The organism is Sulfitobacter sp. 1A13421, assembly GCF_043557285.1.
Taxonomy (GTDB): domain Bacteria; phylum Pseudomonadota; class Alphaproteobacteria; order Rhodobacterales; family Rhodobacteraceae; genus Sulfitobacter; species Sulfitobacter faviae.
In genome coordinates this window covers 1-112,485 of the sequence record NZ_JBIFFQ010000009.1, presented here as the reverse complement: position 1 = coordinate 112,485, position 112,485 = coordinate 1, and the positions used below count along the sequence as shown (strand labels likewise).

Below are 112,485 nucleotides of genomic sequence, written 5' to 3'. Positions count from 1 at the left end.
GCTGTCGACGTTGGCCGCCGTTGTTGAGTGGTTCGATGAGACGAAATCGCTTGGGCTATCAGAGACGGAACGGACTGAACTGACCGCGTATCTGGAGACTGTAGGGTCGGCAGACGAGCCTTACGAGAAGTTCGACGCAGAGAACACCGCCTTTCGCCTGACATTTGCCGAATTGGCGACATTTGCATCGACGCTCGACACGCTTCTGCCCCGACGTGACGCAGAGCACATCCTGCTGCTGACCGATACTGTCGCTGCGGACCTCGCCGCAGACGCGAGCACCATGTCGAACCTGACCGCACGGCCCGAAGTCTATGCCTTGGCCGAGCGTCTTGCCGCAGTCGGCGATGCAGTCCGTGACGACGACTGGGGGGCCGCCGAAGCAAGTTGGACCGCGTTCAAGACCGAAGCCGACGCGATCGAAGAGAGGGCATTCTGATGGAATTCTACCTAACCCGCAGAAATATGCTGGCCTTGGCCAGTGCAGGCGCGATCTCGCTGGCCTCCCCGCTGATCGCACAAGACACTCCCTTGCGGCTTGCTTTCATTCCGCAGGAGAATCCCGACAAGCTCTTAGGCGACATTGAGGCCATCACAAGATGGCTATCCGAACAGATTGGCGTTCCCGTGGAAGGCTTCGTCACCATCGACCATGCTGCGGCTGTCGAGGCACTTCGCAACGGAGATGCAGACGTCTCCTTCATGGGCGCATTGCCTTTCGTTCTGGCGGAGGCGGAAATTGGCGCGGTACCTCTCTTGTCTGAGGTCTACCGGGGCGCGTCAAGTTACACAGGACGCATTTTTGTCCGCCGCAACAGCGGTATCGAAACGCTGGCAGACCTGCGCGGGCGCGATATCGCCTTTGCCGACCCGATCTCTGAATCAGGTTATCTTTATCCTCTTTCCGAATTCGTTAAGGCCGGGCTAATTGAGGGTCCTGGCGCAGCGGAGAAATTCTTCGGCCGCGTGTTCTTTGCGGGAGGCTACCAGCAAGCCATGCAGGCTATGGCCGAAGGTCTGGTCGATGCCGCCGGTGCCAGTCAGTATGCGGATTTGTTGTTGACCCCACAACAGCAGGCCGAGGTGACTTGGCTCGTAGAAAGCGCGCCGATTCCAAGTCACCTTGTGATCGCACGCCCAGAACTCGATGCCGCCCTGCAAGCCCGTTTTGTTGACGTCATGCTGAAGCTCAACGAACCGAAGCACCGCGACAAATTGAGCTATCTTTACGGACCAGATGGCTACGTCAGGGCAGACGGCACCGCGTATGAAGGCGTACGCGATATGGCAAAGAAATACGGGCTGTTACGATGAGCATGGCTATCGAAATAGACGATCTGAGTTATGTCCATAAGGGCGCACAGCTACCAGCGTTGGAACGAGTCTCATTTCGGATCCCGGCGGGCGAGTGTGTCGCTTTACTGGGCCCATCCGGGGCGGGCAAAACGACGTTGCTGGCGCTGCTCGACGGTAGGATTCAGGGATGGCGCGGGCGCGTTTCTGTCTTGGGTGCGCCGCTCAATCCCGACCGCCCACCACCCCGAGCTCGCCGTCCTGATACCGGTTTCGTGTTTCAGGAATTCGCCCTCGTAGAACGCTCCACGGCACTACGCAACGTGCTCAACGGCCGCCTGGGGCGGATGTCACCTTTCCAAGCAGTACTGGGATCGCCAATGGCTCACGATCTCGATATTGCCCGCACAGCACTCGCCGATTGCGGCATCGCAGAACTCGCGGAACGCCGTGTCGACAGTCTCAGCGGAGGACAGCGACAGCGCGTGGCTATTGCGCGATGTCTGGCGCAGGAACCACGGCTGATCCTCGCCGACGAGCCAGTGAGCAACCTCGACCCCGCCCGCGCTGGAGAGGTTCTGGGGTTGATGACCAAGGCGGCGCGAGCGCGTGATGCAACAGCGCTATTCTCCTCGCACCAACCCGATCTGGCGCGGCGTTTTGCAGGGCGCATCATCGGCATACGAGAGGGGCGGATCGCGTTTAACGTGCCAACGTCCGAGTTGAAAGACGATGCGACTGCCGAACTCTATCGGGGGTCAGGACCGACGCCGGAACTCGGTCCCCGGGCGGTGTTATGATGGCCCCCCGCGACTTCGGCGGCTTCGTCACCAGTTCGCTGATCGCTATTGCCATCCTATGGTCCCTCGTCACAACCGATGTCGAGTTGTCGCGTCTTGCTTCGGCCGGTCCACGGATTACCGACTTTATCGGCCGGATGTTCCCGCCCGATCCGACAGTGATGACCGAGATCAAAAAAGGCAGCGCAGAGACACTAAGAATAGCAATCCTCGGCTCCCTCGGCGCAGTGCTGCTGTCGACCCCTCTGGCTATTCTCGCGTCCGAAACCATGGTTTCGCGTGCGGTGTTCGGGCCGGTCCGCGCGCTGCTGGCCTTTATCCGGGCGGTACCGCTGATCCTCGTGGCCATGCTCATGGTGGGCGCGGTCGGGCTCGGGCCGCTGCCCGGCATCATCGCAGTTGCCTTTCATGCCACTGGGATGCTCGCTAAATTCTATGCCGAGGCGATCGACGGCGTATCTCGCGCCCCCATCGCAGCACTTGAAAGTGCAGGGGCTGGACCGCTCGTGCGGCTCAGACATGCGATTTGGCCACAGATGGCCCCAGTCATCGCCCGCGACACGATTTTCCGGTTCGAACTGAACCTGCGTGAGTCGTTGGTCCTCGGCATCGTCGGCGCGGGCGGGATCGGCTTTTACATCCAGACCTACATCCGCTCTTTTCAGTATGACAAGGCGGCCAGCGTCACGATTGCCGTCGTCGGCCTAGTCATCGTCATCGAGGCGATCAACATCACGCTGCGTCGTCGATTTACCTAACCATCAAGCATAAATGTCGATCGGTGTTCCATTTTTCACCATTGCGTAGATTTCCTCGATCTGACGGTCCGTTACGGCGATGCATCCTGCGGTCCAGTCACGCTTGTTCATCGGGTCGATCCCCTTGCGTGGCCCACCGTGAATAAAAATATCGCCACCCGGCGACTTTCCTTGGGACTCAGCAAAGGCAATATCCGCCGCTTTGGGATATGAGATGCCGATGGAGAGGTGGAAGAGGCTGTCCGGGTTGCGTCGGTCAATCACGTAGGTGCCTTCTGGCGTACGGCCGTCTCCCTCGAACTGTTTGTGACCCTGGGGCGCGAAGCCCAATCCGATGGGAAATGTACGCAAAACGCCAGCCTTCCCGTCAAGGACGAGCAACCGCTGTGCCTTGTACATGCGAAGACGGGTTACTTTGGGTCCGTTGTAGGTCCGGAACTTATCTGCACAGCCTGACAGGAAGGCAGCCAACCCACTTAGAATAAAGACCCGTCGTGGAAAATTGGTAGTCATTACTGCTTGATGCCCCTTTCGTGAGGTCTGATGTGTTTTAGGCATTACTTAACCGCAAATGCCGGATCAATGACCGTGCGCGAGTGCTCCCTTTGCCATATTCTCGCCCACCGGTTCACCGCCCGAAGGCCCGCCCTTGATCTGATAGCCGTTCAAAAGCCGCAGTGCATTGGCGACCACCAACAGGGATACGCCCACATCCGCAGCGATGGCGCCCCACATAGAGGCCATGCCGAACGCGGTCAGCCCGACGAACAGCGCTTTGGTCGCCAACGATATACCAATATTCTGGTGGATGATCGACATGGTCCGGCGTGAATGACCAATAAGCCAGGGCACCTTGCCGATATCGTCAGTCATCAGCGCAATGTCGGCCGTCTCGATGGCCGCGTCAGATCCGACAGCCCCCATGGCAATGGCATAATGCGCCCGCGCCATGGCCGGTGCGTCGTTCACGCCGTCACCAATCATCGCCACCATGTCGTGGATTTCCACCAGTTCTTCGATGGCCGTCACCTTATCTTCTGGCAAAAGTTCGGCGCGCACTTCGTCGATCCCAACTTCGGCCGCGACGGCACGCGCGGTGCGTTCGTTGTCGCCCGTCAACATCACGATCGTCTCCACACCCTGCGCATGCAACTTTTCAACGACCCCCTTAGCATCAGGGCGGATGCGGTCGCGCAGCTCTAGTATGCCGACCACGGCAGTCTCGTCACCCACTACAACTAAGGTGCTCCCTGCTCCTTCTATTCGATCTCTCAAATCTGTTGGAATGTGATTGCCAAACCCCTTCTCCTCAGCGAACCGATCCGAGCCGAGCCAGATTACACGCCCGTCGGCGCGCCCTTCCAGCCCGCGTCCAGGCACGGTGCGTGTATCCTCTGCAGCAGTTATGGAAACACCATCAGTTTGCGCGCGCGCGAGAATGGCCCGTGCCAGCGGGTGCGAAGACCGTGCCTCCAAACTCGCTGCCAGCGTTATGAGATCGCGCGCGGAGGCTTCGCCCAATGCGTGAACTGCTGCAACCTCGGGTTCGCCCATAGTGATCGTTCCCGTCTTATCCATCGCCAGCGCAGTGGTGCGACCTGGCGCCTCAACATAAGCGCCCCCCTTGATAAGCACCCCTGCTCGCGCCGACGCGGTCAGCGCTGCCACGATCGAAACTGGTGTTGAGATGACAAGGGCACAGGGGCAGGCGATTACCAGCAGCACCAACGCATTGTAGAACCAATAGTCCCAGGCACCGCCCAGGAGGAGCGGCGGCACCAGCGCAAGGGCGACCGCCAGCGCCATCACTATGGGGGTGTAGATGCGTGCAAACTTCGCGACCCATTGCTCGACCGGGGCGCGACGGGCATGGGCATCGCCGACCATGCGAATGATTTTCGCGAGCACCGTGTCCGAGGCGGCCTTCGTCGCGCGCACCGTCAGTGTGCCCTCACCATTGATTGTGCCGGCATAAACCTCGTCGCCGAGTTCCTTCGGAACCAGTGCGCTTTCGCCAGTGATCGGGGCCTGGTCGACAGCCCCGGCCCCCTCTAAGACCTCGCCATCAAGTGGGATGCGGTCGCCGCCGCGCACGATGAAGCGATCATCCACGGCAACTTCTGCCGCTGGAACATTCGCCTCGCTACCATCCGGCCGGATGATCCTGGCTGTCGGTGGTGCTAAATCCAGAAGGGCCGACACCGCATTGCGCGCCCGCCCCACACTCCAGCTCTCAAGGTAGAGCGACAGTGAAAAGAAAAACGCAACTGTCGCTGCCTCGAATAATTCGCCCAGCCCGATAGCACCCGCCACGGCCACCACCATCAATAGATTCATGTCAGGGCTAATTCTGCGTGCTGAAGACCAGGCCTTTGGTGCAACGAGCCAGACGCCAAAAAGGATTGCGACGGCAAACAGCCCGGCTTCCGCGATGGGCATCGGCGCCGTGCCATGCCCTGCAAACAGACCAAGCGCACCACCCATGCCCGTTTCGACGATATGGTAGAGAAATCCTGCCGCCCAAAACCCGCCGCTCAGCGTGGTAAAACCCTTTTGACGTGCCAAATGCGCTGCCTGATTTTCGGCCGCGTTGTCGGCATCCCACGGTTTCGCGCTCATGCCCGTGCTCGCGACCAACTCAGCGACCTCATCATCTGAAATCTTATCCCCAGTATCCAGAATCGTCATTCGTCCATTAATGACATCAAACGCCAGATGCTCTGTCCCGCCAACTGTTGGACCGACAGCCCTATTCAGGATCGCCACCTCTTCGGCACAATCCAGACCAGAGACCTGGAAACTTCGTCCGGTCGCGGGGATGGGTTGTGCTGGTTCCGTGTCGGCTCCAGCACCGCAGCACGTACCACCTTCTCCATGAGAGTGGGAAACTCCTTTCGGATGCTCTTGATAATCACTGTGCTCGCGATCGCGGTCAGATTTGTGTTTGTGGTCGCGGCGGTGGTCATGGATAGACATAGATTGACCCTAGGATTAGATTGATTCAACTCTGACATAGCCCCTACAGTTACTAGAGGTTCAATAGAAAAATTGCGTTTCTTTTTATGAACTCTTTTGAAGATGCCGCGCTCCGACCGCCCCAGAGTGGTTCTTGTGGACCTGTGCCCGGTATGCAAGATTGTTGGTGAAAACCAAATTAGGACAGGTCAGAGGACTGAATGCAAACACGACATATGATGATTGGAGCGGCCCTGCTGCTCGCAAGCGGATGTGCCGCACCAATGGCTAACTCCCGCGCGCCGGTAGACGCGGTTGGAAACCTTCCCGAACAAATCGTTAACCTAGCTGCACCTGGTCAGGACCTCACAACAGCTCAGCTTCGTTCCGAGGATGGATGCTACTGGTATGAGCACAGCGGTCCAGTAGAAACGACACTGGTGCCGCTCCGCTCAATAGGTGGCAACCCGATCTGCACCACGCGCTCGGCGTGACTAATTGACCAGTGCAGACTGGTTGGGCGTAGATCACGTTCGCGGGGTCACGCTTTCTTCTGCCGAATACAGGAACGCCGTCGAACCAGTTTTGACGTTCGGGTATAGATGGTTGATATGTGCCATGACCATGCGGACACACCCCGAACTCGCGCGCCCGCCGATGCTTCTTGGTTCGGGCGTCCCGTGAATGCGTAGATAGGTGTCTCGGTTGCCTTCAAAAAGGTAAAGCGCCCGCGAACCAAGAGGGTTTTCTGGGCCAGGGTCAACACCGTCGGCAACCGGGCCATAGAGCTCGGGATCGCGTGCGATCATGTTTTGGGTCGGCGTCCAGTTTGGCCATTCCACTTTTCGCTGGATCGTATACGTGCCGGGCTCGTACAGGTTACCACGGGCGATCGCCACACCGTAACGCATCGCAGTTCCCCCTTCTTCGATGTGATAGATGTAGCGCGCTACGGCATCGACGTGGACGTCTCCCGGAACAAGCCCGTCCTTAGCGTCCACCCGCTGGGGCAAAAAGCGCGGGTGCAGGCCCCACGGGTTTGACGTAGTTGGATCAAAAGCGGGAGGTGTGACCTGCGCGTCCCAGGCGGCCTTCTCCTCCTTGGTGGGCCGGGTGGCTGCCAGTAGCGGGCCAGCGATTGGAGTAGAAAACAGCGCACCGCTGGTCTGGAGAAAATGTCGTCTTGTCAGCATCATGCTTACTCCTTCAACGTTAGGTAGGCAAACTAAGCTTAAACAAGGCCACTCTGCCGTTCAGTAAGGAAAGCCTGAAGCAGTATGGCCTGTTTGACTCGAATGCCGTTCTTCGTCTGCGGCCCTAACTCCTAAAGCTACTGTAGGTTCAAGAGAAATATTGAGGTCGAACCGGGGCTTTCGTGTTCTTACTTAGACAAGAACAGACCAGTCCGCCAGCAATTCGGTCGTGGCCCGTCACCGCAGGACTATCCGGTATTCTGGGTGCGGGGCCGATGTTCGCCATTGGTTGAAAAAACCTTCGCGGTAACATCTCGACTGTGTCTCACGTCGAAAGAACTACATCTAAAGAACGACCAAACCGGAGCGATGTAACGACCTGGCCGAAGGCCACGACATCTTGAATCACGTCTCGCGATAGTTGTCACAAGCCTCAACCCCTTCTGCGACGACATCAAGAAGAGCATCTACATCGCTCAATAGCGTTGTGATACGTGAATTGCTGATACGGTAGCGAACAAACCGTCCATCTCGATCGCTGGCGACAAGCCCGCACTCCAGCAGGCATCGCAAATGATTGGAGATATTGGGCTGCGTTAGTCCCGTGTGCGCGACGAGCTCCTGAACGACGAACGGACTTTTTGCCAAGGCGTCCAGAATCGTCAAACGACTGGTATCTGCGAAGCCGCGAAGCAATTTCGCGCGCTGTTCAATAGTGGTGGTCTTGTCTTCCATAACGATTTGCGCCATATCATTTCTCGCTGATATATAGAATCTTCTATCCACTTTAGCAGGAAAGCCGCGATCATGGCCAACACAGACAACGAGATAGCAGATGCGCCATTGTTTCGATACCGGGTTTCCGGCATGGATTGCGCGAAGGATGCTGCACAGATCGAGCGGGCGGCACAGTCGGCCGGGGTAGCGCCCGGCGATGTGAAAGTGTCGGCCGCAACCCACATCATGACACTGGCTGCACCCGAAGGGCGCCTGCCGGACATCGAAAAGGCCGTTGCGGTGACTGGTTACAGCTTCGACCGGATCGAGGACAATGCAGACATTCCGCCAAATCCGGCCCATCAGGACCCGGCCTACCGCCGTGCCCTCTGGATCGTCGTGATCCTGAACGTGGGATACGGGGTCCTCGAAATGATCGGCGGTTTCATTTCCGGATCGCAGGCCGTGAAGGCCGATGCGCTCGATTTCATCGGCGATGGCGCGATCACCTTCCTCGGCCTGCTGGCCATCGGCTGGAGCCTCGCTTGGCGGGCACGGTCGGCTCTGATCCAAGGCATCTTCCTCGGGCTCCTCGGTCTTGGCGTCCTCGGCACAACCATCGTTCGGGTCTTCGAACAGACGACGCCGGATGCAGGTCTCATGGGCCTGCTCGGTATGATCGCCCTTGTCGTGAACGTCGTCTCCGTTCTGCCGCTGCTGCGATTCCGCAAGGGCGACGCGAACATGCGGGCTGTCTGGCTGTTCTCGCGCAACGACGCTATCGGCAATGCGGCGGTCGTCATCGCCGCCGGTCTCGTGGCGTGGCTGGGCAGCGCGTGGCCCGACCTTATCGTCGCCTTCGGTATCGCCGGACTGTTCCTGCACTCCGCTTGGGCCATCATCCGCGACGCGCGGGGCGATCTGAAGGCGACGGCATGAACGGTCGCGTTCTCGGTGGGCTCTGCGCAATCGCAGCGCTCGGTCTCGATCAGGGCACCAAGGCGCTCGCCCTGACCACACCGGCGCTCGAGAGCGGGGTCGAGGTTTTACCCTTTCTTAACCTCGTGCGGGTTCTGAACGATGGGGTCAGCTTCGGTATGCTCGGCGGGTTCGTACCGTGGTGGGGTCTCATCGCGCTTGCTGGCGTGATCGTGGCATGGCTATTGATCTGGTTATGGCGCGCGCCGGACAGGCTGACAGCTGCCGCTCTCGGTCTGATCATCGGCGGCGCACTCGGCAATATTCTTGACCGCGTACGCTATCAGGCCGTTCCTGACTTTCTCGACTTCCATTACGGATCATACCACTGGCCGTCCTTCAATCTCGCGGACGTAACGATTTTCTGCGGTGCGGCCCTGCTGTTCTGGGACAGCTTCCGCTCTGCGAAGGACAAGCCTGGTCAGAGTGAACGCAAGGAAAACACAACGGGGGTGTAACCCATGTTCGGCATACCATCTGCGAAAGGCTTTGACAGCACACTGGCCCTGCTGCGCAACCCATATGGGTTCATCTCGGAGACCTGCCGCGCACTCGACACAGACCTGTTCGAAACCCGCATCCTCCTTCAAGAGACGATCTGCATGACCGGCGCGGCGGCAGCGAAAGTTTTCTATTCCGAGGATAAACTGATCCGCGCGGGCTCGATGCCGGGCCGCATACAGAAGACCCTGCTGGGCGAAGGCGGCGTTCAGGGATTGGACGGCGCTGCCCACCAGCACCGCAAGAAGATGTTCATGTCACTCATGGGGACCGAGCGGATCGCCGCGCTTCAGGGCACGTCGCTTCACATGTTGGACAAATATGCGCCGGACTGGGAGGCGAGGAACGAGGTCGTCCTCTATGACGAAGTGCGCGAAATGCTCACAAGAGCTGTTTGCGCCTGGGCCAGGGTGCCGCTTGATGAAGCTGAGGTGGCGACCCGAACGGCGCAGCTTACAGCGCTTTTTCAGGACGCCGGTGCCATTGGCCCGAAACATTGGGCCGCGCGACTGGCGCGCCACCGCCTGGAAAAATGGGCAGCACGGATGATCCAACAGGTCCGCGATGGCGAGCTTCAGCCGACGCAGGAAAGCGCCCTTCATTTCATCGCGACATGGCGCGATCTCGACGGGGAGTTGTTGAACCCCAGGGTGGCCGCCGTAGAGTTGCTGAACGTCTTGCGTCCGACCGTGGCGGTGTCTGTATTCATCGTGCAGACGGCGCACGCCCTGTACAGGTACCCAGAATGGCAGGAGAAACTGCGGAACGACGAAGGACTGCTCGAACCCTTCGTTCAGGAGGTCCGCCGCCTCTATCCATTCTTTCCTGCGGTCGCGGCACGAGTCAAAAGTACTTTCGAGTGGCAAGGGTATCGCTTTCCCAAAGGACACCGGGTTCTGCTGGACCTCTATGGTACGAACACCGATCGGCGTTCATGGGATGCGCCACTTGAGTTTCGGCCCGAACGGTTTCGGGGCCGCGCCGAAAACCCCTACGACTTCATTCCACAGGGCGGCGGCAACCACTACACGAACCACCGCTGCCCGGGTGAATGGATCGCGATCAGTCAGATGAAGGCGTTTTGCAGGTATCTTGTGAACGACATCGACTACGATGTGCCGGATCAGGATTTGGAGCTTGACCCAGGAGAGCTGCCATCACTGCCCCAGAACCGGTTCATCATGCGCAACGTCAGGCGTCGGCAGTAGCTTCGGCCTCACCCGGCCCGACCGACCGCGCATCCTTCGTGGCCTCGAACGCCTCCCACGCAACGTAGGGCACGATCAGAAGCGCCGCGACCGGATCGGCCCACCACCAGCCCATCCATTGCGTCAGACCGATTCCGGCCAACACCACAATGGTCTGGTATTCGCAGATCATGGTATCCTTGGCATCGTATTTCAGGGCGGGTGAATCGAGCCGCTTGCCGTAGCGATACTTGCCCCAGGCCAATAGCGGATTGACCACTAAAGAGACAAACAGGATCGCGATCCCCCACCAATTGAAGCCCGGTGCCTCCTGCGAGATGAAGGCGGACACCGCCTCGTAGAGGATCGCGGCGACGACGATCCAGAAAGCACAGGCGACCACATAGAGCGCGACCTTCTTGCGATGCAGGACCGTGCGCTTGTCGCCACCGTCCTTCTCGGCCTTCAAGCGCCAGATCAGCGTCCCGGCTGAGGTGGCTTCGACCGTGCTGTCGAGGCCCCAACTCACTAGTGCGGCGCTGCCGGTCAGAAGTCCAACGGTGACGGATACGACGACCTCGATGAGGTTGTAGACAAGGCTGGCGATCTCGACGCGGATGCCGCGTGTCAGATTGGTTTGTCTATCATTTTTCTGCTTGCTCATGATGCGGTAACCCCTGATATATTCTATAAGTTCCCGCCGAGAGTTGGTTACCTTGTCATCAGTATCTCGCCATTTGGAAGCCGACATTGTTCTCCTTCTAAGCTGCCTCAATAAAGGCGAGCTTGCCCCTCATACATGAAAACAAAGGGTTTCGGACCTTTCGCGTAGCCGGTGTCGAGCCGCTCCATGCGGAAGCCGTTCTGCTCGACCAGAGTGTCTGTCTGGCGGTCAAGGTGACAGTTTCCGGCACAATGCTTCCAGGCAGGCGTGAGCCAGCGCTGCCAACGCTGGACACCGGGTTCGGGCGCTGTTCCATGCTCGACGAAGCGGAAGGCGCCATCCGGCTTGAGAACGCGCCGGATCTCGGCCAGCACCTTCTCCGGTTCCGACACGCTGCAGAGCGTCCAGGTGGCAACCACGCAGTCAACGCTGCGATTTTCCAGCGGCAATGCTTCGGCCACGCCCTCGATCATCTCCGTTGTCGGCGTCAAGCCCTGAGAAGCCTGCGCGGCCCGATGAAGGAGTTCCGGCGACGGGTCCACACCGACGATCTGATCCACGGCGTCGGGGTAGAGCGCGAGGTTCAGGCCCGAGCCGATCCCGATCTCCAGCACGCGGCCCTTCGCACCTGAGACCGCGCGCCTTCGGTAGGGAAGAAGCTGTTCCTGACCCATGGTGAGATGCGTGAGGCCAGGAAGTATATGTTTTTCGTAGAACCGCACGAGCTGTTACCCTATTCGTCCAAGAACCGGAAATGCATCGAGCATCCAGTATGACAGCGCGCTCAACTGTCCAGTCATCATCGCCAGTCCCATAAGGATCATCACGACGCCTGCAATCTGGTGGAGGCGGCGGCCAACCCGGCCGATGGCCCGCAACCGTCCCGCAATCTGATCGGTGAATCCGGCCACGATCAGAAACGGTATCCCGAGGCCTGCGGAATAGACGGCAAGCAGCATGACGCCTTCGCCCATCGTGGCGCTCGCCGCACTGGCTGTCAGGATTGCGCCGAGGATCGGGCCGATACACGGCGTCCAACCGAAACCGAAAGCAAGACCGAGGACATAGGACGCAGCGGGTTGGCCCCCGGGGATGTTGAGATTGAACCGGAAATCGCGTTCCATCACTGAAACACGCGCGGCCCCGATCATGAAAAGCCCGAAGACAATGATGATGCCGCCCCCAACGAGGTTGAGTTCATACCGCCACCGAAGAAGGGCCTGACCCAATGCTGTCGCGGATGCGCCAAGCCCCATGAAAATGGTGGAGAAGCCGAGGACAAAACACAGGCTCAGCCAGACCGCGCGCGACGGCGAGGCCGCAGCCGCCCCGCCTTCAGCGGCTGTGCGCCCGGCCACGTAAGAGACATATCCTGGCACAAGAGGCAGCACGCAGGGAGACAGAAACGATATCGTACCGGCCAAGAGCGCGGCGGTGAGCCCCAGAAGCGAGATATCTACCATGAACCACGTTCACCCCTGAATAGCTTGCGCAAGGGCACTCTTGTGGCAGCCCAATATGCCAGGGTCGGGACGATGATCCATTGCAGCAGGGGCGTGAGACCGGCGTCGATGACGGGGACCACCGGCATGATGTCGCGATAGGCCCAGGCCGCACGGATTACGATGTTCAGCCACTCGCTGAAGATCGTGTAAGAGACGCCCATGGCCACGGCCAAAAGCAGGACACGCCCTGCGCGTTCCGACGGCCATGCGTGCCCTCCAACAAGAAACAAGGCAAGCAAGAGCGTGCTCATGGCGATCAACAGGTCTCCGCCGGTGCAGTGCACGACCGCGAACACAATCTCTCCCCAGGTGCCTTCGACCCAGATCGTGTAGAGCGGGATATGTGCCATTTCCCAGATCAGGTGTCCGAACAACGAGATCACGAAGCGTCGCGCTAAGCGCCTGCAACTCCTCGATTTTTTGATCCACCCGCGCGAGGTGACTTTGGGCGATCGCCTTGACGTCGGCGCTGGACCGCTCGCGGTCCTCGTACAATGACAACAGCGTGCGACATTCCTCGATGCCGAAACCCAACGACCGCGCCCGGCCGAGAAACGCCAGCTTGTGCAGATCCTGAACAGCAAAATCGCGGTACCCGTTTTCACGCCGCGACGGTTGCACGAGTCCGATATCCTCGTAATACCGGATTGTTTTTGCGGGCAAACCGCTCTGTTCCGAAACATTTCCAATGTTCATAGCTGGCAACCCTCTCCTTAAAACACCAGATAGTCCTTCCACCTACTGGAAGGTCAAGGACGCTTGGCAATCTTTTTGTGACGCCCCTTCAAAAAATGAACCTGTCCCAACTCCCATAGTGTTCCTCGCTGCGCTTCCCACGCGACAGGCTGAGCGCGATGAGAGCGATCCCGGCGAGGATACCGACAAGGCTGCCTGCCACCGTGCCTCCGCCCAGGAACCAAGGCGCGACAATGAGCCAGAGGCCGAAGAGGATGTTAAGGAACCGCAACGGGCGCGCGACCTCGGCCCAGGCGATGACCGCAGTGGTCAGGACCAGTGCGCCCAGCAGGTGATCGCTGTTCGCCATGGCCGCTTCATTGCCAAAGATCGCGCGCGACAACATCAGGAAGACCCCGATCGCAGCACTCAGCCCGAGTGTCCATGGTACGGTGACGCCGCGTGCGCTTTGTCGAAAGATCTGCATCGGTCGCGCGTCGAAGCTCATTTCGCCCCCCGTTGTGCCACCGGGCAGAGCATCGCCCCTGAAGAACGCGCGCCAGAACGGTCTGCCCCGGCGCGTATTCCAGACCATGAACTGCACCATCGCGACGATTTCATCGAGCGAGAACGGGATCATGATCAGCATGGCCAGCGCCGCCATCAGGCAGATCGTGCAATAGGTGCCGATGGCAATCGGCTGAATGATGATGAAATAGATGCTGATCACGCCAAGCGGCCCGACAACGATGCCGAAAAGTGCGACCATCCAGGGCATCGTGCGCCAGCGCAGGCGGCTGCCCATCACGCCCATCATGATCTCAAACATATAACTCATTGCGCCAAGGCCGCCGTCGGCAATGGGCCAGGCTTTCGAGACATCGGAGGTGATGATGTATTCGGTGCCATTCAGCGCGACCGGCGATGAAAAGAACGGCTCCCACACGCCGTCTACATGGCCGAGCTGGTAGGCCGACAGGATGCGCGACAGGATGAAGCCCACGACACCGAGCGCGATGATCGGCAGGCGCTGGACATAGGTGGAGGGGCAGTAGGTCCAGCCGGGCGGGATATCGGTATCGTCCATCATCCCCTCGCGCGACATGCCCGGCATCATCGGGATCAGGATTGTCAGCGCGACCACCAGCGCGCCGATCAGCGTGTCGTTGGCATAGACGGCCGCGTCCGGCGTCCAGAACACCAGCGGCGCGGCCAGCAGCCAGACGCCGAGCGCGGCATTCACCCATTGCGCCCAGCCGTTACCATGGCGCAGCGACAGGGCGGCAAAGACCATGATGGCAAGTCCGGTGAAGACATTGTTCCACGCGGTCAGCCAACTGCGTGTAGCGGCGGACCACAGCCCGCGATCCTCCGTCACCTGCTGGACCGCCGAGCTGAATTCGGTCTGATCGAAGGTGCCGAAAACCGATGGCGCGGTGGCCAACCACAGGCCGAGCGCCATGACCAGCCAATGCACCCAGAGCATAGAAAAATGCATCTGCCGCATGTGTTGATCATGCTCGCGCCGATCCGCGTTCGCCTCGGCCTCCGTCGGTGCATGCTCTGCAGCCTCTTCCGCCACGGCGTTTTCGACCTTGGCCGCCGAGACCCGTGCGGCGTTCAGCCCGTTCGCTTCGTACCATTCGTAGGGATCGTCCTTCAGGCGCTGAAGGATGCCCGGCATGTCGTCGCGCAGACTGTGTTCAGGCGTCCAGTCCAAGTGCTTTTTCGCCGCCGAAAGGTCTAGCTCGTAGTGATCGCTGGAAATATCGACCATCCATGCCCTGATGAAGGCATCCTCCTCAAATACCTTGTTTTCCGTCCAGGCGCCGAGCTTGGCCAGTTGGGACGGCACGTTCCAGGTGATCCAGTCCTCGCCATGCAGCTCGCGCCCGATCAGGCGCTGCAACTCGCCGAAGGGTATCGGGTCGGCCTCGCCCAGTAGCACCGGAAAAACGTCCGGCAGCTTGACGCGCCGATCAACGATACGTTCCACCGCGTCTAGAAAATCGTCGAGATGCAGGAACGCCTGCCCGCGCGACAGATCGCCAGGATAAACCTTGCCGCTGAATCGTCGTTCGTGAATGCGGGCGATCTGGTGGGTCAGAAAAGTCGACTGCCCGTTGTCATCGTAGATACCGGCGGGGCGCATCAGCACGAGTTTCTCGTCGCCCCTTACCTCGCGCAGTACCTTCTCCGTGCGCACCTTCGATGCGCGGTAAGGAAACCTAGGATCGAGAGGATGATCCTCGTCTATCGGCTCCCCCGGCTCGGTCGGCGCATGGGCAAGCATGGTGGAAGCGAAGACGAACTGTTCAAGCTCAAACCCCTGAAGACCCTTCAGCAGCCGTTTCGAGCCTTCGACTGTAACGGCATCATACGCCGGATCATCCTCGCCGCTGAGATCGAAATAGCCCGCAAGGTGAATGCAGGCGGAAATCCTGTCGCCGTAAGCCAGCCGCACACGATCAAGCGCGGTATCGACACTTGCCTGATCGGTGATGTCGAAACAGACGCACTCGGCCTGATGCGGCGGATGGGGCGGCGAATACCGGTCAAGTCCGACGACGCGGTAGGACCCGTGCAGCCGTCGCACCACCGCGGCCCCGAGATACCCGCTCGACCCGGTAACTATAACGACCGGCTTGCTTTCATCTGCCATGGCGACGCTCCGGCCTTCCGCTACGTACGCAGGTATTTCACCAGCGCAATAACTGCGAGAATCAGCACCACGATGACAAGGAGCCAGACAAGTCCCATTCCAATCATCATACCGCCGCCCATCATTCCACCATCCATCATGATCTTCTTCCTTCTCTCAATTGCTAAGCGTTCAACTAAGTCATCCGCATTTGGTTTCAATTTCCAGCGCTGGAAGGTTGGAGGCCGCGGTTGCGATTGAAATGTTTAATGAAGAAAAAAGCTTCTATTGGCCTTCCTGCTACGAACGCGGACTTCGTCGCGTTATTCTCGCAGCGGGATGGCTTCACAAACGACATTGTATCCGTTTGTAAAGTTGACCAACCGGGAGATGCAGCCATAGAGGTGCTTCGGATTTCGATCTCGGGACAAGGGTGGAAGCGAGCCAAAAGATGATGCGAACCACGTTGCGCCTATTCTTCCTTCTCATGGCTTGCCTTTGGGCCTCCATGGGCTTTGCTGCATCGAGCGATACCTACGAGAATTCAACAATCACGGCCCGGCTCATCTCCGTTGAAAATGGGGTCGCGGAAACCTCCAGAACCCTTTCCCTTGGCCTGGATGTCGAGCTGGCCGAGGGCTGGAAAGCCTATTGGCGTTCGCCCGGCGAGGTGGGTCTGCCGCCTGAAATTTCATGGGATGGATCGGAAAATCTGGTCAGCGCACAGATGCTCTGGCCCGCGCCTGAGCGCTTCACGGCATTCGGCATCGAGAATTTTGGCTACAAGACCCGTGTCGTCCTGCCCATTCAGGCAGTTCTCGAAACTGCGGGCCAGTCCGCAACATTGCAGGCGCGTGTTTCATTGCTGGCGTGCTCGACTGTCTGTGTGCCGCATGATTTCGATCTCGCACTGACAATTCCGGCGGGCACCGGGATTGACGCGAAGGCGGCGGGCCTGATTTCGGAGTATGCCCAGCGGGTGCCGCTTGGTCCCGAAGAGAGCGACATCATTGTCGAAACGGCGGTGATCGCGGATGATGCGCTTTATGTGACGGCGCGCAGTGCGAATGCCTTTGTGAAGCCGGATATCTTTCCGGAACTGGGGCCGGAATTCACCTTTGGCAAACCGGACATCCGAACCGATGATGCGGGAACAGCCCTTTGGGCCAAGCTGCCTCTTCTCGCGCAAGGGGAGGATCCGCCGCCCCTGCAACTGACTTTGACCGATGGATCACGCGCGGTGACAGCGCAGCCCGCTTGGTCAGACCGCATCCCGGGTGCACCATTCGAGGTTATGGCGAACCTGCCGGATCTGACGCAAATCCTGGCGATTGCGGCCTTTGCCTTTCTTGGCGGTCTGATCCTGAATGTCATGCCCTGTGTTCTGCCTGTCCTGTCCATCAAGCTGACATCGGTTCTCAATCATGGAAACAAGCCAGCGCACGAGGTCCGGAATGGGTTCCTGATGTCGGCGCTTGGCGTTCTGGTGTTCATGTGGGCCCTCGCCGCAATCATTCTGGTTCTGCAATCCGTCGGCGTCACCGTTGGGTGGGGCCTGCAATTCCAAAGCCCTGTTTTCCTGACCGTCATGTTTCTGGTGCTTGCCGTGTTCTCTGCCAATCTGTTCGGGGTGTTCGAAGTTTCATTGCCCTCCGGGTTGCAGTCACGGCTGGCCAGATCAAGCGGTCGCGACGGGTATGGCGGAGATTTTGCAACAGGCGCCTTCGCGGCGGTGCTGGCCACGCCCTGCTCGGCCCCGTTTTTGGGGACAGCGGTTGCCTTTGCCCTGTCCGGGCGCCCGATTGATGTCATTCTCGTTTTCACGGCTCTGGGGCTTGGGCTCTCCCTGCCCTATCTGGTTCTGGCGGAGAAGCCTGGTCTGGTCCGGTTGTTGCCCAGGCCGGGACGTTGGATGGTTGTCGTCAAATGGGTGCTTGCCGGTCTTCTGGCCGGGACCGCGATCTGGCTGCTCTGGGTACTGATAGGGGTGGCGGGTGGCCGGGTGGCCATGACCGTGCTGCTTATGACGAGCCTTTTCATTCTTCTCGCAACAATACGTTTGCCGGGCAGATTGACGCGCCCGACAGCGCTGGTGGTGGTTGCTGTTCTCAGCCTTCTGGTGCCGACGGCGCTGACAATCCCGCCGCAGACGAGAGCGGTGGGCCAGGACTGGGTCGCGTTCGATCGCTCCGAGATACCGAAACTGGTGTCGCAGGGAAAAACCGTCTTTGTCGACGTGACCGCAGACTGGTGCCTGACGTGCAAGGCCAACAAGACGCTGGTGCTGGACCGTGCGCCCGTGGTCGACCAACTGCGGGGTGATAATGTCGTTGCGATGCGGGCAGACTGGACTAGGCCCAACACTGACATTTCCCGGTATCTGGAAAGCCACAACAGGTTTGGCATCCCGTTCAACATCGTCTACGGGCCAAACGCGCCAGACGGGATCATCCTGTCCGAGGTTCTGACGTCCGAAGCCGTTCTCGACGCGCTGAGCAGGGCCGCACTTGGCGACCCTGTGACCGCTTTGAAAACGGATGGTTAGGCCTAAAAGAGGCCCATCGCACGCGCCGACATCCAGACGCCCATGAATATCATCATCAGGTTTTCGGTCAGGGACACGAAACCCAGCGGCACGTTTGAACCGCCGCCCACGCAGGCGCACTTGATCTCGCGCTTATCGATGTAGACGGCCTTGAAAACTGAAGCCGCTCCGACCGTACCGATGAACAGTGCAACAGGCGCGCTGATCCAGACCAAGGCACCGGCGACCATGAGAATACCGGCAAGTGCTTCGCCGAAGGGATAGACATAGCCATAGCGCACCCATTTCTGGGCAAGCAGATCGTAGTTCAGAAACATCGTGGAAAACGTCTCGACGTCCTGCAGTTTTTGAACAGCAAGAAAGCTCATCGAGATCGCGATGAACCACTCGAATGCCCGCAGCGTCAGGATCGAACCGTAAAACGCCCAACTGAGACCAAGCGCCATAAGGAATGCGACCGCGAATATCGCAATGACGGGTTGATAAGTCGTCTCGTCGTCATCCTTTACGTCCTGGCCGAAAAATTCCCTCAGCGCGTCATAGCCACCAATTCTTTCATTGCCGATAAAGGTCTGCGGAGTCGTTTCGACACCGTGTTCTTCCATGAAAGCATCCGTTTCCTCGCGGGTGTTCAGAGGCCGGTCCTCAATCGAATACCCCTCCCGCTCAAGCAGGTCCTTCGATTTTCAGCCCATAGGGACAAACATGCTCCTCCATCACCATTCGGTACAAAACCGCCGTCTTCGGGGTGGATTTTGCCTCTCTCGTCATGACGCGTTCCTTTAAATCCTTTAACCGTTGCAGGTCCAATACCCGGTAAATCCGACAGTCAGAGGCGTCTCTCTCGTCAATTCAAACAGCAGGGTGGCGTCTTCACCGTCCGCGTCACCCGGCGCCAGCGTGAATTGGCCACCATCGGCAGACAGGACGCCACCGGACGTCACTGTGTCTTGCGACGTGAAGTTGACCAGCGATCCGGATATCTTGGCGACGCCGTTCCCCGCCCCGTCCGTGACCAGAATGGGATCGGCGTTCACGGCGCGAATGAAACGGCATTGTCCGTCGGACCCCAGTGCGCGTGTTATTTCTTCGGCTTTGAGCGGTGCAGGACGGATTCCGGCAATCACCGGGGTTGCAATCGCTTCTTGAAGCCCCTCCATTTCAGCCGGACCGTCCGCTTCACCAAGTGGCCATTCAGGACCGGCTTCGCCATTTGCCTCAATGTCATCTATGAGGAAACGCATTTCGGAAATTTCGCGATTTTGCGCCGTCACGATTTCCGAAGCCAGAGCCTTGACCCGTGGATCTGTCAGCTCGGCCCGTTCGCTTGTCATGATCGCGATGGAGTGGTGCGGGATCATCGCGCTCATCCAGCTTTCGTCCTGAATGGTCTCCTGGCTTCTCACGAGCCAGAGCGCGCCGGCAAACATCACGACAGACCCGAGAAAGATCGCGGCGTTGACGCCCTTGTTCTTGTACATGTTCAACATGAAAAGGAGCATCACGGTCGCAATCGTCGCGCCCATGATGAACGTCATGTAAAATCGGGTTTCGCTCCAGTAGACATGTTCGAAGGAGTACGAGTTGATGTACATCAGGCCGAACATGATCGCTGTCGACGTGCCAACCATCGCCAGAAACCGGCCATAGGATGAACCTGAATGGCCCCCGAATGTGCTGCATCTTCACTTGAACGGGCGTGGGACCCGCCGCTAGATTTCCCGGTCGTATCTTCAGACATTTGATCCCTCCACCTTGGCTTGAATTGCTGAAGAAACAACATTCCAGCGGGGGAGGGCTCCAACAAACTCCAACGCTACGGTGCGAAAATCCGAAGAATGTCGGCCCCAAGCATCATGCGCTACGGCTCTTTGGCCAGATCTTTCAGAATCGGACAATCCGGGCGGTGATCGCCATGGCAGGCGTCAACGAGGTGTGACAGCGTATCGTGCATCGACCTGAGCTGGGCAATCTTTTCGTCAATGGCCGCCAGGTGTTCTTGTGCGACCGCTTTTACTTGTGCGCTTTCCCGTGTCTCATCCTCATAGAGATCAAGCAGCGTGCGGCAGTCTTCTATCGAGAACCCCAAGGTCCGGGCGCGGCCCAGGAATGCGAGCTTGTGGATGTCGCTGTCGCGAAAGGCGCGATATCCGTTATCGCTGCGCAAAGGCCGGACAAGGCCGATGTCTTCGTAGTAGCGGATTGTCTTCGCTGGCAAACCCGCGCGTTCTGATACTTCTCCGATGTTCACACCTGTCTCCTATTCTGCGGGCTGCGTTGCGAATTTCGTCGCCGCGTCGTGGGGCGGATCCTGTTCCGACATCGTCGCCTTGATCCGTCGCAGCCGCAGCGCGTTGGTCAGAACCGACACGGAGGACAGCGCCATGGCCCCGGCGGCAAACACCGGCGACAGGAGCAATCCAAAGGCTGGATAAAGCGCGCCCGCCGCCACAGGGATCAGCGCGACGTTATAGCCAAAGGCCCAGATGAGGTTCTGCCGGATGTTGCGCATGGTCTTGCGCGACACGTCTATTGCATTCACCACGCCGCGCAGATCCCCCGACATCAGCACCACGTCGGCGCTTTCGATTGCGACATCCGTGCCGGTTCCGATGGCGATGCCGACATCGGCATGGGCCAGTGCTGGCGCGTCGTTGATGCCGTCCCCGACAAAGGCGATCTTGCTGTTCCCTTGCCGCAATTCGTCCAGGGCGGCGACTTTTCCATCCGGTAATACCCCTGCAATGACGTGGTCGATCCCGACCTCGCGGGCTATGGCATCTGCTGTGGCCTTCTTGTCTCCGGTGATCATCGCGACCTTGATCCCTCGATCATGCAGAGCTGCGATCACTTCGGCGCTGGAGGATTTGACCGGGTCTGCCACGGCAATCACAGCCGCCAGGGTTCCATCCACCGCAGCATAAAGCGCGGTGCGTCCCTTTTCGGCCAACGCCCTTTCGCGGTCTTCCAGCGGGCTGGTGTCAATGCCCTGCTGCACCATGAAGCGATCCGCACCGACATGAACCTTGCGGCCCTGGACAAGCGCCTCGACACCGTAGCCGGTCACGGACCGGAATTCCGTCGCATCGGGCCAGGACAGGCCTTCGCTCTTTGCGGACTGCACGATGGCCTCTGCCACCGGGTGCTCAGACTGCGCCTCGACAGATGCGATGAGGGCGAGTATCTCTGCCCGGTCAAAGCCGTCGGCCGTGATGAGGTCTGTCAAACTGGGTTGCCCTTGGGTGACCGTCCCGGTCTTGTCGAGCGCAACGAGGCCGACGTCGTCCAGATGTTGCAGCGCATCTCCCTTGCGGAAGAACACCCCCATCTCGGCAGCGCGTCCTGTCCCCACCATGATCGAGGTGGGCGTGGCCAACCCCATGGCGCAGGGGCACGCAATGATCAGAACGGAGACACCCGCCACAAGCGCAAAGGTCAGAGCCGGATCGGGACCGACCAGCAGCCAGACAACCACAGTCGCAAGCGCCAGAACCAGAACGGCAGGCACGAACCACATGGTCACGCGATCCACTAGGCCTTGGATCGGCAGCTTGGCCCCCTGAGCATCTTCGACCATGCGGATAATCTGCGCCAGCGTGGTATCCGCCCCGACCCGCGTCGCCGTTATGGTCAGGCTCCCGGTGCCGTTCACCGTGCCGCCGGTCACCGGTTCGCCAGCAGCCTTTGGCACGGCGAGGGGTTCACCGGTGATCATGCTTTCATCGACGTTGCTTGATCCTTCTGTGACCTCGCCATCGACAGGCAGCCTTTCACCGGGACGCACGAGGATCTGATCGCCGATCCGAAGTTCCTTGATGTCAACCTCGGTCGCCTGCCCCTCGCGCAGGACCCTGGCTGTCTTTGCCTGCAGACCAAGAAGGGCCTGAATGGCTGCACCGGTCTTGCCCTTGGCCCGCGCTTCAAGCCAGCGACCCAACAAGATCAGAACGACAATAACCGCCGCTGCTTCGAAATAGACGGCGCGCACACCGTCAGGCAGCACCTGTGGCAGGAAGGTCGCGACTACGGAATAAGTCCACGCCGCCCCGGTTCCCAGCGCGACAAGGCTGTTCATATCCGGAGCACGCTTGATCAACGCCGGAATGCCCTTCGCAAAGAACCTCCAACCCGGTCCGAACAGAACCACCGTGGCAAGCGCGAATTGGATCAGCCACGACGTTTGAATGCCGATTGTGCTCTCAATCAGGCCCTCAAAGCCGGGTATGGTGTGTTTTCCCATTTCCAGAACGAACACCGGAACGGTCAGGATCGCGGCAAGGATGACACGGCGCGCAAGCGCGTCGGCTTCTTCTGCCTTGCGGTCCGATCGGTCCTCGTGCGCATCGCTCTGCGCAATCTCGGCCGGGTATCCCGCCTCCGTACTGATCCGGGCAATCTCTTCCGGGGTGATGGCATCTGAAAGATACTCTACCACAGCCGTTTCGGTTGCTAGATTGACCGCCGCATTCAATAGGCCGGGTGTCCGTACAAGCGCCTGTTCAACCCGACCGACACAGGACGCGCAGGACATGGCGTCTACGTTCAGCGTGACGCGCGCCGTGCTTGCCGGGTAGCCGGCCTGCGACAGTGCCGCAACCGCTGCGCCCGTCGTGGCTGCATCATCCGTCTGAAACTGTGCCGTTTCACTCACCAGATTGACACTGACGTTCGAAAGGCCTGGAACCTCGCCGAGAGCCTTTTCAACCCTGCCCACACAGGACGCGCAGCTCATGCCGGAAACGGACAGACGTATCGTATTGGGGTCGGTCATGAGAGACTCCTCGGTTGAACTTACCCTGATATAGGGCTTCCAGTTGCTGGAAGCTCAAGAGAGTATCTCATTTATTTTTCTGATATTTGCTTGACCTTCCTCCCGATGGAACGACCAAGTCTGAGGTTGTACCAAAAATGGAGGCCTTCATGATTTTTTCCGTCCCGAAAATGAGCTGTGGACACTGTACATCCGCTATCGAAAGCGGCATCAAGGCAAAGGATCCATCAGCCGTTGTCACGTCCGATCTGGACCTTCGCCTTGTCACTGTCCAAAGCACATTGGAACAGGCCGCTGTGCGGCAAGCCATCGTTGACGCTGGCTACGACGCTTCAGCCGCGTAAGCTTGTCCTTATTCGGCGGCCCGTGCCTGATCGACAAGCTCGATCATCTGGTCCGCCTGGATCAGGCCCGGCGCAAGACTGTCGCCGATCACAAATGAAGGTGTGCCACTGAACCCCAGAGATTGCGCAAGCCGCATGGAAGTCTGTATGTGTTCTTCTATTTCCGGTCCGTTCATGTCGCGACGCAACTGTGCAACATCGAGGCCGATGTCTTCCGCAGTGCGGAGAATCGATGCTTCCTCTGCGCGTTCCTTCAGTTGCATCATGGCCCAATGAAACTCTTCATATTTGCCCTGGTTTCGGGACGCCAGCGCCGCGCGGGCGGCAAAAACCGACCCGTCCCCCAGAATGGGCCATTCCCGGTAAACGACCCTGACGTTGGGATCAGCGGCAAGCAATGCCTCCATTTCAGGTTTAACCCGGCGGCAATAGGGGCAGTTGTAGTCGAAGAATTCGACAACCGTGACATCGCCATCCGGATTGCCCAGAACGGGCGCATTGGGATCATTTTCAAGCGTGGCTTTTTCCGTATCGAGAACCTGCGCTGCGGCTTGCGCCTGCAACGCCTGCTGTTGCTGTTCGAACAACTGCGCGGCCTCGAACACGATGCCCGGATTCTCGCGGATGGCTTCCAGCACCAGTTCCTTGATCCGGTCTTCGTCCATGCCGTCTGCCGTCGCAGCGATGGGAAGCATTAACAGTGCGGTGGTAGCCAAGAATCTTTTCATTATCCGTCTCCTTGTGAGGCAATATCCTGGGCCGTGCGCTCGGCTTGCGTGGCGCGTTCACGCTCCGGCCATGTTGACTTGATGTATGCGAGGATGTCCCAGATTTCCCCGTCGCTCAGTTGGTCGCCGAAACCGGGCATGCCGCTGTTGAAGTCAACGCCTTGCGCCGCGAGAACCTCGGCGCCCCCCAGCTTGGTGTAGGCGAACAGCATGCTGTCCGCGTGGTGCCAAGTGTGGCCGCTTGCATCATGCGGCGGTGCGGGCAGGCTTCCGTCATCACGCGGACTGCGCCAGTTTTCTTCACCTTCCAGATTTGCGCCATGGCACGCGGCGCAATTTTCGGCATAGAGGACTTCGCCCGCGGCCACATCGGCTGAGGAGTTGATGAGGTTTTCCGCCGTATGGTCGGTTCCGCCGGACCGGGCCCACAGGAATATGGTAGCCACCGCAACGGTAACTACGCCCAACGCAAGATAGACGGATCGCGGGGTCATCCAACGACGATCTTGGTCATCATGCCCGAAGCCGCATGCGACAGCATGTGGCAATGTAGCAGCCATTGGCCCGGGTTGTCCGCCACAAAGGCAATCTCGCGCGTCTGACCCCGTTCAAGAAGGGTCGTGTCACGCAGCGGTCCGAGGGTGCCGTTTTCGGCGACCTCGTGGAAGTGAATGCCATGCAGGTGCATCGCGTGCGGAAACGCCGTGTCGTTCACCATCTTCAATCGTACATTCTGGCCGCGGTCCAGCCGCGCAAGGGGATCACCGTTGATCCCGTCCACTTTGCCGTTGAACGACCAGAAATACCCGGCCTCGACGATCTCGCCGATCGGCTTGAGTTCGCCCCCAAGGGAAGCGGACCTCATCCGCCCCATAGCACCGCCTTCCATACTCAGGCTGAGCATCGTGGCTTCACTCAAGTCGACCATCCTGTGGACGTTCGGCGGCAAGGCCAAAGGCGCGTCTCGACGATTTTTCGAGCCCCACTCAACGACCTCGAATGTAACCTGGCTGAAGGCCTCTTCCCGGCCGAACTGAAGAATATGAGCCGTTTCACCAACATCCGCGACCACATCGACGATCAGGTCGATCCGTTGAGCCGGAGCGAGGATCATCGGCTCCGTCACCTTAATGGGTGCAGCCAGGGGCATGCCGTCCAAAGCAACCGCCCAACCGTCAAGGCCTTCCAGCCCCAGTTGGAAATTGCGCGCATTGGCAGCATTGATCAGCCGCAAGCGCAGTCTTTCGTTCTTGCGTGCACTCAGGCCCAGATTGAAGGTTCCATTGGTCGTCAGCAGGTTGCCGATGCGCCCTGCGTGGCTGAGATCATGAGGCGCTCCGAAGTCGTCTTTGATCTGCGCGGTTTCGGGGTCAATAAGCCAATCATCCAGGATCAGGACTTCCTCGCGATCAATGTCGAGAGGCTCGGCCTCTTCCACGATCAGTGCACCGTAAAGCCCTCTGCCCACCTGCTCAAACGACCTATTATGGGCATGGTACCAATAGGTCCCGGCATCCGGGACAGTAAAGTCATAGTCGAATGTTTCCTCCGGCTGGACCACATCCTGTGTCAGGCCGGAAACGCCATCCATCGCATTGTCGATGCGGATGCCGTGCCAATGCGTCGACGTTCCCTGAGAAAACCGGTTGACCAATCTGCGCTGGACACGCCCCCCCTGCGCCACGCGAATCTCCGGACCGGGTGAGCCGCCGTCAAAGCACCAAAGCGATGTCTTGCCATAGTTGCCGGGCAGCAGCTGCACGTCGCTTTGCTGGGCTGTCAGGGTCGCGAATGGCGTGCCCGCAAATCCAGTGCTGGCCGACAGACCACTGAACGCAGCAGATGTTGCCAGAAATTGGCGGCGATTGAGCGTGATCATTCGTGGGTTCCCAAGATTATGATTTGTTGTCCAGCAGGTAGGTGGCCATCGCATTCAGGTCTGCGTCGCTCAGAAAGCCCGTGCCATAGCGCACGACTTCGGCCATTGATCCACCAAATACGTCGCCAGACGGCGTTATGCCAGATCGCAATGCATAAGCCATATCGTCTGTTGTCCAGCCTTCGGACACAAGATCGCGCGTCCGGATCGAAGGTGCTTTGCCACCTCCCGGCAAGGCGTCGTTGCCGGAAAACCTCTTCGATACTATGCGTGCGCCTGCAAAGTTCCGCGTTGTGTGGCAGGCAGCACAATGTGCCGCCCCGTTGACCAGCAGCTTGCCCCTGTTCCAAGCATCGCTTCGGTCCGCCTCTGGTGCGGTGTCAGGCTTTGTCAGAAAAGCCGCCCGCCAAAGTTTCATCCCCCATCGCTGATCGAACGGAAAAGGCACCTCATGGGACGGGGTCGGCACATTCACGGCTGGCACGGTCTGGAACGCGGCCCACAGATCGGCAATGTCCTGATCCGTGTAGTTTGCATAAAACGGGTAGTTGAAGGTGGGATAATAGGGGTCTCCGTCCGGGGAAATTCCCTGCCTTACCGCTTTTGCAAACTCTTCTACTGTCCAGCCGCCAATCCCGAATTCGACATCGGTGGTCAGATTTGGCGGATAGAATGTCCCGAAATCGGTCCGGAGCGGCGCTCCTCCTGCCAATGGCGCCCCGCCAGCTTCAAAGTTGGTGTGGCACGCAATGCATCCACTGGCGCGCGCCAGATACGACCCCCGCTGGGCATCGCCTTGCAGGGTCAGGTCCGAGACTGGCGCACCGATCGGCCAGGCTATCGTTGCCGCGACAACGCCGATGCCGCCGACGACCCCCGCACCGATGATCCAACGCCACCACCGCATCTGATCACTTGTCCTCTTTGCGGAACTTCTGGTGGCAGGCCGAACAGGTCTGGGCGACCATCGCGAACGCACGGTCGGTCGGCATGTCCGCAAACATCTCGGTCGTCATGGGAAGGTCCGATCCCATCATGCCCCCTCCCATTGCAGGCGCGGACCCGCCACCCATCATCCCGTCAGTGGCGCCGCCCATCATTGATTCGCTACCGTTGCCCTGTGCTGCGGCCAACCCATTGCCTGCGCTCAACTTCAATCCTTCGGCGGCTGTTCTCAACTCTTGCGCAAGGGCCGCGAACTCTTCGCTGTTTTCCCAGACCGACGGCAACGCCTTGGACACTCCGCCACCCGAGCCTTCAGGAAACAGTCGCGTCATTTGCTCACCGGCATGGCCGATCATCGCGCCAGCTTCCCTGCGGACGACATCGGCGTCATAAGGTACCTGACCCCGCATCATGGGTGATAGCGTCTTGAGTGTTTTGGCCATCGCGGACATGCCCTGCATCCGCTCCAGCACCACGCCGGTTGCTCCGGAATGCGCCAAGGCAGCAACGCCGGTCGTCCCGATCGCAATGGCAGTAATCCATATCTTCATGTTCATGTTGGTCATTGCTGTCAATTGATCCCGTTGGCGCGCTGAAGTTCCCGCACATATGCAACAACCATCTTCACATCGCCGGGTGTGACGCCTTCAACTGGCGGCATATTGCCAAACTTCCAATGGTGCGCTCTGACACCTTGTTTCGCGGCAAGCAAAAAAGCGGCGTCACCGTGATGGCTCGGTTCATAGATCTTGTGGACAAGCGGCGGTGCCACGCCATTCTGTCCGGCAGCATTCGCACCGTGACAAGCGGCGCAAGCGCCATCGAAAACACGCTTTCCCAATTGGGCATTTGCTGAGAATTCAGCAGGCACAACCACGTCTGCAATCGGCGCGCCCTCTTCCGTCTGCGAAAGATCAGGCGTTGTCATTGTGTGGCCGGGCATCGAAGACGATGGCTGCAATTGCTGCCAGATCACAACCGCGCCACCGACGACAAAAAACGCCGCAATCAGGATGCCGGACTTCGACATCAGATTAATCGTACCTGCGTGCCGACCGGTGTCCTTTCGAACACCTCGATGATTTGCTCGTTGTAGAGACCGATACACCCGCTTGAAGAGCGTCTTCCGATCTTGCGCGTATCATGGGTGCCGTGAATCCTGTAGTACGTCCAACTCAGGTGCAGGGCACGGACGCCCAACGGGTTATCCGGCCCGGGCGGCATATAGGCTGGCAAAGACGGGTCACGTTCGCGCATGGAGGGTGTAGGGGTCCAGTCAGGTTCGGGGTCCTTGAACGTGACTGTCGTGTAGCCGCGCTTTGTCAGCTCGTCAGACAAGGGAACCGATGTCGGATAAATGCGCATTTCGCCATCGGCCGTCCAGTGTTGCATCACGCGGGTAACGGTGTCTGCGATGATGATACCCTTGTCCAAAGCGTCAAAGTGGTCTTGCCAAGCGTGTGTACGAAACGATGAGATATTCCTTCGGACACTGGTTTGATCCACCTGCGCACGCAGGATGGACGGGGCCGCGAAAGCTGCCGATGCGGCACCTGCCGTGAATGCTCGACGCGTTACACGTGTTTGCTTGCGGGTCATCATATGGCCTCATGTTGTTGTCTGCCTATCCACTAGACTACCCGCCTGGTTGCATTTCATGAACAGTCCGGGGCCTGATATTATGTAACGATATGTATCCCGGCCAACGGACACGTCTTCGCGCTGCTGCCTCAAACCTCGATGGGTTTCAGGACAACACGCGTGTCGAGCGGGACCTTCTCATAGAGTTCGATGATCTGATTATTGGTAAGCCTTGCACAGCCGTTTGAGACACGTCGACCAATCGTCTTCGGATCCGTTGTGCCGTGAATTCTCAGGTAGGTGTCCCCACGCCCTGGCTGGTAAAGATACAAGGCGCGGGCACCGAGTGGATTGTTCAGCCCACCGGGCACACCGCCCGCAAAACGAAGATATCGGTCAGGATCTCTGGCTATCATGGCGGGTGTGGGCGTCCACCGCGGCCACTTTTGCTTGCGCGCGACATAGAACTCGCCGGATTCATAGAGCCCCTCCCGGCCAATTCCGACGGTATACCTGATTGCCCGATTGTTCGGCAAAGTCCAAAATAAAGCGAACTGGTTCGGATCGACATGTATTTCTCCCGGTTTGTCTGCCTCGGTGAACGGAACCTGGCGCGGCAACTGCTCCGGGGGCACCACAGATGGCCCGACGCGCCGGTCGTGCTCTGCGTCACTATGCGCGAATGCTGTTTTTCCACTCACCGAAAGAGCTGCAACAGAAGTCAGGAAATATCTTCGTTTCATATACTTGCCTCACTAAACTAGTCGGGTTTGAGGTGACGAACAACCCGCGCCATATGTGGCGAGCCTTCCTCTTTCGGGGCTGACTCGGCGCTTTGTTTGACGGGCAGCGTGATTTCAGCGCGCAGACCCCCATCAGTGCGGTTTTTCAGTTCGATAGAACCACCGTGCTCAAGGATGATGCTGCGCGCAATCGACAGCCCCAGGCCATGACCGCCGGTATCCTGTGATCGCGACGTCTCGAGCCTGACATAGGGTCCGAAAACAGCCTCCAGCTGATTGTCGGGAATACCGGGCCCCTGATCGTCGATGGCGACCACTACCTCACTGCCCATGCGTTGCCACGAAACCCTGGCCTCACTCCCGTAGCGGATCGCGTTCTCAATCAGGTTTCTCAACGCGCGCCCCATCGCGCTTGGTTTCACGGATACGATGAGTGGACCTTGGCTGGTCACCTGAACCTTGTCCAAGCCCATACCAGTGATCAGATCGTGCAAATCAACCGATTGGACCTCTTCATGCTGTCCGACGCCCTTCGCGAAATCGAGGGTCGCATCGACCATCCGTTGCATCTCTTCACTTGACGCCACCAAGGACGTGCGCGTGTCTTCGTCGTCCACCATTTCGGCCCGCACCCTAAGCGCCGTCAAAGGCGAGCGCAGATCATGCGCAAGCGCTGCAAGCATCTGGGTCCGGTCACTGACAAATCGCGTCAGGCGATCCTGCATGATGTTGAATGATCGGGTCAGATCCCGAACTTCCTTCGGCCCTACGACCGGCAGATCGCCCTTGGCGGCGCCGCGACCCAGACGTTCGGACGCAGTCGCGAGATCGTTGAGTGGTCCGGTCAGTCGGGACAGGAGAAACCAGAAACTTGCAACCAGCAGAAGTCCCGCAGTCAGTGCAAAGGATATGTTGGACGCCAGCGACCTTTGCAGAGGCGGCCGTTCGAACCGCGTCTCGATGTTGAGCCAATTCCCACCGGACAGCGCAATGGACAGCTCCATCTCGATGGCCGCAAGGCTGCCCTGCATCATTTCGGCGTGCATTTGCGCCATTTCCGGTGACAGGTTCGGAAGGGGCAGCAGACCTCCCTCGATTTCATGAACCTCAACCCGGATATCCCGGCTGTAGCTTTCCTGAAGCAGTGCCCGTATCCGCGCTTCGACCGCTCCACCGTCATCGTGTTGTCCGTGTGCAACCGACGGCTCGTCTGTAAGGTCGAACCGTACGAGCGGAGACGTTGCCGCGCGGACGATCTGGGCATGCAATTCCGGGGGTGCGCCTTCAATCAACTGTGCGACATTTGCGGCCCTTCCGGCGGCTTCGGCACCGATGGCGGCCTGAATGGCTAACGAGCGTTCATCAACGAAAAACCAAAGACTCAGAGCTTGCGCGAGGATCAAGACACCGAGGACCAGAAGGGCAATCTGTGCACGCAACGTCCGCGGAAGCAGCTTCATTCGCAAATCTCGACATCGCAGGAAAGACTATACCCCCCATGCCGGACAGTCGCGATGATCTTCGGGCGCAAAACGTCCTCTTCCATCTTCCGGCGCAACCGGCTCACCTGATTGTCGATGGTTCGGTCCAATGGACCGGCGACCCGGCCGGTGCTCAATTTGAGCAGCTCGTCGCGGCCAATGACCGTCCTTGGCCTTTGCAGGAACAGGGTCAGGAGTTTGAGTTCACCGGATGTAAGTTGCGTACGCGAACCGCCTTGGTCAATCAGTGTGCGGCCATCGAAATCCAGCTTTAGGTGTGCAAACTTCAACGTTTTCCCCGCAAAACCATTCGGTTTTGGGATCAGCTGCGTCCGACGCAATATCGCGTTGATCCGCGCCACCAGTTCCTTGGGATTAAACGGCTTGGCGAGATAATCGTCTGCCCCGCCATCCAGACCCGCGATGCGGTCTTCGTCGTCACCCAATGCGGTCAGCATCAGGATCGGAATATGCCCTTCCTTGCGCAATCGCCTGCACGCGGACAGCCCGTCTTCCCCCGGCATCATCACATCGAGGACAATCAGATCGAAATGCGCTTCCGCCAGCCTTGCGTCCATCTCAACTGCATTTTCCGCCGCTGAAGCACGCATGCCGTTGCGTTCCAGATAACTGGTGACGGATTTCCGAATCTCTGAATGGTCATCGACGACAAGGATGCGTGGCAGATCGCTCATGCCGCCAACATAGTCATTTTCACCAAGGGACGCCCATCCCGTGTTTGTAGCCAAATGTAACAGCGCGGGCAGTCGACTTCGGGATACCGAGCAACTATTTAAGGAAGAACATCGAGGAGTTTTAAGTGAACCGACGTGAATTTGGCCTTACGGCACTCAGCCTGGCCTTGGCCGGGCCTGCTTTGTCGCAAACCGCCGCACCCACGTTGCAGGTGACAAAGACACCGACCTGCGGCTGCTGCGGCGCTTGGGTAAATGAGATGATCGCTGCCGGTTTCAAGGCATCGGTCGAGGACGTGGATTACGACACGCTTCAGGTTCTGAAGCAGAAACACGGCATCGCGCCGGAACTGGCAGGATGTCACACTACGTCCGTGGGCGGATATTTCGTCGAGGGTCACGTGCCTGCGGCTGACATCGGGCGGTTGCTGAGCGAAAAACCTGTCGCGCGCGGACTGACAGCACCGGGAATGCCCATGGGTTCGCCCGGCATGGGCCCCCAAGGTGATCCCTATGATGTGCTGCTTGTACTGATGGATGGGTCGACGCAAGTCTTCGCAACCCACGGCTGACGTGTTTGCCCGCGATACGTTCCGACAAAGTTTTTCGCCGACCTTACCATTCGGCAGATTTTGTTGGAACGTATCCGTTCTGAGCTTGGCAAGCATATTGCCGTTCCTGCTTGTCTACATCCTCGCAACGCCTGGTTTTGCGACGCTGCTGCTGACGAATGGGACCGCGCTCTCGCGCTTCCTCCGGCAGGTCTTTACCAATGGGTTTGTGGTCGTTTTCCTCGTGAATTACTTGGGGTTCGTTTCCGCATCGGTCGCGCTGAAGCAGTACCAGCATCGGCCGATTGTTTACCTGGTTTTAGATGGCCTGCTGCGGAGTGTCGCATTCATTGGGGTTCACATTGCCGTCTATGTGATGTCGGCCGATCTGTTCGGCTCGTTCAACGGCAGCCGTGCAACAGCTTTGAGCGTGGTCGGACCAACGCTCGAGCGGTCGTTCATGTTTGGGAACATCTCGGGCGTATATCTCTATGCCCTGGCGCCCGGCACCTTCATCGCGCTTCTGGTGGTTCTGACAGAACCTTCTGGCGAGGCATCGAAGCCTACCATGTTCAGGACAATGAGCATGGCCTTGCTGTTCAGCCTGACCCCGATCCCCCTCGTCACATTCCTGTCCTATGCGTTGGATCTGGCAACCTGACGGGCCAACTTGGTCAACGACCCGCAGGCTGTCATCTGATCAAATTGTATCCGAATGTACCCTTGACCTTGCCTCACTGGAATGTCGCAGAAGAACACGAGCATATTCTGGAGAGCTACATGTCTGACAATCAAAGTCAAAAATCCACCGGTTCATCGAAACTGATGCAGTATGGTATGATGGCCTGTTGTGCCGTTATGTTGTTTCCAGTCGCCGCATTCTTTATTGCAGGCGGCACGATCGCGGGTCTGTGGGGCAACGTCGGCCTTTTTGCGCCGCTCGCACTTTGTCTTGGTGCGCATGTCGTCATGCACAGGATGATGGGAAAGTCGTGTCACGGGTCAAGAGTTGAACAGGCGAACGAGGCGACTGTGGATGCAGAATTTGAAGATGGCCAAGCTCCCGAACGAGAACTGGTACGCGCCCGCTAGAACGCGGCTGACAATCGGAATTCCGATTGCAGGTATTCTGGCCCTCGGCGGTTGTGCCCAGTCGGCCTCGGGCAAGCTTTGCCCACTTGAGCCCCCTTCCGTGACACGGGATGCGGCACACGACGTCATGCTTCCCGTAGGATGTCGCTTGGTCGGTCAGTCTGAAGGTACTACCCACGAAATAGTCTGTGACGACGGCCGGACCGGATGGGCTTTCGATTAAGCGCCAAACCTTGATCCTGCCTCACATTCACCTGCACAGCGACGGTCGCCCACGCCACTACGGGCGCAACCGTTCCAACGCGCTTTGCACGGCTTGACGGCGCGGGTCATCTCCCGGCACCTCCGACAACAGGATTTCAGCGTGTTCAAACGCCGCGATTGCCGGCGCGGTATCACCCAGAACCGAATAGGCATTGCCAAGCCGCATCCATCCATCAAGATCGTCAGGCTCATCTTCCAGCCGCGTGGCCAGCCGTTCGACCATCGAGCGGATGAAATCCTGTCGTTCCTCCACACTCATGTCCTGCGCGTTTTCGATGTCTTCCTGTGTCGGGCCGGACGCACTGGTCTTCGGGGCATAGTCGGCCAGCGAGATCGGAGCCTTGCCGATCTTCGCGCCAATCCGGTTGGCTTCGCCAACAAAGCTTTCCATCCACGGGAAAAACCTATCCGCATCGTCCAGCCGGGCCACCAGCGTTTCGTGAGCCCGAGCCTCATCGCCCTTCTGCTCGAGCGAGACTGCCTTGAAAAAGGCAGCACCGGGATTGGAAGGATCCAGTTCGTACGCCCGATCAATCGCGGTGTCCGCTTCAGGTGTCACCACACCTTGCTCTGCGTAGATCAGAACCTCGGCCAACATGGAGAAGACGGCGGAATCGGCCTCCGGTCGTTGTGCGACAACTCTATATGCATCGGCTGCATCCGCATACCGGCCCATTTTCGAATAGGTTTGCCCCAGCAGCATCCAGCCTTCCGAAGGCCCGCCTTCGGGGTCTGAACTGAGCCGGACGTACAGACGATCTGTCAATTCGGCGATTTCCGCCGCTTCCTGCCGTTCAGTGGCACGTTCGGCAAAGGCGACACCTGGGATCTCTGGCGAGCCCATTGCGGAGTAATATCCAAAAGCGAAGACCGGCACGAACACTGCGCTCAGAACGACCATCAAGCGGCCCCCTGCCGCCGGTTTCCCATCTGACAGAACGGACCGGCGCGACTGCACGAGGATCCGTCTCTTGATCTCCTGCTCCGCCGCCGTGGCCTCGGTGTCGGAAATGACACCGCGCTCAAGATCCCGCCGAACCTCATCCAACTGATCCATGAGGACCGCATCCGTGGCGTCAGCCGGGACGGGTGTCCGCGACGACCGATGGCGCAGCGGCAGGCCCATGAAAAGCAGACCGACAATGGATAACAGGGCGAAAACCAACCAGATCATGAACCGTCCTTTGAAGCGTTCTCTTCAATGAAACGCGCAATTTCCGCTTTTTCGTCATCGGAAAATCCCGTTGCGGCAGCCCTGCGCCGGCTTCTCGAAATGACGGCCCAGCCGACAAGCAGCGAAACAAGCGCAAACACGAAGGGCGCCATCCAGAGCGCGAGAGTGGCGCGATTCAGGGGCGGGCGCATCAGGACATAATCGCCATACCGGGCGTGGATGTACGCGATGACCTCCTTGTCGCTGTCACCGGCAACAAGCCTTTCGCGCACCAGTATGCGCAGGTCCCGCGCAACCCCGGCGTTGGAGCTGTCGATGTCCTGATTCTGGCAGACAACGCAGCGCAGTTCCCGTGATATTTCACGGGCGCGTTGCTCCAGTACAGGATCCTGCAACATCTCGTCTGGCTCGACCGCCAAGGCCGTCACCGGAAGCAGCAGGAGGAAAGCAAATGCGATATACCTCATCCGTTCTGGCCCCTTGCTAACGCGCCAGCCTGGATCAATGCTTCCCTGAATGTGGAAATCGCCGTTTCGCCCACGACGGGGCCGACATATCTGAACAACACCGTCCCGTCAGAGCCGACAATGAATGTTTCAGGTACGCCCGAAAGGCCCCATTCAATCCCCACTCTGCCGCTCAGATCAGACCCGATCCTTTCGTAGGGATTGCCAAGCTCAGCAAGCCATTTAGTCGCATCCTCCGGCTTGTCCTTGTAATTGATCCCGAACAACGTCAGCCCGTCCTTTTCGACCATCTGGGTCAGAACCCCGTGTTCGGCCCGGCAGGGCACGCACCACGAGGCAAACACGTTCACGATGACCGGTCGCGGGTTCCCGACCAGATCGGCGCGGGAAAGCCCTGGCGTCTCCAACCCGTCGACAGCGGCCAGATCGAATTCGGGTGCCGGCTGCGAGATCAGAACCGAAGGAATGTTGTTCGGGTCCCGGTCCGGGTTCAAGCCCCACAGAAAAAACCCCCCGAAAATGGCCGCGATTGCCAGCGGAATGAATGCCAGTATACGTCCCATGCCTACTCCGCAGGAAGTGCTGCGGGCGCTGTCGCCTTGCGACGGGGTGCCCCGACGCGCAACCGCCGGTCAGACAGCGAAAGACCCCCACCAAGCACAAGCATCGCCGATCCGATCCAGATAAAGTTGACCAGAGGTTCATACAGGATGCGCAGGGTCCAAGCCCCTTGCGTGCTCTCGTCCTCGGCGGCCGGATTTGCGATGGACGCATAGAGATCACCGGCCATTGTCGATCTGATGGCGCTCTCTGTGGTGGTGGTTTGCGCGACCGGATAGGTACGCCGCTCCGGGAAGAGATCGGTGACATAGTTCCCCTCCCGGGCCACACGAAGCGTGCCACGATCCGCGAAGTAATTTGGCCCACGCACACGTTCGGCCCCCTCAAAGGTGACATCGAACCCACCAATGCTGACCTCTGTACCGGGCCGGACAAAGATGATTTCCTCGGATTTCCAGACCGTCGAGCCGATAAATCCGAACATCGCCATCGCGAGCCCCGCATGAGCCAGTGTCATCCCATGAGAGGATCTGGGCAGGTTGCGTGCACGGCGCACCGATTCCGGGAACGGTGCCTCAAACAGCTTTATGCGCATCGCCCATTCCCGCAGGGTTGAGAAAAACAGCCAGAATGCAAGCATCAGCGACAGATACCCCAACACCGGACCGCCCTCGGCGAGATACCAGGTCACCAATGTCGCGAGCACGGCCAGAACGACCACGAAACGCAACCGCTGCAGAACGCCCGCCAGATCGGCACGTTTCCAGGACAGGTAAGGCCCCAGCCCCATCGCAAAGACGAGCGGCAGCATCACGGGAATAAAGGACGCATTGAAGAAGGGCGGCCCCACCGACAGTTTTTCACCGCCCGTCGCGGCTTCGTAGAAGAGCGGGTACAAGGTGCCGAACAGCACAATGCCGGTGGCCGTGGCCAGCAGCAGGTTGTTCACCAATAGCCCCGCTTCCCGGCTGATCGGCTTAAACAGGCCGCCGGGCTCCATTGTCGGCGCGCGCCAGGCAAACAGAGCAAGGGAACCGCCGATCGAAACGGCCAGCAATCCAAGGATATAAAGTCCCCTTTCCGGGTCGACCGCGAATGCATGCACAGAGGTCAGCAGGCCCGATCGGACAATGAACGTGCCCAAGAGCGATAGGGAAAAAGTCAGGATCGCCAGAAGGATTGTCCAGCTTTTGAACGCATCCCGTTTCTCCGTCACGATTGCGGAATGCAGCAGTGCCGTGCCCATCAGCCATGGCATGAAACTGACGTTCTCAACGGGGTCCCAGAACCACCAGCCGCCCCAGCCAAGCTCATAATAGGCCCACCAGGATCCCAGCGCGATGCCTGCGGTCAGGCTCATCCAGGCAGCCAGCGTCCACGGACGTACCCACCGTGCCCAGGCCGCGTCCACCCGCCCTTCGATCAGGGCGGCAACCGCGAACGAAAAGACAATCGAGAACCCGACATACCCGAAGTAGAGAAGCGGCGGGTGCATGGCGAGACCGACATCCTGCAATAATGGGTTGAGGTCCTGACCGTCGTCTGGCGGAGGGAAAACGCGGTCGAAGGGATTGGACGTCAGCAGCATGAAAGTCAGGAAACCGACACTGATCCAGGCCTGCACCGACAGCGTTCTTGCCTTCAGCGACAGAGGAATGTTCGATCCGAAGAGGGCGACCGCCGCACCAAACACCGTCAGGATAAGGGTCCACAGCAACAGGGATCCTTCGTGACTGCCCCAGGTGCCTGCCACCTTGAACAGCATCGGTTTGAGTGAATTGGAATTCTCCACCACGTTCTTGACCGTGAAGTCGCTTGTGACGAAGGCTTGCATCAGCGCCAGAAACGCGATGCCGACAAAGAAAACCTGACCGAACGAGGACCATCTGGCAGACTGCATCCACAGGATGTTTCCGCGCCCCGCACCGAGGATGGGCAGCACACTTTGAACAAGCGCCATGGCCAAGGCCAGTGCCAGCGCGAAATGACCGATTTCAGGTGTCAAAGGATCATCAGCCTCTTCAATGAATTCACTGGATCGACGTCTGTCTAGCAAATCGTCCGGCGAACTGTGAGTGGTTGCTTTGTCACCGTTTGTAACAGGATGCTGTGACAAATGATTACAAAACGGCCCGCGCTTGGCCTTTAATCAAAGCGCTATAACGCCAATGTATCTAGGGTAAGTCTGAAAGGAATGAGAAATGAAAAACAAGAAATTATTGCGCTTGGCGTGGTGATCGCGGTTGGCATGGCGCAAACAGCATTTGCGGAATCCGACGGGGCTGCCGACAGCAAGCCTGACAGCGGGAATATGTCCGGCATGGCGATGGGCGATGGCGACAATCAGATGGGCATGATGGGCGGGGACATGATGCCGATGATGCGAAAAATGATGAAGATGCATGCCGCTATGATGGGTGGCCAGGGCAACATGATGGGAATGATGGATCGGGACATGATGTCGACAATGATGTCCGGTGGACAGCCTCATGAAATGGCCGCGCAGATGTCCGAAAAAATGCGGGAGTTCGATGCGAATTCCGATGGAGCGTTGACACTTGACGAGTTCGAAGCCTTGCATATGGACGCAATGCGCGCGCGCATGGTAGATCGCTTTCAGCATCTCGATGCGGACGGTAACGGCCAGATCTCTCAGGACGAGATGGAAGATGCCGGTACACGGATGAGCAAAATGAACGGTACTTCCACCGGAACGGACATGGAAGGTCATCATGACAGCGAATAAGGGTCAAGCCTGCGGCACTCCGCTTGATGGGGGCAAATTATGGCCTTCTTTCTGACGCGCCGCGGCGCAAGCCTTGCGATGTTGGCCAGTTCCGTTGCACCTTTCTCGGCTGTCGCCCAGACCGCCGAGGTCTGGTCGGCGGACATGGCAGCAGATGCGCTGCAACAGGACCTGATCCGGATGATCGACGTTCGGTCGCGACCGGAATGGACCGACACCGGCGTTGCCGACGGTACCTGGCCCATCAGCCTGCATGAGGACCGTTTCGCCGAGCGGCTTTTTGCCGCCCGGGAACGGGCCGAAGGGCGGCCTGTCGCGCTCATCTGTGCGACAGGCGGGCGGTCTGGCCGCGTCATGCGAAGTCTTCGGCAGGCTGGCTACAGCGGCTTTCTTGACGTATCCGAAGGCATGCTCGGTTCTGCCGCCGGACCGGGCTGGATCGCGGGCGGTTATCCGGTCGTCAGTGTCGATATGGCTCTGGCGGCGCTGCCAGAGGAATTGAGTTGAAGTGAAACTGTTGAACCGTCGAGAACTGTTGGGCCATGCTGCAGGCTTTGGGGCTGCATTTGCCCTGCCATCGGCTGCATTCGCGGCATCGGACAAGAGGCTCGCGTATCCTCCCCTTCTCGATGCGACGACATCCCGGCTTTTTCAGCTGGAAGCCCGCACGGGCGAGACCCGTTTTGACGACGGTGCCGCCAGCGAAACGTTCGGCTACAACCAGGGATACCTTGGCCCGACGATCCGGGTGCAGGCCGGGGTCGAGACACGGGCAGAGGTGCACAACACGCTTGGCGAGCCGATGTCGGCGCATTGGCACGGGTTGGTTGTTGCCGGTGAGTTCGATGGCGGACCACATCAGGCCATCGCACCGGGAGACACCTGGAAGCCGGTGCTGGACCTTGACCAGCCCCCGGCAACGGCCTGGTATCACAGCCACATTCACGGCGCGACGGCACGGCAGGTCATGCTGGGGCTGGCGGGTGTTCTGCAGGTGACGGATGACGCGGATGACGCCCGTGGATTGCCATCCGCCTACGGGGTCGATGATCTGACCCTTGTATTGCAGGACCGTCAGTTCAACTGGCGCGGACGCCTGAAATACGATCCCGGCATGCACCAGTCCATGAACGGGTTTCAGGGCGACACAATGGTTGTGAACGGTCAAATCGGCGCGTCGGCAGCGGTTCCGAAGGGGATCGTGCGGTGCCGTGTCGTCAACGGCTCGAATGCGCGGGTTTACCGCCTGTCCATGTCTGACAGCCGGTCGCTTCATCTCATCGCGACAGATGCCGGATTTCTGGATCGACCGATTGCGCTGAACCGCCTGACCCTTGCACCAGGAGAGCGCGCAGAAGTGCTTGTGGATTTCACAAGCGGGCGGGACAGTGTTTTGAAGTCCGACGATATCATTAATTCGGCCATGGGCGGAATGATGGGCGGCGGCGGTTCCGGCAGTCCATTCACCGTGCTGCCTTTCGCTGTCGACACAACCCTTCCGGTTCGCATCGACGCCCTGCCCGGCTCTCTGGACGGGCAGTTGCCTGATCTTGCGGTCAAGGACGCGCCAGTCCGACGTCTGTCACTGGATATGTCGATGGGCATGGGGATGATGTTCTCGCGGTCCGGTAACCGATTTTCGATCAACGGCGCGTCATACGATTCGGGAACGCTCAATTTTTCCACCAAACTCAACAGCATCGAGCGTTGGATTGTGCGTGGGGCCATGATGATGCACCCGTTCCATGTTCACGGCGTCCGGTTTCAGGTCCTGTCGGAAAACGGTACGGCACCGCGTGCAGAGAACAGGGGTTGGAAGGATACGGTACTGGTGGATGGTGAAGTGGAGCTTGCGATGAAATTCGAAAAACCTGCCTCAGCGGCTGCGCCCTACATGTATCACTGCCACATTCTGGAACACGAAGACGGCGGCATGATGGGGCAATTCAGTGTTGCTTAGCGCAGAAATCCCTTTACCCTCCGCTGACAGGAACCTTTAGGGGAATCCTATTCCTCGATAGAGGTTTGAGATGAAAACCGAATTGCACATCAAGCGGCTGACCCTCGCCGGCGGGCTGTTGATCGTCATCTCTGCGCCTATGCATTTCATCTTGCCCGAGCAAAGGCCAATTGTCTTCGCAGCTCTCTTTCTTTTGGTGCTCCATGCCGCTTAGCAAACCGCGCCTGCATCGGGTTGGGCTATGGTTGGTGGTTGCGCTTGGCGTACTTTTGATAGCCATATGGGCAATGGGATATGGCCCGGCGATAGCCCGCGAGACTATCGAGGTCTGGATAGAGCGGGCCGGCGCTTTGGGACCGTTGCTCATCATCGTGCTCATGATGGTTTCGATCGTGGCAAGCCCCATTCCAAGTGCACCGGTCGCACTGGTGGCAGGCGCGGCGTATGGTCATGTTGCCGGAGCTGTCTATGTCGCCATCGGGTCGGAACTGGGTGCACTCGTGGCATTCATCATCGCCCGCTATATCGGGCGCGACCACGTTGAGCGCTGGCTTGGGGATAAGGCCGGTTTCGGGTTATTGGGCTCTCAAAATCTGTTGATGTTGACGGTGTTCGCGTCTCGCCTCTTGCCCTTCATCTCGTTTGACGCAATGAGCTACGCTGCCGGTCTCAGCCGCCTGCGCCTTTGGCGGTTCCTGATCGCAACTCTGGCAGGCATTCTTCCAGCCAGTTTCCTGCTCGCGCATTTCGGAGCAGAGGCCATGTCGGGAGATTTCGGCACTGCTGAGTGGATCATCATCGGTCTTGGATTGATGACTGCCGCACCGTTGCTGGTCGCAGCGCTCTGGCGAACAAATCGGTCAACCAACGCTTCCTAAGTCTGAGTATGTCAGCAAAAATGAAAACCGTGATTGCCTACTTTACCATTGACCTTCCCCCACAGGAAGCTGCGACCGTGAATCGCTATGGATACACAAACACCACAACTCCGCCGGGATTTCCTGTACTACGCCACCGCCGGAACGGGCGCGGTTGCCGTAGGGGCTGCGGTCTGGCCATTGCTCAATCAGATGAACCCATCCGCCGATGTCCGCGCGCTGTCCCAGATCCGCGTCGATATCTCCGGTGTGGAACCCGGAACGCAATTGACTGTCAGTTTTCTCGGCAAGCCGGTGTTCATCCGGCACAGGACCGACGCGGAAATCGCGCAGGCCCGTTCGGAAGATGTGCTTTCCCTTCCTGATACCGTCGCCAGAAATCCCAACATATCCGGAGATGACCTGGCCACCGATGCAAACAGGGCAGTGGCGGGAAATGAGAATTTCTTGGTCATGATAGGCGTTTGCACGCATCTGGGATGTGTACCACTTGGTGACGGAGCCGGCGATTTTGGTGGTTGGTTCTGTCCCTGTCATGGCTCCCATTATGATACAGCAGGACGCATTCGAAAGGGTCCGGCACCGGAGAACCTGCATATTCCCACGATGTCCGTTTCGGAAGACATGATACTGACCCTGGGCTGACAGGAGCTTCGCGCATCGCGAAGGCCCATAAAATTCATACGCAGCGTTGTCGGAAGAGTCTTGACCCTCCAGTAACTGGAAGGGTTATGTGTTCAATTGTCTTGAAAACGGGAATTAGAAGATGGCCACGGACCAAGAACATCATCACGACATGACGCGCACCTCGACCGCATCAGACCCAGATACAGCGACCGACCCGGTGTGCGGCATGACCGTCGAGATAGACGAAGACACGCGCAGTGCCGAGTATGATGGAGAGGTCTTTCATTTCTGCTCGGAAAACTGCGAAACCAAGTTTGGCAAAGACCCATTTTACTATGCGTCGGGAAACGCCCAAAAGACACCAGCACATGGCGAGGCCGGTACGCAATGGACCTGCCCGATGCATCCGCAAATCCTGAAGGATGAGCCCGGGTCCTGTCCGATCTGCGGCATGGCGCTTGAACCGATGCTTCCATCGGACGAGCCGTCAGAAGAGTTGTCCGATTTCACAACACGCATGTGGATCAGCGCGGCAGCCGCCGTTCCGCTGGTTATCCTGACGATGGGTGAACTGGTCGGCCTACCTGTGCGGGAATGGATCGGACATCAGACGGCTGTCTACATCGAATTCGTCCTCGCCACCCCGATCATTCTCTGGGCGGCTCTTCCCTTCTTCAAAAGGGGGTGGGAATCGATCAGGAATATATCGCCGAACATGTGGACCCTGATCGCGCTTGGCGTCGGGGCTGCCTATATCTATTCGCTTGCCGCAACATTCCTGCCCGGCATTTTCCCCGAAGCGTATCGAAACGGCCAAAGCGTCGGGACATATTACGAAGCTGCGGTTGTGATCGTTGCGCTGATCTTTGTCGGTCAGGTGCTCGAGTTGCGCGCCCGCGAACGGACGGGTGATGCCATCCGTGCATTGCTCGATCTCGCACCAAAAACGGCGCGGCGGATCCTGCCGGACGGGACGGAATATGACGCACCTCTCGAACACATTGTTGAGGGTGACAGGTTGCGGGTACGCCCCGGCGACAGCATACCCGTCGATGCCGAGGTCCTCGAAGGGCATTCATCTATCGACGAAAGTATGATCACCGGAGAGCCGTTGCCGGTCGAGAAAACACAAGGCGACCGGGTCACAGGCGGCACGATCAACAAGAACGGCACATTGGCGATCCGGGCCACACAGGTCGGTGCGGACACGGTCCTGTCCCAGATCGTGGACATGGTGGCAGGTGCAAAGCGGTCGCGCGCGCCGATTCAGGGTCTGGCGGACCGGGTATCGTCCGTCTTTGTTCCGACGGTTGTCGTCATTGCGATCATATCCTTCGTTGTCTGGCTGTTCTTAGGGCCCGATCCCGCGCTCGCCTTCGCTGTTACTGCAGCCGTATCCGTTCTTATCATTGCTTGCCCCTGTGCCTTGGGCCTTGCGACGCCCATTTCGATCACAACGGCGGCGGGCCGCGGGGCACAGGCTGGCGTTCTGATCAAAGACGCCGAAGCACTGGAACGCATGGCGCGTGTCGATACCGTCATCGTTGACAAGACCGGAACACTCACCGAAGGGCGCCCCAAGCTGACAGACGTGGTGCCCACGGGGGACAAGGCTGAAAATGACCTGCTGACAATGGCTGCGGCCCTCGAACGGGGCTCCGAACATCCGCTGGCCGAAGCAATAGTCGAGGGTGCGCTGGCACGGGGGCTGACGCTTCCGAACGCAACGGAATTCGAAGCCGTGACTGGCAAGGGCGTGAAAGGCATGGTCGATGGCCAGGTCGTGGCACTTGGGAATCCCGCCATGATGGCAGAGATCAACGTTGACGCTTCGATTGCGGAATTTGCTGCGGACGACCTTCGTGAATCTGGAAAGACAGCAATGCTTGTGGCGATAGATGGCACTTTTGCCGGCATTGTCGCTGTTGCCGATCCCATCAAGGAGTCCACGGCAGACGCCATCGATGACCTTCATCGCCTCGGTCTCAGGGTCATAATGGCAACCGGTGACAATCAGAAAACCGCCGAAGCCGTCGCCGCAAAGCTGGGTATTGATGAAGTCCACGCAGGCGTCTTGCCCGAAGACAAGAAGGCATTGGTGGACTCCCTCAGACAAGAAGGGGCCCGGATCGCCATGGCAGGAGACGGCGTGAACGATGCCCCTGCCCTGGCGGCGGCTGATGTGGGCATTGCGATGGGCACCGGTGCCGACGTTGCCGTGGAAAGCGCAGGCATCACCCTTCTGGGTGGTGATCTTGTCGGCATCGTGCGTGCGCGCCGATTGGCAAAGGCAACGGTGCGAAACATCAAGCAGAACCTGTTTTTTGCCTTCGCCTACAATACCGCAGGTGTGCCCATCGCGGCTGGTATTCTCTACCCGTTTTTCGGCCTTCTTCTGTCGCCGATGATCGCCGCCGCCGCGATGAGCCTGTCTTCGGTCTCCGTCATTAGCAATGCACTGCGGCTGCGACGGGTACGGCTTTAGTCGCAAACTAAGGAGATAGATGATGGCAGGCGGACATCAGGGGCATATGCCGTCCGGCGGCAAGGGGCTGGCGATATCAGCCTAGTTGACCGGCATCTATTTTGTGATTGAACTGGCGATTGGCCTATGGACAGGGTCAATCGCGGTCATCTCCGACGCGTTCCATACCTTTTCGGCCGTGGGCGGTGTGCTGGTCGCCATTGTCGCGGCGCGTATGGCGTTGCGTCCGGCGGATGAAGAGCGGAGCTTTGGCTGGGCGCGCGCCGAAATCATCGGCGCCCTTGTGAATGGCGGCTTCTTGCTGGCCATGGCGGTTGTTGTCATCGCGATGGCTGCCATGCGCATGTCTGCGCCAATTGATCTTCCAACGGGTCCGATGCTGATTGCGGCTGCCGGGGGGCTCTTTACGGAGTTCATTTCGCTTGCGCTGATCTGGAAGCAAAGCAAGGAAGATCTGAACACGAAGGGAGCGTTCTGGCATATCATCCAGACCTTTGTTGGCAGTCTGTTGATCATCGTGACCGCCCTCGCAATCGAATTCACCGGGTTTCTGCTGATCGACCCGCTGCTTGGCATGGCGTTCGGGTTTGTCCTGCTATGGGCGAGCTGGGGATTGCTGAAAGAAGCGGCGCATCTTTTGATGGAAGGCACGCCTCCCGAAGTGAGTCTGCCTGAAATCAAACGTACCCTTGAAGAACTGCACGAGGTTTCCGATGTTCACCATATTCATGCCTGGGCGCTGACAAGTGGCAAGCATGTCTTCTCCGCGCATCTGCGTGTCACAGAGCAAGCAGATCAAGAAGAGGTCCTGCAAACCGCCTACGACATGCTGCGTAAGGACTTCGGGTTCTTTTTCGCAACCCTGCAGATCGAAACACGGTGCTTCGACGAAAGCGGCGCTGAGGCAATCGACCTTTCAGCGGCGAGCAGTAAGACAGGGCATAACGGCGATCTTTGAAAACAGGTCATCGTCGCGGGCAGCAATTCTCATTGTTATCGGGCAAGCGAAATACCCGCCAAGCTTTGCTACCGCACCTTTTGTTATCTCGAACCGGGCATGGTCCGGCTGATCCATTCAGGGGCGCAAATGATACGTTCCCCGGGTCGGATTTGCGATCCGGCCATCATTCACAAGCTTTCGCAAGGCCCGATAGGTGGCCTCGTGCGAAAGGTGCAGCGCGCTGGCAAAATCGACAACGGAGCTTTCAAGCAGGCCCGCCACCATACCGGCATAGACCCGTTCTTCTGCGCGGCGGATGCCTACGATCTCAAGCGCCTGACGTTGCGCTTGTATCTGCTGTGCCGCTTGCCGCGCATAGGCGCGTGCAAAATCCGGATCTGCAAAGGCAGACAAGACCGCCGCTTTGTCGATCTGTACAAACGCCCCAGCCTCCGCCACGACCGCATCGCAGTGGTATCTATCCGAAAACACCGATGCTTCGGCAAGGCTCATCCCGGGCTCGGCACGGTAGATGATAAATCGTTCGCCATCCGGGCCGACACGCTCAAGATGAACGCGCCCGCACTTAACAACATAAAGGCCGCAGGTCCGCGCGCCCTGACGAAAGACCGTATCCCCTGCGGCCCTCGTCAGCGGACGCAAGGCGGAGGGCGGTATGAGATTATAGGGTTCAGGCATCATATGATCCAAATCATATTTCAGGGTCCGATCAGGTACTAGGCTGAATCCGAATACACTCAGGAAAGGCTGGTCCATGCGACTGATACCCGTTCTCTTCGCTGTCTTGCTTGCGACACCCGTTACGCCGCAACAAATGCATTCATCCATGGGTCACGCGTCCGACGCCCCAGGAAACCGGCCAGTCCGCCTTCGCCGCATTGGCCGAAATAGTTGTGCTGCTCCAGGCCGATCCCGAAACCGATTGGGGCGCCGTCAATATCGACAAACTGAGGGACCATCTGGTCGATATGGACCTTTTGACACGAAAGGCAGAGGTCACCCGCATTCTGCGGCCCGACGGGGCACGGTTCGAAGTGCGTGGCAGCCCGCGTGTCCTGTCGGCCATCAACACAATGGTTCCCGCCCATGCACCGTTCCTTGCCGGTGAAACAGGCTGGAGTGTTGCGTCAGAAGAAATGGAGGATGGTGTCGCACTGATCGTGGGTGGCGATGGTGAACAAATACAGGGCCTTGGTTTCTTTGGTCTGATGACAATCGGTGTACATCATCAAGAGCACCATCTGATGATTGCGAAAGGACGCAAGCCGCATCATTGAGCACGCGCCCAAGGCTCATATGCGGACCCAGGCCGCAATGGTCACTTCGCCAACACTACGCTCGGATATTCACAAAGAATCTGATGTCGACACCAGATCCGCAGAATTAACCGTCACACGCCTGCGGGACCATACGATCAGGGCCGCGCCAAGGATAATCATCGGCAACGACAGCAGTTGGCCCATTGTCAGCCCATAGCCCGCCCAATGAACCGCATGTCCAATCGGGTTGTCCTGCGTGACGAACTGCATATCAGGCTGCCGGAAGAACTCGACAAGGAACCTTGCGCTTCCGTATCCCGCCAGGAACAGGCCAGTAAGGCTTCCGGGAAAGCGCAGCCAACCGCGTTTCCAGGCCAGAAAGATCAGGACCGAGCCAAGCAGGATACCCTCCAGAAGAGCCTCATAAAGCTGGGACGGATGGCGGCCACACAGGCCCACGACGCCCGCACAGGACTGGGCCGCCTCGCCGGGGAATGCCACCGCCCAGGGCACATCGGTCGGACGGCCCCAAAGCTCGTTATTGGTGAAGTTGGCCAGCCGACCGAGGAAAAGACCCGGTGGTGTTGCAACAGCGAGCAGATCCGCCGTTGATAGAACGGGTGCGCCGTTGCGATAGCAAAAAAGCAAGGTGGCCACGACCACGCCGAAAAAGCCGCCATGAAATGACATACCACCCTGCCAGACCATGAAGATTTCGACGGGGTTCTGAAAATAGTACTGAGGTTGATAGAAAAGCACGAACCCCAGCCTGCCCCCCACGATCACGCCCAGAATGATCCATGTCAGCAGGTCTTCCAGTTGCTTGGGTTGCAGCGGCGGCGCCCCGGCCCCCCAGACTGACGAAGAGCGGACCAATGCGACACAGATGCGCCAGCCGATAAGGAGGCCAACAATATAGGCCAGCGCATACCAACGCAGGGCAAAGCGGAACGATCCGATATCAACGGCAAAAATCTCTGTTCCGATGTCAGGAAATTGGATAATTGAAGTCAGCATTCTTTGTTACCTTTGCCTGTTTCACACAAGGCCACATTTTGTTTCCCGCAACGGACGTTGGCGCGTTCAACCCTGTTGTCCCCAGCCCAAAGCGCTGTGGTGAATGTGCCATCCTTGCGTGCGGGAGTCGGTTCCGTTGAACCAGAGATGACGCACATCGGCACCCGCGTCCATGTGTTCAGGCGCTTGTATCCCATGAGTTTTGTACTTGTTTGTAACGGTTGGAAGCTCCGCCGCCTACTGGATCCGTCCGTCGCGGGAAATCAGCCGATCAAGGTCGCGCTCCATGATCTGAATTCGCTCCCGCGTCCTGCAACGACCATTGCGCAACCACATCTATGATCACGGATATGTTCATTGAAGTTGCGCGCGCCCGGCACAATTCAACGGATCATGACGGCACATAATGGTGATAACCGGGATCAAAGCAGGACCAGCGGCATCGCAAAAGGAGTTCAGATGTTTATACGGTCCCTCGCAGCGACACTTTTCATCGCTTTTGTTGCATTAGCTGCAAACGCCCCGCCCCTCTATGCGCAAGGAAAGACAATTCCATTCGATGGAAGCTGGAAAGAACAGGGCCTCTTGCGGCTCTTTTCGAACGAGTACGGCCTGCAAGGTCGGCGGCTGGACGTGATTTCCGATGGCACGGTTTCGGTTCTCTGGCGTCCGGTCAGCGCAGCCCTTGGCACCGCAAAGGCAGCAATGTGGGAATGGTCCGTCACGCAGGGTGTTAAGGGAACCGACCTCACACGGCGCGGCGGCGATGATCGCAATCTTGCTTTGTACTTCATATTCGTCGATCCGCAGACCGCAAGCACGCTTGGCCGAACAACGGCGCGCAAATTGCTGCGTGATCCCAATACGCGGGCGCTGGTTTATGTCTGGGGTGGCAATCATGCGAAAGGCGCATTGCTGAACAGCCCCTACTCGACGGGTCTCAAATCGAAAATTCTGCAAACGGCGCAAACCGGCAACTTCACCGAGAATGTGAACCTGGATCGCGATTTCGTGCGTGCGTTCGGGGACATGCCAAAGGTTCTGGTCGGTCTTGCGGTGACAGCCGACAGCGATGATACCGACGGAAAGATCCTTGCGGCCATTCAGGACCTGCAGATACGTTAGGTGCTCTCCGGTATTCCGCCAAACCTGGGCGCCGATCTGCAATGTATCAATATATCTCGCCGGGACGCCCTTCCGCAACGGTGGGGGATGTGGGTTGCAGGCCCCAGAAACGGAATACACGGAAACCCATGCTTAAGCGTCTTCAGATGATGGTTGCGCTTGGCGCAGCCACGCTCCCCCTGCCCCTGAGTGCGGCTTCGGTGCCTGTCACCCTGACGCCCGGCCTTCACCCGGATCGGGTCGCGGGACATTGCAATGCTTGGATTCAATGGCACCTGTCCCGGCCCCGAAATCAGACAGCGCCAGAACGATATTCTGCGGGCGCGGGTGGAAAACGGGCTGGAGGACGGGACCCTCGTACACTGGCATGGCATTCGGTTGCCCAACGCGATGGACGGCGTAAACGTGCTGACACAGGATGTCATCATCCCGAATGAGGGTTACGAGTACCGGTTTCCGGTTCCCGATGCCGGAACCTACTGGTATCACTCCCACTACCTTTCCTACGAACAGGTCGCCCGCGGACTGTTCGGCCCCTGATCGTCGAAGAACCTGCCCCGCCAGACGTGGATCAGGACATCACGGCCATCCTCTTCGACATTCGGCTTGATGACACCGGCCAGTTCGACATGGAATTCGACCGCGCTGATTTCATAACAGCAGGTAGGCTGGGGGACTTGATGACCACCTTCCTGTCGTCTGAGCAGGCGCGGCTGGGGGATCACATCCGGTTGCGTCTGATCAATCCGACACCGGATCGCATTTTCGAGATACGTATCGACGGGCTGACGGGCTTTTGTGTGGCCTATGACGGGATGCCGCTGCCCGAGCTGGTTTCGCTGGGCAATCTAAAACTCGCACCGGCGCAGCGCATCGACATCATCGCAGATGTGACGGGTGATGTGATCCTAAGAGAAACCGTGCCTTCGGGTGGCGAGGAACTGGGGGGCATTATGTTGAACGGTCAGCGACAAATCCGGTCTGCGCCGATAGCTCCCCTCCCCGCGAACCTCGTGCCCGCGCCCGGAGAGATCACGCAAACGGCAGATCTCTTCATGCAAGGCGGTGCCGGGGACGGCGCGCACGGCGGGTTCGGGGGCTGGGCCTTCAACGACGTGAGCGGTCTGCCGAACAAACCGCTGATTTCGGCAAGACGTGATGAAGCAGTGCAGGTGCGGATGGTGAACGACACTGCTTTTCCGCACGGTATCCACCTGCATGGCCACCATTTCTGGGAAACCGATCAGAATGGTGCGCGAACCCACCTTCGCGACACGACCCTCGTAGCGCCGGGCGAGACGATGACGATTGTGTGCGTACTCGACAATCCCGGCGCGTGGATGCTGCACTGCCATATGCTGAGCCATCAGGCTGATGGCATGGCGACCTGGATGCAAGTCAGCTGAGGTCGGAGCGGTGGTTGCGCCAACCGTTGACGCGAAGCTGTGCCACAACGGGATATCGCTCTTAACAACAAGCACAGGCCCGTCATACAAAAGTTTACATGGCACTCGCCAAAATTTGCCTATGCTCAGGTTGTGAATGACGCTGGTCTGATAATCGGAAAGGTGCGCAATGCCATCAAAAATCCATTCTGGCGTGATTGTGGCCCATCTGTTCATGGGCATGACGGCGGGCATGGTCCTTGCCGAGCCATTGGAGTTCGCCGACCTAGACCCACCGGTCGGGAACAATGCGCAGGAACCCACCCTGTTCGCACTGCAGGATGATCGGGTCCTGCTGGGTTGGACCGAACCACACCCTGCCGGGTTTGCGGTAAAATTGTCGGTCCTTGAAGACGCAGAATGGAGCGCGGCCCGCACTGTTACCGTGTCCGACGAACTCTTCGTGAACTGGGCCGATTTTCCGTCCGTTGTTGCGCTTGATGACGGTACCTTTGCGGCTCACTGGCTGTGGGAAAATTCCAAAAACGACTATGCCTATGACGTCAAGATCTCTCTTTCGCCGGATGAGGGCCTGACATGGAGCGCACCGATAACGCCACATGATGATCGGTCGGTTAGCCAACACGGTTTTGTCACGCTCCAGCCGCTCGAAGACGGTTCCTTGATGTCTGTCTGGCTTGACGGACGCGCATATGACAAGCCGCTTTTCACCAGCGCAGCCAGCAACTACCCGGATGCAATGCAGTTGCGCGCAACCCGGATCACGCCCGAAGGTACGCGAACCGATGATGTTCTTGTCGATGCGCAGACCTGTTCATGCTGCCAGACGTCCGCCGCATCGCTGGACGATGGCACCGTCCTTGTCGCATACCGCGACAGAACAGATGCGGAAATCAGGGATATATCTGTCGTAAGACACCAAGGCGGCATGTGGTCAGAACCAACAAACGTCCACAATGACGGCTGGGAAATCTCCGGCTGCCCGGTCAATGGCCCCGCCATCGCGACCGCCGGTCAAACAGCCGCCGTGGCCTGGTTCACGGCTGCAAATGACAAGCCGGAAGTCAAGGTTGCGTTCTCTTCCGATGGTGGCAGAAATTTTGGCGATCCGGCGAAAGTCAGCCTCGGGATTCCCGCCGGTCGGGTCGATATTCTCATGCTGGACCCTCAGACTGCGTTCGTGACGTGGGTCGAATGGGCAAATGAGAGCGAGGTGATCCTTGCTTGCCAGATCACAACCGGTCAGCAGTGTAAGGACCTGCAACTGATTGCGCGAAACAACGGCGCAGGTTCGGTCAACTTCCCGCGCACGGCGCGAACGAATGAAGGGGTTTACCTGTCGTGGACACAGCCCAGCAACTCGGATGATCCGGAACCGAGTTCGACTATACGCACGGTTTTCGCTTCCTATTGAAGGTTTCCGGACGAAAGCTGATGGTTCTTTCGCTTGGCTCACATCAGGAGTGGGTCCAACGATCACCGTCAACAAGAATTGCATTTCCTGCAATAGGGCTACCGGCAAATGACGGTGATTTCTCATCCATAGTGACTGGTCTCTGGCCCGGAAATTGTAGCGTGCCACGCTTTTTCATGATCCCGGTCCCGAGCATATGACCCACCAGCGCTACCCAGGCAATGCCGGTGAAATTCAGAAAGAAGGGAAGATCTGCGACAGAAGTAGTGCCCCCGATGGCGAACACCCACAGGCCGAACCCATAAATCGCCGAGGGCAAAAACCAGTTCGTCTGCCCCGCGATACGGTGCCAAATTGGTCTAAAGACGAACAACCAACCGACGGGATAGCCAATCAGGCCAACAAGATAAAAATGTACGAAATATCCTGCGAAATCACCGTTCGGCAGACCAAGGCTGCCGAGTAAGCTCCTCGCTAGCCCGTGCGGTGACAACCGCGAAAAGCCCAAGCCCGGGCTGATGATCTGACCCAACAGATCGAACGCGACGGTCGCAAAGAAACCTGCGACGAACATTAACCCTAAAGTTCGGGCGTTGAATGCGGGTAGTGAACCTGTTGTGCGAGAATCAGTATCAACTGTATTCATGGCGATTCTTTCTTTGTATTGCGGGCGATCAAATAGACAGGGCTAATGTAATGACCAATTGTTGACCCAGCGACGTTCTCGGCAACTCCCGATCACTTTCCATCTTGATGAGATCGGTCTGTTTATGAACCCCGCCACAATAACCAACCTAATGACAAAACGTGGGATGTGCACTGCTGGCTCTAATATGTGATTATCCGTTACCGCCGTCAGCCTCCATGCCGAGAGAATGCTGACCGCCACAAGCACTTTGTGGCTTTGTACGCGCTGGTTCACAATGAGCGCTGCTTATGAGTCGGTGTCGCCGGAATTTCTCGTCTTTTCACCCCGCGCAGCAGCTGAGTTTGGCTACATCCTTGTCGAAGGTTTGTGCGGCGAGTTTCAGCCCTTCGACCGTGGTCAAATAAGGAAAGATCGTCTCTCCGAGCGCCCGTGCGGTCATGCCGAATATAAGCGCCATTGCCAGTGTCTGAATCGTGTCCGACCCCTCCGGTGCTGCGATCTGACCGCCCAGCAGGCGGTCGGTCTTCGCGTCGGCCACCAGCTTAATCACGCCGCGGGTATCGCGTGCAGCGACGGCGCGGGGCACGTTGTCGAGCGTGATCACACTGGTTTTGACCTTGTGCCCCGCCGCCTTGGCCTCAACCTCCGAAAGGCCGACGCCGGCCACTTGCGGGTCGGTAAACACGACCCACGGCATCGCCGCGTTGTCATAGCGCATCTGCTCCAATCCAAGGGCATTGTTGATCGCCACCTTGGCACCATAGGCCGCCATGTAGACGAACTGGTCACGGTCAGTGACATCGCCCGCGGCCCAGACGCCGGCACGCGTGGTCGCCATGTCCTGACCGACCTTGATAGAGCCGCGTGCGTCGGTCTCGATGCCAAGCTCTTCCAATCCAAGGTTCTCGGAATTGGCGATCCGGCCGGTGGTCACAACCAGCCGTTCGGCGGTCAGATCCTCGGTCTTGCCACCCCGTTCGACAGTCAGATTGACGCCGCCCGCAGCTTTCGCGACCGAGACGTAAGCAAGACCGGTCTCGACCGCGATGTCTTCGGCCTTCAGCGCTTGCGTCAGCGCCTGGGCCACCTCCGGTTCGGCGCCCGGCAGGAGGCGCGAGCGGGTCACTAGCGTGACCTTCACCCCCAGCCTTGAAGCCATTTGCGCCAGCTCGCAGCCGATATAGCCGCCGCCCAGCACCAAGATGCTTTCGGGCCGGTCAGGCAAAGTCAATAGATCGGTGGAATCGAGGGGCTCCACTGTGTCGATCCCCTCGATCGCTGGCAGGTGGGGGCGCGAGCCGGTGGCGATCAGGACGCGCGGGGCGGATATCACCCGTCCTCCAACAGCGACGCCACCCTCGACCAATCGCGCCGGGCCATCCTCGATATAGGTAACGCTTTTATAGGCGGGCAGCAGGTCTATATATTTCTTGTGCCGCATCTCCTCGACCAGATCGGTGGTGCCTTGCACTACGGCACCCCAATCCACCGCATGATCACAGGGCTCGACGCCCGGGAACCGGGCGGCCGACGCGCCGCCATGCACCGCCTCTGCGGCGCGGATCATCGCCTTGGACGGCACGCAGCCGACATTCACACAGGTGCCGCCGGTGGTGCCGTGCCCGATAAGCGCCACGCGCTTTCCGGCATCGGCTGCCGTGATCGAGGCAGAAAACCCGGCCGAGCCGGCACCAACGACAATGAGATCGTAGTTGTCATCGCGGGTTTCACTGGCAGTGCAGCAATCGTCTTTCGTTACAGTTTGGTCCATTGGTTCTTCCTTAGCTTGCGATCGGTATCGCGACACGGCCCCGATCAATAATTTTGAATCACACCATCGAACCGATGTCGGAGGCATAGCTCGGATAGGCGAAAATCATGGCCTTGATCTGGTTGGCGGTCTGCCCGGCACCCATGGCCATGGCGAAAAGATTGATCTGCTCCTCGGAGCCCGGCCCGATCAGATGCGCGCCGAGGATCTGTCCGCTGCCCTCTTCGACAAGAACCTTGAATCCGGTATGTTTCGCGCCGACGCGCAGCGACGAATACCAGTCCCCTGTCTTTTCGAAATGGGTGTCGAACTTCAGCCCCTGTTCCCTGGCCACCGCTTCCGACAAGCCCACGGTGGCCACCATCGGGAGGGTGAAGACTACCGACGGGATCGGCGGATAATCCACGGTACGCTCGTCTTCTCCAGCCAGCAGGTTCTTGCCTGCCACACGCCCTTCGAAGGCGGACACCGGGGTCAGCTTGGGCCCACTGGCAGCGCAGTCGCCCGCGGCGAAGATCGCCGGATTGGTGGTGCGCATCGCGTCGCTCACCTTGATGCCACGGCGTGAGTATTCGACGCCGGCGGCCTCAAGGTTAAGGCGATCGATATTGGGCACCCGGCCCGTGCCATGCACCACCAGATCGCAAGTGATCGTTTCGGTGCCGTCGGGAGTTTCCACCGTGACGGTGAATTCGTCGCCCTGCTTTTCGATCTTCGCCACCTTCGCCTTGGTGCGGAGATCGACGCCGAGCTCTTCGGTTGCCTCAACCAGCATTGCGACCAAGTCGGGATCGAAAGGACCCAAGGGGCGGTCCATCATATCCAGCACTGTCACTTCGCGCGCGCCCGCCCGCTTGACAATATGGGCGAATTCCATGGCGATGAAGCCGCCGCCGACAAAGGCGATGCGGTTCGGTCGCTCAGGCAGTTCCAGGAACTCGGTGCTGGTGGTCAGATGCTCTTCGCCCGGGATGTTCAGCGTCATCGGCCGCGCGCCGGTGGCGATATGAAAATGCTTCGCGGTCAGGGTCTCGCCGTTCAACTCGATCGTATTGGGGCCGGTGAACCGTGCCAGCCCATGCAAGACGTCGATCCCCGCTTTTTCCAACCCGGCTTCGATGCGCGGTGGCATAGCTTCGGTGAAGCTGCGCTTGAAGGCGATCATGTCGGGCCAGTTGACCGAAGGTTGCGCCTCCAGCCCCTTGCCTTCCATGTTTTCGGCCCATTCGACACCCTCGGTGACCGCGACCAGCATTTTCTTGGGGTCGCAGCCGCGCAGGGCGCAGGTGCCGCCATGGGGTTCGCTGTCGATGCTGGCGACGCTCCAGCCTGCATCCGCGGCCATCCGGGCGACGCCATTTCCAGCGGTGCCGCCGCCGATCACGATGAGGTCATAGGTCTTGGTCATACCTGTTCCTTTCCTTGTGCCAGTTTCTCTTGATCCGGCTCACTGCTGAACTGCCTGATTTTCTGAGCCAGAGCGCATATCCCGCCACCGCCAAAGCGGCGGCAACCGAGATCCGCAGAGCAAAGCGGAACTCCAGCCAGAACAGCAGAGCCGAAAGAACAACCGCCAAGCCGATGAGAAGGGCTTTCGGACTGTGCCCTGGTCTGCCGGCTTGCTGCCACAGGGCATATGCAACCGCACTCAGCGAGGCGTAGAGCATCGGGAAAAGCGCGTAGTCGAGCCAACCAACAACGGCAGAAAGTCCGACCCCGGCGACGATCAGCACCAGGAACGGCGTGAAGCAACAGATCGCCGCAAATACGCTGCCGATGAGGCCGCGCCGCAAAAGGGTCGTGGGTTCATTGTTATTGTTCATGTCTGTCATGCTGTCTCCAGCTCCGAGTGCGGGTCGGTGAATGCGATCAGAAATCGCCGGACTCGACGATGTCCGCCGAATAGCCGGTGGCGCGGATTGCTTCGACGATCATGTCCTGATCGGCGGCCTCGTCATCAAAGGCGACGATGTAGGTGCCGGTGCCGAATTCCTCTCCTTCCATGAAGTCGATGATCTCGACCGAGGGAACGCCCCGCATGGCCGCCGCCACCGTGTAGGAGCAGGTCGGGCATGTCAGTTCGCCTACCCCGATATTGATGCGCTGTTCGGCGGCGCTGGCGGGGGAAGCTGCGAGAGTGCCAACGACCGCAAGGGCAAGATGGAGTGACTTCATGGGTTCGGCCTTTCAGTAGGACAGAAGGTATGGGGTGAGATAGGGAAAGATCATCGCGACGGTGACGATGGCGGTGGCAATCCAAAGAATGGATCGCATGAGTTTCCGGTTCATGGGGCGCGCGCAGGTGCCATCCGCGCAGGCCTCAGTCGGGATCGGACGGTAGGCCTTGTAGAATCCATAGCCGATGCAGGCGGCACTCAGCGCGAAGGTGATCCATTTGTACTGGTAGAGAACGCCCAGCTGCGCAATGAAAACGCCGGTAACGCCGAAGCTGACCAGCACCAGCGGCAGGATGCAGCATGAGGTCATCGCCAGCGCGCCAAGCGCGCCGAGCCAGGTTGTCGTCCATGCCTTTTTGTCGGCAGCCCCTGTTTCGTCCATTGCCGTCTGCCGGTCGGCGGATGTGGTTTCAGTCATGGTTCGAATCATCCTTGCCTCAGTGATGATCTCAATCTAGGGTCTGTAGCAGGTACAGGCTCAAGAGGGTCAAACGTGAAAAATCGTCACAGATCGGTGAAGGTCCTCAGGCGCGGAGATCTGGCCAGGCTGACCGGCTGCAATCTCGAGACCATTCGCTACTACGAGAACATCGGCGTTATGCCCGAGCCGCCGCGCTCCAGCAAAAACTATCGCGTCTACGATGATCGGCATGTCGCGCGCTTGTGCTTCATCATGCGCGCGCGCGAGCTTGGGTTCACGCTCGACGAAGTCCGCGATCTGCTCGCCTTGGTCGATGGCGGTGCCCAGACCTGCGGCGAGGTGCAGGGTCTGGCAAATTCGCATCTCGCCTCGGTCCGCGCCAAGATCGACGATCTCAAACGCATCGAACGAGTGCTGTCTTCCACCGTGGCGCAATGCACCGGTGACGATGTCCCTGAATGCCCTGTGATCGACGCGCTGACGGAGGTGACCTGAAGGGCCATAGTTGAGGACGCCCATGCATGTCAGCCAAGCGGACAATGGTGCCAGCGCCGTTGTTTGCGATCATTCGTTCCCCGCGGAGTCCTGCGTGGTCGCCGCATGTTCGGGGACCAGATAGCGCGGCACGATCCACAGATAGGCGACCATGCCGAAGAGCTCGACGAGCGACTGGAAGACGATGACCACGGCCGCCACGTTCCACTCCGGTCCAAGCACCAGCACCAGCGGAAGTACGACGAAGGAGTTGCGGGTTCAGAGCGAGAAGATGACCGTTCGTCACCCGCTAGTGGACAATCCGGCCGCCCGCCCGGTCGCCGCACCGAGAAGTGCTGCGGCGACGAGGTAGGCGACGTAGGCGCCCGCCACCTGCGCCAAAACCGGCAGCGCATCCCGTACCGCGTCGACTTGCGAGGCCGCGATCAGGAACACCACGACAGCCAGAAGCGGAACCGGCAGCCAGGCGAGGCGATTTACGATCGCGGCCCGCTCCGGGCGCGCCTCTGCCCAACGCTCCAGCAGGAAAGCCGCTGTGAGCGGCAGCAGGACAAGCGCCGCAAAGACGGCGGCAATGCGGTCGGCGGCGAGAAGCTCAAAGAATGCCTCGCCGAGAAAAAGCCAAAGGAAGAGCGGCAGACAGGCGAACTGAACCGCGAGGAGGATCGGTGTCGCGGACGCGGCACGCACCGCATCGCCGCGACCGAGATGGGTGAATGTGATGAACCAGTCGGTGCAGGGCACCAGCAGCACGACAAGCACCCCGAGCCGAAGCGCAGGATCGTCAGGCAGGAACGCGATCAGCCCCCAGACCAGCAGCGGCACCAGGACGAAATTGCCGATCAACATGGTGCCGATGAAACGCCGGTCGCGCGTCGCGCGCGGCAGGTGCGCTAGCGGCATCTGAGCGAAGGTAGTGAAAAGCATAAGCCCCAACACCGGCCAAAGCAGCGCCTCGAACACCCCCGAGATACCGGGGGCGAGCGAGCCCAAGACCAGACCGGAAAGGATGGCAGCGAGGTAGATCCAGGCTTGATGGCGTTCGAGATTTTGCAGCTTCATGTCCTGCCCCTGCTCTTTCCGAAGGCGATTTTCAAGAAGACATCACTGGACAGGCCATTGCGACAACGGCTCGTTCGTCGCTTGGAGCGTTGTATGGTCTGTCCGGTTTATACCCGCAGACCGGTCACGACCCAGTCGACAATGCTTTCATGGTAGTTGGGGACGTGGCGATAGCCGAATTGTCTCAGCCGATCAGCCGAACTCTTTGACCTCGAGCATCTGCAAAACGGTGCTCCTCACCGTTTCAGCCGTGCTGCGGATAGACGCAACATCGGCGCGCACAGATCGCTTCGACAATCAGTTTGTGGCGCGCCACATTCGGAACCGTCCTTGCCCTGTTAGCTCGCGGACCAGATCCCGCGCTTCCATCCAGGCGAGGTTGCGCTGGACAGCGGCGCGGCTGGCTCCGGTCAGGGCCTCGGCCATAGGGGCAGAGACCAGGGGCCATTCGGTCAGCACTCCGCGCAGGGCTGGCGGCGTCTTGCCCGAGAGTGGGGTCATCTCGGCTTCCGCCAGCGCCGACCATGTCTCGATATCGTCGAGGTGCCGCATCGCGGTCAGGCAGGCCGTTTCCATTTTCTCGAGCCAGCGCGCCAAACGTTCAGCCGGGGGGCCGCCGGCGCGCAGCGCCCCCGCCCCACCCATGGCCAGGGGTGCGAATATTGCCCCCTCGCCCTCATGCGCGGCAATGCGCGACGCCGTGACCGCCGCTTCCATTCGGTTGCTCTGCTGTCCGAGGCCCGCGAGGCTCCAGAGGTGAAACCCCATGCAGGCACGCGTGATCGGGTGCAGGTCGGCGGCTTGCGCCATCAGGTCAAGCCACCCGCCCGCGCGATCCGCGAAGGGCTCGGCTTCATCCACCATGTTCTCGGGGTCACGGCGATCGAGGAAGGCGGACAGGTCCACGTCTGGGCCGGGACCGCCTGTAAGACGCCGCACCGCCCATCCGACACGCGCAAGCGCTGCGGTGTCGTCCTGCACGCCGGACAAGCGCATGGATATCCAGAGCGCCAGCCGATCCGGGCCAATTCGGTCGCCTGCAAACCAGCTGAGGTCTGCCGCCTCGATCAACGCAAGCCTGTGCCGCCAGCCTTCCGGGCCACGCTTCAGACGGTCGTCTAGCGCCCCGATCCGGCCGGCCACACGGGCAAGGCGGGCAGCATGGCCCGCCTCGGCACGTCGCCAATCGTCAAGAACAGCGGTCTCACGCACTTCGGCCCTAGGTCCGGGCGGCAGATAATGCGGCTCCTCTTCCATCGGACCGGGCAGGAACCACAGGTCGTCCTCAGAAGTCTCTTCAAGCTCCTCCGCATCCTCAAGAGGATCATCAAAAATATTATACTTTATACATGCTTGAGGCTCCATATGTGCAAAATATGGCATTTTTGCATTTTACCCAAGGGTTTTGTCAGGGTGCGCCTGCACACTTTATATAGCACGTGCGCGCAATGGTCTGCGAGAGCTCGCTGATCGCGCTCAGCGTAAGGGAACCAAGGGCTTTGGACTGAACAGCTCCACAGAGCCGGCACTTGCATTCGCTTACAAACGGTCGTTTAGTAACGGCATATGAAATTGCAATCGGCTCCGTTTTCATGCCCCTGATAGGCTATGCCCGCGTTTCCACGGAGGATCAGACCCCCCTGCCCCAGTCTGAGGCGCTGCAATCTGCGGGCTGTGCCGAGATCTTTGAAGAGCACGCCTCAGGCGGCAATCGCGCGCGTCCTGTACTCGCGCGTTTGCTCGAACGCGTCCAGAGCGGCGATACGCTGGTCGTTGTGCGGATCGACCGGCTTGCGCGATCCCTGTCGCATCTGCTGGAGGTGATCGAACGTCTGGAGGCCAAGGGAGCTTTCTTCCGCTCGCTGCAGGATCCAATCGACACCGCCTCCCCTCAAGGAAAATTCACATTGCAGGTTCTGGGCGCCGCGGCCGAGTTCGAGCGCGCGCTGACACGTGAGCGCACAAAGGCCGGGCTTGCCTCTGCGCGCGCCAAAGGGCGCGTTGGTGGCAATCCTGGGCTTCGCACCAAAGACCCCGCCGCGCTGCGCAAGGTGCGGCTGGCACGACAGGACGGCTACATGGAGCGCCTGAACGAAACCGCGCAGGATTGGGTGCCCCACGTGCGACGCCTACGGCCGGATATGGCCTGGGAAGATGTTTTGCGAATCATTAATGGCCCCCTGCCCCACGACCGGCACTGGACCCAAAGCCGCCTACTCCGTGCTGTGAAAGTCTATGTCCGCGACGGGTTTCTACCAGATGAAGTGCTTGGCCGCGCCGGACGCCGCGAAACCGATGACCGCCTGCCAGCTATCGTGGCTGCCATCAAAGGCTCGGACCCCGAAATCACACTGCAGGCGATCTGCGACCGGCTAGAATCGATGCGTGAGCGCACCCCTCGAGGCCGTACTAGCTGGCAGCCGTCTTCGGTCAAAATGCTGCTTGAGCGTGCGGAAAAGTTGGGGCTCCTGTGAACACGACACTTGTGTTGGCTTAACGGATTGCCACTAAATCTAGAAAGTGCTTGCACGAATCTGGCTGGTCGGGCAATAGTCTCGAAAAATAACGCGCGGTCACATAAAAAACGCGCCCACGGATCGGGGCAGACATGAGCGAAGCAGAACAAGATCTAGATATCGCCATCGGGCACTACGCGGAACTTCTCGCGTCGAACCTGCATGCTCAGCGCGCTGCGCACTTCCCACCGGATGCAAAGAAGGTGATGCGCACTTTGACCAGCGGCGAAGCTGCTGAGCTCCTTGGCGTCGACCATACCTATCTTCGGAAGCTTCATCGAGAAGGAAAGATCGCTGACGTCGAGACGACGGCGGGAAGTCATCGCCGCTATACGCTCGACGATATCTGGGAAATCCGGCAGACGCTTGAAGGAAACGCAAAAAAGTCTGGAACTTACGTGCCTGGGCGTCGCGACGGTGACGAGCTTCAAGTCATTTCAGTGGTGAACTTCAAGGGCGGAAGCGGCAAAACGACGACGTCTGCTCACCTCGCTCAGCGCTTGGCGCTCAAGGGGTACAGAGTTCTTGCGATCGATCTCGACCCCCAAGCATCTCTTTCGGCTCTTCACGGAATCCAGCCAGAACTCGACCTCATGGAGGGCGGAACCCTCTATGATGCCGTTCGCTACGACGATCCGGTTCCGATCTCCGAAGTGATCCGCAAGACTTACATTCGCGGCCTTGATCTCATCCCAGGCAACCTTGAACTCATGGAGTTCGAGCACGAGACGCCTGCTGCTATCCAGCGAGGCGGAGCGAAGGCGTTCTTCGCGAGAGTTCATGACGCACTCGATAGTGTTGAAGCGAACTACGACGTTGTTGTGATCGACTGCCCGCCGCAGCTTGGTTTCTTGACGATGTCAGCACTTTCCGCGTCCTCGGGCGTCCTCGTGACGGTTCACCCGCAGATGCTTGACCTTATGTCGATGTCCCAATTCCTGCGAATGACGGCGGATCTCCTGGGAGTAATCAGGGATGCAGGCGCAAATTTGCGCTTCGATTGGCTGCGCTTCTTGCCAACGCGATACAAAGTCGGCGACGCGCCACAAACCGAAGTCATCGCCTTCATTCGCGGGCTGTTTGGGAGGTCGGTCCTGACCAATCACATGGTTGAATCGACCGCAATTTCTGATGCCGGCTTGACCAAGCAAACGCTCTACGAAGCTGACAAGAGGGACTTCACGCGTCAGACGTTTGATCGTGCGATCGAATCTATGAACGCAGTGAACGATGAGATCGCTGAAATCATCCAGAACACATGGGGGCGGAATGGCAAGAAAGCCTAAACTTGGCCTGCCGCTGCAGACCCTTCGCAACGCTCCTGACGCTCTTGAAGGGCGCCGACTGCGTGGCGGTGTTTTTGAGATCGATCCGGCGCAGATTGTTACCGAAGGACGGTTGGATGACAGGCTTCAGATTGAAGTTGAGGGACTGAAGAACTCTATTTCCAAGAACGGTCAGCGTGTGCCTGTCTTGGTCCGCCCACTGGAAGGCGATCGCTACAACCTGATCTATGGCCGCAGACGCTTAGAAGCATGTCGCGAACTCGGTATCAAAGTTCGAGCTATCGTCACAGAGGTTGAGGGTGATCAAGCGCTTCGAGATCAGCTTCTCGAGAACCAAGAGCGTCGTGATCTGAGCTTTATTGAGCGTGCGCTCGTTGCGACGGCACTTCTGGACGGTGATCATTTGGAAGGGGCTGAGCGCACCAATCGAGGTGTCGCCGAAGTCCTTAACCTCCACGAAGCTGGGGTTTCACAACTCTTGAGTGTCGTTCGGACGGTCGGCGAGGAACTCATCCAGGCAATTGGTGCGGCTCCCGGGATTGGTCGCCCGAGATGGGAAGAGCTCAAAAAGGCTTTGGGTGCCTACGACGGTGATCGAGACCAACTGCAAGCCGTAGCTCATGCAGCCAAGTCCGAAAGTTCCGGCTCGGTCGATGAGGTTTCTGAGCGTGCGTTTCTCGCAGTTCTGGCAGCCGCGAAGAGCGCAGAGAAGAAAGCAAGCCCGTCTAGAAAAGGCGTGCCTGCTTTGGCGATCCCCGGTGTCGGAGCTGCGACGGTCAAGACCGGCCGCCAAGGCAAGCAGCTTAAACTCGATCTGACTACGGATGAACCTGATTTTATCAGCTGGTTGGAGGGCAATGCCCCAAAGCTGATTACCGAGCTTCATGAGCGCTGGAAGCGTTCAGAAGACTGAGGAAGAGCAACCAACAAGAAGGAGGCACGATACAGGCAAAAAGAAAAAGGCCCCGAGAAGCTAGCTTCACGAGACCTTTGTAAGGTTTCGCACCGGGATCAGCCCGCTACAAAATCTCAGTTTTCGCACTTCTGAATGTAGCGTTCTGGCCCCTACCCCGCAAGCGCAAAGCGATTCGCGGGCCCTAGAATTTTTGTCTTCGTGAACATTTTCATGGAGTACACACCAATTTCGCCGTTTATGCGGCCGATTTCGCACGCTCATTTGCGCGTCATCGAGCGACCCGAGGCATCTGTTCCGGCCAGACCCGTTAACAAGTGGGAACTCCTGCGCGAGCTCTCCAAGGCGCAAGCGGCCTTTGGGGTCTCGGAACGTGATCTGACTGTTTTGCAGGGGCTCCTCAGCTTCTTTCCGGACGATGCGCTTGGCGGGAACGCCGAGATGGTCGTCTTCCCCTCGAACAAGGCAATCTGCGAGCGCCTCAATGGCATGCCGTGCTCAACGATGCGTCGTCACCTCGCGCGTCTCGTCGAGGCTGGCTTGCTCCAGCGGCGCGATAGCCCCAATGGGAAGCGCTACGTCCGCAAGCACGGCGAAGACCGCGTCGCCTTTGGCTTCGATCTTTCCCCGCTCTACTGCCAGTCTGAGGAGATAGCACGGGCCGCAGAGGCCGTACGTGAGGCTGAGGAGCGCGTCAGGCGCCTCAGAGAGGTCGTAAGCCTCATGCGACGCGATCTCGCGGCCCTCGCCGAGTTCGGAGACGAGATGCAGCCAGGACTAGGCTTCTGGGATCAGCTTCGCGACAAGGCTGCCCTCACAGCCCGCGCGCTTCGCCGCAAGCTTTCAATTGAGGACCTCGCGGCCTATCGCGCCGATCTTGAAGCTCTCCTTGACCAGGCACGCAACATCATTGATGGCCCTGAAACAGAAGAAATGAACACCAATGATGCCCAATCTGAGCGTCACCATCATAATTCAAATAAAGAATCTATAGATTTTGAACCTGCTTTAGAAAAAAGCGGGGTGGCGGCGGGTGTGCCAGATGTGGATACGAATGAGCCGGTGGCTGACGTTGATGAACAGGACACAAGACATCTGCCAAAGATCCCGCTCCACCTAGTGATAGCGGCATGCCCCTCGCTTAAGACCTTCTACCAAGGTGAGATCCGGCATTGGCATCAGCTTTTCGATGCGGCGTGCCATGTGCGGCCAGCCATGGGGATCAGTGCGTCTGCATGGGAAGAAGCACAGCGGTTCATGGGTCCGGAGCAAGCGTCGATCGTCGTTGCTGCGATGCTGGAACGCTTCGCCGACATAAGATCGCCTGGTGGATACTTGCGAGCTCTGAGTACCAAAGCTGCGGGAGGCGAGTTTTCCTGTGGCCCAATGGTCATGGCATTGATTGGCCGGCGGAACGCGGCTTAACAGCTGTTAAACTCCGATCGCGTGCGGCTGGCATGGCATAACTTAACAGCTGTTAAGTAGGCTCTCGGCACACAAACGGTGTCTGAGAAAGAAAAGTTAGGGGGGTGAGGTATGGCGGTATTTGAGATCGTGAAAGTGGCTTTCGCCTTCGTCGCGGCGAAGATCTGATGACGAGGGCATCCCGATCACCATGGTGAAACCTCAGCTGGTGACCATCGCTGCTAGTAGCGCCAAGGCGGCTAGCGAAGAACATACAGATCGTTGCGCGCCTCCGCGGCCCCTGCCCTTTTCGATGTCTGAGATCTGATGATGAATACCCTAAATAACTGGCTCTACGCTATCCGGCGCCTGCTGATGGCGATTTGGGTCCTGGCCTCGGATATTCGCTTGGCCTTCATCGGTGCTAATGCCTGAGAGGTAGGTTGTGGATGTCTGTTGCATGATATCGTGGCTACGGGCCGTAGCGCACAAGGAGCAGACGATCGATGGTTGCCAAAACCGTTTGACCAAGGGCTCGATCCTCGAACTCCCGCGCGCGGGGAAGGGGACCCCGTAACTTCTCAGTCACTTCGATAATGGCGACATGGCCAGCGAGGCAATCGGCTCCTCAAGCGCAGCAGCTGGTTGCCAGCGGTCCCGCGTTCCGCTGATTTGGTCGTATTGGACGACGAGGACATCGCAGAACAGCGGTTGCAACTCAATCTCTTGATTTCATGACACCCGAACTCTTCAAAAGAGTGCTTTGATGTTGGCTGCGGAATGATCTGATCCGTCCGATGGCGGAAAACGATTTAATAACAATAGGTTATTGCGTTTTTGGTATTCGCGATGAGAAATCATGCCCATAATAGCCTTCATCGAAATGGCTTCCCTTTCCAGGATGCCGATCCGCTACATCGACGGGAAGCCAAAGGATCAGCACGCTTTACGAAGAAGTTGGCAGTTGCGGGCCGATTGAGCGGTCTGGGCTATCTCGTGAAGAAGAAACCGCCACAGGTCTAGCCGATAGGCCCTGTGGAAGTTCTCATCCCGTCGTGCCAGTACAGTTCGGTGGAGGTTGGGTGTTTCATGGGTTTGGTCCACGAAAAGGAAAAGTGTTCTTCGGGTTTTGTGACTGACGGATGAGGGCCTTTGGGGTCCCTCAGATGGGTCCGGGCCGGATTCCGGTCTGTCTTTCCTGATGAAGGGCATTCCGATGCAAACAGGTGTCTTGCGCGTGTTACGCGCGACCGCTGCCTCGTGGTGGCGACACAAGGAACTACGCCGAACCGGCCAGACGGGCCAGGCATTGCAGCTCGAACGCCAGACCGTCCTGCGTGATCTCGGCTATCTGAAGCAGGCGGCGTTATTGCCAAACGCGCACGTGATCTGCGGAGAGGGCGGGACATTCATCCATCTTGGTTGGACCACCGTGTCGACCTTCGCGCCGATCGAGCGCTTTCCCTTGGCCACTCTTGTAGTCGCACGAAGGACCCCGTTCATCGATATCCGACCCGTCACCGATGTCATCGCCTTCGCGAACCTGCCGCGGGTGGCGCGGGACGGATCGATCGACCCTGAACCTTGCGGCCCTGGCAGGTCCGTCTCGCTGACCGCCTACATCGACATGGTCGAAGCCCTCGGTGGCAGGATCGCCAACGATCCACGCCCCCGTCAGTCAACCTGATCACCACTCCCTCTCATCAACACTCGAAAGGAGGCCAGCCATGGCCCGATCCCGCACGCCCAAATTCGATGCCTCCGAGGTCATCACAAACGAAATCATCCGTATCATTGAGCGCGGCGTCCTGCCGTGGCGCAAGCCATGGACCGCAGGTGGCAGCTCTCGTCCCCTGCGCGTGGGCGGAGAACCCTACCAGGGAGTGAACAACTTCCTGCTGACGATGCGGACCGTGATGGCGGGCCACAGCTCTCCCTTCTGGATGACGTTGCCGCAGGCCAATGCCTTGGACGCAAAGGTCCGCAAGGGCGAAAAGTCCTCTGTCGTCGTTTACTACGGTCAAAGCCGGAGGGATGCCGGCGATGAGGATGACCGCAGCGACGGGGATGATCACTCCGAAGAAGCCCGCATCTTCCGCTTCCAGAAATCCTATCGCGTGTTCAATGCCTGCCAGATCGAGGGTTTGCCGAATAGCTTCCATCCCGAGCCGGACCCTGTTCCTGAGCATCCTCCGTCCGAGCCCATCCCGCACATGCAGGCGTTTTTCGATGCCATCGACATCACGACCGTCTTCACAGGAACGGAAGCGTACTATTTGCCCCCCGTGGACAAGGTTTACATGCCGTCCATCACCCGGTTCCAGGACCCGCGCAATTTCTACGGGGTCTGGGCCCATGAGCTGGCCCACGCCACGAAAGCCCCCCATCGACTGAACCGTGATTTCGGGCTCTCGAAGTTCGGCAACACCTCTTACGCGCGCGAGGAGATCGTCGCTGAACTGACCTCCGTGTTCCTGGGGCAAACGCTCGGCTTCACGGCCCATACGCTCGAGATGAATGCCGCCTACCTCCACAACTGGTTGCGCGTTCTGCGTTCGGACAAGGGCGCCATCTTCAAGCACGCGGCGGACGCGCAACGTGCCTGCGACTACCTGATCGTCAGATCGGAGACGGGCAGGGCAGGGCGCAGCGCCGAGGCCGCCTGACAGATCTATTGCTGCGAAGCGGAACATGGCCGCTTTGGGTCCAATATCACGTCGAATGCGTGACCGAAATTCAGGCTAGGTCACACCAGAAACTTTGCGAACTGCATCGAGGAACAGTCCGAACGGTCGGCTGACTGCGAACATCAGCACAGCGGTTGATACAAGAAGCAAAACAATTTCGCTTCGGTCAGCTCCAACGAAAAACAGCACTAAGGCATAAACGGGCAATTGGAACGACAAGAAGGCGAGCCCGTCGATCAGAGTTTTGCTCCAAGAAACCGTGGGCTTGGTTGTGCTGAAAAACCAGTCTCGCCAGAGTCCGTACGGTCGCCCTGTGAACAGCATGAGCGGTATCATTGTCAGTCGCGTCTTCAGAACTTCGCCGGGCTCCATACCTGCGACGAACAATTCGGTAAGCGATGCGACAAACGTGAAAAAGATCACTGTCGCAAGTGTATCAACGATGGCTTTGCGCATGCCGTCGATTAGCGGTTCTGGATCAGATTGTCGAACGGCAGCAAAGTCCCGCTGGGCTGACACTTGGATCTGTTCGGGTTGGGGAGGTTTGGTCTGGGTCCTTTCACCACGCGGAAAAGCGAAAGCGGGCTTTGAGAAGGGTGTTTCAACTTCTCAAAGGAGATCCCCATGTCCATGACCGTTCAACCCCAGCCAGACCGTCCCGATCCGACCTTGATCGCGGCGCAGAACGACGCGTTTCGAAAGCTCGCATGCCTTGGAGTGCCGCCCGCGCAACCCATCCAGGGCCGCATGCATGTGACCCGCGCGCTTATGGAGGCCGGCGATGGCTTCATGGCCGAGGCGGTCAAGGCAACCGGTGAGTTTGCCACGTTCGAGCCTGAGAATGATCCCGAGGGCTGGCACGATTTCGGGGCGGTCGAGATCCGGGGAGAGACCGTGTTCTGGAAGATCGATCTCTATGAAGCAGACTCGGACTTCCGCTATGGGGCTGAGACCCCGGACAATCCTGCCACCACCATGCGCGTGCTGACAATCATGCTGGCGCGCGACTGGTAGAAGGGCAGGGGACTCCTCACCCTGACATCTGAGACGATGAAGGCCCGCTGACCCCTCAAAGGGAAAGTGGGCCTTTTGTCGTGGTGATCCCTGAAGCCGGGGATTGGTCACGCGCGTGAAGGCGCGGGCCACACCTCACCCACCTGGAAGGATATCCCATGACCACAAGCTTTGCCCCTCTCACCGTCGCGATCGGCGATCTTGTCGCCCACCCCGCCAATGTGCGCAGCAACGCGCCGGAAACCTATGATCCCGAGAACATCGCCCATCTGAAGGCCAGTATCGCTGTGCTGGGCCTGCTCCAGCCGCTTCTGGTTCAGAAGCTTGACGGCAAATATGCTGTCCTCGCCGGTGGCCGGCGCCATGCAGCCCTGAAGGAGCTGATCGCTGACAAGGCCAGCAAGGGATTCACGGCGAAAACCAAGGTGGACTGCCGCCTTGTCCCTGAGGAGTGCGACGTCACCACGGCGCTGTCGCTCGCCGAGAACATCACCCAGGCACCGATGAATGCCATCGACGAGTTCGAGGCCTTCGCCCGGATGATGGAGGTCGACGGCCAGACGCCCGAGACGATCGCAAAGACCTTCGGCGCCACGGTGGCGGCCGTGAAAGGCCGGTTGCGCTATGGCCTTATCCACCCCGACATCCGCGCCGCGGCCCGGGGCAAGGTGATCACGCTCGACACGATGAAAGCCTTCGCCGAGCACCCGAGCCAGGAGGCGCAGCGCGAGGTCTTCGAGGCGCTCACGAAGGACGGCGGCTATCTGCAGGCCTATACCGTCCGTCAGGCCCTCAAATCCCGCGGCGTGCAGGTCAGTGACGATATCGGGGCTTTCGTGCGCGCGGACTACGAGGCCCGCGGCGGCGCCGTCGCGGCTGACCTTCTGGAAGAGCATTCCGTGCTTGAGGATGCAGCACTGGTCGAAACCATCCTGCTCGAGAAGCTCGGTGCCGCCGCCGAAGAGGCCCGCATAAAGCTGGGCTTTGCCTGGGCCGATGCGATGGTCCGCTATGATTACGCGACCATGGCCGACTACGGCCGCGTTTATCCCGGCCCGATCGAGCCGGATGAGGCTGCCCAGAAGCGCATCGATGAGATCACCGCCGAGCTTGAGAAATTGCAGCTCGAGATGGAGGATGAGGGGCTCGAGGACGGTGCTTACAATGCCCTTTACGAGCGCGTGGACGCCTTGGAAGAGGAAGCCCGCGATCTGCAGGAGGCCTACAGCGCCGAGGACCTCGCGCGGTCCGGGGTGATCGCGTCGTGGCAGGGTGGGCAGATCACGCTCCATGTTGGTCTTGTCCGCCCGGAAGACATCGTCAAAGAGGAGGGCGCGTGCGGCTCCTCGGATAGCTCGACCAGGGAGGAGGCCCCGGACCCGGGCGAAATCACCTATCCAGCCTCACTGGCTGAGGACCTCAAGACCGAGCGGGCCATGGCACTGGGGGCCGCGATGGCGCTGCATCCGGAAGCCACGCTCGATCTGACGCTCTTCAAGCTGGTCAGTGACGTTCTGGCCAGCGGCATGAGTGTCACGCAGGCGATCAAGATCGATGCCCGCAAGGAATATCGCAGCCATGCCAAGATGGACGAGATCGACGAGACCTCGCTCGAGCAGGTGGCGGCGGCGCATGATGCGCTTGATCTGTCCTGGCTCGATGACACCCGCCCGCCCGCCGATCAGTTCGCGGCGTTTCGCGCGCTGGAGGCAGGGGAGAAGGCCAAGCTCGTCGCCTTTGCAACCGCCAGCACCACGCAGTCCTGCTTCGCGCGGGACCGCCAGCGCGACAACCTGATGCATGACTTCGAGATCGAGATCATGCCCGACATCCGCGCCCACTGGACGCCGAATGCGGCGCTCTTCAACCGCTTCAAGAAGGCATGGATCCTGAAAATCCTCGGCGAGGATCTGGGTCTCGCCCAGGAGGCGGTGACACTGGCCTCTTCGAGCAAGAAGGAGATCGTCACCTTCTGCGACAAGCTCTTTGCCGAGCCCTTCGCCACGCTGACGGACGCGCAGCGCGCTGCCGTGGCCGCCTGGTGCCCGCCCATGATGCAGACCGCCGGTGTCGCCCGTGATGAGGCGGAGCCCGCTGCGGAAACCCCCGAGCCTGACAGCGAGGTCGGGCAAGCGGCCTGAGACCTCATGCGACCCGCGCGAAGTATTTCGCGCGCGCGGGTCGATCCTCTCATACCCAACGGAAAGACATCTCCATGGCTATTCTCAAGTTCTCTGCCTCCGCTGTCGCGGCGCAAATCGCCCATGCGCGCGCCTGCAAAACCTTCCTGCCCAACTGGAACGGACCCGTGGACAGGCCCGCCCTGATCCTCATCGTCGGCAATGGTGTGCATCTGCGCTCAAACGGCATCGATGGCACGACCACCCGCATCGTCACCACCGAACAGGCCGATCCGTCCTTCGCCTTCGCCGAAGGCATGAACCCGTTTCGGGACACCGACTGGATGGCGCAGCGCCGCATGGCGTTTCGCGATCTGACCGGCCAGTTCTACACCGACATCCTGGATGACGTGCAGGTGCTCATCGACCGGGGGCGGGGGGCCATCCGGCTCGCCACCGATGGCCACAGCATCCGCGTCTTCGTGCGCCGGGCTTCGGACTATCTCATCGGCGGGACCTACGAGGTGCCCTCGGGCCTCGGCGGCACCTTCCGGGTCATTCTCAAGGATGCCTGCGACACCTTCGCGATCGTGCAGAACTGCGGCAATTGCGAGGATTTCGACGCCATGCAGCCCTACCGCGTGCCGCTCGATGCGCTGATTGAAATCGATGACCGGAGGGCGGCGTGATGGGTTGGCTCTTCTACACCGACGGCCGCGTCCAGACCTACGCGGATGAGAAAGCGGAGATTGCTCGGCTGTGCACCTTCGAGGGCGAAAGGCGCAAGACGGAACTGGTCAAAGCCTGCAAGGTGGGTTCGACTTGGTACGCGGCGGCAAAGGTCATCAATCTCAACGGCACCCCTGTCGAAGACACGACCTATGTGACCGATGCGGACGGGTCGATCACTTTTGGCGCTGTCTTCCTCACCCGATACGATGACGGCTTCTGGGGCTACAAGGACATGGAGGAAAGCGCTGGCCCGAACGAGTCTCGTGCTCCCCTTGGGCTGATCGAGCTCCTCTCCGACCTGAAGGACCCGGACAGCTACGCCCAGGATTGGCGTCAGCGCTGCCGGGACTGGGCGTCGATCCCGGACTACGAGGAAGGCGACAAGATCAAGCTCGCAGCACCTGTGACGCTCACCGATGGCAGTACCTGCCAGATTGTCACCGCGACCCACTACAGGCGCGGGCGGCAAAAGCGCCGCTGCTACCGCATCGAGGAAACTGGTGGGCTCGTACGCCTGTCGAAGGCCTCGCTTGCGGGCTCGGAGTTGCTCAGCTCCGCGAAAGGTGCGGCTAGCCCGGTGCTGGCGGAGTTCCTGGCGGGGCGGGACGCTTAGGGGCGCACTGCGAGTAGTGCGCGCACCGTCTCGATTTCCAGCACCCAGTTGCTGGTCGTTTCGTTGCGCCATCTTATGCAGCGGATGATCCGATCAAAATCATCCTGAAGGGCGCGCGGAAAAACAGGCTCATGGTGTGCGATTCTGTTGCGGAGCCTCCTCACGGCTTCAATGTCAGACCTTAATTCAGATCGGCGCTGGCTGGCAGCGACACCACGAGGCGCGTCCGGAAACACTGCGTAGAAATGATCGTCCCACAGTCTGCCTTGGTGCCTGTTTGTCAGCATCTTCTCCCAAAACACGAACTTCAGTTCGGCGACGACCTTTCCGGCAGTGGGTTGCTGTGCTGCGCAACCTTCGAGGTCTCGTTTGGGGCTGTATGCCGGACCGCGCGGGTTCGGTAACGAACGGATGAAGCCTTGTGTCCAAGGCCATGTTCCTCCATGGACAGCTTCGATTGCTTCCACGATCGCGTTTCGCAGCGCAACTTCCAAAACATGGAGTGGAACCATGAACGCGGCTGATACTTGAAGATTCCAGTGGTATAGGTGGAGAGCTCGCGTCCTATCATTGCCGGTTTCGCGCAGATAGGTCGCAAACCTAGGTGCGGATAGGACGTTCGGAAGGTGGTGTTCTTCATCAGCCGTGAACGGTGGATACATTGACAGTAAAGACTTTCGGTGCCATATAGGGCGTGAGCTTTGAGACTGCGGGCACTATGCCTCCCCTCATTGCACAAAGAAAGCAAAAGCCCGTCGCATTGCGGCGGGTTTTTCAGTTTTCTAATCCAACTCCGAAAAACCGTTTGATTGGCCGGCCGTAGATTGGATGCCTCTTGGTCTGAGCTCATCATCCCGAAAAGCGAAAGAGGGCTTTTTGTCTTTGGAACTCAGACCCTGATCCAAAGGAAACCCCCATGTCCAAGCCCCGCTCAACGCTCCCCAATCCTGTTGAATTCGACGCTAACCTCGCCTCTGCCCTGGAGCAGATCGGCACGGAGATCGACCTCCAACCGCTGCGCAGCTCAGCGCTGGCGCGCATCATGCGCGAGACGTTTCATGGCAGTGATGCCGGGGGCGCCTGGGACTGGCGCATAGCCTATGACATGATGCAGGCTGCGGCCATCCAGGTGCTGCTGGGTGGGGACGGCGCGGCAGGTGACATCGCCGCTGCAAAGCTCCTTGCCTCACGGCTTCTCACGGAAACGCGCCGGTCAGAGCAGCAGATCCGGCTGCAGCAGTTTTCCACGCCGCTGCCATTTGCGGCGCTGGTCTTGCGGGCTGCGGCGATCCGCGAGGGCGAAACCGTGCTGGAGCCCTCGGCTGGCACTGGTGCCCTGGCTGCTTTCGCCGCCCGGGCCGGTGCCACGCTTGTGCTCAATGAAATCGACCCCTTTCGCCAGCGCCTCCTGCGCGCGGTTTTCGGCGGCGAGGTGACGGGCCATGACGGCGAGCATATCGACGATCTACTGCAAACGCCGGTTCTACCCGACGTCGTGGTGATGAACCCGCCCTTCGTCTCATCGATCGATCGCTCCCGAGACAAGCACATCGCCGCCAAGCATCTCATCGCGGCTGCAAAGCGCTTGGCACCCGGCGGGCGGCTTGTGGCGATCATGCCGCCGGGATTCACGCCCGAACGCGATGCCGCGCATTGGTCCCGCGCCTGCGGCCTCCTGACGCCGCGCTTGGCGTTGACGATGCCGGGGCAGGTCTACCGCAAGCTCGGCACCTCTGTCGAAACCCAGCTCATGGTCTTCGACAAGGTGCAGGAAGACGGCGAGATGATCCGCGCAAATGTGCGGAATCTGGATGAAGCCTTGGCATATGTCGATGCCGTGGCCGCAACCCGGCCTGAGATGCGCCCCGTCCAACGGGCGGCAGCGGTTACTCCTGCGCGACCGACCGTTGCATCCTCTGCCCCGCGCAAGACCGTCGCTGCGCCTGTCGCCCCCTCCAAACCCCGGGCCAATGCCGTCCGTCCGCTCAGCTTCACAAGCTTTGAGACCCCTCGCGACAACACGCCCATCTCGGACATCTATGCGCGCTACCGTCCGCAGCGGATTGAGATCGCAGGCGCGCAGGAACATCCCACACCGCTGGTCGAAAGCATCGCCATGGCTTCCGTGGCGCCGCCCGTGCCCTCTGGCGCGGCCAATGCGGAACTGCGTCTGCCCGCAAAGCTGATCGAGGAGGGACATCTCTCCGAGGCGCAGCTCGAGACCATCATCATGGCGCATGATGCCCATGGGCGTGATCTGCCCGGCCGGTTCACGATCGATGACGACCAGACCAAGCTGACGCGCGCCGATGATGACCCGGAGGCACGTGCCTATCGCCTTGGCTATTTCCTCGGGGACGGCACCGGCTGCGGCAAGGGCCGCGAATGTGCGGGGCTCATCCTTGTGAACTGGCTGGCCGGGCGCAGGAAGGCCATCTGGGTCTCCAAATCCGCCACGCTCATCGAGGACGCCATCCGCGACTGGACCGATCTCGGCGGCTCGCCCGCCGACATCCAGCCGGTCTCCAAATGGAAACCGGACCAGTCCATCCCGATGGGCGACGGCATCCTATTTGTCACCTACGCCACGCTGCGGTCCGCGGGCAAATGCGGCACCACGCGACTGAGCCAGATCCTCGCCTGGATGGGCGAAGACTTTGAAGGCGTGCTGGCCTTTGATGAGGCCCATGCCATGCAGAACGCGGCCGGGTCCGAGCAGGGCAGGGGGGTCAAACCCTCCCAGCAGGGCCTTGCTGGCCTCCGGCTGCAACTGGCAGCACCCCGCGCTCGCGTCTTCTACATCTCGGCCACGGGTGCGACGAGCGTCCACAACCTCGCCTATGCCGCGCGCCTGGGGCTCTGGGGGCAGGGCCCCGAATACCCCTTCCCAAGCCGCGAGAGCTTCGTTTCTGCGATGGAAGCCGGCGGCGTGGCTGCCATGGAGGTGGTCGCGCGCGATCTCAAGACGCTCGGCCTCTACACGGCGCGGGCGCTGAGTTTCGACGGCGTGGAATACGACGTTCTCGAACATGCGCTGACACCGGCCCAAATCGAGATCTACGACGCCTATGCCGGCGCCTTCCGGACGATTCATCACAATCTCGAGGCGGCGCTGACCGCGACGGGCGTCAATGATGCCTCCGGTCAGACCAATGCCTCCGCCGCCAATGCCTCGGCCAAGTCCCGCTTCGAGAGCGCCAAGCAGCGCTTCTTCAACCATCTCCTGATGGGCATGAAAGCCCCGACCATTATCCGCGCTATCAATGAGGACCTGGCGGAAGGATTTGCCTGCGTCATCCAGGTGGTCTCGACGGGAGAGAGCCTGCTGAAGCGCCGGCTCGAGGCGATGGACCCGGAGGACGAACTGGCGGAGGGTGCCTTGACACCTCGCGACTACGTTCTCAGTTACCTTGAGCAGGCCTTCCCGATCCATGCCCAGAAGCTTGTCGAGATCGACGGGAACATGGTGGCCGAGCCGCTTCGGGATGCGAACGGCGCCTTGGTCGTCTCACGCGAGGCGCTCGCCTTGCGCGACGCCGCGATGATGGAGCTGATGACGCTGGCGCCGATCCCCTCGGCGCTCGATCAGATCCTCTGGGCCTTTGGCGATGAGGCCGTGGCAGAAGTCACAGGCCGATCTATCCGGCCCCTCAAGGCCGAGGACGGCCATCTCTTCATCGAGAAGCGCGCCGCCAGCAGCAATTCCTCCGAAACCCAAGCCTTCATGGACGGCGAAAAGGATATCCTGATCTTCTCCGACGCGGGCGGTACGGGCCGGTCCTATCACGCGGCGCAAACGGCGAAGAACCAGAAACGGCGGCGGCACTACCTGTTGGAGCCCGGCTGGCGCGCCGACGCGGCCATCCAGGGGCTCGGCCGCACGCATCGCTCGGCCCAGGTCAGCGCGCCCTTCTTCCGGGTCTGCACCTCGGATGTGCATGGCGAGAAACGCTTCACCTCGACTATAGCCAAGCGCCTCGACCAGCTGGGAGCCCTGACCAAGGGTCAGCGCGAGACCGGCTCGCAAGGCATGTTCCGCGAGGAGGACAATCTCGAAAGCCCGATCGCGCGCGCGGCATTGCGTGGCTACTATGCCGATCTTGCGGCCGGGCGCGCCGAGGCGATGAGCTACGAGAGCTTAACCGACTGGACGGCCCTGCGGCTGATCGACAAGGACGGGGTGCTGCTCGAAGAGCTGCCGCCGATCCAGCGGTTTCTCAACCGGGTGCTTGCCCTGCCCATCCACATGCAGAACGCACTCTTTGCCGAGTTCATGCGCCGGATTGCTGATCAGACGGAACGTGCGCGCGCGGCGGGCACGCTCGATCTCGGCGTGGAAACCCTGCGCGGCGAAAAGATCGAACAGGTCTCCACAGAGGATCTCTGGACCTGCCCGAAATCCGGCGCCGTGACGCGGATCATCGGGCTGGAGGTGACCGACCCGGTCCACGTCCTTGGGGCCGAAGAGGCCATGTCGCGCAATCCCGACAAGCTGCCGATGGTCAACCGAGCGTCTGGCCGCGCGGCGCTCATCTCGGCGCGGCCCATGCAGATGTATGACGAGGATATCGTCACGCTCATGCGCAAGGCGGTGCGGCCCAATGGCTCCAGCTACCTCGAAGAGACGCGCTTCGAGTCCTCGGCCTGGGAAGACATCGGAAGGCCCGAGTTTGCAGGACTTTGGGATGCCGAGGCCGCATCCCTGCCAAAAACCACCACGACCAAGCTCTACCTGTTGACAGGACTGCTGTTGCCGATCTGGAAGGACATCCCGACCACCAATGAACGCATCTACAGGGTCACGCCGGACGGGGCGACAGCGATGATCGGGCGCACGCTGAGCGAAGAAGGGGCGGCCGCGCTGCGCGCCCGCTTCCTCGTCTCAAACCCGCAAACACCGCAGGAGATGTTGACCGCTGCGCTCGGCACCACGGCGCCGGTCGATCTGGGCCAGGGTCTCACCCTGACCCGTCGCCGGGTCGCAGGCGAGATGCGTCTCGAGCTGGGCGGTGCGGATCGGGGCATGATTGAAGGTCTCAAGGCCATGGGGTGTTTCACGGAGATCATCGCCTTCCAGTTGCGGGTGTTCCTGCCGCATGGGGATGGGATCGACACATTGGGCATCCTCTCCCGGATTGTTGGAACCGGACCAGACGCCACGCGGGACGTAACTTCAGTGGCAGCAGAATAGGCGAGGGGACGATCATGACACTCGAAGAGATCAAAGCCGCCATCGATGCCGGTCGGACCGTGCATTGGGCCAACACCGGCTACCGCGTGCACAAGGACAGCCTCGGCCAATACCTGATTACGTTTGAGCCGAACGGCAGCACCATCGGGCTGACCGACCGGAGCGGGCAGCGGTTGAACGGGGAGGAAGCAGAGTTCTTTATCGCTGGACCGGAGGGTGGCGACGAGAAGAGCCAGGACAGCCAACTGAGAGCAGACGGGCAAGGGAGGGGCGTCGTACCCGGCGGGGAGGTGGCACAATCTCTCAGGCGACAGCGCTGAACTGAAGGTTGGGAAGAAAGGAAAGCGAGCTTTCTGGTTTGTGATCCCAGGAGGGGTCGAAAAAGCAATCCCCGATGCGCTGGCAAGGACGTCAGGCACCGGCCAATCCAAAAGGAAACATCCCATGTTCGCAGGAACCCTCACCCGCAATGTCGAGACCGCAGCCGCTCAGTACACCGGCATGATCCACTCGACGCGCTTTGACATCGCCATCCAGTTGGAGGCGCGGGCCAAGATGTCCGAACGCAGCCCGGATTTTGACGTGACGGCAGTCAACAAATCAGGCCGCAAGGTGCGCATCGGCACGGCCTGGAACGAGACCGGCAACACCAGCGGCAACCCCTACATCTCGATGCAGATCGATGTCGGTTTGGGCCCGTTCCGCGTCAATGCCGTGCAGACGAAGGAAGCGCGCACAGCCCAAAGCGGCGAATTCGAGATCATCCCTCTGGTCTCGAACGGCCTGATGAAATCCGGCTCGATCTCGGGCGAGCTCACCGCCATGGACGCCGACAACGCCTTCACCGGCTACATCGCCAACATGATGTTCGATCTGGAGTTCATGCTGATCGAGAACGATTACAAGACCGAAGACACGCACCCCGATTACCGTATCGAGGTCAGCTCGCCCCGGGGCACACCGATCCGCGTCGGCTCGGCCTGGATGGCGAAAAGCAGCCGCACGGGCAATGACTACCTGTCGCTGCTGATCAACACGCCCGATGGCGACCTGCGCGTGAACGCCGTGCAGAACGAAGAGCAGCGCGGCGGGCAGGCCTTCTCCATTATCCCGTTCATCGACAGCGGTGAGCAGCCGCAGGACGCAGGCACGGGGCTGTCGTTGGTCGCCTAATTGGCACGCGAGGGCGAGACGATCTGAACCCAAAGGGGAGCCGTGGGATCACGGTTCCCCTTTTTCCATGTTTGGCTGCATGACGGGCGCCATCTGCTTGCGATCTGCTGAATATGATATACGATAATATATTATCGAATGGACGAAGGTAGGCGCATGGTGGCGAGACTGGGAAAAGCTCCGTGGTTCGAGAGCTTTGATGTAGAAGCAGAGGTTGCAGAGCTTCTTGCTCATATCGAGCGTTGCACCGGATTTGCGCTGCTTGACCGCAAGCGTGATGTCATCATGATCCATGCAAGGGCAAAGCTCGACAGGACAAGGCAGGCATTTCTGGAGGCCAAGGCGGCGGGAAAGCCGGTGTCCACATCGCGGCGTGCGTATCTGACCGAAGTTCAGGACACGATCTTCATGGCGATCCCGGAGGAGAACCTCGCGCGGATGCCGCTGCGCGAGCAGGTTCTCAACGACCCGTCATTTTACGCGGATGCCATGCACCGCGCCGCTGCGATTAGCGAGGATGAGCTTTTCATGGCGCTGTCCTCTTCGCTGAAAGACATGACAGTCCAAGACGCCCGGGCCTTCGTCTCGAAGCTTTGGCACAACACGATCGATGACAATGCGCGCAAATACGCCGAAGCCCTGAAGCGTCCCGAGCGTGAACCGCAGCCCTTTCGTCCGGGAAACACCGTGTAAGATCCGAGCCATTCTCTTGGCTTGAGCCGTACCGAGGTTGGCCGCCTCAAACCCCCTTTCCTGGAGGTGGCATCCTGTGCAGCGCGCGAAAGCCGTTGAAGGTGCTGTGGGGACGTCTACTGTCGCCAACATGATGAACCGGGATCACATGCGCGCCTTCTTTCGTCGCGCCGCGGCGCTTGTCGCCTTTGTCGCACTGCTCTGGGCGGTTCACCTCCTCAATTGGATTATCGGTTACGGCTTGAATCCGGCCTTCGGCCTGATCCCCCGTCACGTAAGCGGATTGGATGGTGTCATCGCCATGCCCCTCCTGCATGGAAGTTTCGCGCACCTTATGGCAAATACGCCGCCGCTCTTGGTGATGGGTGGGCTGTTGGTGGCAACGACCACGAGGGCCCTGCTGCCGGTGAACGCAGTGGTGATCGGCCTCGGCGGCGGACTCGTCTGGCTGTTCGGAAGCTCCGCCATCCATATCGGTGCGTCAGGGTTGGTCTTCGGCTGGTTTGGCTTCCTCGTCGCGCGCGGCTTCGTGGATCGCTCATTGATCACGCTGGGCGCGGCACTGGTGGTCGGTGTCCTCTATAGCTCCATTCTCTGGGGCGTTCTTCCGGGCCAATCCGGCGTCTCCTGGGAGGCGCATCTCTTCGGCGCCATCGCGGGCGCGGCCGCTGCAGCCCTTGTCCGGACGCATGTCCATGTGCCGCGCCTCGGCGGTGTCGATCTGGACTGAAGCCGTACGCCCGACGTGGTCGACCCGGTGCTGTCATTCGTAAACGCCGAGATGCTGCAGTGCAGTTTCCTCAAAGCGGCCATTGCATATGTCCCAGCTCCTAACCCCCAAAAATCGGCGCTGGTTGAACCTTCGGCAGTAATCCCTCACCTTCCTGCAAGAGACCTCTTTCCGCAGGGCGGTGCTCAGCCTAAAGTGGAACCAGTTACTTAGATATGGTGCAAAATGGCGTCGCTTCAGGATTCAGTCGCAAACAAATTCCTCGAGACACTTTCGAATGATGAAAATTTTGATGCATCCAAAATACAAAAGCTTGAAGCGCTCTTGAAAGAAGGTCGAAAAATTAAGGCCGACGATCTAGCCGAGATTTTCACTCTTCCAGACGGAGGGGAAGTTCTGTGATCAAGATCATTTCAGCGCACATCGAGGAATTTCGTGGAATTCGTAAGTTGGACATCAACTTGGCTGAGAAGACCTTCGCGATATCCGGTCCGAACGGCTCGGGAAAAAGTGGGGTCATTGACGCCATCGAATTTGCACTAACTGGTCAAATTGGCAGATTGACCGGAACCGGAACCAAAGGGCTCTCACTAGCAGATCATGGTCCACATGTAGATCACATCAAATTCCCAGATGCCGCATTTGTAGAGCTGGAAGTATCCTTCCCGACGCTTGGCAAAAAAGCCAAGCTCACTCGCAAAGTCTCTGCCCCCAAGAAGCCAAGTATCGAACCGAACGATCCGGACATCGTGGAGATTCTGGACGAAGTTTCTCAGCATCCCGAAATCACTTTGGCGAGAAGAGAAATTCTGAAATTCATCTTGGTCGAACCAACGAAGCGATCTGCACAGATTCAAGAGATTCTAAAGATCGATGAGTTGGGTCAGACCCGTTCGGCACTGAACACAGCATACGGCAAGCTCAACCGGGCAGCGATTGCGGCGGAAAAGGATACGCAGGACAAAAGAAATACACTGTTGCAGCACCTAGGCATCACGTCGTTGTCTGCAGCTGAGATGCTCAAAGCCGTCAATGCAAAGCGCCAGCTGCTAGGACTAGAAATCCACGACACCATAACAGCTGATACAATCATCGACAAAGGCTTGGCAGAGCCTGCTGGTGAACAATCGCTCAATAAATCCGCAGCACTGATCGAACTGGACAAGCTTAACAAAAAGCTCGTCGAGCTTGGACAATCTCCGTCGCCGGATGCAGAAGCTCTTGTCGATCAGATAGAGCAACTTGAAAACGACGCACAGCTCCTTGTTTCGTTGCAACAACGCGATTTGGTGGAAAGTGGATTAAAGCTGGTGGACGGCCCGTCATGTCCGATGTGCGATCATGAATGGCCGGATGAAGCACATCTTCTTTCGCATTTACACGCCAAGCAGCGGAAATCGCAAGCGGCAGGAGAGCTCAAGCAAAAGCTCGTTGAACATGCATCATCGCTTTCGAATGAAGTGGGGAACTTGAAGGCGCTGCTGCTCGAAACTCACCGTATTGCCAAGATTGAGAACGCAGTTGAAATGCTGTCCAGCGTCGTCGCATGGGGCAAAGACTTGGCGTTTTTTCAGGAACAACTAAAGTCTTTCGCAACAATCTTGGAGTTGAAGGATCGCTTGGCCAATGGATGGCCAGCCATACCGGAAGGCTTTCGGGCCAAACTGGCGGACTTTGTGAGCGCTATTCGCGCGAAGCCTGATCAATCAGCTTCGTTGGCCGCACAGAGCTATCTGATCAATGCTGAACAGCGGTTCAAGGACTACAAAGCAGCACGTCTTACCGAGACAGCTTCCCAAAAGGCACGAGACGCCAGCAAAGTCGCATATGACGCTTGGTGCGCAGCGATGGAGTCGGAACTTGACGAGCTTTACGAGGCCGTCGAAGATGATTTCAGCAAGTTTTATCGGCTTTTAAATGACGGCGATGAGCAAAAATTTGTCGCGCGCTTTAAAGCAACTGAAGGGCGTCTCGATTTTGATGTGAATTTCTACGAGCGGGGACTTTTCCCACCAGGTGCTTTTCATAGCGAAGGTCATCAAGATGGCATGGGTGTATGCCTATACCTAGCATTGATGAAGCGGCTATTGGGTGACCGTTTTACCGTTGCGCTGCTCGATGATGTTGTGATGTCTGTCGATGCAGACCATCGCTACCAATTTTGCAAACTTTTGATGGCAGAATTCCCAAACACGCAGTTCGTAATTGCCACCCATGACAAAGTTTGGGCAGAGCAGATGCGTTCGGCAAATCTAGTGACCCGAAAAACATCTATGGCTTTTGATAGTTGGTCTGTGGACACTGGTCCGTTGGTGGAATCAAATCCAGAGATTTGGGCAGAAATTGATGCAGCTTTGACTAAGGGTAAGGTCGAAGTTGCGGCTCCGATTTTGCGGCGTCACATGGAGTTTGTAGCGCGACTACTTGCGGATCAACTGGGGGCGCAAACGGTCTTCAGGGCGGATAACAGCTACGATCTAGGGGGGCTATTACCGAGCGCCTTTTCTAGATTGTCAGATCTCCTAGGAAAAGCCGTCGACTCGGCGCAATCCTGGGGCAACGAGGACCAAAAGTCCAAAGCGCAGGCTCGCAGGCAACGTCTCAAGGAAGCCAATACTCACAAGGGCGAAGAAGACTGGACCGTCAATAAGGCCGTACATTTCAACGAGTGGGCCAATTTTAGTCCCAACGACTTTATGCCTATTGTAAATGCGTTTAAGGATTTGCTGGCATGCGCACAATGCGATGACTGTGGATCATGGCTGTACATTACTCCCAAAGGCACTTCTCCCGAAGGACTTCGGTGTTCATGCAATTCTGTGAACCTAAACCTCAAGAAAAAGCCTAAGTAGCCGCATTTGGGACTTTTATCTCGTTAGCGCGGTGAAGCGAGGTCTGCTTAACAGGCTGCTGAAGAAGTCGGCCTTGAAGGACGTTATTCCTGCCGCCACGATTTGAAGTCGGTTTTCTTCGGCATCGGCATCGGCGGTGGTCGCGGGTCAGAGTTGCCTTCTCCGTCAGGCCGTCAGGAGTTTCGGTAGCCTCGCGAGGTTGCAGGCCGCCATCGTCATCGTGAACTGGGCGCAGACCCTATCGAGCCCGCGGTGAACGGTCTGGGACATGCCGCCGACGGTCTTGGCCCAGCCGAACGGTTCCTCTATCTTCTTGCGGCGCCGCTGGGACAGGGCGTAGCCGAGGTGCCGGGTTGTCCGTCCGTCGATGGCGGAATGCCGGGCTTTCTGCGCGACGTGCGGTGTCACGACCATGCGCCTGAGGTCGGCGACGAAGTCGGCGCTGTCGTATCCCTTGTCCGCCCCGAGCGTCAGGCGTCGGGTCGAGCCCGGTGAGTGCCGGTTGATCATCTCAAGTGCCGCCTTCCGCTCGCCATGCCCATCAGCGTGGGTCAGCTCTGCCTGCACCACGAGGCCGTTCCGGTTTTCCATCAGCGTATGCCCCATGAAGCACAGCATCGCCGCCGCGCCCGGCGCCTTCTTGTAAAGACGCGCATCGGGGTCCGTTACGGACGCATGCGTTGCGTTCGAGCGCTTCTGGCCCCGGAAGTTCACCTCGGGGTTGCGGGTCTGGCGGGGCGTGTCGGTCATCGGCTGGGTCTCGGTTTGCTGGGCCTGGTCGGTGTCCGGGGAGGTCTCGTCGGCTGGTGGTGATGGCGGCCCACTGGGATCATCATTCTGCGGCGGCGCTGTACCTTCCTTCGGCTGGAAACTCTTCATGGACGCCCACGCCTTGACCAAGGTGCCGTCGACCGAGAAGTGCTCGTCCGACAGCAGCGGCTTGACCTGAGGGTGCGCGAGGATCGCGGCCATTACCTTGCGCGACATGTCGGTTGTCAGCAGCCGGTCGCGGTTCTTGCTGAACACCGTGGGAACCCAGACCGGGTCGTCGATTCCCAGCCCGACGAACCATCGGAACAGCAGGTTATAGTCCATCTGCTCCATCAACTGCCGTTCCGAGCGGATCGAGAACAGGATCTGGAGAAGGCTCGCCCGGATCAGGCGCTCCGGCGCAATGGAGGGGCGGCCAAAGTCGGTATAGAGCGCGTCAAACTCGGCATCGAGGCTCGTCAGTGCATCGTTCACGATCTGCCGGATCTTGTGAAGCGGATGACCCGCAGGGATCCGCTCCTCAAGGTCAACATAGCTGAACAGCGACTCGCTCGCTTCGTCCGTCCCACGCATCGTCACCCTCACCACCGCTGCCGTGCCGGAAGTGAATCATGTTCTCAAAACCGCGTCGAGACCGGCCTTTTTCAGCAGCCTGTTCTCATGATCGCTGTCAACCCTTTGGTTCACGTTAAATAATCCGGCGATACCGGGCGCAATGTAATGTAGATGCGCAAGGCTGGAGACGGAACTGAGACGACGGTTGAGCAAGCTCTCATACGCGGGTTGGGTACCGCATGACCGTGGTTTCGTCCTGGGGCTGCCTCGGTCTAAAGAGCGAGCGTCGGCATGGCCGGCTCATAACAGGGCACGAGGATTCCCCACCGCGTTCCGCCCCCGGCCTTGCGCATCAGCGGGCCGAAAGAGCGTGTTTTTTCTAAGCGGACTGCGAGACAGTCGGGTCTGGAACCGGCGATACAGCTCGGGCGATGGCCCAGATGAAGCCGACCATTTCCCGAGCGATCGCCGTGGTCACCACGACTTTCGGCTTCCCTGCCATGACCAGACGGCGATAGCGCTGGCACATTCGCAGCTGTCCCTTCCATGCGATGTCCCGCACACACGATGGAACAGCTGCGAGCCGGTCATGCAGCTTGCGGCTGACGCGTGGCTGCATGCGGTAACTCCAGGCGCCTTCGATCAGCGCGCGTCGAGCCAGGCCGCTGCCTGCCTTCGTGATGCCGCCGCGTCGGACGGTGGCCCCGCTGGAATGCTCCGAGGGTGTCAGCCCGAGATAGGCCATGAGTTGCCGTGGGTTGTCGAAGCGATGGAAATCGCCGACTTCCGCGACGACGGTGACCGCAACGACGAACGCGACCCCACGCATGGCCTGGATGGCCTCCACCACCGGTGCCAGATCCCAATCCGGCAGCAGTTCCGTGATCTGTCCCGTCAACCGTGCCACCCGCGCCTCAGCCTCGGCGACGGCATCGACGTAGTCCTGAAAGACGATCTGTTGTGCCCGATGCCCGAAGCGCACGGTCGTCAGCCAGCGCCGATAGGCAACCGTCCACCCTTTCTTGCCGGGGTAGATGCGTCCGTGGCGCAGAAGAAAGCCTTGAAGATGCTGCCGCGCCTTGCCGGTGACGCGCATGGCGGTCGCCCGCGCCCGAACCAGATCGCGCATCGCCTCATGTGCCGCATCGGGGACCCAGACCGCCGTCAGCTCCCCCGCCCGATGCATCTTCGCCAGCATGACGGCGTCGCGACGGTCCGTCTTGACCCGGTCGCCCGTCTTCACCGGGATCAAAGAGGGCGCCACCACGATGCAATCCTGCCCCAACTCGACGAGCTGGCGGTGCAGGCCATAGCCACAGGGCCCGGCCTCGTAGCAGAAGTGGAGCTTGTGACCGCCGGCACCCAGTTTCTCGACAAGCTTCCGAATATGGTCGGCGCGATGCGGGATTGTGCCGAGGTGACGGACCTCGCCGCCTCGAACACCTTCGGCAACCGCCACCGAAATCGTCGCCTTGTGAACATCCAGCCCGATGAACGTGCTATCCTGCATCTGGTCTCTCCCCCATTCCTGAGGCTCGGCACCGGGTCATCCGGCCCAATCCTCGCATTCAGAATGCCGTGGGAGAGACCGCCGACCTAGTCACCGTACAGAGCGATCATGGGGTCTAAGAGGAAACTACCAAGTCATCTGGCACTTGGAGCAAAAGCCCGCGTTCCGCCCATCACGTCGAATGCTGGAGTAGATACTTTGTATAGCTGGCGGCGTGGTCGCCTGCACGTCAACCTTGGGCTAGGCCTTGCGGCCTCCCCTGCTCGGCTTCGCGTGTCGCAGGGGAGAACGGCCCTTCGGTCCGTCGCGCATTCGGCCATGCGGCCTCACCGCGGCGTTGCGCTTGGCGTCCCGGTTTGCCCGCCTCGCGAGCACGTCCCTCCCCGGCCGCTCCGCCGGATTGCGCTCTGGTCTGTTTTGGCCTGAGGCCAAAACGATCCCGCCGCTCCATCCGTCTCCCGCGTCCGGTCGGGCCGTTTGCCTGCTCGTGTCGGGCAAACCTACCGTCAAAACACACACACACATGAGTGCGGAAGCATATCCTCCGGATGGCCCCCAAATCAGCCCGCGTCAAGGATCGCAAAACTTTTCGGCGAGCGCGGTGCCCGTTGCGCGGGGCGGTCCCGTGCGTGAGCGCGCGCATGTGTCGGGTGTTGCGCGCGGAAAACTTTTGCGCCCGGCAAGCCGGCGGCTGCGCCGTCCCTGACTCGGGCAGATTCGGAAACCAGGCATTCGGCCATGCCCCCACACTCACGTGGTGGCCTTGGAACCGAACACTGGAGACCAAACATGGCTTACGACACCGTAAACACCTACGAGACCATCGAACTTTTCGGACTGACCGAGAAGGACGCGCAGCTGCCGATCCCGGAAGATCACATCCTGACCGACCGCATCATCCGCGAAAGCTTCGAGGCTTTGCTCGGGCAGCTGCGCGGGACCGGGCTTGAAGCCGAAATCGAACCGCTGGCCCATGGGCTCGCGACGATCCTGCAGCGCCGCAAGGTGGCACTCGGCAAGGAGGTCGACCGCACCGCCGACAAGATCGGCGCGCTGGCAAAATCCCACGACGGATCGGAGATCGCCGAGACCGCGCTCGAAGAGGCGCAGGCGCGCTTTGTGCAGCTGCGCGAGATTGTCAGCGCCATCGAGGTGATGAGCGAGGCAGCGGCGGAATGCTACGAGATCGAGACGGGCCACGCCTACATCCCGGCAGCCGGGTCGCGCGCAAGCGTCCGGGCGAAAGAGACCGGGGCGGTCTTCGAGGCGCGGCAGCTCCTGGAGCAGCACGACCGCGAAACCGCCGAGAAGTCGAAAGTCGAGGGGGTGCCCCTGATCGTCTCAGGCGCCACCGACTGGACCGATGTCGATGTGATCTTCAACACGCTCGACAAGGTTCGCGAACGGATCAAGCAGAACCGCAATCAGGAGATTTTCCTTTGCCACAAGGGTGGCAAGCACGGGGCGGAGATGATTGCGGCTCGGTGGGCCCGGGCACGCGGGATAGCACAGGCGCGCTTCGATCCGCGCTGGTCCGCGCATGGACGGGCGGCACCGTTCAAGTGCAATGACGAAATGCTGGACGACAAGTTCGCGGCGACGGGGGTTGTGCTCTTCGGCGGCAACGGGGTCGCGCTGAACCTCGGGCAGAAGGCGGAAGCGAAAGGCCTGACGGTCATGCGGGTTGCGGACCCGGCGAAGAAGGCGTCGCAGGATTGAAGAGAGAGGGTCGCCTTCGGGCGGCCCTTTCGTCGTTTCTTATGGGTGTGGACGTTCTCCAAATCACTTTGCCTAGCAATTTCCTGTTTTGATAGGTATATGAATGCCAAGCAAAACTTGGAAATGATAGGCATGACCCCACTCAGCAGCATCGCGATGAGCGCCTATACCGACCTGGTGCGTCTTCTGAAGGACGACGCCTTGTCCGGTGTCGAAGGCAAGCCCACGCTCAAGGAGCGTGGGGATAAGGCTTATTGGTATGCCGCGCGCCGTGTCGGGACGGAGATGCGGTTCATCTATATCGGCGAAGACAGCGACGAGACGCGCGCACGTATCGACCGGATCGAGGATCTGCGCGCGACCGCCAAGGAGCGGCAGGCGCAACGGTCGCGGCTCGTTCGGCTCTTGCGCGCTGAAGGCATGACGCCCACCGACCGGGCGACCGGGTCCATCCTGTCGGCCATGGCCGCAGCCGGAACTTTCCGGTTGGGTGGTACCATCGTCGGAACCAATGCATTTCGCCTCTATGAAGGCGAGCTTGGTATCCGTCTGCCAATTGGCGGTATGGCCAATACTGGCGACATCGACATCGCGCAGTTCGAGAAGCTCAGCGTTGCGTTGCAGGATCAGGTCGACCCGGGTCTTGCCGAGACGTTCTCAGCGCTCAAATTCGATCCTCTGCCAGCTCTTGACCAAGGTCGGACATGGCGATGGGCCCAGGGTGGCAGCGGCCAGTTGGTCGAGTTTCTCACACCGGCGTTCGGAGATGAGACCATCCGTGATCTGCCAGCATTGGGCGTGAACGCCCAAGGATTGAACTATCTCAACTTCCTGATCGCTGAGCCGATCCACGCGGCGGCGATCTATAGATCCGGCGTTCTGGTGCAGGTGCCCCGCCCGGAGCGTTATGCAGTCCACAAACTGATCATTGCCGACCGGCGCCGCGATGGGGCAGGGAGCCTGAAATCCGCGAAGGACCGCGAGCAGGCGGCTTTCCTTATCGAAGCGATGGCCGAGGACCGGCCCGATGATCTGGCTCGGGCCTATGCCACCGCAATGGAGGTTGGGCCGCGCTGGCGGGAGCACATCGGCAACTCGCTGAAGCGAATGCCTGATACCAGGGGGATGCTCGACAGCTTGGGCGCGTGATGGCCGTAACGGGGTCGTGCTTGGCGCGGCCCTTTCGTCATGTCTCATGGCGCGTGCGATCGGTCACACTTGATCGGCAGCTCACGGCATCCAGCACCGTCATCCCTCTACCCAGCCCGTCAGAGTGCGGCCCATCCGCATCGGTATGGGCTGGGGATGGTGCGCACCTCGCACATCGTCAGCAGCGCAAAACCGAGGGGTCGAGACATCGCACATGAGGCTGAAGACCTGTACAACCTTCGGGTGGTGTTTCGGAACATCGCATCCACGCGGGCGGGCTCCGTCAGCACCTCGGCCAGAATCGGCGGGACGAGGACGCGGAGGATGGCTGCGGCGTGATGGCAAGGGTCATCCGGATCACTCCTTTTTGCTCATAGATGTGGATCGCACGGGGTCGGCCCGTCCGTCCCCTCAGCTCACGCTTCGGCAAGCACAAATACGGCTTCCACGGCGGGGCCGCGGACCCTCCGCATTTGCGCTTGCGACCGGTCCTCTTGCCCCCGTGCTGGGTGATCCTCATCGCAATAAGGAGTAACCCAAATGACCAACCACTACGTCGCCACCGTCCCCGTCAAGTTCACCGATACCGATGGCCAGGAGCGCACCCGTTTTCAGCGCGTGGGTGCGATGTTCCGCAACACCCGCAATGGGGATGGCTCGGAGTTCTTCAGCCTCAAGCTCGACTTCCCGGTCGCGGTCTCGGAGCTGGTGATGTTCCCGCCGAGCGCGAAGGATCCCCAGGACTGAATCCTCTCAAGAGGATGGGCCGCCCCAGGACGATCTTGGGGTGGCCCGATCCCTGTTCCAGGGATGCCGTCACCGGCGCGTGTGAACGCCCACAGCGACTTCCTCTTGGTGTCGGTATCCTCGCGCTCAAAGGACGATCGCCGCCCGGAATGATCAGGCCGCGACAGACCGGCCAGTCAGCCTCAAGGGGGCCATCCACAAAAACCTATCGGCCAGGGCCTCCCGGTTTTTGCGGCAGAGATTTGGGGGCCCAAATCTGGCCCTCCTTGACCCTGCCTGTCCGCCCTGTCGGTGGGGTTTGCGCCCGCCCGCGGTTCCGTCCGAACACATGGGTGTTCGGCCAGAGCCTCGGGCGGGGCTGGCGGACCGGACCCCTAGGACAGGTGTCGCCCGGTGGTGAGGGCGGCAGAGCCGCGTCCCTGCGGGCCGCGGGGGAAGCGGACACCAAGGCTGCCTGAGCCTGAATGCGACGTAAGTATATAATTGACAGCTTGGTATAATATCGTAAGGTAGGGGCAGCCTTGGTGGAAGGTGGCAGGAAATAGGGGGTCTTTCTTCGCATGTCTCGCTCAAAACGCCTCACAGATGCGGACCGCATGGAGATCGTTCGCGAAGCTGCGGAAGGCGCTTCCACTTCAGTGCTGGCGGAACGCTTTGGCGTGTCGGTGCGGGCGATTCAGTACACGCTCAAAGCCGATGCCGAGCGCCAGACGGATGCCGCAATTCCGGTCTCAGCGGTCAGTGTCAAGGTGACGGCTGCGGAGCTTGCGGCGCTCGACGAGGTGCTGGTCGAGGCCGGGATCGAGAGCCGTGCCGAGGGGCTCAGGCGGCTCATTCAGGCGGCAGGCGGGGTGTTCGTTCCGGACGCGCAGATGGCAGCAGAGATGGCGCGCTACCGCGCCTCTCTGCACGAGGTCGGTAATGGGGTCGCGCAGATCGCCAAGCAGATGGCGCAGGCCAACCGGCAGGGGCAGGGGGCTGGCCCGGAGTTTACCGAACTGCGCCTTGCGCAGATGCGCGGGCTGGCGCGGTTCATCCTCGATTCTGCTGACGAGATCGATCTGCTCCTGCGCCGCCGTCGGGACGCAATGCAGCTGCAGGCCACAGCCGCGCTGAGGGAGTTTGCCCATGCGGCTGAATGATGCCGTCCATGCCGTCACGGGCGAGGTCTTCCGGGATGGCTGGAGCCGCGTCCGGGGCTCGATGCAAGGTCTGCACGTGGCCAAGCAGACCCAGCTTACTCGCGCGGCAGCAGGGCATCGGCCAGCGGTCTTCAAGGCGATCCGGGGCGGGGGCACGCATACCAAATCGCAGCTCGCAAACCAGCTCGATTACCTCACCACCAAGTCTACCCATATCGTGGACAGTAGCGGGTTCCTGGATGGCAAGGCGAAGCTCGAGGCGGGTGACATCAAGGACCTGACGGAGCGCTTTGCCAAGCGGTGGGATGCGGGCTTCAAGCCCAAGCTCGGACAGACCACCCACATGCTCATGTCCTTCCCCGTGGGCACGCGTGGGGAGGATGTGTGCGACATCGCGACGGATGTGGCCGAGCGGTTCTTCCAGACCGACGCGGGCCATTTCGACTACATCATCGCGGTGCATGAGGACCGCGATCACCCCCATGCGCATCTGGTGTTGAACCGCCGCTCGCAAGAAGGCGAGTTCTTCTTCCTCGGGCGCGACCATCGCTTCAACTATGACGACTTCCGCCTCGCCATGGTCGAGGAGGCGGAGAAGTACGGCGTGCGGCTGGAAGCCACGCGGCGGGTGGAGCGCGGCGTCGTGCATTACCCGGCCCGGACCAGCGAGATCTACGCCGCGAAAGAAGAGGGTCGCGCGCCCCGCGAGCGCGAACGCGTGGGGCAGGACCTGACCCGGACGCTGGCGGAGATCGTCAACACCAGAACCGTCTACCATTCGCTTGCCGCAGAGGCCTCCCGGGAGGCCCGGGAAGACATCGCCGCGGCACTCTTCCGCGCGGGCGAGGTGCTGGCGCATGGCGGACAGGTGGACCGAACAGGAGATGTGTATATGGCCGAGGATCAAAGCTTCGAGGATCTGAGAAGCCTCTATGCGGAAAAGCTCGCGCGGGTGCAGGGCATGATCGCCGAGAAGTCTGACGCGGAACGTCCCGTGCTGGAAAAACGCCTCATCGAGATCCAGACACAGGTCCAGCACATGCAGCCCTTGGGGCTGCGCTCGGGCTCGCTGTCAGAGGCCCCCTCGGAGGGCGGGATCTATTCCGAAGCCAATATCGACGCCAGCCAGCGCGAGCGTCTGGCAGAGCCCGACCTGAGATCGCGCATTGACGCGGCAATACGGGGCACCGGGATCAGCACATCGGAAGTGGTGGCCCGGATCGAGACGGGCGCCTCAAATGCAGCGCTCGAGCATCAATGGATCGCCGACGATCTTGCCAAGGTGGCCGAGGCGCGGGACCTGAACCTTGAACGCCGCGCCGATCTGGAACAGGCCCGCGACATTCTCAACGATGTGCATGTCGAACTTGGCACGCTCTTGGAGCGGGAGAACGTGCTGCGCCGGGATGGCGTCATGGAAGCGGAACCGGTCAGCGAGCAGTTCCATTATCATGAGGGCGCGGTCCGGGCGATGGAAGGGACAATCCGTCAGGAGATGCGCGCAGACGGCCTGACCGCGCAGCAGATCGAAGACCGGGACTGGGAGGTTGTCTCACGGGCGGAGCGCCGGATCGAGACGGAGCAGCGCGCGTATCTCGAGGCACACCCGGACTTGCTTGCACGCCCAAGCGATGTAATCGACCGGTCTGAGCCCTACTGGGAGACCATCACCGATGCGGCCCGCGCCAGCGAGATCACCCGCGAGGTCGACCGGATCATGGAGGGACGCGACGTCCGCACACCTGTTGCGGATGCTGTCACGGATGACTTACGCGCGCGCTATCCGGACATGCCGTCCCACCTCGCCCGCGGGCTCGGCGCGACCTATGCGGCCGTCGTCGAGATACGCGACACGGAGGCCATTAATCAGGTCCGCCGCGAAACCGAGATGCGCGATGGGCTTGGGTCTGGCACGCGCGACGACATCCTCAAAACCCGCGATGAAACTGCGCCGCAGTTTGACCGTGCCGACCGCCTTGCAGACGAGATTAAGCGTGTTCTGGACCATGAGCGGGCGGGGGAGTTGTCCGCCCCCTTCGAGACCGAGGCGGAGCGGGACGCCTTCCGTGGCGAGATCGCGCGGGTGCTGGATGACCCTCAACTTGAGCGGCTCACATCTGGCGATGCCGATGCGCTGGAAAAGGTTCTCGAGGACCGCCTCGACCGGCTCTATGTCGCCAAGGTCTACCTGCAATCCGATGCCGCGACGGCCAACACGGAGGCCTTGCGCCAGGTGGTCGATGAACTCGCCGACGCCGAATATGAAAAACACCGCGCGACAGACGTGGATGGCGAGACCGAGCGGGGCCAGGTCCATTGAGCGCCGCCATGGGAAAAACGCGGATCGCTACGGGTGTGCTGCTCGTGACGCTGGTGACCGGGGCCATGGGCTATACCATCGCCTCGGCGGTGCTGACCTACCAGGATCTCGGGTTTGGGGCCGAGATCGACTTTGCCTATATCGCGCAGAACTACATGGCGATCCTCAATCGCCGCCCGGAGGACGCGCAACTTATTCACTTGATCATCGGCAGCTTCGCCGCCGCCGGGCTGATGCTGAGCCTCGCCCTCTCGGGGTCCGCCCTGACACGGTTTGGCCAGACCCATTGGCAGACCGCGCGCGAGATGAAGGCCAATGGCTTCTTCGGGGCGCCGGGCACCGGGTTCATCCTCGGCAAACTTGGCTCTCCAAAGTCCCGCGCGAAATACATCTGCTCGAAGGTCTTCCCACACGCGCTGATCGTGGCCCCCACGGGCCGCGGCAAGACCACGGGCTTTGTCATTCCGAACCTGCTGACCTGGCAAGGCTCCGCCGTGACGCTCGATGTGAAGGGCGAGTGTTTCGAGGCCACGGCCCGGCACCGCGCAGCCCAAGGCGACAAGGTCTATCGCTTTGCCCCCACCGATTGGGAGGGCAAGCGCACGCATCGCTACAACCCGCTCCTGCGCATCTATGAGTTGAAAGATCCCGCGCGCCAGCAGATGGAATTGCAGCTCCTGGCGACGCTTTTCCTGCAAAGCGACAATGACCGGGTGCAGGGGCTGCTCAAGGGCGGGATCGATCTCTTTGTGGCAGCAGGCCTGCTGGCGTTCCAGCGCAAGCGCCCCACTTTGGGCGAAATCTACCGCATCGCCGCGTCTGGCGGGAACAAGCAGAAGGAGTATTTCGCGCGGGGTCACGAGGTCGACAACAGGGCGGCCAAGCTGATCTTCACCCGGCTCGCCTCGACCAACAACGATACGCTGACCTCTTACGTCTCGCTCCTGATGACCTCGGGGCTCGACCAATGGCAGAACCCTGCCATCGACGAGGCGACGGCGGTGTCGGATTTTGATTTCCGGACGATCCGCAAGAAGCCCTTTTCGGTCTACCTTGTGGTCCAGCCGCTGATGGTGAAGCCGCTCGCGCCGCTGATCCGGCTGTTCTTCTCCGATCTCCTCTCCGCCATGCAGGAAAAGGACCCCGGGCCGGATGAGCCCTGGCCCGTGATGATCATGCTCGATGAGTTCAATCGTCTCGGCAAAATGCCCATCGTGGTCGAGAGCATCGAGACCCTGCGGACCTATCGCGGTCACCTGGCCGTTGTCACCCAAACCATCCCCGCCCTCGATGAAATCTACGGCGAGAACACCCGCCGCGCCCTGCAAGGCAACGCGGGCGTGAAGCTCTACCTGACACCGTCGGATGAGAAGACCGTCGAGGAGCTGAGTAAGGCTGTCGGCAAGACCACGAAAACCGTCATCACGCGGTCCCAGTCCATCGGCAAGAACCCCTTCGAGGGCCGTAGCCAGTCCACCCGGACCGAAGAAAGCTCTCTCCTGCCCGAGGATGAGGCGCGCCGCCTACCGCTCGACGAGATCGTCATGGTCATCGATGCCCAGATGCCGGTCCGCGCGAAGCGGATCCAATATTTTGACGATCGGCTGTTCAAGGCGATCCACGCGGCACAGACGGGAGAGTTGCCGTTTCCGAAGCCGGGGGGAGGTGGGTCGCAGGGTACGCTGCCGCTGAGTGTGCGCGCCATGCCGATGACGCCGCCTGCGAACGGACCAAGTGGACCTGAAGCCGTCGTGGAAAACTCAACTCAGGCTTCTGGGGGGCAACTGTCACGACAAACTGACGGCGTTCCAAAGAAAACCGCGCCCGTCGTTCAAGCCGTCATCGCCGAGGAACAGCGTCAGATGGAGATGGATTTTGGGAGCCAGGTCGCCGATGCAGAGGCAGCGAGCGTAGTAAATGAGGCGCAGATGCGCTCCGCCGTCGATGGCTTGGACGACATGGAAGCGATGCTGCAGGAAGAGGGCGGCGAAAAGCTGGTGGCTCGATAGGTTGGCGAGCTTGGTCTGTCTGTCGGGCAGGACTGGAATCGGGCTTTCGTGGAAACCGAAAATGAATTGGCAATCTGGAACGAAAGCTGACCTTCGTTTGGAGTGGGAACAAAGAATGCTACGTGTGGCGGCGCAAAAGCTGGTAGTCTACACCCGTCATCCGAAGCCGCCACTTCAGCATGTCCGGGCTGACGAGATGTTCTTTGCAAGCGTCACGGTCTGAAAGCCGACGGCGACGAATAGACAAAAGGGCGGGTCGGGGCAGCAGCAAGGCGCCGGCCAACCAGTCGGCTTCGTCTTCCTGGTCTTGATCGAAGTTTCCCGGAACAAGCGAGCCGTCCTCTAGGATGCAGGCTGATGCGAGTTCGTGGCCCAAGATGATGTGCGCCAGCTCGTGCATCACCACATTGTTGCGACGACCTTTAGATGAAACCGGTTTGTGAACGACAAGATGGGCCGCGCCTAATCTCATCGTGAGGGCAGACCACGATTGATCAGTCTCGTCGCTCAGAACCGACCTTGCGCTTTCTGATATCCCATCAACTTCATCGGTGGACCAAACAGTTACTCGAAGCTCTTCTGCCAATCGGTCGGCAGACAGCGCGTCGTGATCCGACAGGCCAAACTGCTTTCGAAACTCGACCGATCGCCGCTCACATTGAGATTTGAACCCTCGTCTGAATGCCACTTAGTGTCCTCGAGCATCGACGTCTTGTTCGAATTGTCGCGAGGCCTGGGTGATTAGTTCAGCCAGAGCAAGAGCGGTCGCTTGCGGGACGGCTTTTCTGTTCTTGAATGCGATTTGAAGGTCTCCAACGCCCGTGAACTTCGAAGGCTCCTCCCCCAACCATTCGCTGAGTTTGTTGAGCGTGCCCACGTCTGGCACATGCCCTTTTTCGATCCTCGTGAGTGTGGTCGGACTGATCCCGATCTCCTTCGCGGCAGCCCTAACCCCCATGTTTCCCCGTCGCCTTAAGACTAGTGGGGCGAGTTCGTTGATATTCATGTGCCCTCCTTAGTGTTTCGTAGACTGGTATTAGTGGTGCGACGACTGTTTACTTGGCGAGGCTTCTGGCCTATACCAGTCTGTGAAACACTTGAATCATGCCGAAGGGCCGGGGTCAACAGTTTCGAATTGAGGCGAGTCAGGAAAATAAGGAGAATTCGATGTCAAAGCGTATTCATGTGGTCCCCCACGGGGATGGTTGGGCTGCACGCCGTGAGGGCGCTACCCGGGTCGGATCCACGCATGCGACTCAGGCAGAGGCGAGTGCGGCCGCACGCACCACGGCGATCCGAGAGCGAGGCGAGGTCGTCATCCATCGGCCCAATGGCCAGATCCGCGATGCCAATTCCTATGGGAACGATCCCTATCCGCCGAAAGGCTAGACTCCAGTACGGGGCTGGAGGTCAAAAAAACTGCCCAATCTGCTCGGGCAAAAATATGAGGACACTGAAATGCAGGCTCTGGTGAACTTCTTTCCGCTCGGCAACGCCGACACCTCCCGCCTCGACCTTGCCGATGGGCGCAAGATCCTGATCGACTTCGCCGCAATGCGTTGCGACGACGATGAGGATGACCAGCGTTGCGACTTGCCGACGACACTTCGCCGCGACTTGGATAAAGCGGGCCGCGACTACTTCGATGCGGTTTGCATCACGCACACTGACTCCGATCACTGTAAGGGGTTCGGTGACTTCTTCTGGCTGGATCATGCTGCACTCTACCAAGGCAAGGGTCGTGTAAAGATCAGGGAGCTCTGGGTACCTGCAGCGGCAATCCTCGAAGAGAACTTGAAGGATGACGCGCGGTTGGTCCGTGCGGAGGCACGGTACCGTTTGCGTCAGGGCAAGGGTATTCGAGTGTTCTCTCGCCCCGAACGGCTGAAGGCCTGGATGGAGGCGGAAGGGATCGATTTTGAAAGCCGCAAGCACTTGATTGTGGATGCTGGCAAACTCGTGCCTGGGTACACATTGACTGGACCAGAGAAGGTAGAGTTTTTTGTGCACTGCCCGTTTGGCTGGCGACAAGATGAAAACACTGTCGTCGACCGCAACGAAGATTCGATCGTCATGCAGGCCACCTTTGTCGAGGGCGGCCGGAAGACGAGACTGCTTCTCGCCTCAGACGTCAATTACGAGACGCTGGCTGCGATCATCCAGGTTAGCCGGAAGCACGGCAATGAGGACAGGCTCGCTTGGGATCTGATGAAGCTGCCGCACCATTGCTCCTACAAGTCGTTGGGGCCAGAGCGTGGCTCGAACGAGACTGTCCCTGACCCCAACGTCAAGTGGCTGTTCGAGGATCAGCGCCAACCCGGCGGCGACATCATCTCTCCGTCCTGGCCGATCCCAGTGAAAGGTTCGAAGGCCGACGACGACGTCCAGCCCCCGCACCGGCAGGCTGCAAACTATTACCGTCGGATCACTGTGGCGCACGACGGCGAATTCATCGTGACGATGGAGTACCCGTCGAAGAGTGACCCTACGCCCTTCGCATACAAGATCACGGCATTTGGTTTCGCCCTTGCGCTTGCCGCGCCGATGGTTGCTGGAACCGCCGCGGCAGCGTCGCCCAGGGCTGGTTAATGGACGTCGAAGCCTGGCTCACCGCATCCTTCGACGAAGTGATCGAGGTCGATGACCTCACCTCTTCGGCAGCGTCAACGTTTGCGCGGTTTGTCCACCGGCATGCCGCCGAGCTCGCTGCCGTGGTCGCACTGCGCAGAGGAGGGGCCGGTGAGCTTGTCGAACTCACCTTCAGGACCGGCAGACCGCAGCAGAGCGTCGTGCCAATCCGGCGCACAGAACGAATTGGCGTTCGCTTCGCTGGCGGCGATACGATGCCATTCGTCTACGTGTTGCGGAGTGATTTTCCCGACACTGCCCACCAAAATCTCACTGCCGAAGGATCACCCCGCGCGATCTGTATCGATGACCGAAGTTGGGCGGAAGCGCGCCTCACATGGACACCGGCCGAGCTTGTCCACCGTATCCTTACCTGGTTTCGGCGAGCTGCCGAGGGCGCTTTGCATGACGCCCGGCAGCCGGTCGACCCGCTTATGTTCGGGACGGGCTACAACATCATCATGTCCCGCGCGTTGATCGATAACGCCAACACACAGGATCTCGTCGCTGTCCCTGACGACACGGGCACGCTGATGCGCGTGGTCCCGCGTTCCCAGCTGGAGGGGCGCACACTGGCTTTGCCGTTGACGGTGGCAGCATACCGAGTGCTTCCGGCGCAGATGGTGCGGCTTTCGTTCGCGCCAAGTAATCTTGGCAGCCTTGCCGACTTGCTTACGGTGCGCGGGATCGACCTGTTCGCCGACCTGCGCACGCGCCTCGCTGGTTGGTTGAACGACGCGCAGACCAATGCTGCGCGGATCAATTCCTGCCTGGCCGTGATCGTCGAGATGCCGATTGCCTCACCAGACGGAACACAACAGGGCACCGATATGCGGGCCTTTGTCACCGCTGAGAAGGTTGGTGACCTCGCGGTCGCGCTCGGAATTGCCCACAAGGTTGAAAGCAGGGATCAGGGGGGTGCCGCCGGCTTCGTTCCGGCATTGACCGCGGGAGCTGTGGATGAGGCTGCCCTCATCGCGATGGCCGTGCTTCCGGTCGAAGTTCACGCTACCTTTGACCGAGACCTGGCGACCCGGCTTGCGGGCCGCACCATCCCGGATGAACGCCAAGCTGTGATCGTCGGAGGGGGCGCGATCGGTGCCCATGTCGCTCCTTGTCTTGCCCGAGAGGGGCGCTTTTGCTGGACGGTGATAGACGATGACGTCCTGCTTCCACACAACCTTGCTCGTCATGTCGGCTTCGGCGGCGACGTCACGAGACGTAAATCTGAATTGCTTGCCGGGGCGCTGGCGAGCATACTTGACGATGAAGACACTGTGGCCACGGCGATAACCGCCCAGATCGGGGTCGAAGGGCAGCGGAATGACGATGTTGATCGCGCGCTCGATGATGCCGATATCATCGTGGATGCATCCGCTTCTTTGCTGGCTGAGCGCTTCCTCTCTGACCATCACTCCAAGGCTCGGCGGTTCAGCATCTTTTTCAGCCCGGCGGGCGATGCCGCCGTTCTACTGGCCGAACCGAAAGATCGCAGTGTCACGTTGCGCGATCTGGAAGCGCAGTATCTGGGGCACATCGTCCGCGAGGAAGCTCTCGCCGGTCATTTGGAAACCCCGGTACGGACATTCGCCTACACTGGCGCCTGCCGTGCCATCACAAACCTGATCCCTGAATCGCGCGTCATGGCCCTAAGTGGCTTGGTTGCGGAAGGTCTGGGACGGGCCGCCGATTCTGATGATGGGGTCATTCGCATCTGGTCACTCGGAGCGGGCGGCGAAGTCCGGCACGTTTCCTATCCTGCGGAGGATGTGCGTCGCTTCGATGTCGATGGCTGGCAGGTTGCACTCGATGGCGGACTCCGCTCACGCATCGCCGCGATGCGAGATGATTGCCTGCCGAACGAGACCGGAGGTATTCTGCTGGGTGTCGTCGACATTCCTGCGCGGAAAATACACCTTGCCGATGCCGCCAAAGCACCTGCTGACAGCATCGGATCGCCGACCGGGTTCGTCCGGGGCACCGACGGTGTCCAACAGATGATCGACCGATCTATGGCCGAGACACAGGGACAGTTGCGCTACGTCGGTGAGTGGCATTCACACCCGCCACTGGCGGGGGTGATGCCAAGCGTTACAGACCTATCCCAGATTAATTGGCTCGCCACCATATTTGACATGGATACCTTGCCCGGACTGATGTTGATTGCCGGGCAGGCTGAACTCGCTGTTGTGTTCATGCGCCGAAATAAAGAGCCTTCTCCGCTGGCTGAAGGATCGGGTCAATGAGTAAGCCCACAATCGGCCTCTCGCTCTCAGGCGGTGGATCCCGTGCCATTGCGTTTCATCTGGGCTGTCTGCGCGCCTTGCATGACTTGGGGATTCTTGACGAAGTTCGGGTTATCTCGACGGTATCCGGGGGAAGCGTTATTGGCGCACTCTACGCAGCCAATGACGAACCTTTCACGGTCTTCGAGACCAAAGTGCGATCATTACTTGCCCGCGGTTTGGTTCGCCCCGCCTTGCGTAAAGTGTTCACAACTACCGAAGGCCTGCGAGCGGTCTATTGTGCTGCCCTTCTTGGAGTGATCAACGTCGCCACCTTGGCGATCGCGACCGGACCGCGCCTCTTTGCTCTGTTACTGCCAACGACAGCGCGAAAGCGCTGGAGCCTAGAAAAGTTGCGCGCACCCATGCCGCGTTTTGCGAGCAGGACGACGATCTTGCGTAGGGTCTTGGACGAAGATGTCTTTCATGGTCAGAAGTTGCGGCAATTGCCCTCGACGCGCCCACTTCTGATTATCATTGCCGCGGATTTGCGCACGGGTTCGGCTTTCTATTTCTCGCGGGAGAAGTCGGGATCTTGGCGTCTCGGAGAACTTGCCGGTTCACAGACGACTCTTGCACATGCAGTCATGGCCTCTGCGGCATATCCTTTGTTTCTGCCAGCGCTTGATGAACGTCTCGCCTTCAACAAGCCTGACGGATCGCGGCGCGAGGAACACGTTACCCTGACCGACGGCGGGGCATATGACAACTTGGGCCTTGCGCCGCTTTGGCCGGATCGAGATTCCTCCATAAGTCTAAACGTCTCTAATGTGGACACAATCATCTGCTGCCGCGCGGGATACGGTCTTCGGTTTGATCCACCGAGCCAATTCTTCATGGCGCGCCTTACAAGCACGTTCACGAGCATCTTCGACAGGGCTCAAAACGCAGCCGTGAAGCGTCTATTCGATTTGAAGTCGTCAGGACAGATTAAGGGGTTTGCCATGCCTTTTCTCGGCCAGGATGACTCCCGCCTCGCGTTTCCGCCATCGGATCTCGTTTCACGAGAAGACGTACATGGATATCCTACTGACTTTTCTGCAATGCCGGAGGAGTGGATCGAGAAACTCAGCAAGCGTGGTGAACAGTTGACATACGCGTTGATTGCCGAGCACATGCCAGAACTGTCGTGAAATGTGTGAGCAAGTGCGAGTTTTCCGACGTAAGCATGTGCTTGAGGCATCCTGATTCGTGAGGTGTCGCGAATGACCGCTCTTGCGAAAACTGGTCCATGGCGCTGATCAACTCTTTATCGTCCAGCTAGCGCCGTCACCGTCGTCCAAGTCGACCCAGTCTCGCCAGCTGCGCCAGCATTTTGGACCCTGCGTCAGTGGATCCTGTGCCGCCTCCGGAACCCGTCTGCCCCATGCCTTGCCTTGCAGGCATCTGCTGCACGCCAAAAAACTGCCGCGCCCTGAGGGCTGCGTATTCTGCGCCACTGGCCCCGCCGATGAGGTAGCGATTGTAGGCCTGCTGGCCTCCCATGGCGGCGCGGGCAAAGCTGTAGCCGCCGCCGAGACCTCCGGAGAGGGCGGGCATCATGATGTTGCCGGAGATCGCGCGGACGATGAAGGGCGTGGCGATAATGAAGCCCTTGGCCATGAGCACCATCATGAAGAAGGGGATGAGCGCGCCGATGTTTGAGGCCCCTTCAGGATCGCCAAGTTCGCCGATGAGCGCGGAGGAAACGCCTGTGATCGTTGCGAACACGCCTGCGACGACGATGGGGTATAGCGCAAAGGAAATCAGCGCGGACAGCCAGCGCGCGAAATAATCCTTGGTGACCTCGAAGAGGGTCAGGAAGATCATCACCGGGGCGATCCCGATCAGGAGCGCGATCATCAGGCGGGAGGCCACGAGGATGAAGGCGGCCAGCCCGCCGAGGATCGAGAGCAGAAGAACACCGACGATGTCGAGCATGGCGCCGGCCATCCAGTTCAGCTCGGACCCGGCAGCGTTCAGATAGTCGCCCAGTTCCGCGATCAGGCGGTCGAATTCTTCGGCGAAGGTGCCTGAGGGGCCAGGGCTGCCGCCGCCGACGGAGGCCACAAGGGCGCCTGCAATACTGTCGATCCCATAGAGAATGGCAGACGAGAAGGCGTTGAACTGCACCCAATTGGTCGCGAATATCCCGATGAGCCCGATCTTGACCGCAAGCCAAAAGGCCGTGTGCCCATCCATGGCCCGGTATTGATAGATCATGTTGATGCCGACGAGGATCACCACCAGCGTTGTCCCCAAAACCAGGAGCGTGCCGACCGTTGCCGCAACCGCACCAAACTGGGTCTCAGCGGCGGTGTCGAGATAGGCTTGGGAGGTTTCAACGAAGTAGGTGACGACACTCATCGCGGGACTGCCTTACCAATTGCCTGCGGCGTCGCAGATGGCCTTGGCGGCAGTTCGGGCGGCGTTGGCGCGGCGATTGTAGCCTTCCGAGGCTTCGAGCATTTCCCACCGTTCGTCGCTCGCGTAGCTCTCCCGAAACATCGCCTCGGCCGCGTCCCAGGACGGGAACCGGGTCGCGCAGTCGCAGTTGCCGATCTCGACGACCCGCTCGAGATTCTGGGCGCGATAGATGTCCTGAACCAGAACCCGCTGATAGGCTTGGCGCAGGGGGATCTCCTGCATCCAGATGGGCTCGGCGGGCCGGTCCGGACAGACGTCAAAGCTGCGCTCGAGGGTCGGCACTAGGTTGCGCTCGGCAACGACGAAGGTAGGCTTCAGACTTAGGGCCAGCGCGGCCAAGGCGAGGTGCTGCGCCTGCCTCATGCCGTGGCTCCAGCGGGTGTGGTTTCGCGCTTCAGGAAAACGGTGTGCCCGATATTGGCAAATTCCGAAGTGCTGATCGACACCACCTCCCACCCGTCTGCGCCCTTCTCGTTCAGGCTGGCCTGCATGTCGGAGAGGCTGGTCTTGCGGGTCATGGGAAAGGACAGGATATTGTATTCAAACGTCTTCATGGGGAAGTTCCGATCTCGGTTGCGCCGGGGAGGTAGAATTCCGTGATGCCGCGTTTGCCGTCGTGGCGCCCAGCCTGGATGATCACGTCGATGGAGTTCTCGATGTACTGGATCATGTCGGCATAGGTCATCGGGATCTCGGTCTTGAGCGCTGCGATGGCGAGGCGCTGCACTGCAAGCTGCGGGGTTTCGGCATGCAGCGTGGTCATCGAGCCGCCATGGCCGGTGTTGATGGCTTCCAAAAAGGTCATGGCCTCCTTGCCGCGCACCTCGCCCAGGATGATCCGGTCGGGGCGCATGCGCAGCGTGGCGGTGAGAAGCACATCGGCGGTCTGGAATTCTGCGTCGCGATTGGCGATGAGGGTCACGGCATTTGGCTGGGTCGGCAGAAGCTCGGCCGCTTCCTCTATGGTGACGATGCGTTCTTCGGCCGGTACGTGAGAGAGGATCTTGCGCGCGGCTACGGTTTTGCCGGTGGAGGTGCCGCCCGAGACAATCATGTTGAGTTTGTTCTCGACGCAGAAGGCAAGCGCATCATCGATCAATCCGGCAGCCACCACGGCGCGCAAGGCGCGCTTCTTTTCCACGCGCAGGTCTTCGAGCTTGCGCTCTTTGCCATAGAGAAAGTCGAGCGCAATGCCCTCGAGCGGCAGGCTCGAGAAGAACCGCAAGCTGATCGACATGGCCGAGAGCACGGCGGGCGGGGTGATGACCTGTGCGCGGATCGGGCGACCCTTGTAGGTGATCGATACCGAGACGATGGGGCGGTCCTTGCTCATCGTGGTATTGGCAGAGGAGGCGATCTGGTTGCCGAGGTCCCTGACCTGAACGCCCGTCAGCCTTTGATCCAGCGCGCGCATGAAGTGATCGCCCTGGAATTCTCCCCAGCAGGTCCCGTCGGGGTTGATGCAGATCTCGATGACATCGTCGCGGGCGGCGGCGTCGATCCGGTCGAGCGAGGTTTCGAGATAGCTCAGCGACATGGGCTCAGAATATCTCCAGATCGCGATCGACCATGACCGTGACGCGTGCGCCTTGGTCGACATAGATGACGGGGCCGATGGAGAGGTAATCACCAATGACGCTGTCCGTGGCATCTGCCAGATCATCGCCCACGTCTTCAAGAACGTCGGCGGCAGTCTCATCCTGAACCTCGGAGGCGGCGGCACTGGGCGCAGCCGAAATCAGCGAGATTAGGGCGGCCGACCCGAAACGCTCGGCGAAGCGTGTGTCTATGAGGCCGGTGACGCCAGAACGGCCCAGTTCATCACCTCCGAAGGAGCTGATCTGGACGGTTTGGCCCGCGGGCAGGATGATCCGGTCCCAGGCGATCGTGACGCGGCGCTGCGCGATATCGACGCCAGCGCGGTAGCGCCCGATGAGACGGGATCCGCGGGGGATCAATAGGCGCGCGCCATCGACGCTGTAGACATCCTCGGACACCACGGCACGGGTCTGGCCGGGCAGCGAGCTGTCGAGGGCAGTTTCCATGACGGCCTGGATCATGGTGCCCTGGATGATGGTGTTGGAGGGATTGGCGATCACCTCGGCCTGCGTCACGGTGGAGGGCAACGCACCGTTCAGCACGAAATCCGTCACCTCGCCAAAAGTGCGTTCAGTCAGAGCCGTTTCATTCGCTCCGGAGGCACCGCCAAAAGCGATGGTGGGCGAGGTGATGCGCCGCTCCTGGAAGGCGCGTTCCTCCGCGGCGCGGCGCTCCAGCTCGGCCATGTGCCGGGCTTCTTCCTCGCGGCGCAGTCGCTCTTGCTCGCGTGCGCGCAGCTCATCTTCCGTGGGGCCCACTGGCGCGGGTTGCGGTCGGCTGGCCTCGAGTTGGGCCAGTTCCAGATCCATGCGGAGTTGCTCAAGGCTGCGATCCCGCGCCGTCAGTTCGTCCTGAAATCGTTGCTGTGCGGCTTCAGAGGCGGCTTGTAGCGCCGCGATCTGAGCAGTCAGCGCGTCAATAGCCTCTGCGGCGGCGGTGTCTTCCTCGACGACCGCCTCGGGGGCGTTGCGCAATTCCTCGATCTGAGCCTGCAGCGCGGTGATCTGCGCCAGAAGCTCCGCGTTGGGCTCGACTGGATCCGGTCCGACAAACACAACCTCGCGCTCGGGCGGGGGCAAGGTCTCGATAGCGCCAAAGCCATCCCCTTCGTTTTGGAAGACGTCCGGAGTGGCCGTCGGCAAGGTTTCCTCTTCGTCGGGCTGTGAGAGGAGATAAAGCAGGGCACCACCCGCGCCGATGACGAGGACCACGACCAGCGCGAGAAGGGGCGACCGGCGCTGCGCCGCTATGGGCGCGCGGGCACTGCCTTTCTCAAGGGCGGCGAGGCGCTTTTCCAGCTCGGTATTCTCGGTATCGCTCATGAGGCGGCCTCCGTGGGCGGGATCGCCTCGATGCAGACCACCTCTTCGCCAAGTCGCAGGACCCATTGGCGGTTTACGCCGCTGACGCGGATCACGCCGTCTTCAGGAGTTTGCGTGTTGACCGTGCGCTCGCGGCCGCCCGCGTAGCGAAAGATCGCTGGCACAGGGGCGTTTCTTGGAAAGGCGAAATACGTGAACGTCCCGTCATCCCAGATGCGGGTTGGCGTGAACTCGGTCCGCGCGCTGGCACCGTAATTGTAGTTTGGTGCTTGGGCGGCGATGGCCCGGGTCGGGCGCGCAGCGTCATCAGGGTAGCGGAACTGCACCACATAGAAGGTTGGGCTGCGGACCTCCTGGACGTTGAAGTAGTAGCTCCGGCGGTTCGTATAGACTGTCACATTGGTATGCACCCCGCGCGCCACAGGCTTGATCGCGAAGGCCTGACCTCCCGGGACGCCGTCGATCTCGAAGCCCTCGGTGTCGCCCGCGATGATCGAGCGGATGCTTTCGCCCTCGCCGAACTCGATGGTGGTCACATGGGTGATCGACACGCTGAGACGGTAGACCTGACCCTCTTGGTAGGTGGCCAAGCGCACCCGGCTGTCATTGGGACCGCCACGCGGGATGGCTTCGGCAGAGGCGAGGCCGGGCAACAGGGTAATGACAAAAATAAGCGATCTTATAAACAACAACGTCAGTTCTCCAATCTGTCGGAGCGGATGGAATATTCGAGGACGGTGAAGCCGAATGGATTGGTCCAGACCTCATCGATGGAGCGGCGGGTCTCCGGGCGGAACTCGAAGAGAAGGGTCGCGGTGAAGAGCCCGGTTTGGGTGCCGTTGATGGAGGTCAGACGCTTGCGCAGGCGCACCGTGGCGCGGTTGGTGCCGATCCGGTTGATGCTGAGAATTTCCACGTCGAGCCGGGCGTTGGGGCCATAGACGGTCGGCGGGTAATTCTCGTTGGCGCTGTTCCAGATCTGGCGCAGCCCGCTCTCGGCAGCTCCGTCCGAGCGGCGCAGGACGCTGCGGATGCGCAGATCGTTGTCGAGCTGGTTATAGACCTCCCGGTCGGTCACATAGCGGAAGACCTCCGCCTCGATGATCGCCTGGTTGGCGGTCACCGAGGACGCGCCCACCGAGGCTTCGGGGAGTGCAAAGCCGGTGGCGGGATCATAGGGGACAACGACGGGGGGTGGGTCGACATCGAGGATCGAGACTGCTGCTGCGCTCAGACAACCGATGATGCCGAAGACAAGACCTGTCAGACCAAGGCGTTGCCAGAGCCGTTCGCGGCGCAAGGCACCGTAGACCAGTTCTTCCTCGATGATTTCTTGTTCAGTCGCCACCCGTCATGCCCCCACGATCAGTCTGCCCGCAGGTCCGGTAACGTGAAATCCATGAAGCGCTGCTCTTCGGCGATGGTGGCGGCATCGATCACGCCTCCCGTGCCATCGCCCACGGTCTGGATGGCTTCGAGCTGCCACATGGCGACCAGCGCAATGGCGAGCTCCGCGGTCACGCGCGTGTTGAGATCGATGCTTTCCTTGAGTTCGTCCATGTCGTCGATAAGCCCCACAAGGCGGTCGACCCGCTCGAGCGATTGGCCTGCGTCTTCATAGCTGTTCTGGGCGGCGGCTGAGACGAGCGCGCCGGTTGTTGCCTGCGTCGCCACGCGGTTGGCTCCGGGATTTTCGCTCGTGGCCATTTCCGAGAGCGTGTCTTCATCGAAGCCGAGATCGGCCAGCACCCGGTCCATCTGGGTTTCGATTTCGCCTGCGCCGGAGCCCGAGAGGCCCGAGAAATCCCCCGTCTTGATCGCCTCAATCGTGGCGAGTATGTCGCCGAATTCCTGGTCGAGCAGACCGTTCAACTCGTCTTCCATTTCCGTCCGGATGATTTCGGGAAGCTCGGCAAGTCGGGTGAGCGCTTCATAGGTTCTTTGCAGCTCTGCGAGTTGGTCCGTGAGCGTGGCAAGCTGTTCGCGGAGCTGCGTCAGCTGCTCGTTTTGCAGGATCTCGTCTTCGATCATCTGCCGCAGCTGCTGGATGTTTTGCGCGATGTTCTGGGTGTCGACGACCGGTACACCTTGTGCTGCGGCAGGGGGTAGGGCGCTGAACTGCAAGCCAACGCCAAGTGTCGTGGCCAAAGCTGTCCTCAAGAGCAGATGTCCCATCATTCAATCTCCCTGATCGTAAAATCCATGAACGCGCCTTCGGCCATGCGGGCGCTGGCCTGGGCCAGCTCTTCGGCGGAGAGCACGCGGGTGCGGGCGGCCTGAAGCCGGATGCGGGCAGCCACGAGACGCACCAGTTCGGCGCGGGCATAGGTGTTGAGTGCGACGCTCTCCTGCACGTCCTCGGTTTCGGAAATCCGTTCGACGATATCGCGGATGCGCAGGGCGGCTTGGCGGATCGTGGCTGGTGAGTTGCTGCCATAAAAGGCCGTCCCATGACCCGTGAGCGAGAGGTTGGCATTGGCGAGAAGCGCCGGATCGATCGTGCCAAGCGCATCGATCCCGCCGATACGGCTTAGATAGAGATTGTAGCGTTCGGGGATGACCGACACGTAGTGCTGGGTCTCGCGGAAGGGTGGCACGCCGCCATACTCGAAAACCCGGCCGGGTCCGGCGTTATAGGCCGCGAGGGCGTTGATGATGTTGCCATCGAATGTGTTGAGCTGGGTCGCGAGATAGCGCGCGCCGCCATGCACCTGAAGGTAGGGGCTGTCATAGTATTCCGGGTTGATGCCCAGATCGCTGGCCGTCCCAGGCATGATCTGGGTGAGACCATAGGCGCCGACGGGAGACCGTGCCCCAATCGTAAACCGGCTTTCCTGCCAGATCAGCGCTTGCAGCAACGCGCGCCACTGGACGGGCGAGAGCCCTGCGCGGCCAACACCCGCAAAGCCGCTGGTCTCCTGGGCGACCCGGATGATGAGCTGCTCGATGTTCTCAGACGCATCCCCGAACATCTGCGCACCGCCGCGATTGGGATCGATCTCGCCCGTGCCATAGACGGCTTCCACGGCGCGGTCGGGATCGCCGCTGCCGCTTTCCAGCCCCGAGACCATGGCGGGCAGGCCCTGACCGCCGAAGCTGGTCTGGGCATCGAGGATGCGTCGGAGGGTTTCCAGCTGCTCCCGTTCGATCTCGGCGATGAGTTCGCGCACTGCAAGCTTGTCGGCCTGAACAGCTAAGTCTGCCTCGCGATCGCCGGTCTCGACGATGTCACGCGCGGTCAGCCTACTGTCATTGGTCGGCACGCCTTGAGACAAGGCGAGACCGGGCAGCAGGCAAAGTGCCAGGATATGAGGCAGGCTAGACTTCAACGTCGCCCTCCGGCGCGCCGAGCGGTGCGAAGTGGCAATCCTGGGCTGTCGCTGCCGTCGAGGCGAGAAAGGAAAAGCAATTGGCCTGCGGCTCCCGATACTGGGTGCAGGAGGCCAGCGCGCCGAGCGCAGCCAAAGCGATAAGAATACGGATCATGAAAGCCTCCAGAAGCCCGGGCGGTCGCGGTAATCGGCGCCGACAAGCGCTTCGCCCTTTTCCATGCCGCCAAGGATGGTGAGATTGGGCCCAAGGGCGCTCAGATCGGCATCGACGACGATTGAGCCCTGGTCGTCGCGGATCAGCGCCAAACGGCTGTTGCTGCCCGTGTTGAGAAGGACGTCGAGCTCCTTCTCCGTGAGGTTCAGCATGGCGTAGTCCGCAGGCTGCGCGCGGATATTGGGCAGCAGGATCTGCGTCGGCACCGCCTCGACGATGGTCTTGCCGGTCCGGGTGCGCTCAAGCTGGCTGGCATATTGCGTCATCATCACCGCGACGGTGTTCTGCTTGCGCGCAGTCACGAGCCAGTTCGACAACCGTTCGGCGAAATATACGTTGTCGAGCGCCTTCCAGGCCTCGTCGATCACGATGATGGTGGGGCGGCGGTCCTCGATCTCGCGCTCGACCCGGCGGAAAAGATAGGAGAGAACCGCCATCCGCTCCTTGTCGGCCTCGCTGTCGAGAATGCCGGTCAGATCGAAGCCCACCACATCGCCTTTGAGCGAGAACGTGTCCTCGAGGCTCTGCCCGAAGATCCAGCCATAGCGGCCGTCCTCAGACCATTCGAGCAGGCGCTGGTGCAGATCGCCGCCGTCATCCGTAGACACAAAAAGCGATGCGAAATCCCGCCAGTTCCGCAGGGCCGGATTGGTGGCCTGGGCATTCTGGCGCACGACCTCCTGGATGCGGTTGGTCTGCGCCGGGGTCAGAGGCTTGTCGGCGCGGTAGAGCAGGGTTGTGAGCCAATCCGAGAGCCAGGCGGTGCCGCGCGCATCGGTCTCTGTCCAGAGCGGGTTGAGACCCGTGGGCTGGCCGGCGTTCAGGGAGGCGTAGCGCCCGCCATTGGCGCGGACCGCCATCTCCATACCGAGACGGTAGTCGAAGACGAAGACCCGCGCCCCTGCGCGACGGGCTTGCGTCATCAGGAAGGCCGACAGCACCGATTTGCCCGACCCGGGCCGCCCCATGATCAGGGTATGCCCGCTGGTGGGTTCTTTGTCGGGCGATCCCTGCTCGTGATAGGAAAACCGGTAGGCGCTCTGCTCCGGCGTGGGCAAATATGTGACGACCCGGCCCCAGGGGGTAAGTGCTGCAGGTTTGCCGAGCTGTGTCCGGTGGAAGGCCGCAAAATCCGCGAAGTTGCGGTTGGTGACGGCGCTGGCGCGGACGCGCTTTGGTTGGTTGCCGGGGTGCTGGCTGAGGTAATGCGCCTTGGCCGCGACCCGCTCGCCAATCATCTTCACGCCTTCGGTTGCGGCGGCGTTCACGATTTCGGCGCTGAGCGTCTGCAGCTCTTCGAGCGTGTCGCAAAAGAGCGTCACGACCATGTGATGCTCGCCGAAGCTTTGGCGCTTGGCCTCGAGATCATCGGCGGCGATGTCGAGGGCTTCCAAAAGCGAGAGGGCTGCGTCCTGGCTGGCCTGCATCTGGCGCTTTTGCCGCTTGATGCGGCCCGCCATGAGGTTCGAATTGATCGGCGTGAAGGAGTGCGTCACGATCATGTCGACCGGCAGGTTCAGCATGTCGAACATGGTGCAGGAGGTGCCTTCCGAGTATTCTCCGATGGTGAAGCTCTTGCCGTAGCGATGGCCCATGACGCCTTCGGAAAGCTCGAAATGGTCTCCGTGAAACGTCACGCGGGTATTGGCGACGTTGACGGACAAAAAGCCGTAGGTGTTTGCAGGGTAGAGCGGCAGCTCGGTGCCTGTGTTCAGCGCGCCCAGAAACCCCACCAACTCCCCCGATGCAGCCGACAGGAGGCGCGGTTTAAGTTCTGCGAGGCCGGACAGGAAGACGTTCACGGCCTCACCGAGGCGCTGGAGACGCTTGCGGGTCTCTTCCTTCAGCCGGTCCGGCGCGCTGCGGCCGAGATGCGGCAGGAGGCTTTTCGGGGGCGGGCGGTGAATGACGGTGAGCGTCAGGGTCTTGTCGCGCAGCCCGCTGGTCTCGAGTTTCGCGCGCCAGCGCCGGTCGACCTCGCCCGCGAAGCTGTCCTCACGGATCGGGTCGAGATCCGGTTTGATGGCCTTGGAGACCTTGTGGACGTAGTAGCTGAATTCCGGCCCGAGTTGCGCGACGATGCGGGCAAAAAGCGCCGTCACCTTGTCGAGATAGGCATCGTCGGTCGTGTAGCTGTTGATCCCCTCGAGCCGGATGCACCGGAAGAGCTCGTTCACCCGGGTCCGCACAGTCTGGTCGTCAACGAGGCTTACATAGGGCAGCATATGCGCGAGGCGGGTTTCGCGCGCATACCAGCCCGGTGTCATTGTGCGGGGGTCGAGCGCAGCATCACGGGCTTCATCACGGGGCATAGCTGTCCCCGCCATGGATGCTACGGTTTCGCGTGGGTGGCGTCTCCTGCAGCGACGTCATCATCACGTCGATGAAACGCGGGTCCCAATCGGCGGCCTTCCACAGCACCGGATAGAGCAGGGCGGCCACGCCTAGCACCGCGATGTGCTGGACCCACACGAACAAGAGCACCGAACCGAAGAGCCAGACCATCGCGTACATGATGGGCAGGCCCAGAAGCTTCGGCGGGCGCACGAGGCCGAGAAAGAGAGGCGCGCGCTCAGCCACCGGCAAAGACCGCGGCAACGATGGTGGGGGCAGCCGCGACACCAGCGATGCCCACGAGGACCCAGAGCGCCTGGCGCAGATCGATGATGTTGAAGAACCAGCTCAAGAAAACGCCGAGGACCGCGAGTGTGGCGATGACCACACCAAGAGGTCCGGTCAGCGCATCGACAATGCCCTGCAACAAGCTTTGGATCGGGGAGAGGTCGATGCTCTGTGCTAGGGCGGGCTCGGCAATCACCAGAAATAGCGCCAGCGAGACGATAAAGAGGTTTGAAAACCAACTTGTTTGGAAAAAGTTGTATCGCCAATGCACAGCCGCGCTGCGTGCTCTCGTGACATTGCCGATAAGTGTTTTGAGGAATGATTTCCAAAAAGGTTGGGACATCATGAATTTGATCCTTCCAATCGGGCCACGACGGCCATCACGCGGGCCACATGGTTCTGGGTTTCTCGGTAGGGGGGAATGCCGCCATATTGGCGCACGGCGCCGGGTCCGGCGTTGTAAGCGGCCAGCGCCAGGCGCGGATCGCCGAACGTCTCGAGCATCATCGCGAGGTAGCGGGCGGAACCGTCGAGGTTCTGCATCGGGTCCTCCGGATTGACGTCGAGATCACGCGCGGTTGCTGGCATCAGTTGACCCAGACCAATGGCGCCCGCGGTTGAGATCGCATCCTGCCGGTAGGCGCTCTCAACCTCGATGTTGGCCCGGTAGAGAGCCAGCCAATCCCTCACGGAGAGCTCTGCGCGGCGCAAACCAGGATGATTGGCATAGCGCAGGGCCGTTGCCTCGATGTCTAAGAGAACGTCTGCGCGGGGCAGGGGTGCTGGCTGGGCGAGTGCCGCAAGCTGCAGCGCGTCAGGTTTGGGTGCTGCTTCCGTCTCACCAAGAATGGCCAAACCATCGGACGCCGATCCCTGACCAACGCCGTCATTGTAGTTCCGGGCAAAACCGCTTTGAGACCGCGACGGGGTCAGAGAGCCGTCGCCCTCCATGACCAGAACGATTTGCGCTGAGGCTGGCGCGGCGACCAGCCAGAGACAGACGAACTTAGTTGCCAGCGCCCTTGTCTGATGGGGCTTTGTCTGGCGGGGCGAGTTTATGCGTACGGCTTGTACCCGCCTCAAGGGGCAGGTCGACATGCGCAAAGCCAAGGCCAATGAAGAATGACACCACGCCAGAGATCGTCTTGAACTCACGGATCTTGATATCGTTGTAGGTCGTCCGCGTGCGGGCGGTGACGAGGAGCTTTTCCACCCCGTCATCAGAGGCAACACGCATGATCCAGATCCCGTAATAGCTGGGGCCTTTCTTGTGTGCCGACTCCTGGCACAGGATTTCTGCGCTATAGCCGCTTTCCACGAGCTCGCGGAACCTAGCTTCCGTAACCACATTTGGTGCTTCTATGTCCCAGTTCATGGCCCGGCTCACGCTTTCTTCAAACGCGCAACGCCCGGGCATTCCCACTTGAAGCCCAGAGTTACGATAGTATATTATCAACCGCAAGATGTAATATCGTGCTTTGGCTGTAGTTTGGTTACGCAAACACTAGTCACGGCCAGTGTCCGCGATCAAGGAGATAACAGGTTTGAGAAACCCAAGGTTGACATGCCTGCTCCCATTGCAAGCTATGGCCCTTCTGATCTGCGTTCCTGGGCCGGTTTTGGCGGAATCCTGCTTTGCGCCATCCCGTCCTTTCCTGCCAAGCGATTCGCAGGCCGCGCGGGACTATGCGGATATCATCCGCGGCGACTTCGAAGATTACATTCAGGATATCCAGAGCTACTTCCGTTGCCTCGACGGTGAACGGGCCCGCGCCTTCGAGGAAGCGCGCGAAGTCAGCGAGGAATATGGCCGGTTCCTGCAATTGGTAGGGGATTGATGGGCAACCTCGGGAGCATCAGACTTGCAGCCCATGGAAACCAGACGCCGATAACACCCTCATATATCTACTTTTTAGATAACAGATTTCATCCGCTAGCGACGTCACAAAAGGTATGTGACGCGTGGCAAAAACAATCAGAACAAATGGCCAGTTGGCGCTCGTCCGTGCGTTGGTTGATGCACGTCAAAATGCGGGTCTTAGCCAGCAGCAGTTGGCGGCGAAGCTCAAACGCCACCAGTCATTTGTCGC

General features: G+C 59.9%; 112 protein-coding genes and 2 pseudogenes (1 of these 114 only partly in view). 54 read left to right on the top strand and 60 right to left on the bottom strand.

The annotated features are described in order from the left end of the window. The 4 genes in view from ACGYLI_RS15000 to phnE are tightly spaced (each overlapping or abutting the next) and all read left to right on the top strand, a layout consistent with a single transcriptional unit that may run on beyond the window. Positions 1-439, top strand: partial view of a cytochrome c peroxidase gene (locus tag ACGYLI_RS15000; RefSeq protein WP_120351849.1) — the end only. 1,442 nt of this gene lie to the left of the window's left edge; only the last 439 of its 1,881 coding nucleotides appear in the window; its start codon lies beyond the left edge, outside the window; the stop codon is at positions 437-439. Beyond that, the gene (locus tag ACGYLI_RS14995) at positions 439-1,314 is read left to right on the top strand and encodes a phosphate/phosphite/phosphonate ABC transporter substrate-binding protein (protein ID WP_394419702.1); all 876 of its coding nucleotides are present in this window, start codon (positions 439-441) and stop codon (positions 1,312-1,314) included. The genes ACGYLI_RS15000 and ACGYLI_RS14995 overlap by 1 nt, the downstream gene beginning before the upstream one ends. Further along, on the top strand, positions 1,311-2,093 hold the full coding sequence (locus tag ACGYLI_RS14990) for a phosphonate ABC transporter ATP-binding protein (RefSeq protein WP_067264396.1): 783 nt from the start codon (positions 1,311-1,313) through the stop codon (positions 2,091-2,093). Before ACGYLI_RS14995 ends, ACGYLI_RS14990 begins: the two co-directional genes overlap by 4 nt. Then, positions 2,093-2,851, top strand: coding sequence for a phosphonate ABC transporter, permease protein PhnE (gene phnE, locus ACGYLI_RS14985; protein ID WP_067264452.1), 759 nt, complete (start codon positions 2,093-2,095; stop codon positions 2,849-2,851). Before ACGYLI_RS14990 ends, phnE begins: the two co-directional genes overlap by 1 nt. A gap of 3 nt (positions 2,852-2,854) precedes the next feature. On the opposite strand, the gene ACGYLI_RS14980 is transcribed toward phnE, so the two are convergent. The 4 genes from ACGYLI_RS14980 to ACGYLI_RS14965 all read right to left on the bottom strand — a co-directional run bounded on the left by ACGYLI_RS14980 (position 2,855) and on the right by ACGYLI_RS14965 (position 7,734). After that, positions 2,855-3,364, bottom strand: a complete 510-nt coding sequence (locus ACGYLI_RS14980) for a murein L,D-transpeptidase family protein (protein ID WP_394419701.1) — start codon at positions 3,362-3,364, stop codon at positions 2,855-2,857. Between the two features lie 66 nt (positions 3,365-3,430). Further along, a complete protein-coding gene (locus ACGYLI_RS14975) occupies positions 3,431-5,617 on the bottom strand; it encodes a heavy metal translocating P-type ATPase (RefSeq protein ID WP_394419714.1) in 2,187 nt (728 codons plus the stop codon). Between the two features lie 716 nt (positions 5,618-6,333). Next, positions 6,334-6,999 (bottom strand): L,D-transpeptidase, encoded by a 666-nt coding sequence (locus ACGYLI_RS14970; RefSeq protein WP_067264455.1) that lies wholly within the window; start codon positions 6,997-6,999, stop codon positions 6,334-6,336. Positions 7,000-7,404: 405 nt separating this feature from the next. Beyond that, positions 7,405-7,734 (bottom strand): helix-turn-helix transcriptional regulator, encoded by a 330-nt coding sequence (locus tag ACGYLI_RS14965; protein WP_236627323.1) that lies wholly within the window; start codon positions 7,732-7,734, stop codon positions 7,405-7,407. Between the two features lie 72 nt (positions 7,735-7,806). Here ACGYLI_RS14965 and ACGYLI_RS14960 point away from each other — a divergent pair, with 72 nt between their 5' ends. Genes ACGYLI_RS14960 through ACGYLI_RS14950 form a run of 3 tightly spaced genes read left to right on the top strand, consistent with a single transcriptional unit; the run spans position 7,807 to position 10,403 of the window. Then, a complete protein-coding gene (locus ACGYLI_RS14960; RefSeq protein WP_067264414.1) occupies positions 7,807-8,655 on the top strand; it encodes a cation transporter in 849 nt (282 codons plus the stop codon). Continuing rightward, positions 8,652-9,152, top strand: coding sequence for a signal peptidase II (lspA, locus tag ACGYLI_RS14955; protein WP_035714444.1), 501 nt, complete (start codon positions 8,652-8,654; stop codon positions 9,150-9,152). Before ACGYLI_RS14960 ends, lspA begins: the two co-directional genes overlap by 4 nt. 3 nt (positions 9,153-9,155) lie before the next feature. After that, entirely contained in the window at positions 9,156-10,403 is a 1,248-nt protein-coding gene (locus tag ACGYLI_RS14950; protein WP_276153442.1) for a cytochrome P450, read from the top strand. On the opposite strand, the gene ACGYLI_RS14945 is transcribed toward ACGYLI_RS14950, so the two are convergent. From ACGYLI_RS14945 to ACGYLI_RS14920, 6 genes and pseudogenes are all read right to left on the bottom strand, one after another. Then, entirely contained in the window at positions 10,387-11,046 is a 660-nt protein-coding gene (locus ACGYLI_RS14945) for a cation diffusion facilitator family transporter (RefSeq protein ID WP_198039720.1), read from the bottom strand. The genes ACGYLI_RS14950 and ACGYLI_RS14945 overlap by 17 nt on opposite strands. Before the next feature lie 107 nt (positions 11,047-11,153). Next, complete coding sequence (locus ACGYLI_RS14940) at positions 11,154-11,720, bottom strand: class I SAM-dependent methyltransferase (RefSeq protein ID WP_067264420.1); 567 nt, start codon at positions 11,718-11,720, stop codon at positions 11,154-11,156. Positions 11,721-11,774: 54 nt separating this feature from the next. Continuing rightward, entirely contained in the window at positions 11,775-12,509 is a 735-nt protein-coding gene (locus ACGYLI_RS14935) for a cytochrome c biogenesis CcdA family protein (RefSeq protein ID WP_009824512.1), read from the bottom strand. Next, positions 12,503-12,901 carry a hypothetical protein gene (locus ACGYLI_RS14930; RefSeq protein WP_394419713.1) on the bottom strand — a complete coding sequence of 133 codons (399 nt, stop codon included), beginning with the start codon at positions 12,899-12,901 and terminating at the stop codon, positions 12,503-12,505. The genes ACGYLI_RS14935 and ACGYLI_RS14930 overlap by 7 nt, the downstream gene beginning before the upstream one ends. Beyond that, a pseudogene (locus ACGYLI_RS14925) lies at positions 12,867-13,247 on the bottom strand (MerR family DNA-binding protein); the annotation flags it as partial. The gene ACGYLI_RS14930 and the pseudogene ACGYLI_RS14925, both read right to left, overlap by 35 nt. A gap of 88 nt (positions 13,248-13,335) precedes the next feature. After that, entirely contained in the window at positions 13,336-15,888 is a 2,553-nt protein-coding gene (locus ACGYLI_RS14920; RefSeq protein WP_394419700.1) for an NAD-dependent epimerase/dehydratase family protein, read from the bottom strand. A 487-nt stretch (positions 15,889-16,375) separates the two neighbouring features. Here ACGYLI_RS14920 and ACGYLI_RS14915 point away from each other — a divergent pair, with 487 nt between their 5' ends. Further along, positions 16,376-18,412, top strand: a complete 2,037-nt coding sequence (locus tag ACGYLI_RS14915; protein WP_394419698.1) for a protein-disulfide reductase DsbD family protein — start codon at positions 16,376-16,378, stop codon at positions 18,410-18,412. 2 nt (positions 18,413-18,414) lie between these two features. Here ACGYLI_RS14915 and ACGYLI_RS14910 read toward each other — a convergent pair. The 4 genes and pseudogenes from ACGYLI_RS14910 to ACGYLI_RS14895 all read right to left on the bottom strand — a co-directional run bounded on the left by ACGYLI_RS14910 (position 18,415) and on the right by ACGYLI_RS14895 (position 23,183). Continuing rightward, positions 18,415-19,135 (bottom strand): annotated as a pseudogene (locus tag ACGYLI_RS14910) (MauE/DoxX family redox-associated membrane protein). A 68-nt stretch (positions 19,136-19,203) separates the two neighbouring features. Then, complete coding sequence (locus ACGYLI_RS14905; RefSeq protein WP_394419696.1) at positions 19,204-20,019, bottom strand: DUF305 domain-containing protein; 816 nt, start codon at positions 20,017-20,019, stop codon at positions 19,204-19,206. Between the two features lie 254 nt (positions 20,020-20,273). Then, positions 20,274-20,663 (bottom strand): Cu(I)-responsive transcriptional regulator, encoded by a 390-nt coding sequence (gene cueR, locus ACGYLI_RS14900; protein ID WP_009824489.1) that lies wholly within the window; start codon positions 20,661-20,663, stop codon positions 20,274-20,276. Positions 20,664-20,672: 9 nt separating this feature from the next. Continuing rightward, on the bottom strand, positions 20,673-23,183 hold the full coding sequence (locus ACGYLI_RS14895; RefSeq protein WP_067264436.1) for a heavy metal translocating P-type ATPase: 2,511 nt from the start codon (positions 23,181-23,183) through the stop codon (positions 20,673-20,675). 137 nt (positions 23,184-23,320) lie between these two features. On the opposite strand from ACGYLI_RS14895, the gene ACGYLI_RS14890 reads away from it, so the two are divergent. Continuing rightward, complete coding sequence (locus ACGYLI_RS14890) at positions 23,321-23,527, top strand: heavy-metal-associated domain-containing protein (RefSeq protein WP_005619165.1); 207 nt, start codon at positions 23,321-23,323, stop codon at positions 23,525-23,527. 8 nt (positions 23,528-23,535) lie between these two features. On the opposite strand, the gene ACGYLI_RS14885 is transcribed toward ACGYLI_RS14890, so the two are convergent. The 10 genes from ACGYLI_RS14885 to ACGYLI_RS14840 form a co-directional block, all read right to left on the bottom strand. Continuing rightward, positions 23,536-24,255: a DsbA family protein gene (locus ACGYLI_RS14885; protein ID WP_005619167.1), complete on the bottom strand. Its 720-nt coding sequence runs from the start codon at positions 24,253-24,255 to the stop codon at positions 23,536-23,538. Beyond that, positions 24,255-24,749: a c-type cytochrome gene (locus ACGYLI_RS14880; RefSeq protein ID WP_394419695.1), complete on the bottom strand. Its 495-nt coding sequence runs from the start codon at positions 24,747-24,749 to the stop codon at positions 24,255-24,257. The genes ACGYLI_RS14885 and ACGYLI_RS14880 overlap by 1 nt, the downstream gene beginning before the upstream one ends. Next, a complete protein-coding gene (locus tag ACGYLI_RS14875; protein WP_394419693.1) occupies positions 24,746-26,134 on the bottom strand; it encodes a multicopper oxidase family protein in 1,389 nt (462 codons plus the stop codon). Before ACGYLI_RS14875 ends, ACGYLI_RS14880 begins: the two co-directional genes overlap by 4 nt. A gap of 16 nt (positions 26,135-26,150) precedes the next feature. After that, on the bottom strand, positions 26,151-27,041 hold the full coding sequence (locus ACGYLI_RS14870) for a c-type cytochrome (RefSeq protein ID WP_394419692.1): 891 nt from the start codon (positions 27,039-27,041) through the stop codon (positions 26,151-26,153). 4 nt (positions 27,042-27,045) lie between these two features. Beyond that, on the bottom strand, positions 27,046-27,645 hold the full coding sequence (locus ACGYLI_RS14865; RefSeq protein WP_106406159.1) for a cytochrome c: 600 nt from the start codon (positions 27,643-27,645) through the stop codon (positions 27,046-27,048). A gap of 5 nt (positions 27,646-27,650) precedes the next feature. Continuing rightward, entirely contained in the window at positions 27,651-28,109 is a 459-nt protein-coding gene (locus tag ACGYLI_RS14860; protein WP_005619178.1) for a cytochrome c, read from the bottom strand. Further along, entirely contained in the window at positions 28,109-28,681 is a 573-nt protein-coding gene (locus tag ACGYLI_RS14855; RefSeq protein WP_043847205.1) for a L,D-transpeptidase, read from the bottom strand. Before ACGYLI_RS14855 ends, ACGYLI_RS14860 begins: the two co-directional genes overlap by 1 nt. A 128-nt stretch (positions 28,682-28,809) precedes the next feature. Further along, positions 28,810-29,403 carry a L,D-transpeptidase gene (locus ACGYLI_RS14850; RefSeq protein ID WP_005619183.1) on the bottom strand — a complete coding sequence of 198 codons (594 nt, stop codon included), beginning with the start codon at positions 29,401-29,403 and terminating at the stop codon, positions 28,810-28,812. 17 nt (positions 29,404-29,420) lie between these two features. After that, the gene (locus tag ACGYLI_RS14845) at positions 29,421-30,863 is read right to left on the bottom strand and encodes an ATP-binding protein (protein ID WP_050672446.1); all 1,443 of its coding nucleotides are present in this window, start codon (positions 30,861-30,863) and stop codon (positions 29,421-29,423) included. Then, positions 30,860-31,579 (bottom strand): response regulator, encoded by a 720-nt coding sequence (locus ACGYLI_RS14840; protein WP_050672447.1) that lies wholly within the window; start codon positions 31,577-31,579, stop codon positions 30,860-30,862. Before ACGYLI_RS14840 ends, ACGYLI_RS14845 begins: the two co-directional genes overlap by 4 nt. Before the next feature lie 125 nt (positions 31,580-31,704). Here ACGYLI_RS14840 and ACGYLI_RS14835 point away from each other — a divergent pair, with 125 nt between their 5' ends. The 3 genes from ACGYLI_RS14835 (at position 31,705) to ACGYLI_RS14825 (ending at position 33,222) form a co-directional block, all read left to right on the top strand. Further along, a complete protein-coding gene (locus ACGYLI_RS14835; protein ID WP_043847208.1) occupies positions 31,705-32,151 on the top strand; it encodes a DUF411 domain-containing protein in 447 nt (148 codons plus the stop codon). 97 nt (positions 32,152-32,248) lie between these two features. Beyond that, entirely contained in the window at positions 32,249-32,791 is a 543-nt protein-coding gene (locus ACGYLI_RS14830; RefSeq protein WP_050672448.1) for a hypothetical protein, read from the top strand. Positions 32,792-32,910: 119 nt separating this feature from the next. Beyond that, positions 32,911-33,222 carry a DUF2933 domain-containing protein gene (locus ACGYLI_RS14825; RefSeq protein ID WP_037953520.1) on the top strand — a complete coding sequence of 104 codons (312 nt, stop codon included), beginning with the start codon at positions 32,911-32,913 and terminating at the stop codon, positions 33,220-33,222. Positions 33,223-33,502: 280 nt separating this feature from the next. Here ACGYLI_RS14825 and ccmI read toward each other — a convergent pair whose 3' ends face one another. From ccmI to ACGYLI_RS14805, 4 genes are read right to left on the bottom strand one after another with little or no spacing between them, the layout of a single operon-like run. Then, complete coding sequence (gene ccmI, locus ACGYLI_RS14820; protein WP_394419690.1) at positions 33,503-34,660, bottom strand: c-type cytochrome biogenesis protein CcmI; 1,158 nt, start codon at positions 34,658-34,660, stop codon at positions 33,503-33,505. Beyond that, a complete protein-coding gene (locus ACGYLI_RS14815; RefSeq protein WP_394419689.1) occupies positions 34,657-35,127 on the bottom strand; it encodes a cytochrome c-type biogenesis protein CcmH in 471 nt (156 codons plus the stop codon). The genes ccmI and ACGYLI_RS14815 overlap by 4 nt, the downstream gene beginning before the upstream one ends. Then, positions 35,124-35,690 carry a DsbE family thiol:disulfide interchange protein gene (locus tag ACGYLI_RS14810; RefSeq protein ID WP_009824474.1) on the bottom strand — a complete coding sequence of 189 codons (567 nt, stop codon included), beginning with the start codon at positions 35,688-35,690 and terminating at the stop codon, positions 35,124-35,126. Before ACGYLI_RS14810 ends, ACGYLI_RS14815 begins: the two co-directional genes overlap by 4 nt. Positions 35,691-35,692: 2 nt before the next feature. Beyond that, entirely contained in the window at positions 35,693-37,693 is a 2,001-nt protein-coding gene (locus tag ACGYLI_RS14805) for a heme lyase CcmF/NrfE family subunit (protein ID WP_074840611.1), read from the bottom strand. Positions 37,694-37,882: 189 nt separating this feature from the next. Between ACGYLI_RS14805 and ACGYLI_RS14800 the strand changes: the two genes are divergently transcribed. From ACGYLI_RS14800 to ACGYLI_RS14765, 8 genes are all read left to right on the top strand, one after another. Further along, positions 37,883-38,434, top strand: coding sequence for a calcium-binding protein (locus ACGYLI_RS14800; protein WP_067627155.1), 552 nt, complete (start codon positions 37,883-37,885; stop codon positions 38,432-38,434). Between the two features lie 39 nt (positions 38,435-38,473). Then, positions 38,474-38,941 carry a rhodanese-like domain-containing protein gene (locus ACGYLI_RS14795; protein WP_043847215.1) on the top strand — a complete coding sequence of 156 codons (468 nt, stop codon included), beginning with the start codon at positions 38,474-38,476 and terminating at the stop codon, positions 38,939-38,941. A 1-nt stretch (position 38,942) separates the two neighbouring features. Then, a complete protein-coding gene (locus ACGYLI_RS14790) occupies positions 38,943-40,394 on the top strand; it encodes a multicopper oxidase family protein (protein ID WP_043847217.1) in 1,452 nt (483 codons plus the stop codon). A 70-nt stretch (positions 40,395-40,464) separates the two neighbouring features. Next, the gene (locus tag ACGYLI_RS14785; protein ID WP_009824469.1) at positions 40,465-40,608 is read left to right on the top strand and encodes a hypothetical protein; all 144 of its coding nucleotides are present in this window, start codon (positions 40,465-40,467) and stop codon (positions 40,606-40,608) included. Positions 40,609-40,681: 73 nt separating this feature from the next. After that, complete coding sequence (locus ACGYLI_RS14780; RefSeq protein ID WP_227512171.1) at positions 40,682-41,272, top strand: TVP38/TMEM64 family protein; 591 nt, start codon at positions 40,682-40,684, stop codon at positions 41,270-41,272. Positions 41,273-41,359: 87 nt separating this feature from the next. After that, complete coding sequence (gene petA / locus ACGYLI_RS14775) at positions 41,360-41,917, top strand: ubiquinol-cytochrome c reductase iron-sulfur subunit (RefSeq protein ID WP_009824465.1); 558 nt, start codon at positions 41,360-41,362, stop codon at positions 41,915-41,917. 121 nt (positions 41,918-42,038) lie between these two features. Continuing rightward, a complete protein-coding gene (locus ACGYLI_RS14770) occupies positions 42,039-44,384 on the top strand; it encodes a heavy metal translocating P-type ATPase (RefSeq protein ID WP_043847221.1) in 2,346 nt (781 codons plus the stop codon). Positions 44,385-44,469: 85 nt separating this feature from the next. Then, a complete protein-coding gene (locus ACGYLI_RS14765; RefSeq protein WP_348655730.1) occupies positions 44,470-45,342 on the top strand; it encodes a cation diffusion facilitator family transporter in 873 nt (290 codons plus the stop codon). A 117-nt stretch (positions 45,343-45,459) separates the two neighbouring features. Here ACGYLI_RS14765 and ACGYLI_RS14760 read toward each other — a convergent pair whose 3' ends face one another. Continuing rightward, on the bottom strand, positions 45,460-46,101 hold the full coding sequence (locus ACGYLI_RS14760) for a Crp/Fnr family transcriptional regulator (RefSeq protein ID WP_108895363.1): 642 nt from the start codon (positions 46,099-46,101) through the stop codon (positions 45,460-45,462). Between the two features lie 137 nt (positions 46,102-46,238). Between ACGYLI_RS14760 and ACGYLI_RS14755 the strand changes: the two genes are divergently transcribed. Next, on the top strand, positions 46,239-46,622 hold the full coding sequence (locus tag ACGYLI_RS14755) for a hypothetical protein (RefSeq protein ID WP_009824461.1): 384 nt from the start codon (positions 46,239-46,241) through the stop codon (positions 46,620-46,622). Positions 46,623-46,691: 69 nt separating this feature from the next. Here ACGYLI_RS14755 and lgt read toward each other — a convergent pair whose 3' ends face one another. Next, a complete protein-coding gene (gene lgt / locus ACGYLI_RS14750) occupies positions 46,692-47,621 on the bottom strand; it encodes a prolipoprotein diacylglyceryl transferase (protein ID WP_050672452.1) in 930 nt (309 codons plus the stop codon). Between the two features lie 393 nt (positions 47,622-48,014). Here lgt and ACGYLI_RS14745 point away from each other — a divergent pair, with 393 nt between their 5' ends. The 4 genes from ACGYLI_RS14745 (at position 48,015) to ACGYLI_RS14730 (ending at position 51,566) form a co-directional block, all read left to right on the top strand. Further along, positions 48,015-48,746: a DUF3047 domain-containing protein gene (locus ACGYLI_RS14745; RefSeq protein ID WP_236629003.1), complete on the top strand. Its 732-nt coding sequence runs from the start codon at positions 48,015-48,017 to the stop codon at positions 48,744-48,746. A 255-nt stretch (positions 48,747-49,001) separates the two neighbouring features. Continuing rightward, entirely contained in the window at positions 49,002-49,286 is a 285-nt protein-coding gene (locus ACGYLI_RS14740) for a multicopper oxidase domain-containing protein (protein WP_368443835.1), read from the top strand. Between the two features lie 26 nt (positions 49,287-49,312). Next, a complete protein-coding gene (locus tag ACGYLI_RS14735) occupies positions 49,313-50,152 on the top strand; it encodes a multicopper oxidase family protein (RefSeq protein ID WP_394419687.1) in 840 nt (279 codons plus the stop codon). Positions 50,153-50,321: 169 nt separating this feature from the next. Continuing rightward, complete coding sequence (locus ACGYLI_RS14730) at positions 50,322-51,566, top strand: sialidase family protein (protein WP_050672453.1); 1,245 nt, start codon at positions 50,322-50,324, stop codon at positions 51,564-51,566. A 43-nt stretch (positions 51,567-51,609) separates the two neighbouring features. Here the strand turns inward: ACGYLI_RS14730 and ACGYLI_RS14725 are convergent, their stop codons facing one another. The 6 genes from ACGYLI_RS14725 to ACGYLI_RS14700 all read right to left on the bottom strand — a co-directional run bounded on the left by ACGYLI_RS14725 (position 51,610) and on the right by ACGYLI_RS14700 (position 56,581). Next, complete coding sequence (locus ACGYLI_RS14725) at positions 51,610-52,212, bottom strand: hypothetical protein (protein ID WP_231886352.1); 603 nt, start codon at positions 52,210-52,212, stop codon at positions 51,610-51,612. A gap of 322 nt (positions 52,213-52,534) precedes the next feature. After that, positions 52,535-53,986 (bottom strand): mercury(II) reductase, encoded by a 1,452-nt coding sequence (gene merA, locus ACGYLI_RS14720; protein WP_076695217.1) that lies wholly within the window; start codon positions 53,984-53,986, stop codon positions 52,535-52,537. 58 nt (positions 53,987-54,044) lie between these two features. Further along, positions 54,045-55,394, bottom strand: a complete 1,350-nt coding sequence (locus tag ACGYLI_RS14715) for a dihydrolipoyl dehydrogenase family protein (protein WP_394419686.1) — start codon at positions 55,392-55,394, stop codon at positions 54,045-54,047. Next, on the bottom strand, positions 55,378-55,818 hold the full coding sequence (gene merF / locus ACGYLI_RS14710; RefSeq protein ID WP_394419685.1) for a mercury resistance system transport protein MerF: 441 nt from the start codon (positions 55,816-55,818) through the stop codon (positions 55,378-55,380). The genes ACGYLI_RS14715 and merF overlap by 17 nt, the downstream gene beginning before the upstream one ends. Before the next feature lie 37 nt (positions 55,819-55,855). Continuing rightward, positions 55,856-56,161, bottom strand: a complete 306-nt coding sequence (locus ACGYLI_RS14705; protein WP_048535538.1) for a heavy-metal-associated domain-containing protein — start codon at positions 56,159-56,161, stop codon at positions 55,856-55,858. A gap of 12 nt (positions 56,162-56,173) precedes the next feature. Next, positions 56,174-56,581 carry a mercuric transporter MerT family protein gene (locus ACGYLI_RS14700; RefSeq protein WP_009824452.1) on the bottom strand — a complete coding sequence of 136 codons (408 nt, stop codon included), beginning with the start codon at positions 56,579-56,581 and terminating at the stop codon, positions 56,174-56,176. A gap of 96 nt (positions 56,582-56,677) precedes the next feature. Here ACGYLI_RS14700 and ACGYLI_RS14695 point away from each other — a divergent pair, with 96 nt between their 5' ends. Beyond that, the gene (locus tag ACGYLI_RS14695) at positions 56,678-57,079 is read left to right on the top strand and encodes a helix-turn-helix domain-containing protein (RefSeq protein WP_037953553.1); all 402 of its coding nucleotides are present in this window, start codon (positions 56,678-56,680) and stop codon (positions 57,077-57,079) included. A 69-nt stretch (positions 57,080-57,148) separates the two neighbouring features. Here the strand turns inward: ACGYLI_RS14695 and ACGYLI_RS14690 are convergent, their stop codons facing one another. The 3 genes from ACGYLI_RS14690 to ACGYLI_RS14680 all read right to left on the bottom strand — a co-directional run bounded on the left by ACGYLI_RS14690 (position 57,149) and on the right by ACGYLI_RS14680 (position 59,506). After that, positions 57,149-57,307, bottom strand: coding sequence for a hypothetical protein (locus ACGYLI_RS14690; RefSeq protein ID WP_231886353.1), 159 nt, complete (start codon positions 57,305-57,307; stop codon positions 57,149-57,151). Between the two features lie 54 nt (positions 57,308-57,361). Further along, complete coding sequence (locus ACGYLI_RS14685; RefSeq protein ID WP_231886354.1) at positions 57,362-58,141, bottom strand: arsenic resistance protein; 780 nt, start codon at positions 58,139-58,141, stop codon at positions 57,362-57,364. Between the two features lie 297 nt (positions 58,142-58,438). Further along, positions 58,439-59,506 (bottom strand): hypothetical protein, encoded by a 1,068-nt coding sequence (locus ACGYLI_RS14680; RefSeq protein ID WP_076695219.1) that lies wholly within the window; start codon positions 59,504-59,506, stop codon positions 58,439-58,441. 227 nt (positions 59,507-59,733) lie between these two features. Between ACGYLI_RS14680 and ACGYLI_RS14675 the strand changes: the two genes are divergently transcribed. The 6 genes from ACGYLI_RS14675 to ACGYLI_RS14650 all read left to right on the top strand — a co-directional run bounded on the left by ACGYLI_RS14675 (position 59,734) and on the right by ACGYLI_RS14650 (position 66,926). Then, positions 59,734-60,615, top strand: a complete 882-nt coding sequence (locus ACGYLI_RS14675) for a recombinase family protein (protein ID WP_394419684.1) — start codon at positions 59,734-59,736, stop codon at positions 60,613-60,615. A 134-nt stretch (positions 60,616-60,749) separates the two neighbouring features. Continuing rightward, positions 60,750-61,943: a plasmid partitioning protein RepA gene (gene repA / locus ACGYLI_RS14670; RefSeq protein ID WP_394419683.1), complete on the top strand. Its 1,194-nt coding sequence runs from the start codon at positions 60,750-60,752 to the stop codon at positions 61,941-61,943. Next, complete coding sequence (repB, locus tag ACGYLI_RS14665) at positions 61,927-62,856, top strand: plasmid partitioning protein RepB (protein WP_102888752.1); 930 nt, start codon at positions 61,927-61,929, stop codon at positions 62,854-62,856. The genes repA and repB overlap by 17 nt, the downstream gene beginning before the upstream one ends. 213 nt (positions 62,857-63,069) lie before the next feature. Beyond that, complete coding sequence (gene repC / locus ACGYLI_RS14660) at positions 63,070-64,281, top strand: plasmid replication protein RepC (RefSeq protein WP_394419712.1); 1,212 nt, start codon at positions 63,070-63,072, stop codon at positions 64,279-64,281. Between the two features lie 1,180 nt (positions 64,282-65,461). Next, on the top strand, positions 65,462-65,947 hold the full coding sequence (locus ACGYLI_RS14655) for a hypothetical protein (RefSeq protein ID WP_165198116.1): 486 nt from the start codon (positions 65,462-65,464) through the stop codon (positions 65,945-65,947). Positions 65,948-65,987: 40 nt separating this feature from the next. Continuing rightward, on the top strand, positions 65,988-66,926 hold the full coding sequence (locus ACGYLI_RS14650) for an ArdC family protein (protein ID WP_394419682.1): 939 nt from the start codon (positions 65,988-65,990) through the stop codon (positions 66,924-66,926). 75 nt (positions 66,927-67,001) lie between these two features. Here the strand turns inward: ACGYLI_RS14650 and alaE are convergent, their stop codons facing one another. Beyond that, a complete protein-coding gene (alaE, locus tag ACGYLI_RS14645) occupies positions 67,002-67,403 on the bottom strand; it encodes an L-alanine exporter AlaE (protein ID WP_394419681.1) in 402 nt (133 codons plus the stop codon). A 168-nt stretch (positions 67,404-67,571) separates the two neighbouring features. On the opposite strand from alaE, the gene ACGYLI_RS14640 reads away from it, so the two are divergent. The 4 genes from ACGYLI_RS14640 to ACGYLI_RS14625 all read left to right on the top strand — a co-directional run bounded on the left by ACGYLI_RS14640 (position 67,572) and on the right by ACGYLI_RS14625 (position 71,426). Then, positions 67,572-67,961, top strand: coding sequence for a DUF3768 domain-containing protein (locus ACGYLI_RS14640; protein WP_394419680.1), 390 nt, complete (start codon positions 67,572-67,574; stop codon positions 67,959-67,961). 158 nt (positions 67,962-68,119) lie between these two features. After that, the gene (locus ACGYLI_RS14635) at positions 68,120-70,102 is read left to right on the top strand and encodes a ParB/RepB/Spo0J family partition protein (protein ID WP_394419679.1); all 1,983 of its coding nucleotides are present in this window, start codon (positions 68,120-68,122) and stop codon (positions 70,100-70,102) included. Between the two features lie 74 nt (positions 70,103-70,176). Beyond that, a complete protein-coding gene (locus ACGYLI_RS14630) occupies positions 70,177-70,770 on the top strand; it encodes a regulator (protein WP_088636295.1) in 594 nt (197 codons plus the stop codon). After that, positions 70,770-71,426 carry a DUF6927 domain-containing protein gene (locus ACGYLI_RS14625; protein ID WP_394419678.1) on the top strand — a complete coding sequence of 219 codons (657 nt, stop codon included), beginning with the start codon at positions 70,770-70,772 and terminating at the stop codon, positions 71,424-71,426. Before ACGYLI_RS14630 ends, ACGYLI_RS14625 begins: the two co-directional genes overlap by 1 nt. Here ACGYLI_RS14625 and ACGYLI_RS14620 read toward each other — a convergent pair. Continuing rightward, positions 71,423-71,938: a hypothetical protein gene (locus tag ACGYLI_RS14620; protein WP_223866110.1), complete on the bottom strand. Its 516-nt coding sequence runs from the start codon at positions 71,936-71,938 to the stop codon at positions 71,423-71,425. The two genes, ACGYLI_RS14625 and ACGYLI_RS14620, sit on opposite strands and share 4 nt — an antisense overlap. Positions 71,939-72,342: 404 nt before the next feature. Between ACGYLI_RS14620 and ACGYLI_RS14615 the strand changes: the two genes are divergently transcribed. From ACGYLI_RS14615 to ACGYLI_RS14585, 7 genes are all read left to right on the top strand, one after another. Beyond that, entirely contained in the window at positions 72,343-76,617 is a 4,275-nt protein-coding gene (locus tag ACGYLI_RS14615) for a strawberry notch-like NTP hydrolase domain-containing protein (RefSeq protein ID WP_394419677.1), read from the top strand. 14 nt (positions 76,618-76,631) lie between these two features. After that, positions 76,632-76,937, top strand: a complete 306-nt coding sequence (locus tag ACGYLI_RS14610) for a hypothetical protein (RefSeq protein ID WP_055688068.1) — start codon at positions 76,632-76,634, stop codon at positions 76,935-76,937. Positions 76,938-77,061: 124 nt separating this feature from the next. Continuing rightward, a complete protein-coding gene (locus ACGYLI_RS14605) occupies positions 77,062-77,790 on the top strand; it encodes a DUF736 family protein (RefSeq protein WP_394419675.1) in 729 nt (242 codons plus the stop codon). 156 nt (positions 77,791-77,946) lie between these two features. Next, positions 77,947-78,483 carry a hypothetical protein gene (locus ACGYLI_RS14600; protein WP_236549672.1) on the top strand — a complete coding sequence of 179 codons (537 nt, stop codon included), beginning with the start codon at positions 77,947-77,949 and terminating at the stop codon, positions 78,481-78,483. Between the two features lie 130 nt (positions 78,484-78,613). Continuing rightward, complete coding sequence (locus tag ACGYLI_RS14595; RefSeq protein WP_394419674.1) at positions 78,614-79,213, top strand: rhomboid family intramembrane serine protease; 600 nt, start codon at positions 78,614-78,616, stop codon at positions 79,211-79,213. 225 nt (positions 79,214-79,438) lie between these two features. Next, the gene (locus ACGYLI_RS14590; protein WP_394419673.1) at positions 79,439-79,615 is read left to right on the top strand and encodes a hypothetical protein; all 177 of its coding nucleotides are present in this window, start codon (positions 79,439-79,441) and stop codon (positions 79,613-79,615) included. Further along, positions 79,612-82,065, top strand: coding sequence for an AAA family ATPase (locus ACGYLI_RS14585; RefSeq protein WP_058239113.1), 2,454 nt, complete (start codon positions 79,612-79,614; stop codon positions 82,063-82,065). Before ACGYLI_RS14590 ends, ACGYLI_RS14585 begins: the two co-directional genes overlap by 4 nt. A gap of 165 nt (positions 82,066-82,230) precedes the next feature. Here the strand turns inward: ACGYLI_RS14585 and ACGYLI_RS14580 are convergent, their stop codons facing one another. Both ACGYLI_RS14580 and ACGYLI_RS14575 read right to left on the bottom strand, forming a co-directional pair. Continuing rightward, positions 82,231-83,409 (bottom strand): IS5-like element ISPha2 family transposase, encoded by a 1,179-nt coding sequence (locus ACGYLI_RS14580; protein ID WP_394419711.1) that lies wholly within the window; start codon positions 83,407-83,409, stop codon positions 82,231-82,233. Positions 83,410-83,770: 361 nt separating this feature from the next. Beyond that, positions 83,771-84,901 (bottom strand): IS110 family transposase, encoded by a 1,131-nt coding sequence (locus ACGYLI_RS14575; protein ID WP_394419672.1) that lies wholly within the window; start codon positions 84,899-84,901, stop codon positions 83,771-83,773. Positions 84,902-85,690: 789 nt separating this feature from the next. Here ACGYLI_RS14575 and ACGYLI_RS14570 point away from each other — a divergent pair. The 6 genes from ACGYLI_RS14570 to ACGYLI_RS14545 all read left to right on the top strand — a co-directional run bounded on the left by ACGYLI_RS14570 (position 85,691) and on the right by ACGYLI_RS14545 (position 93,987). Next, entirely contained in the window at positions 85,691-86,620 is a 930-nt protein-coding gene (locus tag ACGYLI_RS14570) for a DUF2493 domain-containing protein (RefSeq protein ID WP_394419671.1), read from the top strand. A gap of 132 nt (positions 86,621-86,752) precedes the next feature. After that, positions 86,753-87,769: a GSU2403 family nucleotidyltransferase fold protein gene (locus ACGYLI_RS14565; RefSeq protein ID WP_255406596.1), complete on the top strand. Its 1,017-nt coding sequence runs from the start codon at positions 86,753-86,755 to the stop codon at positions 87,767-87,769. Between the two features lie 540 nt (positions 87,770-88,309). Further along, a complete protein-coding gene (locus ACGYLI_RS14560) occupies positions 88,310-88,516 on the top strand; it encodes a hypothetical protein (protein ID WP_007120662.1) in 207 nt (68 codons plus the stop codon). A gap of 560 nt (positions 88,517-89,076) precedes the next feature. Next, positions 89,077-89,658: a helix-turn-helix domain-containing protein gene (locus ACGYLI_RS14555; RefSeq protein WP_088635993.1), complete on the top strand. Its 582-nt coding sequence runs from the start codon at positions 89,077-89,079 to the stop codon at positions 89,656-89,658. Then, positions 89,645-91,978, top strand: a complete 2,334-nt coding sequence (locus ACGYLI_RS14550; RefSeq protein WP_394419670.1) for a relaxase/mobilization nuclease domain-containing protein — start codon at positions 89,645-89,647, stop codon at positions 91,976-91,978. The genes ACGYLI_RS14555 and ACGYLI_RS14550 overlap by 14 nt, the downstream gene beginning before the upstream one ends. A gap of 8 nt (positions 91,979-91,986) precedes the next feature. Beyond that, entirely contained in the window at positions 91,987-93,987 is a 2,001-nt protein-coding gene (locus tag ACGYLI_RS14545) for a type IV secretory system conjugative DNA transfer family protein (protein WP_394419669.1), read from the top strand. A 118-nt stretch (positions 93,988-94,105) separates the two neighbouring features. Here the strand turns inward: ACGYLI_RS14545 and ACGYLI_RS14540 are convergent, their stop codons facing one another. After that, entirely contained in the window at positions 94,106-94,675 is a 570-nt protein-coding gene (locus ACGYLI_RS14540; RefSeq protein ID WP_394419668.1) for an ImmA/IrrE family metallo-endopeptidase, read from the bottom strand. Beyond that, entirely contained in the window at positions 94,676-94,993 is a 318-nt protein-coding gene (locus tag ACGYLI_RS14535; protein ID WP_093743720.1) for a helix-turn-helix transcriptional regulator, read from the bottom strand. A 98-nt stretch (positions 94,994-95,091) separates the two neighbouring features. Between ACGYLI_RS14535 and ACGYLI_RS14530 the strand changes: the two genes are divergently transcribed. From ACGYLI_RS14530 to ACGYLI_RS14515, 4 genes are all read left to right on the top strand, one after another. Beyond that, the gene (locus tag ACGYLI_RS14530) at positions 95,092-95,376 is read left to right on the top strand and encodes a DUF2188 domain-containing protein (RefSeq protein ID WP_394419667.1); all 285 of its coding nucleotides are present in this window, start codon (positions 95,092-95,094) and stop codon (positions 95,374-95,376) included. 69 nt (positions 95,377-95,445) lie between these two features. Continuing rightward, positions 95,446-96,576 carry a hypothetical protein gene (locus ACGYLI_RS14525; RefSeq protein WP_394419666.1) on the top strand — a complete coding sequence of 377 codons (1,131 nt, stop codon included), beginning with the start codon at positions 95,446-95,448 and terminating at the stop codon, positions 96,574-96,576. Further along, positions 96,576-98,861 (top strand): ThiF family adenylyltransferase, encoded by a 2,286-nt coding sequence (locus ACGYLI_RS14520; protein ID WP_394419665.1) that lies wholly within the window; start codon positions 96,576-96,578, stop codon positions 98,859-98,861. The genes ACGYLI_RS14525 and ACGYLI_RS14520 overlap by 1 nt, the downstream gene beginning before the upstream one ends. Next, positions 98,858-100,033 carry a patatin-like phospholipase family protein gene (locus tag ACGYLI_RS14515; protein WP_394419664.1) on the top strand — a complete coding sequence of 392 codons (1,176 nt, stop codon included), beginning with the start codon at positions 98,858-98,860 and terminating at the stop codon, positions 100,031-100,033. Before ACGYLI_RS14520 ends, ACGYLI_RS14515 begins: the two co-directional genes overlap by 4 nt. A 136-nt stretch (positions 100,034-100,169) precedes the next feature. Here ACGYLI_RS14515 and ACGYLI_RS14510 read toward each other — a convergent pair whose 3' ends face one another. The 15 genes from ACGYLI_RS14510 to ACGYLI_RS14440 form a co-directional block, all read right to left on the bottom strand. Then, positions 100,170-101,246: a type IV secretion system protein gene (locus tag ACGYLI_RS14510; protein WP_394419663.1), complete on the bottom strand. Its 1,077-nt coding sequence runs from the start codon at positions 101,244-101,246 to the stop codon at positions 100,170-100,172. 12 nt (positions 101,247-101,258) lie between these two features. Further along, complete coding sequence (locus ACGYLI_RS14505) at positions 101,259-101,669, bottom strand: hypothetical protein (protein ID WP_394419662.1); 411 nt, start codon at positions 101,667-101,669, stop codon at positions 101,259-101,261. Then, positions 101,666-101,860 carry a DUF4177 domain-containing protein gene (locus ACGYLI_RS14500; RefSeq protein WP_012187154.1) on the bottom strand — a complete coding sequence of 65 codons (195 nt, stop codon included), beginning with the start codon at positions 101,858-101,860 and terminating at the stop codon, positions 101,666-101,668. Before ACGYLI_RS14500 ends, ACGYLI_RS14505 begins: the two co-directional genes overlap by 4 nt. After that, entirely contained in the window at positions 101,857-102,843 is a 987-nt protein-coding gene (locus tag ACGYLI_RS14495; RefSeq protein ID WP_055296391.1) for an ATPase, T2SS/T4P/T4SS family, read from the bottom strand. The genes ACGYLI_RS14500 and ACGYLI_RS14495 overlap by 4 nt, the downstream gene beginning before the upstream one ends. A gap of 4 nt (positions 102,844-102,847) precedes the next feature. Further along, a complete protein-coding gene (locus ACGYLI_RS14490) occupies positions 102,848-104,227 on the bottom strand; it encodes a TrbI/VirB10 family protein (protein ID WP_394419661.1) in 1,380 nt (459 codons plus the stop codon). Next, on the bottom strand, positions 104,224-104,919 hold the full coding sequence (locus ACGYLI_RS14485; protein ID WP_394419660.1) for a TrbG/VirB9 family P-type conjugative transfer protein: 696 nt from the start codon (positions 104,917-104,919) through the stop codon (positions 104,224-104,226). Before ACGYLI_RS14485 ends, ACGYLI_RS14490 begins: the two co-directional genes overlap by 4 nt. 2 nt (positions 104,920-104,921) lie before the next feature. Beyond that, positions 104,922-105,575: a virB8 family protein gene (locus tag ACGYLI_RS14480; protein WP_289040923.1), complete on the bottom strand. Its 654-nt coding sequence runs from the start codon at positions 105,573-105,575 to the stop codon at positions 104,922-104,924. Positions 105,576-105,592: 17 nt separating this feature from the next. After that, positions 105,593-106,402 (bottom strand): type IV secretion system protein, encoded by an 810-nt coding sequence (locus ACGYLI_RS14475; RefSeq protein ID WP_271690425.1) that lies wholly within the window; start codon positions 106,400-106,402, stop codon positions 105,593-105,595. Then, entirely contained in the window at positions 106,402-107,556 is a 1,155-nt protein-coding gene (locus ACGYLI_RS14470; RefSeq protein ID WP_271690390.1) for a lytic transglycosylase domain-containing protein, read from the bottom strand. Before ACGYLI_RS14470 ends, ACGYLI_RS14475 begins: the two co-directional genes overlap by 1 nt. After that, complete coding sequence (locus ACGYLI_RS14465) at positions 107,546-107,713, bottom strand: hypothetical protein (protein ID WP_009815545.1); 168 nt, start codon at positions 107,711-107,713, stop codon at positions 107,546-107,548. Before ACGYLI_RS14465 ends, ACGYLI_RS14470 begins: the two co-directional genes overlap by 11 nt. Then, entirely contained in the window at positions 107,710-110,085 is a 2,376-nt protein-coding gene (locus ACGYLI_RS14460) for a type IV secretion system protein B4 (RefSeq protein WP_394419659.1), read from the bottom strand. The genes ACGYLI_RS14465 and ACGYLI_RS14460 overlap by 4 nt, the downstream gene beginning before the upstream one ends. Continuing rightward, entirely contained in the window at positions 110,075-110,353 is a 279-nt protein-coding gene (locus ACGYLI_RS14455; RefSeq protein WP_271690388.1) for a type IV secretion system protein VirB3, read from the bottom strand. The genes ACGYLI_RS14460 and ACGYLI_RS14455 overlap by 11 nt, the downstream gene beginning before the upstream one ends. Further along, positions 110,346-110,666, bottom strand: a complete 321-nt coding sequence (locus ACGYLI_RS14450; protein ID WP_394419709.1) for a TrbC/VirB2 family protein — start codon at positions 110,664-110,666, stop codon at positions 110,346-110,348. Before ACGYLI_RS14450 ends, ACGYLI_RS14455 begins: the two co-directional genes overlap by 8 nt. A 71-nt stretch (positions 110,667-110,737) precedes the next feature. Further along, a complete protein-coding gene (locus ACGYLI_RS14445) occupies positions 110,738-111,358 on the bottom strand; it encodes a lytic transglycosylase domain-containing protein (protein WP_271690423.1) in 621 nt (206 codons plus the stop codon). Between the two features lie 43 nt (positions 111,359-111,401). Continuing rightward, positions 111,402-111,770, bottom strand: coding sequence for a hypothetical protein (locus ACGYLI_RS14440; protein ID WP_271690387.1), 369 nt, complete (start codon positions 111,768-111,770; stop codon positions 111,402-111,404). 211 nt (positions 111,771-111,981) lie between these two features. Here ACGYLI_RS14440 and ACGYLI_RS14435 point away from each other — a divergent pair, with 211 nt between their 5' ends. After that, entirely contained in the window at positions 111,982-112,233 is a 252-nt protein-coding gene (locus tag ACGYLI_RS14435; RefSeq protein WP_008327366.1) for a hypothetical protein, read from the top strand. Positions 112,234-112,485 lie beyond the last annotated feature (252 nt).

Bases quoted from the DNA above. Each gene is read 5' to 3' on its own strand.
- ACGYLI_RS14545 (WP_394419669.1), top strand. From the start codon at position 91,987: ATGGGAAAAACGCGGATCGCTACGGGTGTGCTGCTCGTGACGCTGGTG.
- ACGYLI_RS14575 (WP_394419672.1), bottom strand. From the start codon at position 84,901: ATGCAGGATAGCACGTTCATCGGGCTGGATGTTCACAAGGCGACGATT.
- ACGYLI_RS14625 (WP_394419678.1), top strand. From the start codon at position 70,770: ATGGGTTGGCTCTTCTACACCGACGGCCGCGTCCAGACCTACGCGGAT.
- ACGYLI_RS14600 (WP_236549672.1), top strand. From the start codon at position 77,947: ATGGTGGCGAGACTGGGAAAAGCTCCGTGGTTCGAGAGCTTTGATGTA.
- ACGYLI_RS14570 (WP_394419671.1), top strand. From the start codon at position 85,691: ATGGCTTACGACACCGTAAACACCTACGAGACCATCGAACTTTTCGGA.
- ACGYLI_RS14515 (WP_394419664.1), top strand. From the start codon at position 98,858: ATGAGTAAGCCCACAATCGGCCTCTCGCTCTCAGGCGGTGGATCCCGT.
- ACGYLI_RS14700 (WP_009824452.1), bottom strand. From the start codon at position 56,581: ATGACTGAAACCACATCCGCCGACCGGCAGACGGCAATGGACGAAACA.
- ACGYLI_RS14885 (WP_005619167.1), bottom strand. From the start codon at position 24,255: ATGAAAAGATTCTTGGCTACCACCGCACTGTTAATGCTTCCCATCGCT.
- petA (WP_009824465.1), top strand. From the start codon at position 41,360: ATGGATACACAAACACCACAACTCCGCCGGGATTTCCTGTACTACGCC.
- ACGYLI_RS14590 (WP_394419673.1), top strand. From the start codon at position 79,439: ATGGCGTCGCTTCAGGATTCAGTCGCAAACAAATTCCTCGAGACACTT.
- ACGYLI_RS14730 (WP_050672453.1), top strand. From the start codon at position 50,322: ATGCCATCAAAAATCCATTCTGGCGTGATTGTGGCCCATCTGTTCATG.
- ACGYLI_RS14505 (WP_394419662.1), bottom strand. From the start codon at position 101,669: ATGAGGCAGGCGCAGCACCTCGCCTTGGCCGCGCTGGCCCTAAGTCTG.
- ACGYLI_RS14815 (WP_394419689.1), bottom strand. From the start codon at position 35,127: ATGAGGTATATCGCATTTGCTTTCCTCCTGCTGCTTCCGGTGACGGCC.
- repA (WP_394419683.1), top strand. From the start codon at position 60,750: ATGAGCGAAGCAGAACAAGATCTAGATATCGCCATCGGGCACTACGCG.
- merA (WP_076695217.1), bottom strand. From the start codon at position 53,986: ATGGACCAAACTGTAACGAAAGACGATTGCTGCACTGCCAGTGAAACC.
- ACGYLI_RS14475 (WP_271690425.1), bottom strand. From the start codon at position 106,402: ATGGGACATCTGCTCTTGAGGACAGCTTTGGCCACGACACTTGGCGTT.
- ACGYLI_RS14630 (WP_088636295.1), top strand. From the start codon at position 70,177: ATGGCTATTCTCAAGTTCTCTGCCTCCGCTGTCGCGGCGCAAATCGCC.
- ACGYLI_RS14770 (WP_043847221.1), top strand. From the start codon at position 42,039: ATGGCCACGGACCAAGAACATCATCACGACATGACGCGCACCTCGACC.
- ACGYLI_RS14875 (WP_394419693.1), bottom strand. From the start codon at position 26,134: ATGATCACGCTCAATCGCCGCCAATTTCTGGCAACATCTGCTGCGTTC.
- ACGYLI_RS14870 (WP_394419692.1), bottom strand. From the start codon at position 27,041: ATGCGGTGGTGGCGTTGGATCATCGGTGCGGGGGTCGTCGGCGGCATC.
- ACGYLI_RS14725 (WP_231886352.1), bottom strand. From the start codon at position 52,212: ATGAATACAGTTGATACTGATTCTCGCACAACAGGTTCACTACCCGCA.
- ACGYLI_RS14905 (WP_394419696.1), bottom strand. From the start codon at position 20,019: ATGTTCGGCCTGATGTACATCAACTCGTACTCCTTCGAACATGTCTAC.
- ACGYLI_RS14945 (WP_198039720.1), bottom strand. From the start codon at position 11,046: ATGAGCAAGCAGAAAAATGATAGACAAACCAATCTGACACGCGGCATC.
- ACGYLI_RS14920 (WP_394419700.1), bottom strand. From the start codon at position 15,888: ATGGCAGATGAAAGCAAGCCGGTCGTTATAGTTACCGGGTCGAGCGGG.
- merF (WP_394419685.1), bottom strand. From the start codon at position 55,818: ATGACAGACATGAACAATAACAATGAACCCACGACCCTTTTGCGGCGC.
- ACGYLI_RS14650 (WP_394419682.1), top strand. From the start codon at position 65,988: ATGGCCCGATCCCGCACGCCCAAATTCGATGCCTCCGAGGTCATCACA.
- ACGYLI_RS14705 (WP_048535538.1), bottom strand. From the start codon at position 56,161: ATGAAGTCACTCCATCTTGCCCTTGCGGTCGTTGGCACTCTCGCAGCT.
- ACGYLI_RS14970 (WP_067264455.1), bottom strand. From the start codon at position 6,999: ATGCTGACAAGACGACATTTTCTCCAGACCAGCGGTGCGCTGTTTTCT.
- ACGYLI_RS14595 (WP_394419674.1), top strand. From the start codon at position 78,614: ATGATGAACCGGGATCACATGCGCGCCTTCTTTCGTCGCGCCGCGGCG.
- ACGYLI_RS14605 (WP_394419675.1), top strand. From the start codon at position 77,062: ATGTTCGCAGGAACCCTCACCCGCAATGTCGAGACCGCAGCCGCTCAG.
- ACGYLI_RS14860 (WP_005619178.1), bottom strand. From the start codon at position 28,109: ATGTCGAAGTCCGGCATCCTGATTGCGGCGTTTTTTGTCGTCGGTGGC.
- ACGYLI_RS14785 (WP_009824469.1), top strand. From the start codon at position 40,465: ATGAAAACCGAATTGCACATCAAGCGGCTGACCCTCGCCGGCGGGCTG.
- ACGYLI_RS14460 (WP_394419659.1), bottom strand. From the start codon at position 110,085: ATGCCCCGTGATGAAGCCCGTGATGCTGCGCTCGACCCCCGCACAATG.
- ACGYLI_RS14810 (WP_009824474.1), bottom strand. From the start codon at position 35,690: ATGGGACGTATACTGGCATTCATTCCGCTGGCAATCGCGGCCATTTTC.
- ACGYLI_RS14890 (WP_005619165.1), top strand. From the start codon at position 23,321: ATGGAGGCCTTCATGATTTTTTCCGTCCCGAAAATGAGCTGTGGACAC.
- ACGYLI_RS14525 (WP_394419666.1), top strand. From the start codon at position 95,446: ATGCAGGCTCTGGTGAACTTCTTTCCGCTCGGCAACGCCGACACCTCC.
- phnE (WP_067264452.1), top strand. From the start codon at position 2,093: ATGGCCCCCCGCGACTTCGGCGGCTTCGTCACCAGTTCGCTGATCGCT.
- ACGYLI_RS14560 (WP_007120662.1), top strand. From the start codon at position 88,310: ATGACCAACCACTACGTCGCCACCGTCCCCGTCAAGTTCACCGATACC.
- ccmI (WP_394419690.1), bottom strand. From the start codon at position 34,660: ATGATCTGGTTGGTTTTCGCCCTGTTATCCATTGTCGGTCTGCTTTTC.
- ACGYLI_RS14825 (WP_037953520.1), top strand. From the start codon at position 32,911: ATGTCTGACAATCAAAGTCAAAAATCCACCGGTTCATCGAAACTGATG.
- ACGYLI_RS14640 (WP_394419680.1), top strand. From the start codon at position 67,572: ATGTCCATGACCGTTCAACCCCAGCCAGACCGTCCCGATCCGACCTTG.
- ACGYLI_RS14895 (WP_067264436.1), bottom strand. From the start codon at position 23,183: ATGACCGACCCCAATACGATACGTCTGTCCGTTTCCGGCATGAGCTGC.
- ACGYLI_RS14995 (WP_394419702.1), top strand. From the start codon at position 439: ATGGAATTCTACCTAACCCGCAGAAATATGCTGGCCTTGGCCAGTGCA.
- ACGYLI_RS14880 (WP_394419695.1), bottom strand. From the start codon at position 24,749: ATGACCCCGCGATCCGTCTATCTTGCGTTGGGCGTAGTTACCGTTGCG.
- ACGYLI_RS14490 (WP_394419661.1), bottom strand. From the start codon at position 104,227: ATGAGCGATACCGAGAATACCGAGCTGGAAAAGCGCCTCGCCGCCCTT.
- ACGYLI_RS14935 (WP_009824512.1), bottom strand. From the start codon at position 12,509: ATGGTAGATATCTCGCTTCTGGGGCTCACCGCCGCGCTCTTGGCCGGT.
- ACGYLI_RS14655 (WP_165198116.1), top strand. From the start codon at position 65,462: ATGAAGGGCATTCCGATGCAAACAGGTGTCTTGCGCGTGTTACGCGCG.
- ACGYLI_RS14850 (WP_005619183.1), bottom strand. From the start codon at position 29,403: ATGAAACGAAGATATTTCCTGACTTCTGTTGCAGCTCTTTCGGTGAGT.
- ACGYLI_RS14950 (WP_276153442.1), top strand. From the start codon at position 9,156: ATGTTCGGCATACCATCTGCGAAAGGCTTTGACAGCACACTGGCCCTG.
- ACGYLI_RS14800 (WP_067627155.1), top strand. From the start codon at position 37,883: ATGAGAAATGAAAAACAAGAAATTATTGCGCTTGGCGTGGTGATCGCG.
- ACGYLI_RS14440 (WP_271690387.1), bottom strand. From the start codon at position 111,770: ATGAACTGGGACATAGAAGCACCAAATGTGGTTACGGAAGCTAGGTTC.
- lspA (WP_035714444.1), top strand. From the start codon at position 8,652: ATGAACGGTCGCGTTCTCGGTGGGCTCTGCGCAATCGCAGCGCTCGGT.
- ACGYLI_RS14715 (WP_394419686.1), bottom strand. From the start codon at position 55,394: ATGACCAAGACCTATGACCTCATCGTGATCGGCGGCGGCACCGCTGGA.
- ACGYLI_RS14520 (WP_394419665.1), top strand. From the start codon at position 96,576: ATGGACGTCGAAGCCTGGCTCACCGCATCCTTCGACGAAGTGATCGAG.
- ACGYLI_RS14500 (WP_012187154.1), bottom strand. From the start codon at position 101,860: ATGAAGACGTTTGAATACAATATCCTGTCCTTTCCCATGACCCGCAAG.
- ACGYLI_RS14740 (WP_368443835.1), top strand. From the start codon at position 49,002: ATGCTTGGATTCAATGGCACCTGTCCCGGCCCCGAAATCAGACAGCGC.
- ACGYLI_RS14635 (WP_394419679.1), top strand. From the start codon at position 68,120: ATGACCACAAGCTTTGCCCCTCTCACCGTCGCGATCGGCGATCTTGTC.
- repC (WP_394419712.1), top strand. From the start codon at position 63,070: ATGGAGTACACACCAATTTCGCCGTTTATGCGGCCGATTTCGCACGCT.
- ACGYLI_RS14465 (WP_009815545.1), bottom strand. From the start codon at position 107,713: ATGATCCGTATTCTTATCGCTTTGGCTGCGCTCGGCGCGCTGGCCTCC.
- ACGYLI_RS14510 (WP_394419663.1), bottom strand. From the start codon at position 101,246: ATGAGTGTCGTCACCTACTTCGTTGAAACCTCCCAAGCCTATCTCGAC.
- ACGYLI_RS14940 (WP_067264420.1), bottom strand. From the start codon at position 11,720: ATGGGTCAGGAACAGCTTCTTCCCTACCGAAGGCGCGCGGTCTCAGGT.
- ACGYLI_RS14610 (WP_055688068.1), top strand. From the start codon at position 76,632: ATGACACTCGAAGAGATCAAAGCCGCCATCGATGCCGGTCGGACCGTG.
- ACGYLI_RS14780 (WP_227512171.1), top strand. From the start codon at position 40,682: ATGGGATATGGCCCGGCGATAGCCCGCGAGACTATCGAGGTCTGGATA.
- ACGYLI_RS14865 (WP_106406159.1), bottom strand. From the start codon at position 27,645: ATGACCAACATGAACATGAAGATATGGATTACTGCCATTGCGATCGGG.
- ACGYLI_RS14855 (WP_043847205.1), bottom strand. From the start codon at position 28,681: ATGATGACCCGCAAGCAAACACGTGTAACGCGTCGAGCATTCACGGCA.
- ACGYLI_RS14845 (WP_050672446.1), bottom strand. From the start codon at position 30,863: ATGAAGCTGCTTCCGCGGACGTTGCGTGCACAGATTGCCCTTCTGGTC.
- ACGYLI_RS14930 (WP_394419713.1), bottom strand. From the start codon at position 12,901: ATGGCACATATCCCGCTCTACACGATCTGGGTCGAAGGCACCTGGGGA.
- ACGYLI_RS14915 (WP_394419698.1), top strand. From the start codon at position 16,376: ATGGGCTTTGCTGCATCGAGCGATACCTACGAGAATTCAACAATCACG.
- alaE (WP_394419681.1), bottom strand. From the start codon at position 67,403: ATGCGCAAAGCCATCGTTGATACACTTGCGACAGTGATCTTTTTCACG.
- ACGYLI_RS14530 (WP_394419667.1), top strand. From the start codon at position 95,092: ATGCCGAAGGGCCGGGGTCAACAGTTTCGAATTGAGGCGAGTCAGGAA.
- lgt (WP_050672452.1), bottom strand. From the start codon at position 47,621: ATGCTGACTTCAATTATCCAATTTCCTGACATCGGAACAGAGATTTTT.
- ACGYLI_RS14550 (WP_394419670.1), top strand. From the start codon at position 89,645: ATGCGGCTGAATGATGCCGTCCATGCCGTCACGGGCGAGGTCTTCCGG.
- ACGYLI_RS14535 (WP_093743720.1), bottom strand. From the start codon at position 94,993: ATGAATATCAACGAACTCGCCCCACTAGTCTTAAGGCGACGGGGAAAC.
- ACGYLI_RS14565 (WP_255406596.1), top strand. From the start codon at position 86,753: ATGACCCCACTCAGCAGCATCGCGATGAGCGCCTATACCGACCTGGTG.
- ACGYLI_RS14620 (WP_223866110.1), bottom strand. From the start codon at position 71,938: ATGGTTCCACTCCATGTTTTGGAAGTTGCGCTGCGAAACGCGATCGTG.
- ACGYLI_RS14960 (WP_067264414.1), top strand. From the start codon at position 7,807: ATGGCCAACACAGACAACGAGATAGCAGATGCGCCATTGTTTCGATAC.
- ACGYLI_RS14760 (WP_108895363.1), bottom strand. From the start codon at position 46,101: ATGGACCAGCCTTTCCTGAGTGTATTCGGATTCAGCCTAGTACCTGAT.
- ACGYLI_RS14965 (WP_236627323.1), bottom strand. From the start codon at position 7,734: ATGGAAGACAAGACCACCACTATTGAACAGCGCGCGAAATTGCTTCGC.
- ACGYLI_RS14555 (WP_088635993.1), top strand. From the start codon at position 89,077: ATGTCTCGCTCAAAACGCCTCACAGATGCGGACCGCATGGAGATCGTT.
- repB (WP_102888752.1), top strand. From the start codon at position 61,927: ATGGCAAGAAAGCCTAAACTTGGCCTGCCGCTGCAGACCCTTCGCAAC.
- ACGYLI_RS14980 (WP_394419701.1), bottom strand. From the start codon at position 3,364: ATGACTACCAATTTTCCACGACGGGTCTTTATTCTAAGTGGGTTGGCT.
- ACGYLI_RS14745 (WP_236629003.1), top strand. From the start codon at position 48,015: ATGACGGCACATAATGGTGATAACCGGGATCAAAGCAGGACCAGCGGC.
- ACGYLI_RS14990 (WP_067264396.1), top strand. From the start codon at position 1,311: ATGAGCATGGCTATCGAAATAGACGATCTGAGTTATGTCCATAAGGGC.
- ACGYLI_RS14680 (WP_076695219.1), bottom strand. From the start codon at position 59,506: ATGGAGCCTCAAGCATGTATAAAGTATAATATTTTTGATGATCCTCTT.
- ACGYLI_RS14615 (WP_394419677.1), top strand. From the start codon at position 72,343: ATGTCCAAGCCCCGCTCAACGCTCCCCAATCCTGTTGAATTCGACGCT.
- ACGYLI_RS14495 (WP_055296391.1), bottom strand. From the start codon at position 102,843: ATGTCGCTGAGCTATCTCGAAACCTCGCTCGACCGGATCGACGCCGCC.
- ACGYLI_RS14435 (WP_008327366.1), top strand. From the start codon at position 111,982: ATGGCCCTTCTGATCTGCGTTCCTGGGCCGGTTTTGGCGGAATCCTGC.
- ACGYLI_RS14580 (WP_394419711.1), bottom strand. From the start codon at position 83,409: ATGCGTGGGACGGACGAAGCGAGCGAGTCGCTGTTCAGCTATGTTGAC.
- ACGYLI_RS14675 (WP_394419684.1), top strand. From the start codon at position 59,734: ATGCCCCTGATAGGCTATGCCCGCGTTTCCACGGAGGATCAGACCCCC.
- ACGYLI_RS14795 (WP_043847215.1), top strand. From the start codon at position 38,474: ATGGCCTTCTTTCTGACGCGCCGCGGCGCAAGCCTTGCGATGTTGGCC.
- ACGYLI_RS14685 (WP_231886354.1), bottom strand. From the start codon at position 58,141: ATGAAGCTGCAAAATCTCGAACGCCATCAAGCCTGGATCTACCTCGCT.
- ACGYLI_RS14840 (WP_050672447.1), bottom strand. From the start codon at position 31,579: ATGAGCGATCTGCCACGCATCCTTGTCGTCGATGACCATTCAGAGATT.